This window comes from Paenibacillus doosanensis (genome assembly GCF_025060755.1).
GTDB lineage: Bacteria > Bacillota > Bacilli > Paenibacillales > NBRC-103111 > Paenibacillus_S > Paenibacillus_S doosanensis.
In genome coordinates this window covers 1-107,764 of sequence record NZ_JANYUY010000023.1, presented here as the reverse complement: position 1 = coordinate 107,764, position 107,764 = coordinate 1, and the positions used below count along the sequence as shown (strand labels likewise).

The following is a 107,764-nucleotide window of genomic DNA, read 5'->3' as shown; positions in this document are numbered from 1 at the left end:
GGTTCAGGACACCAAAGTGAACCGACCTTCCTCGCCAGCCATAGTAGCAGTGTTAACGTTTTTTGTTAGTACCAACCCCATTTTCATCATCAATGGTGCCGCGTCAGCGGCATGGATGGCTTTTGGGGGATTTGTTCATGATCGGCGAATGCTGTAAATGCGGATATGCCTGGATGCTGGACGCATCGTTTTAATACATGGTAGTATTCTTAATGGGAGATGAACTTTTTACCATGGAAGGGGACAGTTCAGTGAAGATTGTGTTGGCTCCGGATTCTTATAAAGGCAGTTTAACCGCCGGGGAAGCTTGCGACGCGATGGAGCGCGGCATCCGCCGCGCAGTCCCCGAAGCGCATATCGTCAAGGTGCCCATGGCCGACGGAGGAGAGGGCACGGTGCGCAGCCTGGTCGACGCTACCGGGGGAACGACGCATAAGGTGAGCGTCCGCGGCCCGCTCGGAGCGCAGGTGGAGGCGATGTACGGAGTGCTTGGAGACGGGGCAACCGCCGTTATCGAGGTGGCTGAAGCATCCGGCTTGTATTTGATTCGCCCGGAAGAGAGAAACCCGCTTGCGGCAACGACGTATGGTATGGGGGAGTTAATTAAGGACGCGCTGGACCGGGGATGCCGATCTTTCATTATCGGACTGGGCGGCAGCGCTACCAATGACGGCGGGGCCGGCATGGCCCAAGCATTGGGGGCGCGGTTTCTCGACGAGTCCGGCCGGCCGGTCGGCCAAGGAGGAGAGGCGCTGGGCAGGCTCGCTTCCATCGACGGGTCGGGCATGGACCCCCGGCTGCGGGAGAGCCGCTTCATCGTCGCTTGCGACGTCGACAATCCGCTTTGCGGCCCTCAGGGAGCAAGCGCCGTGTTCGGCCCGCAGAAGGGCGCTACGCCGGAGATGGCGGATCGGCTCGACGAGGCGCTTCGCACTTATGCCGCGGTCGTGCAGCGGGATATCGGCGCCGATATTCTGGAGCTGCCCGGAGCGGGAGCGGCGGGAGGATTAGGCGGGGGAGCCGTCGCATTCCTGAACGCCGAGCTGAAGCCGGGCGTCGAGATCGTTATTGAAGCGGCGCAGCTGGCGAAGCATCTGGAAGGCGCCGATCTTGTGCTGTCCGGCGAAGGCCAGTGCGACTTCCAGACGGAGCGGGGAAAGACCCCCTACGGAGTCGCGAAGCAGGCCAAACGTCTCGGCGTGCCCTGTGTGCTGATTGCCGGGTCGATCGGCCAAGGAATCGAATGCCTCTACGATAGCGGAGTCGTCAGCGTTTTCCCGCTGACGGACAAGCCGATGCCGCTGGAGCAGGCGATGCGGGAAGCGCACAGGCTGGCTGAGGACGCGGCCGAGCGGGTCGTTCGGTTATTCGCATTATTGAAAAAAAGGAGTTAAGGAATTCATGCTTCGAATGTTGACATCTTCGTTAAAAACAGGAACATTGGTAAGTGCAGCAGCTGCATTCGGCTTGCTGTTTCCCGCAGCGGCGGGAGCGGTATCCGTAGCCCCGCAGCACATTGAGCTGTTCGCGGAGAAAAGCGCGGTTACCGTTAACGGGCAGCAGGTACGGCTGGAGCAGCCGGCGGTTATCGCGGGCGACAGCTTTTACATACCGCTTAGATGGCTGGCGGATACGAGGGGGCTGGAGCTGAATTGGGATGGAGATGCGAATACTATCCGTCTTCTGACGCCGAAGGCGTTCATCGAATTCGATTTGGGCAGCCGCTCGATCACGGTCAATGGCGAACCGGACGACTACTCGTCGGTCGCCGATATCCGCAATGACCGTCTTCTGGTCAAGCTGTCGTGGATTGCGGAGTATGCGGATTTGCAGTATAAGCTCGCCGCCGACGGACAAAGCGCACAGATCAGCTTCATCGGAACGCCTTCTTCCGCATATAAGGAGTCGGATTTGACCAAGGACGACGCACAGCCGAATTCGCGGCCGATCGCGCTGTTCGCTTTCGGCAAATCGTCCTACAAGCTGGGAGAGAAGGTGGATTACGTCGACCTAAGCTACGATCCGGACGCGGAAGGGCTTCCCGATTACGAATGGAACGGGAAGCAGGACGCCTACTATAAGCCGGGTATTTATCCGGTGACTTTGCGGGTGAAGGACGGAAAGGGCAATGAAAGCGAGCCGTTCACCCGATCGGTTACGATCGAGGATGAGCCGTATCTCTCCGAGGCGCAGTTCCCTTATTATTACGACGCTCCGGGCGCCGTGTTCAAGGCGAATGACGATGTATTGAACGCGGTATACGGACCGGAGGAGAGCAAGCTGCCGGTTCTCGTCCGTCAGCCGGAGGACAAGCCGCTCGTATTGGGAAGCGGCAGCCGGTTCGCAGCGGGGCTCGGTTATTTATATCAGGAGAAGGTAAACGGTGAGGCCAGGTTGTATCCGCAATATACGAACGGCGGCCGAACCGAGTCCCAGTTGGCCGTCGTCATGCGCAATAATAATGAGAAGGCGGTAAAGGTGACAACGACGCGGCAAGCCGAATCGGGTCCGTCGGTGTACGGCGCCGTCCGCTTGGGCAAGACGGCCGAGGACTTCTTGAGCTCGGCGCCCCGCGAAGATGAGTTGGTGATCGAGCCGGGCGCTGCCGTCTATTACAAGATAAGCCCGAATATGGCCCCCGGCCAGACGTTCCAGGGGCTCTACGATATCCGGACGGACGGCGAAATATCGGTATCCTACGCGATGATCGCTCCGGGCGATACGACGTATAATCTGAGCGGCTATCCGCTCGTCGCGTCGAACGGCGCCAAGAACGGAACGTTCCCGGTATCGGAAGTAGGCTGGACCATCGACGCGCATTCCCTGAAATGGCCCGCCGCCGTCGGCATGGGCGACCCGTCGCTGGAGCCGCCGCTGCAAGGGTATGATGCGATGAACAAGCAGCCGCTTGAAAATCGGAACCATGCCGGAGTGCGCTATCGAATTCAGTTGGAGCATACGGGCAAGATGGCTATCGCGCTCCATCCGAGAAGCGGGTTTTTCCAAGGAGCCGTGAGAGTGAACGGCAATATCATTACAATTCCGGCCGCCGGATTGACCGAGAACGAAGCGGTGCTGCTGCACAGGACGGGCGGCGGGGAAAACAGCGTCGATATCGAAATTATGGCTGTGGACGGAACGCAGCTCCCGGTCGACTTGGTGCTTTATCCGCTGCAAGCGAACTGATGAATTTATCATATATTTTTATAAATAAAGGAGTTTCTAATCAACGATGGTTTTCGCAAAACGAATGGGTGCGCTGCTGACGGCGTTGTCGTTGTCATTATCGGTACTGCCCGCCGCTTGGGCGGCTCCGGCAGATACCGCGCCGCAGTCTGCGCCGCAGGCCGCACAAGAGACGAAAGTACCCGAAACGATATCTGCGCTGCTCTATTACGACGGGCAGGAAGCTTATGTCAACGGGCAAAAGACGAGTCTGGAAGCGCCGCTTCTGGAAGTGAAGGAACAAGCTTATCTCCCTGCCGTTGCGCTGGCGGCTTTATTCGGCTCGCAGGTAAAATGGGTCGATTCGACCGGAGCCGTGCAGATCACGACGCCTAGCGCGTTCGCCGAATTCGGCTTGTCCGCGAAGCGGCTCCGCATCAACGGGCAGGCTGCCGACTTTGATCAAGCGGCCAGGCTGGTGAACGACCGTTTATATCTTTCGCTGGATTGGCTGAAATCTTATATCGGCTTCAAATATACGGTGAACAAAGAGCTTCGGAGGGTGGAGCTCGTCTATGTCAAAATGCCGGATAACGGGGGCTTTCACAACGATACGATGCCCAACGCGAAGCCCGTCGCGCGTTTCTCCGTAAATAAGGAAAAGTACAGGCTCGGCGAGCCGATTACGTATACCGATTTGAGTTACGATCCGGACGGCGACGCCATTACCGGAGTGCAGTGGACCGGCAAAGCGGAGGCGATCTTCGAGCCCGGCTTGTTTAAAGTTTCGCTGCAGGTGACCGACAGCAAGGGGACGGTTAGCGACACCTTCTCGCGCAACGTCGAGATCGTGGACGAGCCGTACCTGGACCCGTTCGAATACAAGGTGTACCATGAACCGGTCGGCACGTTCGTGAAGGATGAGGAAGCGACGCTGCGCAAATATTTGCGCGACATCCCCTCTTTGCCCAATACGGTGAAGATGTCTTCCGACCGGCAGCTGATCGTCAGCGACAGCCCGGAGACATTCGAGCATAAAGGGTTTCTGTACCAGGAGCGGGTGAACGGCAAAGCGAGGCTGTATGCGGATCATGTGAACGGGATGAACGAAAAAGTCCAATTTGCCATCGTCGTGCGCAATCCGAATCCGGATAAACCGGTAACGATAAAAACAACGAGAGCCGGCGAGGTATATCCTTCCATCTATGCCAATTTGATCGGCAACGAGGCGTCGCTCGAATTTTTGCAGGATGACGGCAGCGATCCGCAGACGATGGTCGTCGGCCCTTATCAGACGGTATTTTATAAAAAAATGCCGGATTTTTTCCCGGGGCAAGGAATGAATGTCATCTATGACGTCGAAACCGACGGAGAAGTGTATTTCTCCTTCGTGGCGATGGATGCAGGGGCGGGCATCGACTCGATCGGCACGTATTCGCAGCTGGAATATACGGGCAATGTTAGGGGAACGTTCAGCTCCTCCGACGTTATGTGGGATGTGGACGCCAAGTCGTTTACCAAGCCGTCCAGCTTGACGATCGGCGACGGAACGACGGACCCGTTTGTCACCGGTATCGATTTCTTCCGCAAGCAGGACTCCCTTAACCTTGGCAACTACGGGGTCGTCTATAACATTCATATTGCGCAGCCGCGAAAAATGGCCGTGCTGCTCCTTCCGCGCGGCGGCGTGTTCAGGGGCCCGTTCGAAGTGAACGGCCGGATCGTGCAAGCTCCGCCGTCCGGTATCATGATGGATTATCAGGGATATACGATACTGGCCAAAACCGACGGAACGGAACCGGCGCTAGACATCGAGTTTACGCCTGCCGCAGGGTCGGCTTTTCCGGTGGATGTGATATTCTACCCGCTGGACGATAAATAAATCCGTTTGTCGCCGGGCGGTCTTAGGTTATAATAAAGGCAGTTATCGGACTTAAGGTGGGAAAAAGGAGAAGCGATCGGATGATTATTGTACGCAATTTATCGAAATCATTTCCGCCGGATCATCAAATCCTGTCAAGGATCAGCTTTCAGGCAGACGAGGGCGAGCTTATCGCTTTGGTCGGCGCCAGCGGGAGCGGGAAGACGACGTTTTTTCGCTGCCTTGCCTTGAAGGAGAAGTGGGACGAAGGCCAATATATATACGACGGCAAAGACATCTCCGGAGTCCGCGGCCTGGAGCAGTGGAAGCTCCGCAAAGATTGGGCTTACCTGGAAGAGAAGCCCAATCTGAATCCGCGCAAATCGGCGCTCAAGAACGTGCTTAGCGGTTTGTTCCTCCACAAGGCATGGTGGCGGATTTTATCCGGGACGACGTCCAATGACGATCATATGACGGCGATGGACTATTTGGACAAGGTAGGGCTTCTCGATAAAGCGCACGAGCCTGTAGAAAAGCTGAGCGGCGGGGAGAAGCAGCGCGTCGCCATTGCCAAGGCGCTGATCCGCGGAGCCAAGGTCATCTATGCCGACGAGCCGGTGTCCGGACTCGATCCGGAGGCGGCGAGCAAGGTGCTTGACGATTTGAAGGACATCTGCCGCAAAGACAAGGTGATCGTTTTTTGCAGTCTCCATCAGGTCGAGCTGGCCGAGAAATACGGATCGCGGATCTGGGGGCTGTCCGGGGGCAAGCTGGTCGTGGACATCGCGGGCAGAAGATTGACGCATAGGGAAAAGGAACTTATTTTTTAAGCTAAAGATAAAGGAAAGGCAGATCCTCCGCATGGGGAATCTGCCTTTCCTTTATTTACACATTGCTTTCTGCGCTTGCCCGGGAAGCGGCGATATGCCGGGCGATCAGACCGCCGTGCAGACGGCCGGTTTCGATGAATACTTCGTTGGCGTTGTTTCCCGATGCCGCAACGCCGGCTATGTATAATCCGGGAACGGTCGTCTCCATCGTCTCCGGGTCGTATAACGGCGCCCGGCGTTCGTCATCGAGCTGCGCTCCGGCTTCGGTCAGCATGGTGCGGTCAGGCCGAAAGCCCGTCAGAGCGAGCACGAAATCGTTGTCGAGCTGCTGTTCCTCACCGTCCCGGACAATCGTAATCGTGCGCTCCTCGATGCGGATCACCTGCGAGCGGAACAGCATGCGAATCCGCCCTTTGCTGACCATGCTCTCGAAGATCGGAAGCACCCACGGTTTAATGTTCGGCGAGTAAGCGTCGCCGCGATAGACGACCGTAACATCCGCTCCGACGCGCAGAAGATCCATAGCGGCGTCGATCGCCGAGTTATTGCCTCCGATGACGGCTACCTTCGTACAGCTGTACGGATGAGCTTCCCTGTAATAATGGGTCACCTTGGCCGATTGTTCTCCGGGGATGCCAAGCATGTTCGGATGATCGAAGTAGCCTGTGGCTACGATAACATACCGGGCGCGGGCCGTCGACTCTTGTCCGAACCGGTCGGTCAGGGCGAGCTCGAAGCCGCCGTCCGGCTGCTTGCGGACAGACGTAACCGTATGGTAAGACTGCACGCGGATATTGCTGCGCAGTGCTGCATTCCGGTAATAATTCAACGCCTCAAGCCGAGAAGGCTTTTCATTGGGAGTCGTAAAAGGGATACCGCCGATTTCCAACAGCTCCGGCGTGCTGAAAAATTGCATGTAGGTCGGATACAAACTGATGGAATGGGCGATACAGCTCTTTTCGATAATTAACGGGTCCAGACCAAGCTTTTGCAGCTCGAGCGCTGCCGATAATCCGCAAGGGCCTGCCCCGACGATAATGATTTCCTCCACTGGGAACACCTCGCTTGTCGATTACTATGTCGCGGAGCCGATATGCTCCTTATGATTTTATAGTAACCGATTAAGAGGAAGGATGCTACCGGTCCGCGTCTTTTTTCCTGCATACGTAGACGAATGCGGGAGGAACATTCCTCATGACGAAGCGGATCGATTCGATCTCGAAATCGCGGCTGAGCTGTTTTTTCATCTGCAGCGAGTACTGGAAGGCAATGAAATAGCCTCCGGGCCTCAGACAGCGGCGCACCTGCTCGATAAGCGAATCGCGGAAAGTTTGTGGGAAATTGGCAAAAGGCAGTCCGCTGACGATACAGTCCAGATGCTCCAGTCCTTCTTGGCGGACGGCGAAGCCGAGGCTCTGCGCATCGGCGTAAGTGCTCGAATCGGGATATTGTTCGGCCAACTGCTTGCGCAAATAAGAGTCCTTCTCGAACAGCAGCGCGGCCGTGCCGGGCTTCATCTTCTGATGAATCGCCTTAGTTATGACTCCGGTGCCGCAGCCTAGTTCGGCGATGCTGTCAATATGCTGCCAAGGCACCGGTTCAATCATCTTGCCGGTCAAATACCGGGAGCTAGGGGTTACGCTGCCGATAGTTCTAGGAGTACGAATAAATTTATAGAAGAATTTTACTTTTTCCAAAGCCGCTGACGGCAGGTTGGCATTCATTCCTATCTCCTCCTTCATCGGATAGTTCTATCATATCCTAAACCTGGTAGACAAACATGAATCGTACATGAAAATATCCTTAAAGATGGCCGGGGTCCCTTCTCGGCCGGTCGAAGCGGAACAGATGCATGTCGGGATGGGAGCCGTTCGTAATTAAGGAGCTGATGATCTGGGCGGCAATGGTGCAGTACACCGTACCGTTGCCTCCATAGCCGAGCGCAAAGTAACAATGGGGAAATTCCTCCTGCGGGCCGATCAACGGGAGACCGTCGTGGGTCGAACAGAAGGCGGCCGACCAGAAGTATTCGGCTCTTAACCCCTCCAGCGCAGGGAACAGCTTGACCGCTTCGGCCAGCAAGGCGTCCCGCTTGCCCGGCAGCCGCGAATCCCGTTGCTCCGCGCTGCGGGCAGCATCGTCCAACCCTCCGACAACGATGCGGTTATCCATCGTCGTCCGAATATACAAAAAAGGTCTTGCGGTCTCCCAGATCAGACACTGCTCATGCCAGCCGGGGAAAGCTCGAAGTCTCTGGGTGGCGATAGCGTAGGTGCTCTCCGCGACGGCGTTATGATTTTTTTTAAGCTTCTGCGCCTCGTACCCGGTAGCGATAACGGCGTGTCTGGCGGTGATGGTGCGGCCGTTTTTGGTTCTGAAGATCACGCGGTCCCGTTCGGCCACATGGCTGGCGACTTCGGTATGCTCATATACGCGAAGCCCTTGCCGGTGCAGGGAGCGGATCAAATATACGACGAAACGATACGGGTTAAAGTCCGCATCCCCTTCGCTGAAAATAGCGCCGGGCTTGGCGAAGGAGAAATGACGGGCGATCGTTTCCGGTTCCCAATACTGAACAGGGTAACCGTAGGCCTTTAGCAGCTCGTATTCTTTTTTTAGCGCGTCGACGTCTTTGTCCTCCGTTGCTACGTACAAGCTGCTTCGTTTACGGAATTCCGGGTTTGCGTCCAGCTCCGAGCTGATCCGGCCAAGCTCGCCGACAGCCTGGCGGCAGAGCCGGTAAAATCTCGCTCCGTCCTTCTCTCCGAAAGTATGGATGCATGAAGTTAACGATTTATCGTTGGCGTATTGAAGCATGCCGGTATTAGCCGAGGAGCTGCCGCTGCAGACCGTCCGCTTGTCGACAAGCACGGCGCGGACATCGCTTTTGTTCAAATAATAGCTGCAGAGAGCTCCGGCGACTCCGCCGCCGATGATCAGCACATCGCAGGCGATATCCTCTTCCAGCGCAGGGTAGCGGGGAGAAGGGGAAAGCGTGTCCGGCCATAGAAGCTTGCCAGTAGAAAAATCCATAAATGGACTCCTTTATCATTGGATTTTTATAGGCTTTCACGATAGACGCATTTTATGCACCGCGCCATCTATGCGATTTGCGCTGCTTGGCCTGCCGCGGAAGCCGTCCCGGACCGCAATTCGGTTGACAATCTCTTCCTGGCGCGTATAGGATAAAATTAAATGTTTCTACGATGCGAAAGGAAGAGGAGAGAGATGTTAAAAGGGATTCCTTCGGCGCTTGCGCCCGAACTGCTGAAAATATTAATGGAAATGGGCCACGGTGACGAGCTTGTGCTCGCCGACGGCAATTTTCCCGCCGCCAGTCATGCACAGCGGCTGATCCGCTGCGACGGGCTCGCAATTCCGCAGCTGCTGGACGCGATCTTGGCTTTATTCCCGCTGGACAGCTATGCGGAGCGGTCGGTCGCGCTGATGGCCGTCGTGCCGGGGGACCCTGTCGTTCCCGTCATATGGGACGAGTACAGGGCGATTATTGCCAAGCATGAACCGCAGGCCGCCGAGCTTGAACAAGTAGAGAGATTTGCTTTCTACGAGCGCGCCAAGAAAGCGTATGCGATTGTGGCGACAGGAGAGACGGCGCAGTATGCGAACCTGATTTTGAAAAAAGGCGTTGTTCTCGGAGCCTAATCTAGCATATGTCCGCTGTCGATTTCATAGAATGGAATAAAGCTATGATTCTATGAAAACCGATGAGGAAAAGCGGGAGGAGCGTCGACAATGAAAGCGGGCGGGTGGAAACTTGTTTTCGGCTGGCCGGGCAAATCGCAGCTGCCGCTGCTGCTGGCCTCGTTTGTATTGGGAAATCTGATTGCCGTGATGTTTTCCGCGGTGCAGCCGTCTTCGGCGTACTTGCCTTTCAAACATTACGCTTATCAGGAGGCGAAGGCTTCCAACGGAGTCAAGCTGTACTCGCTGCGGACGGCTCCCGATAATATCGCGTTGAAACCGATCGCTTCCAATGTGGCGCTCACGGAGGACTACGGAATTAACGGCGGTTTTTTCTGGAACGGAGATTTGCTCAGCATTGCCGTCGTGAACGATCAGCCGCTTAAGGGGCAGCAGGACGATTACGGCTCAGGCTGGTACAATATCGACGTTCCGAAAGGGACGCTCGTCTGGGATGAAATTACCCGGCGGTTTTCCGTTCAAGTCGCTATCGACGCGCATCAGCTGCAGGTAACGGATAAGAGCCGTTATTGGGCTCAAGGCGGAGTCAGCATGTCGCTGCGGGACGAAGGCCATTGGGCGGAGAGGGCGCTTGCCGAGGATATGCCGGCCTTTGACGAGGCGCGTCTGCGCTCGGGTGCGGTCTACGACGACAAGCAGAATTTATATTTGGTCGTAACGGACAAGCCGTGTACCGTCGAACAATTTCGGGCAGCCGTATTGGAGAAGGTGAGCCGGGGCCATTTGGTGGACGGGATTTTCCTCGACGGGGACGGCTCCAGTCAGATGAACAGCGCGCAGAAGGTTCTGAAGGGCGATTCCCGGGAAGTGTACCAGATGCTCGCATTGAAGCGAAAGTAACCGGAACTATGAGAATCAATCGGCGCAATAAGAAAAAGCCGAAGGCTCCTTGTCTTAAGGGAGTCCTTCGGCTTTATTGTTTATGCGGCAGCCGTACGGTTTACGACAAGAGCGCTTTGACTTGCGCCGCAACCCGCTCGGCCGTGAAGCCGTATTCTTGGATGACGCGCGCGGCAGGAGCGGAAGCGCCGAAACGGTCGATGCCGATGACGGCGCCTTTCGGGCCGACGAATTGATGCCAGCCTTGGGCCGAGCCCATTTCCAGCGAAACTCTCGCTTCCACGTCGGGCAGCAGCACCGAATCGCGGTAAGACTGCGGCTGCCGCAGGAACAGCTCCCAGCTCGGCATGCTGATGACGCGAACCGCGATGCCTTGTTCCGCCAGCTGCGATTGCGCGGCCAGAGCGAGCTGAACCTCGGAGCCGGTGGCGATGATTTGCGCCTGCGGTTTGCCCCCGTCCGCATCGGACAGCACATAGGCGCCGCGGCTTAAGCCTTCCCGGCCCATATCGGCGGTGCCGGCCAGAACAGGCAGCGCCTGGCGGGTCAAAATCAGCGCGCAAGGGCCGGACGTATTCTCCAGAGCATGGCGCCACGCATGGCTGGTTTCGTTCGGGTCGGCCGGACGGAGAACGGTAATTCCCGGGATGGAGCGAAGGGCCGCCAGCTGTTCGATCGGTTCATGCGTCGGTCCGTCCTCGCCTACGGCGATGCTGTCGTGCGTAAACACATAGATGGCCGGCAGCTTCATGATCGAAGCAAGACGGATCGCCGGACGCAAGTAATCGGAGAACACGAAGAACGTTGCGACGAAGCCGCGCACCCCTTGATGCAGCAGCATGCCGTTCAGCGCCGCTCCCATGGCGAATTCGCGCACGCCGAAGAAGATGTTGCGCCCGCTGTAATCGTCGCGCGTCATTCTTCCCGAGATTTTGATGTTAGTCTTCGTGGAGGTCTCCAGGTCGGCCGAGCCCCCGAGCAAAAACGGAACGCCGGCCGCAAGTCCGTTCAATGCATTTTCGGAAGCCGAGCGGGTAGCCAGCGGCTTATCTTCCACCGCGTAAAGCGGAAGCTGCGCATCCCAGCCTTCGGGCAGCTGGCCTAAGGCAGCCTGCTCGAACTGGCGTGCCAGCTCGGGATGAGCTTCGCGGTACTGCTCGAACAGCGCGTTCCAGGCCGCTTCGTGAGCTTCGCCCTGCGCCTTGAAGCCGGCGAAATGCTCCTTCACGTCTTCTGGGATATAGAAGGCGGGTTCGCTCGGCCAACCGTAAAATTCCTTAGTCAGCTTGGTCTCGTCCTTGCCGAGCGGGGCTCCGTGCGATCCGTGCTCGCCGGCTTTGCCGCTCTTGTTCGGGCTTCCGTAGCCGATGACGGTTTTGACCTCGATCAGCGACGGACGCGGATCGGCCTGCGCAGCGGCGATCGCCCGGCTGATCGCTTCAAGATCGTTGCCGTCCTCGATCAGCTGCACGTGCCAGCGGTAGCCTTCGAACCTCTGCTGCACATTTTCCGAGAACGAAATGCTCAAATCGCCGTCGAGCGAAATATCGTTGGAGTCGTAAAGCAGAATCAGTCGTCCGAGCTGGAGATGGCCCGCCAAGGAAGCGGCTTCCCCGCTGATGCCTTCCATCATGTCGCCGTCGCCGCAAATCGCATAAGTGAAGTGGTCGACGACGTTAAAGCCTTCGCGGTTGTAAGTCGCTGCCATATGCGCTTCGGCCATCGCCATGCCGACCGCCATGCCCACGCCTTGACCGAGAGGACCGGTCGTCGCGTCGACGCCCGCAGTATGCCCGTACTCCGGATGTCCGGGAGTGAGGCTTCCCCACTGGCGGAAGTTTTGCAGCTCCTCAAGCGGCAGATCGTATCCGAACAAATGCAGCAGACTGTACAGCAGCATCGAGCCGTGTCCGGCCGACAGCACGAAGCGGTCGCGGTTGATCCACTTGGGATTGCTCGGGTTATGTTTCATATAACGGGTCCACAGCTCGTAAGCCATAGGCGCGGAGCCCATAGGCATGCCGGGATGGCCCGAATTCGCTTTGTCGATTGCGTCGATCGCCAGCGTGCGAATCGTATTGACCGCTTTTTGCTGAATGGTCGTATTGAGTAGCGTCATGAAAAAAATTCCTCCTTAAAATCAAGTATAAGCAGCGAACGCATACAGCTGTTTTTGCTTGCTTATGATTATAAAGGGAGTAGGGGTATTTATGAAATCGATATTACATATAACAGCTATAGATGAGGGTAATGGCATTGACGGGCGCGGCTTCGTCGCCATCCTTCCGGGCGAGGAGGATTCGACCTTGCAAAAACAGGAAAAAGGAAATGATTTGAAACTTTTCCTACCTTTCTTGCGTATTACTTAGTGTAGCTAATTTATCGAGACGGGAGGACGGCCATGCTGCAGCTGTATTGGGGATTTCTGATCACCGGAGTACTGTTCGCCTTGGTCACGGTTATTTTCGGCGATTTGCTCGGCAATGTGCTGGACGGATTGTTCGATTTCATGTCGGGAGAGCATCTGCACGCCCTTCAGCCGACCGTGCTGTTCAGCGGACTTACCGTATGCGGAGGAGCGGGAATTTTATTGACGAAGTATACGGCCTGGGGGACGGCGGGTATTCTCGGTGCCTCTGTCGTATGCGCTGTACTGATTTCCGCACTGGTTTATTTTCTTTACGTGAAGCCGATGGAGAACAGCGAAAATTCCGTCGCGTTCTCGATTCACGACATGGTCGGCAAGCTGGGAGAAGTATCCGTGACGATTCCGGCGGTCGGCTACGGCGAGGTGATGCTCCGCGCAGGAGCGGGCATTACGAATCAGATCGCAGCCAGTTTTGAAGGCGAGGAAATCCAAACGGGCGTAAAAGTCGTTACCGTTGAGGTCAAGGACAATACGCTGCTTGTCGCCCGTTTTGATAAATCCGAATAAAGGAGAGATGCAAATGCCAGATGCTTTATTTGTCCCTGCCGTCGTCGTCGGCGTCATCATCGTACTGGGGCTCGCGTTTTGGGCGCGCTACAAGACCGTAAGCCCGGACGAGGCGATGATTGTGACCGGTTCGTTTCTCGGAGCCAAAAATGTGATGACCGACGATTCCGGACGCAAAATTAAAATTGTCCGCGGAGGCGGAGCATTTATTTTGCCGGTATTTCAGCAGTCGCAATTTTTGTCCTTACTTTCGCATAAGCTGGATGTTTCGACGCCGGAGGTTTACACCGAGCAGGGCGTTCCCGTCATGGCCGACGGGGTGGCCATTATCAAGATCGGCGGTTCCGTCGAGGATGTGGCTACGGCGGCCGAGCAGTTTATGGGCAAGCCTACGGAGGCGCTGAAGGGAGAGGCGCAGGAAGTGCTGGAAGGCCATTTGCGCGCGATTCTCGGCTCGATGACCGTCGAGGAAGTGTATCGCAACCGCGATAAATTCGCGCAGGAGGTGCAGGGCGTCGCAGCCAAAGATTTGAAGAAAATGGGGCTGCAGATCGTATCGTTCACCATCAAGGATTTGCGCGACAAGCACGGCTACCTGGATGCGCTGGGTAAGCCGCGGATCGCCGCCGTAAAGCGGGATGCGGAAATCGCCGAGGCCGAGGCGTTAAGAGACGCGCGGATTCAGAAGGCGCGCGCCGAGGAAGACGGACAGAAGGCGGAGCTCGTGCGCGATACAAACATCGCCGAAGCGTCCAAGGAAAAGGAACTGAAGATCGCGTCGTTTAAGCGCGATCAGGATACGGCCCGCGCCGAAGCGGACCAGGCGTATCACATTCACGAAGCGCGCGCAAAACAAAGCGTGGTCGAGGAGCAGATGAAGGTCGAGCTTGTCCGCAAGGAGCGCGAGATCGATCTGGAGACGAAGGAAATTCTTCGCCGCGAGAAGCAGTACGACGCGGAAGTGAAGAAGAAAGCGGATGCGGACCGTTACGCCGTCATTCAGGCGGCCGAGGCGGACAAGGCGAAGCGCCTGCTGGAAGCCGAGGCGCTGCAGTACCGCATCGAGGCGGAGGCGAAGGCGAACGCCGAGCAGAAGCGCCTCGATGGCTTGGCTGTGGCGGATGCGGAGCGGGCCAAAGGTACGGCCGAAGCGGAGGTTATCCGCCTGCGCGGTTTGGCCGAGGCGGAAGCGAAGCAGAAGCTCGCCGAGGCGTTCGAGAAGTTCGGCGAGGCCGCGGTGCTCGACATCATCGTGAAGATGCTGCCGGAGCTTGCCGGCAAGGTGGCGGAGCCGATCAAAGGCATCGACAAGCTGACGGTTGTCGATACCGGCAACGGCGAGGGAGCGGCCCGCGTCAGCAATTACGTCACGTCGCTGATGGCGACGGCGCCCGAAATGCTGAAAAGCGTGAGCGGCATCGACCTGGAGAAGCTCGTCAAAGGCTTGACGCAGCGGGGAGGCGCATCCGCGCAAGCGCTGCCGAAATCGAACGAACCGGCAGCGGCGCCCGCAGCGCCCGAAACGCCAAAAGAATAATCGATCCTTAACCCGGGAGAGTCCTGCGCAGCGCAGGCCTTCCGGGTTTGTTTTTTTGAAATAATGCTGGAACAATTAAATTAAACAAGCTATATTAAAACTGGTTATGGCAGTCAAGCAAGTCATCGGACAGGGATGACGTTAGAGAAGGAGGAAAATACATGACAGTCAATTTTTGCAGCTCCTGCGGCCAGCCTATGGAGACGCGAATGATCGACGGTGTCGAACGGCGCGCCTGTACAAGCTGCGATGCGGTGCATTGGGGCAATTACAGCGTCGGCGTCGGCGCGCTCGTCATCCGCGACGACAAGGTGCTTCTGGTGCGCAGAGCCCAGGAGCCGGGGAAAGGAAATTGGACCAATCCCGGCGGTTACATCGAGCAGATGGAGCCGATCGAAGAAACCGTCGTCCGCGAGGTGCTGGAGGAAACGGGAGTGCACACGAGGGTCAAGGGCATCGTGGCGCTGCGCGATCTGCCCCGTGCGGTTCATAACGTGTACATCGCCTTCGAGATGGAATATGTCGACGGTGAGCCTGCAGCGGACGGTGTGGAAGTGGACGCAGCGGGCTTTTTTACTCTGGAGGAAATGAAGTCCATGAAGGTGGCTAGTTTTACCCAGTGGCTCGTCGATGTCGCCGTGAACGGCAAGAACGAAGGGCTGCTGCCGGACAGGGAGCCTGTCGTTCCTTTGAACGGATACGGGATATTCCGCGTATGATGATATAGCGGGAATGCGGCGATATTTTCCTTTTTTGGAGAAAAAATTTTTCTCGGAAAAGGAATTTGTCGATCTATTCAGAATATAAATAGTATTTAGAATACTACTTGCTGCAGTCTAATCCCGAAAGGAGTCATGCAATGGTTACGTTACCCAAAACGAATGAACTGGGCTTTTTTGAAATCCGACTGGAGTCCATTGGCGGGCTTGGAGCCAATCTGGCCGGTAAAATGCTCGCGGAGGCGGGCGTTGTGGGCGTAGGCCTTAACGGCGTCAGTTTTTCCTCTTACGGCTCGGAGAAGAAAGGCTCTGCCGTCAAAGCGCATATTCGCTTTTGCGATATTCATACGAATATACGCGACACCTCTCCAGTGGAAAGGCCTCATGTGGTTGGCGTATTTCATGAATCATTGTCGAAGACTGTAAACGTTGTCAGCGGTATTTACGAAGATAGTCTGGTGCTGGTCAACTCGACCAAAACGCCGGAGGAACTGAAGGAGAAACTGCGAATGATGGGCGGCACGATCGCCGTCATCGATGCGATAGGCATTTCGCTGGAGGAGAAGAACCGGGTCAATATGGCCATGCTGGGCGCTTTATTCCGGCTGTGTCTGTTCCTGAATCCGGATACGATGAAGAACGTCATCCGCAAATCGCTGGAGAAAAAATATCCTCAAGCGGTGCAGCCTGCGCTCAATACGTTTGATCGGGGCTATAACGAGGTGAAATTCCAAACGTTCGCTTTGCCCGAAGGACAGCAAATGCCGGCTTACATCCGTCAGGACACACCGGTGCTCGGGTTCGAGACGCAGCCGATGGGCGGCGTGATTACAAACCCAGGCAACAGTATTCTGAAAGATCTCAGCATATCCCGCGCCGGCATGATGCCGAATTTTGAAGATGATAAATGCATTCACTGCGCCGCCTGTGACACGGTCTGTCCGGACTTCTGCTTTGTGTGGGACGAACAGGCCGACAAAAAAGGACGCCCGCAAATGTTTCTGCAAGGCATCGATTACCAATACTGCAAAGGCTGTTTGAAGTGTGTACAGGCTTGCCCAACGGAAGCATTGACGTCGCTGCGCGAAGCCGACGGCTATGCGGAACAGCATCGCATTCCTCATCGGTTTGATCTGGCCGCGAAATAATCGCGTTAAGCCCAAATAATCAAAGCTAATCCGAAAGGTGGAATTCCAGTTGGCCATTGAGATGAATAAAGAAGTTTCTCAAGGTACGGTAGAGCAGCGCATCGTCTATGAATCGGGCAATGAAATGGCGGCTTACGCGGCTCATCAGATTAACTATCATATTATGGGCTATTTTCCGATCTCACCTTCCACGGAGGTCGCCCAGTTTCTGGATCTGATGAAAGCCAACGGCCAGCATGACATCAAGCTGATTCCCGCGGACGGCGAGCACGGCTCCGCAGGCGTATGTTACGGCGCATCGACAGCCGGCGGCCGCGTATTCAACGCGACGAGCGCCAACGGCTACTTGTATATGCTTGAGCAAATGCCGGTGCAATCCGGTACCCGTTTTCCTATGGTCATGAATCTGGTGTGCCGTTCCGTATCCGGTCCGCTGGACATTCACGGCGATCATTCCGATTTGTACTACGCGCTGAATACGGGCTGGCCGATTCTTATGTGCCGCGATCCGCAGGCGGTGTACGATATGAACATCATGGCGCTGAAGTTGGCGGAAGACCCTGAAGTGCGCCTGCCGGTGCTCGTAGCCTCTGACGGTTATTTCACTTCCCACCAAAAACGCCGCGTCCAAACGTTCGCAAAGCGCGAGGATGTTCATGCTTTCATCGGGGAAAAGCCGCCGACCGGATTCGCCGATACGCTCGACCGCGAACATCCGATTACGGTCGGTCCTTATATGAACGAGCCGGATTATATCAATAACTGCTATCAGCAATCGTTAGCGATGTATAACGCGGAGCGCGTGTACGACCGCATCCGCCAGGAATATTTGGAGCTGACCGGCCGCGATTATCCGATTCTCGACTTGTATCGGATGGAGGATGCCGAGGTAGCGGTCTTCCTGATGAACTCCGCCTCCGAGATTATTAAGGATGTCGTCGACCAATTGCGCGCCAAAGGCATTAAAGCGGGCTCCATCGCTCCGAACATGATCCGTCCGTTCCCGCAAAAGGCGATTGCCGAAGCGCTGCGGAACGTCAAAGCCGTGACGGTGGGCGACCGTGCCGATTCCTACGGCGGCCACGGCGGCAATATGGTGAACGAAATCAAGGCGGCGCTGTTCACGCACGGCAACCGCGATACGATGGTCATCAGCCGGATATACGGGTTGGGCGGCAAAGATTTCTATGCCGAAGACGGCCATAACTTGTTCCAATTCGCTATCGATGCGGCGGAGAAAGGCAGTGTCGAGGTTCCGTTCGACTATTACGGCCACACCCCGGGAGATCCCGCCAAAGCGCCGAAACGCGTGCTGAATCCGATGAAATATGAGGATTTGAAAACCGGCCTTATTACGGTGAAGCCCGATGAAGCTACCGGCAAGCTGAGCGTGCGCATTCCGCCGCTGCGGTCGCTGACGAAGAAACCGAAGCGAATCGCCCCGGGGCACGGCGCCTGTCCCGGCTGCGGGATCTTCTCCGGTCTCGAGCTCTTCTTCAAAGGGATCGAGGGAGATATCGTCGCCTTGTTCCATACCGGCTGCGCAATGGTCGTAACGACGGGCTATCCGTACTCGGCGCATAAAGCGACGTATATTCATAACCTGTTCCAGAACGGGGCTGCTACGCTCTCCGGTGTCGTCGAGATGTTCTGGGAGCGCAAGCGCAGAGGGGAGCTCGACGGGCTCGGCTTGAAGGATGATTTTACGTTCGTGATGATTACCGGGGACGGCGGCATGGATATCGGCATGGGTCCGGCTATCGGCGCTGCCCTGCGCAATCATAAGATGATCATTCTCGAATACGATAACGAAGGCTATATGAACACCGGAGCTCAACTGTCGTACTCGACGCCGATGGGGCACAGAACGTCCACGTCCAACGTAGGTTCTAAGCAAGGCGGCAAAGTGTTCCATCACAAAGATACGGCGCAAATTATGGCGGCCACGCATATTCCTTATGTGTTCACCGGCTCGGAAGCTTTCCCTCAGGACCTGGTACGCAAAGCGGCCAAGGCGCAATGGTATGCGCAAAACGAAGGCATGGTGTACGGCAAAATCCTGATCGCCTGCCCGCTCAACTGGCTGTCCGAGGATCAGGAAGGCTCCAATATCGTCGGCGCTGCGGTCGATTCCTGCTTCTTCCCGCTCTACGAAGTGGAGCATGGCGTAACGAACATTACGTACAATCCGGAAGAGAAGAACAAGAAGATTCCGCTCTCCGATTGGCTGAAAACGATGGGCAAGACGAAGCATATGACCAAACCGGAGTATGAAGAATCGTATAAAATGTTCGAAGGAGAAGTAGAACGCCGCTGGAACATGCTGAAGGCGAAGCATGAAAACCCGTATTTATAAATCGATTAATAAAACGATAGCTGCTGAAAGAGGCACCGTCTCCGGATGGAGAGGGTGCCTTTTGCCAAAAACAGCGATCCTTCATATTAGGAAAGGATGAGCCGGTTGCCCTTCGTACTTAAGCACAGCCAAACGTCGCAATTATTTACCTGCACTTTGGTCAATCATTACAAGCTAGCTTATTACGGGACTAAGTATTGGGATTATGAAGAGGATGCCGCGGCCGAGGCTCCAGAATTTCTGCGCGCTCAAGGCGCAGCCGACCCGGAGCTGTGGGAATTGCTGGAGCTGACCGACAACCAGCTGAAGCTATGCAACGTCAAGCTGAAAAATGACCCGAGGCTTACCCTTGTATGGGATGCGGAGTCTCAGAGGATGAGTGTACATATTTCTCCGTCATAATCGTGAGCAGCTGAATGCCGACTTCGTTATGCCCGCCCTCGGGTATGATGATGTCGGCATATTTTTTGGACGGCTCGATAAAGGCTTCGTGCATCGGCTTCACGGTCGTTAAATACTGATCGTATACCGATTGGATCGTGCGGCCGCGCTCCTGAATATCCCTCAGCACCCGGCGTAAAATACGGACGTCGGGATCGGTGTCGACGAATACTTTAATGTCAAGAATGTCCCGCAGATGCTCGTCCGACAGCACGTGCAGCCCCTCGATGATGACGATGGGAGTGGGCAGCAGCCGCACGGTCTTTGCGGAGCGGGCGTGGTTGGCAAAGTCGTAAGTGGGAGCATCGACGGTCTGCTGAAGTTTGAGCTGCTTTAAGTGCTCCAGCAGCAGCTCGTTATCGAAAGCAAGCGGATGGTCGTAGTTAATCGACTCCCGTTCGGAGAAATCCAAATGGCTGTGATCGCGGTAATAGTTGTCTTGAGAGATGAAGGTGACTTGAGGGCTGCCCAGCTTCTCGATGACGGAACGGGCTACGGTGGTTTTGCCTGATCCGGTGCCTCCTGCAATACCGATGATAAGCATAATAATGATAGAACCTCCTGCGGACGTTGGTTTCGAACAAGAATTTTAACTCAAGTATTGTAGCACAAATAAGCTTCAGATACGAGAGCCTCATAATTGCCCGAATTCATGGAACAATAAACGAGTCGCTGGCGTTTCATTCTAACAATCATGAATCGAGGTGCACTATGAGCGTACAAACCGTGGAAAAGCCAAGGGCTTCATACCCGGAGCTGAAAGACAAAATAGCCGTCGTAACCGGAGCCGGCTCCGGCATCGGCCGCGCCGCGGCGCTGGCCCTGGCTGCGCAAGGGGTGAAGGTCGGCCTGCTCGATCTGAAGGACGGCCGCACGGAGCAGGTCAAACAGGAGATTATCTCCATGCAAGGAGAAGCGGTGACGGAAGATGTGGACGTATCCGATCCGAAACGGGTGCAGGCGGCGATCGAAGCGGTAGGCAAACAATGGGGCAAGATCGATATCGTTTTTGCCAACGCAGGCATTAACGGCGTATTGGCCCCGATCGAAGATATGAATCCCGACGAATGGGATCACACGCTGTCCACGAATTTGAAGGGCACCTTCCTTATCGTCAAATATGCCATCCCGTATATGAAGGGACAGGGAGGGAGCATTATCATCACCAGTTCGATCAACGGAAATAGGGTGTTTTCCAATTTCGGCATGTCCGCGTACAGCACGTCCAAAGCCGGTCAGGTCGCATTCGCGAAAATGGCGGCGCTGGAGCTGGCACGCTATCATATCCGCGTCAATGCGATTTGCCCCGGCTCCATTCAAACGCATATTAGCGAGAGCACGCATCCTACGCCCGAGCTAAACAAAATCAAAATTCCGGTCAAATACCCGGAAGGCAATCAGCCGCTTGAGCATGCGCCGGGACAGCCCGAACAGGTCGGCGATCTGATCGCATTTCTGGCGTCCGATGCATCCAGTCATATTACAGGCACGGAAATGTTCATCGACGGAGCGGAATCGCTCATATAAGAATATTGCCGTACGGAGGAATCTGGTCCCGAGCCCGGGATTGCAGATTCCTTTTTTTCGCCTGCAATGCGCGATAGCCATCCCGTCCCAAGTATGGTATGCTGTGTTAAAGCTTTACATCCGCCCGCTGTCCGCAGACTTTTGCAGAAGAAGGAGGAGTTTTTTATGAACGAAGATTTTATCCGTATCAAGTCGCTTGAAGGCGATCTCAAGCTGTCTCATAAGAAAAGAGACTTCGGCATCACCGTCTCCACTGAGGAAGTGGTTTATCAGAAGCCTCATGCCAATTATCATTTGCGATTGGAAGATATTGTGAGTATCATTCCGTTCGACACATCCGATATGAAAACCATTACATTCAATAACCGCAAACATACAGGCAGCGAACGGATGAATATGTCGGCCGGCATGCCGCATTATTTGATCGATGTGCGCAAGGCGGTCGTCCATAACCGCAGCGGTATTTTTCAGCTGGGCTCCGTCCAGTTCATTTTGCCGATCCATCGCGATCTGCTGCTGGCAATTTCCAAATACGGCGGCCTCAGCGCAGTCATCTAAGAGTCTGTCCGATGACCCGCGTAGAAGGTACCTATTCTAAATGCGCAAAAGTAACTCCGCCGGACAGACTCCTAGCATTCGTTACGGCCGGAACTTGAACCGTGAACTCGGCTTCGGGAATCCAGCGCTGCTTGTGGAAGTCTCTTCCTCTGATGATCACCTTGCTTGCGTACACTTCCACATATAGTCCTTCGCTGGCTTCCGGGCCAAGCGGCTTCCCCGTTCCTCGCTCGTCCTCCGTCCATGGCTGCTCCACAGATGAAGAGTTAACCATGACGAATCCGTCTCGCACCAGCGTTCGCTGAAGCTTCAGCTCCAAGTGGGTATGTCCCGAGAACAAAATAATTTGAGGATAGGCCGCTAACAGCTTCTTCAGCTCTTCGTGCTGGATGACGGACCGGCTGTTGACGCAGCAGCCCGACGTGCCCGATACCGAATTCGGAAGCGGCTGATGAAGGAAGACGAAGACCGGCTTGCCGCTTAGGCTGAGCCGCTGGAGCTCGGTTCGCAGCCAAGCCAGCTGCTCGTCCGACAAATAAGCGTCCTCCAGATAATCCGCGTCCGATTGGCGATACCGCTCCGATCCCAGCACAATAAAATCGTATCCCCGAATGTTTTTCGTATAATACACCTTCTTCTCCCCCGTAAACTTCAGAAAGCGGCTGATGGACGCCTGCTCCGTCTCACCGTTAGGAAACCCTTCCTTGTTCCATCGGCTCGAAGGGCCGTGCCACGACTGATAAAATTCATGATTCCCGATAGAGGATAAAATCTGCGGCGGATGAGGGACTTGTCTCAGCAGATCGCTCAGCTTGTCGTAATCCCGCTGCCTGCCGTCGGTCAGGTCGCCGTTCAACACCAGCGCATCCGCCGCCGGATTCAATGTGTGCAGATCGGCCAGCGCCCGCGCCAGCTTGGTATGAGAAGCGCGGTTCCATGCCTGGACATGAAGATCGCTTAGGACGGGAAAGGTCAGCAGAGGCTTTGTACCCTCTTCAGGCTTCGCCGCCGCTTGCGGCGCGTTAACCATCAGTATGCCGAGTCCGAGCGCCAAAATGAGTATCCGTTGTTTCATCGTAACCTCCCTTGATGTTAGCTGTCACGGCCGCCGCTTCGGCAGCCTTCTAATCGATGCGCATGATGCAGAGAAAGAGGGAGAATAGGCTTACGGAGAGGGAGACAATTAAGACTTTTATCACGGACATAAAGACTTTCGAACTAACGTTCCCCTTGCCGCAAGCGCTTTTTTTTAGGATTGAAGGTGAATACCATTTTCAGATAAATGCCTTTATTCTTATATTGGTCTGTTTCAACGGATATTAACAAAATTCGACACGGGGACGAGAAAAGGGGATTGACAGCATGAGAAAGTTACGATGGGCGGCCATGTCAATGGCATTATGGGTCGGTTTGGCAGGATCGGCGATGGCGGCGCCCGCAGAGAAGCTTGCATTGACCGATATTAAAGGGCATTGGGCGGAGCCGGCGATAACGAAGCTGGTGGACCAAGGCATTCTTGACGGGTTTCCCGACGGAACGTTCCGTCCCGATGAGCCGGTAACCGCAGATCAATTCGTCAAAATGCTGCTATTGTCCTACACGCAGGTATACCCGAACGGAGAGCGGAAGTGGACGGATGAGTTCGTCAATTCGCTGAGCGCGTTGAACAAAAGTATTTTGCAGCAGGATTACCGTTCGTTCGATTTCAAGCCGAGCACGGCGGGCTACTGGGCAAAGCCTTACATCGATCTGTCCAGCGACTTGCAATTCATTAACAAAAGCACATTTCCCGATTTCAAAGCGAAGCTGAAGCGGGAGCAAGTGGCGGAAATCATTTATTACACGATCAAAGAAACGGAATATCTCGAAAATGAGCAGTACAGCTTGGCGACGGCCGGACCGATCGGAGATTTTCAGAGCGCAAAGCCCCGCGAGCAGAAGTTTATCGCCGAGGCGTTCACGAAAGGGATTATGGAAGGCTACCCGAACGGGTACTTCGGCGTAGGGCGCGATGTGACGCGGGCGGAATCGCTGGCCATCCTCGACCGCATCATTCATAAGGACAAGCGGGTGTCGGTGAATAAGGCAAACAGCGGCTTGGAGAAAATCGTTCCGACCAAGGACGGCAGCTATAAAAAGCTGATTTTTCCCGACCGGAAGATGCTGGGGGCTTATGACGTGCTGCAGGAAGCCGGCAAGCTGCGCGGCACGAACTACGATTTGGAGGAGACGACGCTGAAGCTGTATAAGGACGCCGACGCCAAAGCGAAAGACTTAAGCAAATCGTCGATACAACCTCAGCATACGGAGGAAGCCTCCTTGTGGCTGGAGCCGGAATATAAGACATACGGCGTGACGGTGCGCGTGCAGGACGGAATGCTCGCCCGCAATAAGGAAGCGATTCAAGCGTTTACCAATTATTTGTTCACGTACGATGCGATAGCTTTCGACGATCTATTCAATCAAGTGTACAACCAAGTGTCGCGAAAGCAGCCGGTCGAAACGCAAACCGTTCAGGTCGGCGATTATGCCGTTGAGGTGCATGTGGAAAACGACGGCGAGACGATCGTTTTCTCCATTATCGAGAAGAACGGATAAATGCGGAGCAAATGAAGCGTTCTATATAGAGTACCGGCAGAGTGCCGGGAATCGGCGAATAAAAAACCTGACGGTGAAAAAATCCGTCAGGTTTTTCGCTATATGCGGCTTATTCGTTGGAAAGCTTCAACGTGTCGATAAGCTTGAAGAACAAGCTGAGCAGAATGGCCATTACCGTGGCGAGCGCCATGCCTTTGAGCGAGAAGCTGCCGATCGTGATGCTCGCGCCGCTGATGCCGATGACAAGTACGACGGTGGTGAGAATCAGATTGGTCGCTTTCGAATAGTCGACCTTCGTTTCGACAAGCATCCGGATGCCCGAGGCGGCGATGACGCCGAAGAGCAGCAGCGATACGCCGCCCATGACCGGACCGGGAATCGTCGTGATCAAGGCGGCGAGCTTGCCGAAGAACGACAGGATGACCGCGAAGACCGCCGCGCCGCCGATAACCCAGGCCGAGTATACGCGGGTCAGAGCCATGACGCCGATATTTTCACCGTACGTCGTGTTTGGAGTGGAGCCTGCGAATCCGGAAATCACAGTCGAGATGCCGTTGCCGAGCAGCGAGCGGTGCAGCCCCGGGTCCTCCGACAAATTTTTGCCGACGATGTTGCTGGTTACGATGAGATGCCCGATATGCTCGGCAATGACGACCAGGGCGGCAGGGGCGATGACCGCAATCGCCGACAAGCTGAACTCCGGCTTGTAGTAGGTCGGCAGCGAAAAGACCGGCGCCTGCGCGACCGCTTCGAAATTGACGGCGCCGAGAGCATAGGCGAGAATATAACCGCAGACGATGCCGACGAGAATCGGAATAATCTTCAGGAAGCCGCGGAACATGACGTTGCCGATGATCGTAACGAGCAATGTGATCGTCGAGATCAGTATCGTATTCGTATCGAAATGCCAGCTTGCATCGGCATCCGCCGGCTTAATATATCCGGCCATTCCGGCTGCCACCGGTACGAGCTCAAGACCGATGACGGCGACGATAGCGCCCATGGCGGCCGGCGGGAATACGACGTCAAGCCAGCGGGTGCCGATAGATTTGATCAGGAAGGAAACCAGGATGAAGATGATGCCGGTAACGATGAAGCCGCCGAGCGCCGCCCCGTAGGTTTGGCCGGCCAATACGACGAAGACCGGGGATATGAAGGCGAAGCTGGACCCCAGAAACGCGGGGATTTTGCCGCGGCAAAGCAGCAAATAAAGCAGGGTGCCGATCCCGTTCATTAACAGGATGGTGGCCGGATCGATCTTGAACAGGACCGGAACCAGCACATTGGAACCGAACATCGCGAACAGATGCTGCAGGCTAAGCGGGATGCCTTGCAGCAGCGGCGGACGTTCATCGACTTGAATTTCGCGTTGCAAAAATGAACACTCTCCTTGCGTGCAAATGTGATGCCTTCTCAAACACCTTCCCTATATTATCAAAAGCGCGTGTCGTTTGGAATCGCTTTTTGAAATATTTCGCCGCTCTAAATATAAAGAATAATAACGCTTTATTGGAAAACATTCTCGGGCTTTACGAAATAAGACCGGATGATTATAATTAATTTTATTGTTTAATAGTTTGGCGATAAAATAAGTTGGGGGCAGCTTTCCGGCTGCCCTTTGCTTTGAAGGAGTAGGGATATGGCCTATCAAATGGACGCATCATTAACGGAAGGACCGATCGGAAAGAAGCTCGTATTGTTCGCGCTGCCGCTCTTGATGGGCAATGTGCTGCAGTCTCTTAACGGGACGATCAACGCGATCTGGGTCGGAAGTTACTTGGGGGAAAGCGCATTCGCCGCCACCTCCAACGCGAATAACATTATGTTCTTTCTGCTCAGCCTCGTCTTCGGGATCGGCATGGCGTCGACCATCCTGATCGGACAAAGCGTAGGGGCCAAGGACGAGGTGCAGGCGAAGCGGGTGGTAGGAACGAGCGCGCTGTTTTTCCTCGCATTGTCGCTCGTTATTACTGCTATCGGCTTATTTTTCTCGCCGGCGATTCTCAGAGGGATGAATACGCCTCACGACGCAATGGAGTTCGCCACGGCTTACTTGCGCATTATTTTTATCGGCTTGCCGTTTATGTACGGCTATAACTTCATTATGATGATTATGCGAGGGGCGGGCGACGCGCGAACGCCGTTTTATTTTCTGCTTATTTCCACCTTTCTGGACATCGTGCTGAATCCGCTGTTCATCTTCGGATTAGGCCCCGTGCCGGCTCTCGGCATATCCGGATCGGCCGTTGCGACGGTCATCGCGCAGTTCGTCAGCCTCGCCTGTCTTATCTGGTTTTTGTACCGGAAAAAGCACTATTTGCGCATTACCCGCGAAGATGTTCCTTACTTGCGCTTTGACAAGCAGATTATCGCCTCGCTGGTGAAAAAGGGCATACCGATGGGCCTGCAGATGCTTATCGTTTCTACGAGCGCGATTGCGGTCATTAACCTTGTCAACAGCTACGGCTCGGTAGCTACCGCCGCGTTCGGCGCAGCGATGCAGCTGTCCAGCTACGTTCAGATGCCGGCGATGGCGATCGGCGGGGCGGTCTCGACATTGGCCGCGCAAAACGTAGGCGCCGGAAAATGGGACCGGGTTCATAAGACGACGATTATGGGAATCGTCATTAATTTCTGTATGACCGGCGTCCTTGTCGCGCTGATCTACCTGTTTAACAAACAAGCGTTGGGACTGTTCCTGAAGGACCCGTCCGCTGTTGCCATCGGCATGAGGATCAACTTTATCACGCTGTGGGCGTTTATCCTGTTCGGCATTACCTTCGTCGTATCCGGCGTCGTCCGCGCGACCGGGGCGGTGATGATTCCGCTGCTGACGACGTTTCTTGCTCTATGGTGTATTCGTATCCCGCTCTCTTATTATCTCAGCTCGCATTACGGTCTCGACGCGGTATGGTGGAGCTTCCCGGTCGGCTTCACGGTAGCTATCGTGCTGTCGATTTGCTACTATGTATGGGGCAATTGGAAGCAGGCCAAGATGCTTGGCTCGAATCAGGCGCAAGCGGCGCGTTAGAGGTTAAAGGTTAAAGGATAGGAGCCCTTGCATAGTTTGCAAGGGCTCTTATTCGACCACATCTGAATTTCAAGTTCTTTATAGCGCTAAAGCGCGCAGGAGCTTCATTCTGATCGGCGAAAAAAAACTTCCGCTGAATGCGGCCGGCGAAACTCATTTCCCGATACTGGCGTACGTTTGTTCGCGTTTCGCCCGGCGGTATGGTATAATATAGCAGCCATAATGCCATACATACTTCGCAGGATCGGGAAAGGAAATGACAGAGGCTATGACGGGAAGAACCCATTTGCTGGTCAGTACGGGCCTCACGCTGTCATTGCTGCAGCTGGCGGGGCAGGGAGTGTCGCTCCCCGCTGCCGGCGTAGCGGTCGTCAGCTCCTTGCTGCCGGACATCGACGAGCCGAACAGTTTGCTGCTGCAAAAAACAATGCCCAAGCCGCTGCTGCTGAAGCTGAAGCTGCTGTTTGCGGCGGCTGGCGCAGGTTTTATTCTTTATTCTTATCTTCAATCGTTTTATACGCCGTACAGTTATGCCGCGGGGGCTCTGCTGATCATGATGTGCCTTGTGAACCAGCGTCTGTTCCGTCAGCTGCTGATGATGCTGCTCGGAGGCGTTCTGCTCTACCTCGGCGCTTCCGCCGGGCCGTGGCTCGGAACGGCCGGCGCGCTGCTGATGGTGTGCGCGGTGCTGCCGCATCGGGGATTGACCCATTCGGTCTACGGCGTTTTGATATGGGGCGGGTTATTGTATTACGCTTCGCTCAAGCTCGGAGTCTCGCTGTGGATGGCGGGGAGCGTCTCGTACGCGCTGCATTTGCTATGCGACGCATTGACCAAGCAGGGCATTCATCCGCTGCCGCCATGGAAGTGGAAGCTGGCGGTTCCGCTGATGAGCACGGGGAAGTTCAGCGGTTTTCTGGTGGAGAGCGTGTGCATTACGGTCACCTTCGTCTTGCTGTGGCAAACGTTCGTCGTTCCGATGGGGACGGCTACGGTTGGCTTATGGGAGCAGGTCAAAAACGTATGGGCCCAATTTTAACGAAGCTCGGGCGGAGAGCGGCGGACCGTTGACGCTGAAGTCCGACGTTAGCTAGTTACTTCCGCGATAGTTGATGAGGCGGATGTGAGTCATTTTCAAAGCGGGGCAATCCCGCTATAATAATCGTGAACGCGTGTACGTTCCGCAGCGCGTGATAAAACGGAGACATTGAGCAAATAATGGAATGTACCCATAATCTAGGAGGATCGCAATGAACTCTTTTCAATTTCAAAATCCGACCCGCATTTTATTCGGCAAAGGGATGCTGGAGCAGCTCGGTTCCAGCATATCCGCGTACGGCACCAACGTGTTGCTGGTGTACGGAGGCGGCAGCATCAAGGCGACGGGATTGTACGACCGCATCCTGAAGCAGCTTCAGCAAATCGGCTCGGCCGTAAGCGAGCTGCCCGGAGTCGAACCGAATCCGCGCGTAAGCACCGTGCGCAAGGGCATTGCCATCTGCCGCGAGCAGAAGATCGACTTCATTCTGGCAGTAGGGGGAGGCAGCGTCATCGACGCGGCCAAGGCGATAGCCGTCGGCGTCCCTTACGAGGGAGACGTGTGGGACTTTTTCATGCGCAAAGCGGCGATTCAAGGCGCTTTGCCGCTCGGCTCCGTGCTGACGCTATCGGCCACAGGCTCCGAAATGAACGGAAGCTCCGTGATTACGAACTGGGAAGAAAATTTGAAGAAAGCGATCGGCAGCATTCATGCTTATCCGAAATTCAGCATTTTGGACCCGGAGCTGACGTATACCGTGCCCGCGAACCAGACCGTAAACGGCATCGTGGACACGATGTCGCATGTGTTCGAGCAGTATTTCAGCCAAACGGCGGATACGCCGCTGCAGGAGCGTCTGTGCGAATCGATTTTGCAGACGGTCGTCGAAAACGGCGAGAAAGCCATTCATACGCCGGACGATTATTCGGCCCGCGCCAATCTGATGCTCAGCGCGACCTACGCCCTGAACGGGGGCATGATCAGCGTCGGCATGCAAAATGACTGGGCTACGCATATGATCGAGCATGAAGTCAGCGCCATTTATGACATCGCCCACGGTGAAGGCTTGGCCATTCTGTTTCCGAACTGGATGAGATATGTTTATCGCGAGCGGATCGACCGGTTCGTCCAATTCGCCGTCCGGGTGTGGCATATCGACCCGACCGGCAAATCGGAGGAAGAGATCGCGCTGGCGGGCATTCAGGCGACGCGCGATTATTTCACCAAGATCGGGGCTCCGAGCCGCTTGAGCGATCGCAATATCGATGCGAAGGAAATCGGGCGCATGGCTGCGGAAACGGTGCGGTTCGGCCCGGTAGGCTCGTTCAAGAAGCTTCACGAGGACGATGTCCGCAGCATTCTGGAGCTGAGCTTGTAATACGGCAGGACACCCCCGAATGGGGCTGAAGAGGAGAAACGACCGATGTCTATAAAAACGGCGGGTCCCACCCGCTTTCACCACGCGATATTTGTACTGGTGACGCTTTTTTACTGGGCGTCTTTGTACACCTATGTGCCCATCTTGTCGCCATATTTGGAGCATTTGGGAGCCAGCTACAGCTTCGCCGGGCTCGTGCTCGGCAGCTACGGCCTGGTCCAAATTGTGCTGCGGCTGCCGCTCGGCATCGCCTCGGACCGGATGAAGGTGCGCAAGCCTTACATCATGCTCGGCATGCTGACGACCACGATCAGCTGCGTGCTGTTCACGCTCGGCGGGCATTTGGGCTGGACGCTCGCCGGGCGGATCATTTCCGGAATCGGCGCGTCGACATGGGCGGCCTATACGGTGCTCTACGCAAGCTATTTCCGCCAGGAGCAGGCGACCCGCGCCATGAGCTTGATCAGCCTGCTGACGGCATCCGGCCAATTGATCGGCATGAGCATCAGCGGCTATTTGGTGAAGCAATGGGGCTGGGGAGCGACCTTCTGGGCAGGCGGCGTGATCGGTCTGACCGGCTTGCTCCTCAGCTTGTGGATTCACGAGCCGAAGGAAGGCGTGTCGCGGGAGCCGATCCGGATGAAGGATTTGCTGCAGGTCATGAAGGAGCCGCTGCTGCTGAAGGTGTCGCTGCTCTCCATTCTTGCCCACAGCGTGCTCTTCATTACGATGTTCGGCTTCACTCCTTCGCATGCGCTGACGCTTGGGGCGAGTCAGCTCGATCTGACTTATCTCGTATTTGCTTTCATGATTCCGCATGCGATCAGCAATTATTTGTCGGGGAGGGTGCTGGCGCCGCGGTTCGGCGCCTGGACGATCGTGCTGATCGGCTTCGTATGCAGCGCGGCCTGTACGGCGGCGATATCGATGGTAAGCAGCTTCTCCATGCTGGTCGTAACCCAAATGTTCAACGGCTTGTTCCAAGGGCTCCACTTCCCGCTGCTGCTTACGCTCGTTATCCAGAAGATCAGACAGGATAAGCGGGCGACGGCGATGGGATTCTATCAAGCGGTCTATGCGGTCGGGATGTTTGCGGGACCGTTTCTCGCCGGTTGGATCAACGAGTGGGGCGGACTGAAGAGCGGTTTTTATTTTGCGGGAATACTGGGCTTTATCGCTGCAGGATTGACCGTGATCTGGGGAAGCAAGGAACGGAAGGCGGAAGCGAGGGCCTCGAAGCTGCAGAGCGGCACGACGGCATCAATGTAAGGAGCTCTGCCATCCGTCAGTGATTCGCGGGCATCCGGCCTTGAGGCGGGGTGTCTTTTTTTATTGTTTAGGAAATGAAGCGCAGCCATATCCTGTGGATATCCGGGGGCTCCCCCGAAAGTAATGTCTAACCATAGAACGATCCTAGCTGAATGGTTAGACGCCGATCCAACTGAAGCTGGATGCGGACGGAATAAGCTTCAGAGCATCACGTCACTTTTGGGGGATTTGTTCCCATGTAGGACAGAAGAGGGACTGGATGTGGGAGCCCAAAAGCGTAAGAAAGCATAATCCTATGTTAAGTTTACCCATTTCGAACCGGATGGGGCCGGTTTATGATGGAGCTAAAGCCGTTTGAAAGCCTTTTCAAACCAGTTCCGTTTGCAGCCGGCAAACCGGCTGGCGCCCAGGCTCATCCGGCGGTCGAAGGGAGATATGCAGATGGCCATTGAAGCGAAACGGTCTTTGAGAGACGCACAGCTGAATATGCTGCAAGTAGCGAGAAACGATTACTTGCCGGGCGAAGCCATTTCACTTCATGCACATGAGTATCATCAATTGGTCGTTCTCCGGAAAGGCGGGGGCGAGATGCTCTGCGGCGAACGCCGCTGCCCGCTGCGGGGCAAACATTTTTACTTAATTCCGCCGCAGGCGAAACACGCATTTTATTTTCAAGAGCAGTCGGTCGCTATCGATTATAAATTCCGGCTTTACGATGAAGAACTGGCGCAGGCGATTCGAACGCATCCGTCCAACGGTCCTTGCGGCGGCGATGATATGGCCGATTTGCTAATGTGGTTCCAACTGTCTTTGGAATACGCCCAAAAGCCCGAGAGGCTGGCCTTGTACAGAATCGATTCCGGTTTCAAAGGCACGCTGCTGTCGCTGCTTCAGAAGAGCTTGCGCGGGGCCGGTCAAGAGGGCGGCCGCTTGAGAAGGACAGCCGGGCTGTATGCGGATTTTCCGATCGCCGTTTACATGAACGAGCATTTGGCCGACAAGCTGTCTCTGGTCGATATCGCCAATCATTTTGGTTTTCACCCGCATTATATTATTAAAGTTTGCAATGATCGCATAGGCAAGAGCCCGATGCAATATTTGCAGGAAATTCGTCTGGAAAAGGCCATGGAATATTTGGAGGAGACGAACTGGACGGTAACGGAGATCAGCGAGAGGCTGGGCTGGACAACTTCTTATTTCTCACGCTTGTTCCACAGGAAGACAGGGACGCCGCCGTCCCAATACCGCAAAAAGACGCTGCATCCCGCGAAAACGGACATTTGGCCGGGAAGCGAGTCTGCCGCCGGTCAATAATGCGCACAGGAGTTGGCTTACGAAGCCGTTTGCTATATGATAGTAAGAAGAAATAGGCGACGTCGGCCGCGGCGATGACCGATCAGACGGAATTTCCGGCGCCGGCGCCGCAGACTTAAGCTCAACGATGAGAGAGGATGTTGGAACGATGAAGCATTTTGCCGTATTTTTACCGATGCTGGATGAGGAAAAAAGCCAAACGTACCGCTCGGCGCATCTGGATTACTTGGCCGAGAAACGGGCCGAAGGACACATTTTCGCCAACGGGCGTTTTGTTGACGGAGCGGGCGGACTGGTCATTTATCGGGTTGAAAGCTTCGAAGCAGTCGAAGCGCTCGTGTTGAACGACCCTTATATCATTCATAAAGCGAGAAATTACGAGATTCACGAATGGGATGTTGTACTGGCGGATCAATAAGCCGGGAGATTTTCCGGAAGAGCGATATACATACAAGGGCCGATTTTTTCGCTAATGGGGAAAATCGGCTTCTTTCTTTGCAAAGGGGGTGCGGCTGTGCAATCGTATTATATAAGCTGCGATCGTTTCGGCGATCCGCTGGACGTGCTTCGGCTTGGACGCAAGGAAACGCGGCTTCCAGGGCCGGGGCAAGTCCTCGTTCGAATGATGGAGCGGCCTGTCAATCCGTCGGATTTGATCCCGGTTCGCGGCGCTTACGCACATCGGGTATCGCTCCCGTTCGTGCCGGGATACGAGGGCGTCGGTATCGTAGATGCCGTCGGAGAAGGCGTTCCTTCTTCGCTGATAGGCCGGCGCGCGCTGCCGTTAAGGGGAGAAGGCACTTGGCAGGAGTATGTGACGACAGAAGCGCGTTGGTCGGTGCTGGTGCCGGATGGCATCGATGACGATAACGCCGCCCAGCTCTATATCAATCCGTTGACCGCATGGCTGATCTGCACGGACGTGCTGGCGCTGCAGCCGGATCAAACGCTGCTCGTCAATGCAGCAGGCTCGGCAATCGGCCGCGTGTTCGCCCAACTGGCGGGCGTTATGGGCTTCAGGGTCATTGCGATAACCCGGGACGGAAAATACGCGCAGGAGCTTCTGGAGCTGGGAGCATCGAATGCGGTGAACTCCTCGCAGCCTTCTTGGCATGAAGCGGTCATGGATTTAACGGGAGGAAGAGGGGCTCATGCAGGGATAGACTCGATAGGCGGACCCGATTCGGCGCAGCTCGCGGCTTGCGTGCGCCCTGGAGGCACGGTGCTTAGCATCGGTCTGTTGTCGGGCATATCGCCCGAATGGCATCGGATCGCCCGGGATACGGGGACGGTGCCAAAGCTGTTCTGGCTGCGCTCCTGGCTGGAGCGGGCATCGGTCGGCGACTGGCAGGAAGCTTTCGCGCGCATCATGGCTCTCGTACAGGAGGGCAGGCTGCAGTTCGCTCCGGTGAAGCGCCGAATAGAGTTAAAACAGACGATAGAGGCAGTACGGTTAAGTAATGCCTCCGGCATGGGCGGGAAAATGATGCTGACCAGCCGAGCGGCGGGAAGCAGAATTGAGCAGGGATGCTCGGGAAGTATGCTGCGCCGGGGGTCAACGAAATAGGCTTTAGGGGTAACGTCCTAAGTGTTCGAATCTATGTATAACAGCTTAGGGAAGGTCGTTACTGGCTGGAGATGACAGTACGGGCGGCTGAAGCTCTCTTGCCGCGGCTTCGCTGATAGCACCTCCTGCGGTGCTGGGCCAGTAACAGGACATCCAGCTGTTGGCTTAGCTCGACGACATTTTTGTCGCATAAATTTCCTTGACGCATCGCAGTCTGAATCATCCGGTCCCGCAGTTTCTCGATCATTTCATTCAAATCCATCGTTAAGCTCCATTCCTTTGTGACGCGATAAGCGTAGTTAGATTCACAAACTTATACAATCTTCCATAATAATGAAGAAAAATAGGATTGTTTGCAATAATCATTCCTCCAAACTGCAGCATTTTATCAATATGATTATTATTTGACGGCATTTTCAAAAAAGTGGAAGTCGATTGGGTGGCCTTGCTGTGGAAAATATGCCGAAACTGCGGTCGAATATTGTTTTTTTAACTTTTATGCAAAAACAGATAAGCGAATATTTAAAATGTAAAAATATGTAAAATGTTCTATGAGTCTGCAATTGAACGATTCTGAACGACGGATTAACGTGAAGACGCCGGAGAATCAGACTTGAATAAGGCGGCGTTAAAAAGCGAAAACGGCCGCCTCAAAGCGTCCGTTTTCTAATTTGGGCGATGCCGCATTTCCCGGGCAAGCGCAGAAGTCGATAAATGTGTGTTTTATTCGACATGTTCGCCCGAATGCCGCCTTTGTCGCGCGCTGTTGCTGTCGAGAAGCGCTGCGGGTTTAGGAGTCGTCTCATCAGGAGCCGACATCGGTTACCAAGGTCTGGATTTTTTGTAATCTTATGTACTCGTTTTTTTGCAAACCGGGACGAAAGTAGCTGTATAAGTACGAAGCCTCGTCAAAAGTAAGACCGGGATGGCAGACGATTTCCTCAATCGTAAAAGGATTGTCGAGGATAAGCTGCCATTCTCCGTCGCGTTCCGCGCGGGGGATCGTCTGCATCAGCTGCTGTTTGATGACGACCATCTCTCGTAATTCCGTCCAAATCGTAAGCCAGGACGGGCTGAATTGGCCCGGTTCCGGGAATAACCGCCGAGCGCATTCGATCCAGCGGAATAGCGCTTCGATCTCATCGTCTTGCATTCGCTTCAACTGCAGCTTGAAGCCTTCGAGCAGTTTGTTGAAGGCTGAATAGCCTCCTTCCAGTATCGTTTCCCTCCATTGGCTAAGTTCGTCCGCCGTTACGCCGTTCTCTAATAATTCCCATTTTTCGTTACGGATCATCGAAAACGTCTCCTTTTTCTTTGATCGGGTAGATTGTCCTTAATTTAGCATATTCTTGTTGGAAATTAAAGGCTTATTGTAATGCGCGGTTTTGACTTTCCTTGCCAATTTGTGTAGCATTATAGAGAGCGAACAAGCATCAAGACTCCAAGAAATTATGCATCGAAAATATGAAAGGAGTGTATCGAATATGTATGAAGTCGTTATTATTGGAGCGGGGCCGGCAGGTGCGAGCGCCGCATTGTTTACCGCCAAGGCCGGGAAGAAGACGCTGCTGATCGACAGCGACCAAAGCATGACCAAACGCGCATGGTTGGAAAATCATTACGGCATAATGGAAATTACCGGGCCGGAGCTGGTTGAGATCGGCCAGAAGCAAGCGGTCAAATTCGGCGCCGAGCTCGTTCAAGGCAAGGTTCAGAACGTGGCCAAGACGGACGAAGGCTTCAGCATCGAGACGGAAGGTGCGCAGTACGCCGGTAAGCATGTGATTGTGGCTACCGGGGTTTTAACGGATCTTGCCCAGCATATCGGTTTGCAGACCCGCGAAGGCACCGAGCCAAGAATCAAGACCGTCATCGATACGACTCCGGAAGGCAAGACTTCGATGGAAGGCATTTGGGCTGCGGGAACGGCCGCAGGCGTCAGCGTGCATACGATTATTACGGCGGGTGACGGAGCGAAGGTCGCTATCAATGTCATCAGCGAAATCAACGGCGCGCGTTATGTCGATCATGATGTGATGAAGAAGGAATCTTAATATCGGTTAAGGCTTATGCCCCAACATAATTGAAGAGAAGGACAGTCCTCCAAGCGGTATAGGAGCGGCTGTCTTTTTTGTTGTTTAGGAAATGATGCGCAGCCATATCCTGTGGAAATCCGTGGTCTCCCCCGAAAGGAAAGTCTACCCATAGAACGAACCCAGAGGAAGGGTTAGACGCCGATCCAGCTTAGGCTGGATGCGGACGGAATTAGCTTCAGAGCATCACGTCACTTTTGGGGGATTTATTCCGTAACCGGAGACTTTGTTCCGACAAAGCTATGACGAATTTCGACGTTATCTTTCGTTGTCTGCCCGTATAAAGTACTTTACAATGGATACAAATCGCAGGTTTGGAGGGAGAGCGAGATGTGGAGAATGAACCGCGGGAGGACAGGCAGCCACCGGCTGTTTATACGCTTGTTGGCGCCGAACTTGTTATTCCTGCTTCTTCCGCTGCTTGTCGGCGCAGTCATTTACTACAAAACATTGCATGAAATGGAGCGGGAAGTGACGGCCGGCAACTTGCATTTGCTGGAGCAGAGCCGGGATATACTGGACCGCAGGTTCGCCGAGTTATCCTCCATATCCATGCAGCTGGTCGGCGATACCCGAATCATGCAATTCCAGCACGTCACCGAGCCTTACCGGGGCGCCAACATTAACCGTATTCTCGACACCCGCAAAAGTCTGCAGAGCTATGCGCTCACCAACAATTTTATATTCAATTACTTCATCGTTTATAAAAACAGCGAGCTCGTATTTATGGAAAACTCCACTTACGGGCTATTCGATTTTTATCAGAATTTCTATTATAAGGACATCGATCCGGAGAGCTGGAAAAGCCTTATTATCGGCAGCTATCACCAGAGAGAGGTGCTTCCCGCCCACCAGGTGACCAATAACGGTATTTCGTATTCATTGCTGACCTATCTTCATTCGCTCGGTTATCCGGGCTACCCGCAAGGAGCGATTGTCATTACGGTGGACAACCGGGAAATACGGAAGCTGCTCGGCGGGCTGGATCTCTCAGGCGGCGGATGGGCATATATTCTTGACGAGAAAGGCCAAATGATTAGCTCGACATCGGATGACGCTCCTATTCCGTGGATCGGCCGGGACAAGCTTCAAGGCAAACAGGGAAGCATGCTCGAAAACTTCGGCAAAGGGCAGATGATGGTCACCTATACGACCTCCGCCTATAACGGCTGGACTTATTTGGTTGCGCAGCCCGATTATGTCGTGCTGAAGAAAGTGCTGTATATCAAAAAAATTATTGTAGCCATGGCGCTGCTCTTTCTGGGCGCGGGGGTGCTCATCGCATATTTGATCGCTTATCGGAATAGCCGGCCGCTCAGGACGATTATGGAGACGATTGTCGAGCGGATGGACGGCGAGTCTTATGCGGGACCGGATGCCTACCGGTTTATCCGCGAATCCGTAGCCAGATTGATCGACAACAATCGCGAGCTTCAGGACAAGATGAAAAAGCACGCCCCCTTCCTGCAGGCGGCGCTTGTCGAGCGGCTGCTCAAGGGGGATTATTTGCCGGCCAAGGATACGACCGTTCTGCTCCAGCATGTGGGCATCGAGACGGAAGGGAGCCGGTACCGGGTCGCGATTTTGCAGCTGTGCGGTTATGACAACGGCTTCGACCGCAATGCGCTTGAGGAGCTTGACGTCAAGCGGGTCAAGATCAAGGACATTTTGCGCAGGGAGATGCGGCGAGCCGTCTATTGGCATGATATGGCGGAGGATCGGATGGCGCTGCTGTTTGCTTTTGATTCGGAAGAAGCGGCCGACTGGAATTATTGGAACGAAATGCTCCTGCGCATCAGCGAGATGATCTATTCGCAGGTGAACATCGCTACCCGGATAGCGGCAGGCGGCACGTACGGGGAGCTTCTGGACGTTTCGCGCTCTTGCGAGGAGGCGAGGCAGGCGCTCGAATATTTGGCGTGGAGAAATCAAACCGGCGTCATAGGATACCATGAGCTGCCCAAGGAAAGCAGCGGCTATTATTATCCGTCCGATCTGGAGATTCGGCTGACCAATCTGGCCAAGGCGGGCGAGCTGGATGCCGTCGACATGCTGCTCGGCGAGCTGTACCAGATCAATTTCAAACAGCGGCATCTGCCCGTTCCGATGCTGCAGCTGTTCATGAACGAAATGCTCGGCACCGTAGTGAAACTGCTACCCCAGGTAGGATTGAGCGAGCAAAAGGCGATGGACAACGTCAAGCCTCTGACCGGGGAATCCGCTTCTTACGAGGGCTTGGAGAAAAGCTACGGGGCGATGGCGGCCGTCTACCGGCAGGTGTGCGATACGGTGAACGAGCATAAAAAAAGCCAGAACGTGAAGCTGCTGGAAAATATTATGGCGCAGCTTCATCAATCGTTCGCGCACCCGGACATGAGCCTGGACCTGATTGCGGACCGGATAGGAATTACGAGAGGCTATTTATCGCAATTTTTCAAGGAACAGACCGGCACGAATTTCTCCGATTATTTGGAGGACTTGCGGATGACGCTGGCTAAGGAGCTGCTGGCGAAGACGGATTTGCCCGTATACGAGATCGCCGTCCGCTCGGGCTACAGCTCGTCCAATACGTTTTGCCGCGCCTTTAAGCGGATCAACGGAGTCAATACATCCGATTATCGCCATTCCAAAGCCAATTGAAAGCGCATTCTTAATGGATGCACACGCCAATAATAATGCACACGGAGCGATCTGAACAACTGCACATCGAGTTGAAATCAATCCCATATACTTTCGGCCGGGCAGGTAGTACCGTTAATGAGGAAGACCGCCGCTATACTGTCCTATGACGAAAAGAATGAGGGAGGTGGGCAATTGGAGGCGCTTAAACAAACATCAGGGATTCAAGCGGAGGTAAGCGTTGCGGCAAAAAGCGGGGCACCGTTCAAAAAGATACGCAAAGTTTGGAGATTGTACGTCCTTATCGCCTTGCCGCTCATTTACATTATTATTTTCAAGTACATACCGATGTACGGCGCACAAATTGCTTTCAAAAACTTTATCGTAACCAAAGGAATATGGGGCAGCGAATGGGTGGGGCTCAAGCATTTTATCCGCTTTTTCAACTCGTACGAGTTTTGGCGGCTGATGAACAATACCATCGTCTTGAGCGTGTACAGTCTGGTAGCGGGCTTCCCGTTTCCGATCATCCTTGCACTCAGCTTGAATTATGTCAAAAACAAATTGTTCAAAAAATCGGTACAAATGGTCACCTATGCGCCGCATTTCATCTCCGTAGTGGTTATGGTCGGGCTCATATTGGAAATGCTGGACCCGCGCAACGGGATCGTCAACGCTTTGCTGAAGCTGGTCGGTCTGCAAACCGTCAACTTCATGGGAGTACCGGAATATTTCAAGTCGATTTACGTCTGGTCGGGCATATGGCAGAGCGTCGGCTTCGGCTGCATCATTTATTTGGCGGCGCTGGCCAGCATCGATCCGTCCCTGCACGAAGCGGCGGTGGTCGACGGGGCTTCGAAGCTACGGCGGATGTGGCATATCGACATTCCGGGCATTATGCCGATCGCGATCATTATGCTGATCATGAATACGGGCCATATGCTGGACGTCGGCTTCGAGAAGGTACTGCTGATGCAAAATCCGCTGAACTTGAGAACCTCCGAGGTCATCGACACTTACGTGTACAAAGTCGGGCTGACGTCGCAGGCGATCAACTATTCGTATTCGTCGGCGATCGGCTTGTTCAAATCGGTCATCAACCTGATACTGCTCGTCGTCGTGAACAAAATCGCGCAAAAAACGAAACAGGCCAGCCTATGGTAAGCGCCGGGCGGAAAGGAGACTGCGGTGGAAGCATCGTCAATCCGGGAAACTAGAGGAGATCAGCTGTTTACGGTGATCAATTACTGCATTTTATCGTTATTTCTGATTACGATTCTGTATCCGCTTATCTATGTTGCAAGCGCTTCGATCAGCAGCTCGGAGGCGGTCATTTCGGGCCGCGTATGGTTGTGGCCGGTAAGCCCGACGCTGGACGGGTACAGCGCGGTATTTAAGCATAAGCTCATTTGGAGCGGCTTTGCGAACTCGCTCTTTTATACGGCGGCGGGGACGCTCATTAACGTCGTCATGACGATCCTCGCGGCGTATCCGTTATCGCGCAAAGATTTTTACGGCAAAAACATCTTCATGTTTCTGTTCGTCTTCACGATGATGTTCTCGGGAGGCTTGATCCCGACGTATTTGCTCGTCAAAGATTTGGGGATGCTCAATACGGTCTGGTCGATGCTGCTGCCGGGCGCGCTGGGCGTATGGAACATGATTATTACGCGGACGTATTTCCAGACGACCATTCCCGAAGAACTGCTGGAAGCGTCTCAACTGGACGGCTGTACCGACTTTCAATTTATTTGGAAAATCGTGCTGCCGCTCTCCGGGCCGATTATCGCGGTCATTACGCTGTTCTATGCGGTAGGCCATTGGAACTCGTATTTCAACGCGCTCATTTACTTGAAAAATCAAAATTTGTATCCGCTGCAGCTGGTGCTGAGGGATATTTTGGTGCAAAACGAAGTGGACCTGAACATGCTGGTCGATGTGACGGAGCAGGCGAAGCGAGAGGGGCTTCGGGAGCTGCTGAAATATTCGCTTATCGTCGTAGCCACGGTACCGCTCTTGATCGTGTACCCGTTCGTTCAGAAATATTTTGTCAAAGGGATTATGATCGGCTCGCTGAAAGGGTAGGGGATCAACAGCTAAACGAGGAGGGGTTTGCTTGAGGAAAACAGCGCTTATCGCTTTGTCGTTCATGCTAAGCACGGGGGTGTTATTGAGCGCCTGTTCGGATAAAGGGGACGCGGGGGCAGATCAGGGCGGCGGGGGCGGCACGGCCAAAGCGGCGGTAAGCGAACCGGGCCAGCTGCCGATTACGGCGGAGAAGACGACGATCAAAGTGCTTATGAAAGGGAGCGCTTCGGTAGAGGATTTCGCCACCAACGAATTTACCAAATGGCTCGAAGAGAAGACGAATATTCATATCGAGTGGGAGGTTGCGCCGGAGAAATCGGCTACGGAGAAGCTGAATCTCGTGCTGTCCAGCGGAGATTATCCGGACGTCATAATGGGCTTCGGCGTATCGCCGACGCAGATGATGATCTACGGCAGCCAAGGCGTATTTCTTCCTTTGAACGACTTGATCGAGAAGTACGGCGTGGAAATGAAAAAGATGTTTCAGGCCAATCCGTTCTATAAGGATTTGATCACGGCGCCGGACGGCAACGTTTATGCGCTTCCGCAGGTCAACGAGTGCTACCACTGCATGTATCAGCAAAGAATGTGGATTCAGAAGCCTTGGCTCGATAAGCTGGGCTTGCAGATGCCCACGACGACCGATGAATTTTACGAGGTGTTGAAAGCGTTTAAAACCAAGGACCCGAACGGCAACGGCAAAGCCGATGAAATTCCGCTCTCCGGATCGATTCAAGCGTCCAGCAGCAACCTGTTTTCGACGCAAATGCTCGATTCGTTCCTGATGAACGCGTTCATTTACGACCATGGAGAGAAGAAGCTGTATTTGGACAACGGCAAAGTAGCCGTACCGTACAATAAGCCGGAGTGGAAGGAAGGACTCAAATATTTGCACAAGCTGTATGCGGAAGGGCTGATCGACCCGCAAGCGCTCACGCAGGATAACAACCAGCTGAAGAAGCTCGGAGAAAACCCGGACACCGTTATTCTCGGCGCGTCCTCGGGCCATAATATGGGCTCGCTGACGACGCTCGGCGCGAGCAGCGGGCGGTGGTTGACTTATGTGGCCGTGCCTCCTTTGAAAGGGCCGAACGGCTTCCAAAACGCGGCTTATCATCCGTACGTCGTAAGCAACGGGCAATATGTCATCACCAAAAACGCGAAAAATCCGGAAGCCGCCTTCCGTCTGGCCGACTTCCTGTTCAACTCGCCGGATACGGTGATCCGCTGGTATGCGGGCCGCGAAGGCGTGGAATGGCGTTATGCGGAGAAAAGCGAAATCGGCATCAACGGCAAACCGGCCATCTGGAAGCAGCTGACGCCGTGGGGCGGCGTACAAAACGTCAACTGGGGACAGACCGGTCCGAGCTACCGTTCGAACGACTTCCGCTTAGGAGAGGTGGCGAATCCCGAGCAGCCGCTGGAAGTCATTTTGTACAACGAAACGAAGACGAAGATGGAGCCTTATCAAATGAACATCGATAAGGTGATGCCTCCGGTGTTCTTCACCGCCGATCAGGCTTCGGAGGTGGCCGATCTGGAGAAGACGATACTCGATCATGTGAAAGAGATGATGGCCCGCTTCATAACGGGCGACTCGGATATCGATAAAAATTGGGACGCTTATCTCAAAAATCTGGAGAATATGAACATTAAACGGTATTTGGAAATTTATCAAACGGCCTACGACGCCAACTTTAAGAAAAAATAAATGCAAAATAGCCCCGCTGTGCGGGGCTAAGCTATCCATGAAGCTGTGAGGGCTCCGTAACACGAAGGGATATGCGGGATACGAACCCAATCCGGCGCTAAGGCGTTGGGTTGGGTTTCCTTTTGTCCGCGGGATTACCGTCATGGTCGCGCGAAGCGGCGGCGTATCAACCTTGCATCCCGTTTTCTTTGCCCACGGCGCTCCATTTTCTTTTGTTCATAGTCTTGAGCACGCCGAATAGCATAAGCGCGCAGGAGACGATCACGACGCTCACCGCGACGACTGCCGCCGGTACGGTCAGCAGATCGGTCAAGACTCCGCCTACGAGCGGTCCGATAATCATTCCGACGGCGTGGAACATATTAAATAAGGCGTAGGCCGTCCCGTATTCGCCGCTGTCCCCGCCCTGATCGACGATGCCGCCCAACGTAGGAAGCGTCGGCGATAGGGTGAAGCCGACCAAAGCGCCGACGAGAATCATGCCCGCAAGCTCCAGCACGATCGAGTCGGACGCTACGAGCAGCGGCATGGCGACCGCTAGGCCGGTCAAGCCGCTGAGCATAATGACGTACGGATTGAAGCGCGTGGCGAGAGCCCCTGAGAACGGAGCGATCAGACCGTAGGCCAGCGTCATGGCGCCGAACATAAGCCCTATGCCTAGAGGCGTAACCGTAAGCCGCTCCGTGATATAACCGGGAAGAATCGGTTCGAGCAGCGTGAGCGTAATTTCGGCAAGCAGGACGACGCAGGCGATCAGCAGAACGGAACGGTTGCGCAGCAGGGGAATCATGCCGCCGCCGGCTTTCGCTTCGGTTTTGGCGGACATCGATTCCTTCAGGAACAGGACAGAGATGACGATCACTGCGGCGATGAGAGCGGCGGCGCAAAAGAACGGCGCCCGGAAGCCGCCCGCCTCGAACAGCCAGCCGCCGATTGGAGCCCCGAGCATGGAACCGGTGGAGATCCCGGTCAAGGCGATCCCCATCGCGGCCCCCCGCGATTTGCCGGGGAAGAGGTCGGCGAGCATGGCGAGCACGGCGGTCCAGGCTGCCGCAGCGGCGGCTCCCTGCACGAAGCGGGCCGCAATCAGCATCGCCATATTGCCGGCGAAGGCGAATAGGCAAGTCGCTATGCCGAGCCCCGCGAGGCCGAGAATAATCGGCAGTTTACGTCCGATGCGGTCCGACAGCCATCCGAACCACGGGGTAGCCAGAAGCAGGGCGGCCGCATAACTGCTGAACAAGATTCCCATCATCGTGGAAGACGGATGAAAGAGCCCGTTGAAATAAGGAATAATCGGAATTAACAAACTGTACAACAGCATTTCGATAAACAAGATGGATATGGCCAAGCTTAGGCCGATCCATTGGGTTTTGCTCATTTTTTTAATCATGGACATGATGTTCTCCTCGTTTTCCGTTTCTTTTGTCTGTCACTAATAAAACTAATAATGTTTTTTTAGTTTCCAAGGGCAAAAGAAAAGAATAAAAGGCAGCACCGTTTATCCTGATCTATTGATCCCTTGGCACCAGTCCGAACAGCAGCACTTCCACGATGGAGGCGAGCGCTTCCGTGACGGTGATATTATTTTTCATAAAAAATCGCTGATCCAAAGTTGCATTCGTTGCATCCACAATCAGCTTCATCACAAGCGACAAGTTTTGCTTGATGATCAGCCCTTCCTGCATTCCCTGCTCGATGAGATCGCGCAGCATGTTCCAGTCGTCCTTCAAGGCCGAGTCGATCTTCACCCATTGCTCGGGGTAATACCGCTTCATTTGCTCGAGAATCCGCAAGTCGTACAGCTCATAATGATTAGGCAGTACCGTCATGACTCCTTTGATCTTATCCATTAAGGATAGGCCGGGGTCGCTGACGATCTTCTCCGTCTTCTCATCCGCTTCCTCCAGCGTCTGCGCGATAATGGCTTCCAGCAGTTCCGCTTTGGAAGAAAAATGCTCGTATAAGGTGCGTTTGCTGATTCCAAGACGGCGGGCTAAATCGTCCATAGTGAATTTGATGCCCTTGTCATGAATTTCTTCTATAAAAGCTCTCATGATTCGATCTTTCATTATCAATCCCCCAAAAGATGATCGAGATGTTTTGGAATAGTCGAAAAAACTGCGGAAACTAATAAAACAAAAATAGTTTTTATAGTTATTACGATTTTATTATACCTCCTCTTTTGTTTGGAATCAAGTGCCGATTATCCTTTTAACAGGAACGCAAGTTCCTATTGAATCGCTTTTCAATCCATAATAAGATAGCCGCAGGAGTGTAATGTAAATTTATGGATTCGGCTCGAAGCAGCGCATTCTGTAGCGATTTATCGAATGTTCGGATGAGGTCGGGAACCCGATTCCAGAGCATGGCAAGATGTAATCCTTTCGTAACGATTTCCGGTTCGCGATTGGTTATAGTAGTATTATCAGCTGAGAAAATTGGCATCATTAGTGAGCGAAAGGACAGAATGAACATGAGCCGAATGATTGGATTGGACCGAAAAGCAGGAACGGGCAGGTGCAGGGCGAAAAGATTGGACGTCTTCCGGGGCTGGCCGAAAGGGGAACGCGCATATGCCTAAACCGGTAAACGGGACCGGCCGCTACATGGCGGGCCTCGACGGATTGCGCGCCCTCGCCGTGCTGGTCGTTATTGTGTATCATCTCAATGTGAAATGGGCGCCGGGCGGATTGCTGGGCGTTGGCGTATTTTTTGTCTTATCGGGTTATTTGATCACGGACCTGTTGGCATCCCAATGGAGAATGACGGGCCGAATCGATATGAAAGATTTCTGGCTGAGAAGGGCCCGGCGGCTGCTTCCGGCGCTGCTCGTCATGCTCGCTTCCGTCTGCGCGTGGCTTGCATGGACGGCTCCCGCACGACTTGCTTCGCTGCAGGACGAGATCGCGGCCGGCGTGCTGTACGTCAGCAACTGGTGGCTGATTTTTCATAAGGTGTCTTACTTCGAAAGCTTCGGTCCGGCGTCGCCTTTCGGTCATCTATGGTCATTGGCCGTAGAGGAGCAGTTTTATTTATTCTGGCCGCTGCTGCTCGCCGCTCTATTCCGGATTATGCCCTACCGGGGCAAGCTGGTCGGATTGACCGTGCTGGGAGCCGCCGCTTCGGCTGTCGCGATGCTGCTGATTTATGAGCCGGGGACCGATCCGAGCCGCGTCTATTACGGTACGGATACGAGGGCTTTCGGACTCTTGATCGGAGCGGCGCTTGCGATGGTCTGGCCGAGCAAAAATTTCAAACCGGGCCTGCAAGGCGCGACCCGGACGATGCTGGACTTGGTTGGCGCGGCGGCGCTTGCGGCAATCGGCGTCATGGTCTGGAAGACGAACGAATACGACAGCTTCTTGTATCCGGGCGGGCTGGTGCTGTTATCGCTGGCCGCCGCCGTGCTGGTGGCGGTGCTCGCGCATCCTGCCAGCTATCTCGGCAAGCTGCTGGGGTCGGGGCCGTTCCGCTGGCTGGGGGTACGCTCCTATGGGATTTATCTTTGGCACTATCCCGTCATTATATTAACGCAGGCGTCGGTTCAGGGCACCGACGTCAGCATCGTTCGCGCCGCGCTGCAGCTTGCCGCGTCGATAGCGCTCGCCGCCTTGTCGTGGAGGCTGATCGAGGAGCCGATCCGCCGCGGCGCGCTCAGCCGCCTCTGGAAGCGTCCGGGCGGGCGGCAGGGAGGCCGCCGGACGCCGGGGTTGCGCTGGACGCCTCTGGCCTGCGCGCTCCTGCTGCTGGCCTTCCTGTGCGCCGGGCTGGCGGACCGCGTCTCCGATGCGACGGCAAGCTCGGCGATGGCGGGAGGGGGCGCAGCCAAGCTGGTGCCGCTCTCACCGCCGCCGGCCGGGAGCGCGGACGGCGAAGGCAGCGGCGCGCAGTCTGCCGCTCATGCGGTAGGCGCGCCGGAGGGGGCCACAGCCGCGGCCTCGCAGGCGAAACCGCCCGGCGATAGTCAAGCCGGCGGCGCGCTGCAGCCGCCGCCGAACGGGCAAGCGGGCTCGCCGCGCTCAGGCGAAACGGCCGAAGGCGGCGCAGCGAGCGGGGCCGGCGGCTCGGACGCGGGCGCCGATCCGGGCCGTTCGACCGAGACGACGGCCGCCGTCTATACGAACGGCGCCGATCCGTCGTGGCCTGCCGGGGAGCAGGCCGGTCAAGCGGTGACTCCGGCGCCGAACGGCGATTCGGCTGCCGGAGAGAAGAACGGCTCGGACCGAGGCGGCCACCCGCCGCAGCAGAACGCGCCGGACGATTCGGCCGGACGCGGGCGGGAGGCTGCCGGCGCGGAGGGGAAGAAGCCTGTGCCGCAACCGGGAAAAGGCATTACAGCTATAGGGGACTCGGTTATGCTCGATATCGAGCCGTATCTGGAGAAGCTGCTGCCGGGCATTGTCATCGACGGTAAAATCGGACGGCAAATGCACGAGGCCCCCGACGTCGTCGAGCAGCTCAAAGCGGACGGCAAGCTGGGAGACCGCGTCGTCATCGAGCTTGGCACGAACGGCGTGTTCAGCAAGAAGCAGCTGCAATCTTTGCTCGATTCTCTCGGCGACGATACGCAGCAGATCATTCTGGTCAACACCCGCGTACCGCGCAAATGGGAGAGCGAGGTTAACGATATATTGGCGGAAACGGCGAAGGACAATCCGAAGGTGACGTTAATCGACTGGTACGCCGCCAGCGAAGGAAAGGAATCGTATTTCGAGCCGGACGGCGTGCATCTCGGGGCGGAAGGCTCGGAGTATTACGCCTCGCTTGTTGCCAAAGCGCTTGCTCCTCGTGCTTAAGCACTTATACATCGATCATATTTGCTGTGCCAACGGCTCGCCTGTCTTGAGGAAGGCGGGCCGTTTCCGCAAGCTGCCAAAAGGCCCGTCCTGTCCTCTTGTAAGAGAACTGGACGGGCCTTTCGGCTATAACCCCGCACTATTACCACACGCTGGGCATAATTTTAATGGCCGAATCCAATTTCGGCAGGAACGCATAGCTCGGATTAAAAGTGAAAATCCGTTTGATCTGGTATGTAAGCATGACTACGGCCGTGACCGCTTCATTAAGCGAAAGCTGAAGATCCGGACAATCGGTCAGAAGCCGCTTGGACTCCTGTTCAAATTCCGGGCTGCCGGAAATGATGGCCAGCGTTCCTTTATGCACCGCCTGATCGACCGTTTCCAGAAAAAATTGCGCTTGCTGGAAGCCGTATTGGTTTCTTAGCCATTGATGCGTATCGAAGATTACGTAATTGGTCGTTACCAAAGCGCGGTCCAGATCGTCCAGATCAAGAAATAATGTCCTCGCCTTGGAATAATATGGGTCATGCGGATTCATGAAGGCCATGAACGCAGTCCGGTCCAGAAACACGGCCTGCCCGTAATTCGTCTGATCAAGATGGTTCGTATTCATATTTGGCCTCTCCAAACAATTTGATGTTGCGCTCCGACAGAGCGTCCAAATAAAGCAGCGGATTGCGTTCAAGCTGCTCGCGGGATATAGGAACGATCAGCTCGCCGCTCTTGCGGGCCCAGTATTGCTCGACAATTTGGCGTACGGCTTCGTTCACCGTGACGCCTTGGGCTTCCGCCATCGTCCGGCACTGCTCCAATAGAGCCGGGTCCAGCTCAATCGCCTCCGACTCCTCAATTTCCTCCTCCGGCCCCGAGATCAGCTGATTCGCCGCCGATTTCCACTGCTCCAGTCTGCGATGCAGCACACCTCTCGCATTGTTCATAGTAAGCACCTCCGATATTAAAGGTTCGCGGCCGCCCAATATCCGGCGCCAAGCCTAACGTAGAGGCTTCCTTACAACATTCGGGCGGAGCTGACAATTTGACGGGGCAGAAGGAGAATTTTGCCGTTTTTTAGCGATAATCCTCGGTTATTCCATACAAATGTTGACAGCCGCCGCTTATGCCCACGAAAAAACGCTCCTGCAGCCGAAGAATATAACACCTCATACGAGGGGAAGAAGCGGCATAAGCGAAACCTAGGCAAAGCCGGATACATATAAAAACGAAGGTTTAAAAGCAAATCGGCTGTTAGAAACGGAGGATATTATAGATGTTTAACGCGTGGGAGCTTCAATTCGGTATCGATCTGGGGACGTCCAATACGATCATATACCAGCATGGCAAAGGCATTGTGCTGCAGGAGCCGTCCGTCATTGCAGTGCGTCAGGATACGGGAGAGATTCAGGCGTTCGGCGCGGAGGCGCAGGCGATGATAGGACGTGCGCCGGGAAGTCTTGAAATTATTTATCCGCTGCAGGAAGGAGTCATCTCCAATTACAACTGGTCTACGGCGATGCTGCAGCATTTTATGCGCAAAATCCATGGACGGGCCCCGTGGTTTCGCCGTTCCAAAGTATTCATTTCGATTCCTTGCGGCATTACGAGCGTTCAGAAGCGGGCGGTGGAAGAAACCGTGCTGCACAAAGGCTCGAATAAAGCGATCACGATCGAAGAGCCTCTGGCCGCTGCGCTCGGCGCGGGGCTTCCGGTCGACGAGCCTATGGGAAATATGATTCTCAATATCGGTGGAGGGACGTCTCAGGTGGCGATTTTATCGCTCGGGGGGATCGTCGCCAGTCGGACAACCCGCCGCGGAGGGCTGTCGATCGACAAAGATATTATTGAATATGTCAAGAAAGAATATAATCTTGAAATAGGGGAGAGAACGGCCGAGGACATCAAAATCCGCCTCGGCACGGTGATCAAGCCGGAGCCCGGAATACGGATGGATGTCCGCGGCCGGGATATGGTGGAAGGACTGCCGAAGACGGTAACCGTAACTTCGGAGGAAATTTATAAGCTTCTGGACGGCTTTATCGTGACAATGGTGGAGACGATCCGGTCGACGCTGGAAGATTGCCCTCCCGAGCTCGCAGGAGACGTGATGGAGCAAGGGATCATATTGTGCGGCGGCGGCTCGCTCCTGAAAGGGCTGGATACCAGGCTGCAGGAGGAGACGCAAATTCCGATTCATCTGGCCGATCAGCCCCAAGAATGCACGGCGCTCGGCGCGGGCAAAATGCTGGAGTACGACGTGAAGACGGGCAAGCGCAGCGCTTCCTCCCCAGCCTGGACGGCGCCCAAATCCGATGCTTACAGCGCTCAAGAAGAGTCGGTATAATCCGCGCTTTGGGACGCGCGATGCAGCGCGGGCTTGAACGGCCTATAAACCGCGGGTGCGGCCATACGACATACAACAAGCTTTCCGTGCGCGGAAGGCTTGTTTGCCGTTGCAATCTTTGTTTAGCTATATAGTTGCACGATACAACTATAATATTGTATGATGCAGCTATATTCGCCCTACGCGTTGCCCGGCTCCGGCACAAAAGCGGGAAGGAGGTGGCCTTTTGCATGAAAAATCTATATCTTGAACAAATTGAACATGAAGTTGTCGTGCTGCTGCGGCGGGCCGATTTTAAAAAAACGCTCGACGGTTCGCCGGTCAAGGCTCTAGGTTGGCGGAAAAAATAAAAAGAGGCCGGCCCGCAGCCTAGCTCTCTTTTCGCTTGTCGATCGCCTCGGCCATCGTCTTGTCGGTCAGATGCGCATAAATTTGCGTCGTCTCCGGCGAGGCGTGCCCGAGCTGCTCTTGCGTTTTATACAAGTCGTTGCTGAGATAATAGTCTGTCGCAAACGAGTGACGCAGCTTATGTACGGACAAGAACGGCTTGCCGAATCGTTTGGCGTACTTGATCACCATCTCTTGGATGGCCCGTTTGGTCATTCGTTCGCCTTCTTTTTTGCCGTTGGCTATGGCAAGGAAGAGGGCTTTTTCTTTGCGCGGCGCCTTGTATTGCGTTTGCCGCAGCTCCAAGTATCTCGTCAGATCGTCAATCGCTTCATTACGGAAATAGACCGGGGTCTTAAACGAGTCGTCGTTTTTCCCTTTGCGGTATACATGGGCAAGCTTTTTCTTCAAATCCAGATCGTCCACATTCAGATTGACGACTTCGGAAACGCGCAGCCCGGAGTTCAGCACGAGCGAGACGATGCAGGCGTCGCGCACTTTATTCAGCTCATAAAAATACAGCGCCTGCTTGTTATTGGCGACATCTTCTCCGTACCCGCGATGGACGTATTCCATGAATTCGTAAATTTCATGTTCCTGCAGCAGCTTCCCCTCCAGCTTGGCCGCCGTATCCTTCGGCTTTTGCGTCCGCTTGATCTCGACCTTAGCCATGACGTTGCGCTTCAGCAGCGGATAAAATTGTTCGTCCTCCGCGATCTGGCTTAAATAGTGGAACAGCGAGCGAAGCGAAGAGAGCTTGCGGGAAATCGTCGTTTTGCTGTTGGCGTTTTCGGTACGCGTAGCCAGAAACATCCGGAAATTGTCGATGCTCTCCATATGCAGCTTCTCCAGCGACTCCAGGGGAACGTCCTTGATCGCCGATCCTTCGGCCAAGCCCTCGGCCAACAGCCAGGATAAGAACGTCTCGTAATCCCGGACATACTCCAGCAGCGAAGAAGGGGACAGGTCGGGGAGCTTGTAGTTAATAAATTTTTCGACGTACCAAGGCATGGACGGAATGCGTTTGTCCAGCTCTTGGCGGTCTTTGACCTTCAGTATATTCATTAGACGCACCTCAATGTTTACATAAAAATGGAAACGACAGTTCTACCTTTAAGTATAGTACAGCCGCCCGATTAAGGGTAGCCCATGACGATTTTGCAAGGATGCATGAGAAGGAAAGCATTGATCCATACTATCCTTTGAAACGACAAAGGGGGTTCGTCATGTTCAAATTCAGGAAACAATCGATGGTTTGCGCATTATCCGTTGTGCTGCTGGCGGGAGCGGCGGCAGGCTGCGCCAAAAATCAGGCTGCCCAGCCTTCGCCGAATCAAGGCGGCACGGCGCGCCAGCAAACGGTAAATCAGTCGCCGACTACAATTCAAGACAGCCGGATCATGGTAGCCAATCAGGCGGCGGAAAAAATCGCCCAGCTTCCCGGCATCAAAAGCGCCAATGTGCTGGTCACTCAGCACAACGCTTATGTAGCGGCGATCTTAAAGGATACGACCGTGCGCCAGGTATCGCAGGATGTGGAAAATCAAATCGCCCAGCAGGTCAAATCGTCCGATCCTAACATACACAATGTGTATGTTTCGACCAATCCGGATTTTGTTCAGCGCGTCAACACCTATGTCGCCGACGTCGGTGCAGGGCGGCCGGTTTCCGGGTTTGTGAACGAGTTTGCCGAGATGGTAAAACGGGTATTTCCGACCGCACACTGATTGGCGTTGGCCTTTAAGAAAAGCCGTGCCAGGAAGGATGTCCTTACGGATGCTTTCCTTTGGTACGGCTTTTTGCCGTTCGGAGGGAGCGGGCGCCTTAGGGCGGAAGGAGCAACGAAAGGTCTGTATATTAATGGGATTTCATGCTATGATGGGCATTAGATTGACCGGAAGAAAGGCGGTTTGCCGCGCTAAAAGCGAGCGTCTTGCGGCAGTTCTGCAAGCGATTGCAAAAATGAACGCGTACCGCAATTTTATTCTAATTATAAATCATCATGCAGGAGGACTTCCGATGCAGCTGAGTCAAATTCAATCCATGGCGCAAACGATTGCCGGCAATGTGAACAAAGTTATAGTAGGGAAAGAGGACGTCATTGACAAGCTTCTTATTGCCATGATCGCGTCGGGGCATGTTTTGTTGGAGGATGTGCCCGGCACCGGTAAGACGCTGTTGGCCAAGGCGATGGCCAAATCGATCAACGGCAGCTTTAAGCGCATTCAGTTTACCCCCGATTTGCTTCCTTCCGATTTAAGCGGAATCAATTACTATAATCAGAAGCATTCCGAGTTCGAGTTTCGGCCGGGTCCGCTGTTTACGAACATTTTGCTGGCGGACGAAATCAACCGGGCGACTCCGCGAACGCAGTCGAGCCTTCTGGAATGTATGGAAGAGCGGCAGGTCAGCATCGACGGGGAGACGAAAGAGCTGGGGCGGCCGTTTCTCGTCATTGCGACGCAAAACCCGGTGGAAAACCAGGGCACGTTCCCGCTGCCGGAAGCGCAGCTGGACCGCTTTTTATTTAAAGTGAAAATGGGATACCCGACGACCGAACAGGGATTGGATATTTTGAAGCGGTTCAAGAGCTCGAATCCGCTCGAGGATATCGCAAGCGTCGCCGAAGCGGCGGACATCGCCGCGGCGCAGCGAAGCTATTCGCAAGTGGCGGTAAGCGACGAGCTGATGTTGTATTTGCTGCGCATCGTCGAGAAAACGAGAACGCACGGCGATGTGGCGACCGGCGTGAGCCCTCGCGGCAGCCAGGCGCTGCTGAAGGCTGCGCAGGTGCACGCCCTGCTCAGAGGCAGAGATTTCGTCATTCCGGACGATGTGAAACGGATGGCGGGACCGGTGCTCGCGCATCGGATCATCGTCAGGGGCGCGTTCCGCTCGCAGCAAGACGCCGCCGAAGCGATCGTGGCTTCGATTCTGCAAGAGGTGGCCGTGCCGACCGAATCGGATTTGGTGAATCAGGAATGAGCATCGGCTGGGTCCTATTTATCAGCTTTCTGATCGTACTGCTGCAGATGCTGTTATTCCGCTGGTTCGGCGACCGGGGACTCAAGTACCACCGTTATTTTAATAAGAGAGCTTGTTATGAAGGCGAAGAGGCGGAGATGATCGAACGGATTGCCAATCGCAATCTGCTCCCGGTGCCGTGGCTTCGGCTGGAGTCGCTGATTCATGCGGGGTTGAAATTTTACAGTCAGGCCAATCTCGATATTAACGACGGCTCCATGTTTCAAAATCATAAGAGCCTGTTCAGCCTGATGCCTTATACGCAAATTACGAGACGTCACCGGATTCGCTGTCTGAAGCGGGGCTGCTACAGGCTGAGCACCGCTTCGCTCACTTGGGGCGATCTGCTCGGCCTGCACCGCAGCACGCTGAAGCTGACGCTGGATGCGGAGCTGCTCGTCTACCCGAAGCCGGCCGAGCTGGATGAGCTGCAGCTGCCGTCCCACAGCTGGCAGGGGGATATAACCGTGCGCCGCTGGATCGTTGAGGACCTGTTCATGATTTCCGGCGTTCGCGAATACCGGTACGGCGATCCGCTGAACGGCGTCAACTGGAAGGCGACGGCGCGAAGCGGCAAGCTGCAGGTGCATCAGCGCGATTATACGGCCGATCACCGGCTTATGATTTATTTGAACGTCGAGGATCATGAGAAAATGTGGAGCCAGGTGAACGACGAGCCGCTCTTCGAGTACGGCCTGTCCTGCGCGGCGGCTATCGCCGAATATGCGATTCGCCAAGGCATGGAAGCCGGCTTTGCGACGAACGCTTATTCCGTCGACGCCCCGAAGGAGCCGGTGCGGGTCGAGCCGGGCAGCGGTACGGAGCAGCTGACGCTGCTGCTGGAGACGATGGCCAAGGTCGTCGTCGCCCGCAGCATCCCGTTCGATACGCTGCTGGAGGAAGAAGCGGCCGACGCTTACGTAAGGCATCGGGACATCCTTATTATTTCGGCTTATGTGAGCGAGAAGATGGAGGGGCCGATCGACGAGCTGAGGCGCAACGGAAACGCCGTGGAGCTGTTTCTATTGAAGAAGCCGGCGGAGGCAGAAGAGGAAGGCGCAGCCGCAGAAGAAGCGGCTAACGCTGCCAGGAAAGCGGGTGAACCGGCATGAACATAAATTCGAAGGGACGCGAGCTCGGAACGGTAACGCTCAAAGGCTGCATCGAGCTGCTGCTGGCGCTGCCTCCGGTGCTGATCGCCGCCGTCTTCCTTGCTCCGGAGGCTGTCCGCTGGGCGTGGCTGTGCACGCTGCCGTTGGGTTATGCAGCAGGCTGCGCGCTGCGTCTGGCGCTGCCGATTACCCGTTCGTATCAGCTTATCTTCGTTTCGCTGCTGCTCGCGGCGGCTCATTGCTGGCTGTTTTTCGGGGATGCCTATGTATCTTATGCGCTGCTTCCGCTCGGCTTCATTGCCGTCTACAGAGGAATCCGGCTCGTAACGGAGCCGTGGCGTTATTTCTTTCCCGTCAGCTTCTATGTGATCGGAATGATCGTTTATTTTGCCGCAGCGATCGTCGTTCCGTTCCAGCCGGCGCTTGCGCCTTACGGCACGTTGTTGACCTGCGCCGGACTGGTTGCGCTGGCGGTGACGCTGCTCGTCTCCAACGAATCCAATATGAAGCAGGAGACGCTGTCGGGAGGCAAGGAGCCGGTCATTGCCAAGGAGATGCTGTGGAAAAACCGGCTGCTAATCGTGCTGCTGATGGCCGTTATTATGGTCGTCCTGCTGCTGCGCAGCCTGTACCATGCGTTTTTATGGCTCAAACAGCAGCTGCTGCTTCTGCTGGCGCAGCTGCTGAGCCGAGATGGCGAGCAGGCTCCCGCGCAGCAGGAAACGGCGCCGAAGCCTCCGCCGGCCGATTTGGGCGGAGCGGGCGAGCCGGCGGCATGGATGGTATGGCTGGAGAAGCTGATGTATTACGCGGTCGGAGCGATTGTTGCTATAGCGCTGCTGGCCCTCGTTTATTTGATCGTCCGCCGGATTCCGGCCGTGATCCGCCGATTGTACGCATGGCTTGCGGCGAGGCTGCAGTCGCGCGAAGAGGGGATGAGCCGGATCGGCTACGAGGATGATGTGGAGAGTCTGGTTGATTGGGATCAGTGGAACGGCAAGCTGCTCTCCCGATGGAAGCGCCTGTTTTCCGGAACGGACAAAGCGAAGTGGGAGGAGCTTCAGGATAACGCCGAGCGGGTCCGCTACTTGTACCGCAGCTGGCTCGGACATTCGATTCGCAGAGGCTACCGGTTTCAGAAGCATCTGACGCCGCAGGAAACGGGGCGCGAGGTGGAGGAGTGGAGCGGTAAGCCGGGAAGCGCTTCGTCTTCGCTGCTGGCCTTGTACGAGCGGGTTCGGTACGGCGGCAAGCAAGCCGGAGACGAGGAAGTGCTCGCGGCCAAAACGTTTGCGGACAAGAAATGACGGCGCTCGCTTTTCATTGCCGGGACAACGTGGTAAAATGCTTGGAAAAGAGTGTCAAGATAGATGGAAGGATGAGTCCGCTGATTACGATATTGCAAGCCGCTATGACATACAGCAAGGAAGAAGGGTATGTCGGTAAAGTCGAGTTTCAAGTACAAGATCATAAACTGCCTTATGAAATGACGTTATACAGCAAGAGCGGGAGGGATTGGAGCTACGGGCTGCATTTTCTGAACGAATCGGGCAGCGAGGAACAAATTCTCGAAGTGGAGGACTTGCTGGAAGAGAACGACGAATGGTTCGATTTTCTCGTCGACGCGGCCAAAAGCAAGCTGCAGTCTTAAGTTCAAACCTATAACATATTTCCAGAAGACCCAGCGATTTTTGCGCTGATTACGGGTCTTCGGCGACGAAAAGCCGACCTTGCAGGGTCGGCTTCTTGGCGTTGTTTACGCGCACTCAAAATGTTTCCCTTGACAAAAATATTTAGCCGAGTACAATCGAATCATAGGAACATTTATTTCATGGCATCATATACATGAACATGAGAACGGGTCTTCGCCAACTTAAATGTTGCACTAGGACAAAAATGTTAGCCCGGCGCATGCCGATACGATAGAAGAGGTGACATCTTATGAGTGAAAAAGCGCATATTAAACATGTAGCCGAAGAAGGCTGGAAATTATCGCGCAACCAGCCTACGCTTCCGGAAGTATACCGCTCGCTGAAAATACCGAAGAGCGGGTCGTGGATCAAGAAGTTTATGGCTTTTGTAGGACCCGGCTATCTGGTTGCCGTAGGGTATATGGACCCGGGCAACTGGGCGACGGACATCGCCGGCGGTTCCTTGTTCGGATATTCGCTGTTATCCGTTATTCTGATTTCCAATCTGATGGCCGTTCTGCTCCAGGCGCTGGCCGGCAAGCTCGGCATCGTCACCGGCAGAGACTTGGCCCAGGCATGCCGGGATCATTACAGCAAGCCCGTCGCCTTCACCTTATGGATATTATGCGAGCTGGCCATTGCCGCCTGCGATTTGGCGGAGGTCATCGGTTCGGCCATCGCCTTGAAGCTGCTGTTCGGCATACCGCTCGTCTACGGGGTGCTGATTACCGCAGTTGACGTTCTCGTCGTGCTGCTGCTGCAGAATAAAGGCTTCCGGTTTATCGAAACGCTCGTCATCGTGCTGATCGTGACGATCGGCGGCTGCTTCCTGACCGAGATTATTCTTTCCAAACCGGAAATCGGCGGCATTATGAAAGGTTTCGTTCCAACGACCGAAATTGTTACCAATCCGATGATGCTCTATATTGCCATCGGGATTCTCGGAGCGACCGTCATGCCGCATAACTTGTACCTCCATTCGTCGGTCGTGCAGACGAGACAGATCGAGCAGACGAGGGAAGGCAAGCGCCAGGCGATCAAATATGCGACTTGGGATTCGTCGATCGCTTTGTTCTTTGCTCTGTTCATCAACGCGGCGATTCTTATTTTGTCGGCGGCTACGTTCCACCGGGCCGGAATGACGGAGGTTGCGGAGATCGAGGATGCGTATCAGTTGCTCACCCCGATACTCGGAACGGCTCTCGGCAGCATTCTGTTCGGCGTCGCGCTGCTCGCCTCCGGTCAGAACTCGACGTTAACCGGCACGCTGGCCGGCCAGATCGTCATGGAAGGCTTCCTGAACATCCGGCTTCCCGGCTGGCTGCGCCGCCTCATTACCCGGATGATCGCGATTATTCCGGCCGTGATCGTAACGATCGTCGCCGGAGAGAGCGGAACGGCGAAGCTGCTCATATTGAGCCAGGTCATCTTGTCGCTGCAGCTGTCGTTTGCGGTCGTCCCGTTGGTCAAATTCACCAGCGATAAGAAGAAGATGGGGGAATTCGCCAATAAAGGCTGGCTGAAGGTGCTGGCTTGGGTCGTGACCGTCATCATCGTCATACTCAACGTCTACTTGCTGTATCAAACGATTTTCCAATAATATCATTCTTGTGCACTTATCCTTAAAGGCCGGACTTGTCTTCTTGCAGAGACAGGTTCGGCCTTCGTTCGTTTAAGGGAATAAGGAGCGCCGCTTTATAGGCTTTGACTATCAAATTCATAGAATATATATATTTTTCCAGCCGTACCGCCGGCGCCTATAATAGTAATAACAGCCTGAACAGTGATTGGAAGATCAAATGGACGCCGCAGCGGACACCTTTTCACCCATTTTAACTCCAACGATACGGAAAGGATGAGATAAAGGATGAGCGACAAAATCAAAGTTCAATTTGACGAGGCAGCGCAAAGCTATGACCGCGAGCGGAGGAAGCTGATTCCCTGCTATGACGATTTTTACGGAACGGCCGTGCGCTGGCTGACGCTGGAGAAGGAGAATCCGCGCATCCTCGATCTGGGTGCCGGCACCGGATTGCTGGCGGCCTTGGCGAAGGAGCGCTACCCGGAGGCGCGGTTCACATTGGCCGATCTGAGCGGCACGATGCTGGAGACGGCGAAGAAGCGATTTGCGGGAGACGACAGCGCCGAATTCATCGAAGCCGATTATACCCGCCATTCGTTCCGAGGCCGTTATGATGCGGTCATCTCTTCGCTGTCGATTCATCATTTATCCCATCCGGAGAAGCAGGCGCTGTTTTATAACATTTACGATTGGCTGGAGGACAGCGGAATTTTCATTAACGCCGATCAGGTGCTGGGTCTTACACCTTATATCGATTCGATGTACAAGCGGCAGTGGGAGAGCTGGATTCGGGGGAACGGCTTGCCGGAGGAAGCGGTAGACCGGGCGATAGAGCGAAGAAAGCTGGATCAGAACGCGACTGTGGGCGATCAAATCCGCTGGATTCGCGAAGCGGGCTTCGTCGATGTGGATTGCGTCTATCAATATCATGATTTCGGCGTCTTTTTCGCCAGAAAAGTACGATAAATAGAACTAGCGGCCGTCAGGAGCATTCCTGGCGGCTTTGTTCTTGTTTAGGAGACACAGTGCGGTTGCGAGCGGTGGCATTCGACAAAAAAGTCAAAATCGTCGGCAATGTAATCAAAATACCGTTAAATATTTTGCCAAGCCATTGATTATAATAAACTCAACATTATTGAAGTTGAGGTGATTGCAACATGAATTCGAATTCGTCTGCCGCAACCGCGGAGAAACGGATACCTAAAAAGCGCAATGGCGGATTGCAGCGCAAAGAAACGTTGGCCGGCTTCCTGTTCGTCAGTCCGATGCTGATCGGCGTCACGATTCTCGTACTGCTTCCTATTATTGCAACCTTTATACTGAGCTTCTCGGATTGGAATTTCATTATGGGCTTTAACGGGTTTAAATGGGCCGGCCTGGATAACTTCCGGAAGCTGGCCACGGACGCTACGTTCCTGAAATCATTTATTAATAATGCGATTTTCCTGCTCACCGTACCGATTTATTTGATTGTTTCTCTGGTGCTCGCCATCCTGATCGATAAGAGCGTGTACTGGAAAGGCTATTTCAAGGTCGCTTACTTCATGCCTTATATTTCCAGCGTGGTGGCCGTCGCCGTCGTATGGCAAGTGCTGTTCCATCCGTCCGTCGGACCGGTTAACATGTTCCTGGAATCGATCGGTATCTCGAACCCGCCGAAATGGCTGGCCGATCCGAACTACGCGCTGATCTCGATGATGATGATTTCCGTCTGGATGTCCATCGGATTTAACATGATCGTCTACATCGCCGGCCTGCAATCGATTCCAAAAGATCTGTACGAAGCGGCCGATATCGACGGGGCGTCGAGCTGGGTGAAATTTAAGAACATTACGCTTCCTTTGCTGTCTCCGACGACATTCTTCCTGCTCATCACAGGGATCATCTCGACCTTTAAAGTATTCGACCTGATCGCCGTATTGACGCAAGGCGGACCTATCCAGTCGACGACGATGATCGTATGGTATTTGTACGACACCGCGTTTACGAACTTGAAACTCGGCTACGCATCGTCCATGGCGACTGTACTGTTCCTGTGCGTGCTGGTCATTACGTTCCTGCAATGGATCGGTCAGAAGAAATGGGTTAATTATTAAGCGGCGGGAGTGCCGCTGAACAAAAAAGAGGTGGGAATGTTATGAGGGAGCCTTTAAGCCTCAGAAAAACGATTGTAACGATTATTATGTTTGCTGTCAGTCTATTGTTTCTATTGCCTTTTTTCTGGATGCTATCCGCATCGTTCAAGGTCGAATCCGACGTCTTTAACTTTCCGATCGAATGGATTCCTAAGCATTGGAACGCGCTCGCCAACTATAAGGAAGTCTGGTTCGGGAAATATCCGTTCTACCTGTATTACTGGAACTCGATTAAAATTACCGTTGTTACGACGCTGGTTTCGGTTACCGTATCCGCTTTGGCTGCATACGGCTTCTCCAAAGTACAGTTTGCGGCGAGCAAATGGCTGTTCTTGATCGTGCTGACGACCTACATGGTTCCTTCGCAAGCCGTATTGGTGCCGCAATTTATTTTGTACCGTTACATCGGTTTGTTCGATAATCATATCGGACTTATCATCATCGGCAGCTTCAGCGTTCTCGGCACGTTCATGCTTCGCCAATTTTTCATGGGGCTGCATAACGACTTTATCGAGTCGGCCAAAATCGACGGCGCGGGCCATTGGAAAATATTCTGGTTCATCGCGATGCCGCTCGTGCGTCCCGCGGTTGCCACTTATGCGATCCTGCGTTTTATTTGGACCTGGAACGACTATCAAAACGGCCTTATTTTCCTTCGTACCGATAAATTGTTTACAATTCAGCTGGCGATGCAAAAGTTCACTTCGATTAGCGGCGAATTTTACTCGCTTATTATGGCCGGCGCCGTATCGGCGATTCTGCCGCTCCTGATTATTTTTATCATCGGTCAAAAAAATGTTATCGAAGGTATAGCTATGGGCGGGGTTAAAGGATAATAAAGAAGCGAGAAGTCAAAAAAATTGTAAAAAAGTCAATATTCGAGCATGGTTGTTTCGGCGGCAATTGGTACAATCACATGGAAAGCTAAAACAAACATAGCAGTGTCCATTTGAAGGAGGGTACTTAGAGATGAACAAAAAAGTAGGAGCCGGTGTATTAACCAGCGTTATGGCGCTTGGCGTATTGGCAGGCTGCGGAGGCGGCGGAACGGGCGCCGGAGAACAGAAGGACGCGCAAGGCGGCGCCGCTTCCGGCGGTACGACAGAGCTTCGGTTATATACTTACGGCACGGAGCAAGCCTATAACTGGTCGCAAACCGTAGCTGCATACGAAAAACAAAATCCCGGCATTAAAGTTAACGTGATCGGATTAAGCGACAAAGGCGACACGCAAGAAGCTTTGAAAAAGCTCGACTTGGCCGCAGCCTCCGGCGAAGCGATGGACGTTCTCATGTTCAGTGACGCGGCCAGCTACTCGCAGCGCGTAGCGCTCGGCATGGTCGCTCCGATGGACGATTACATTGCCAAAGACGGCTTCAAGGTGACCGACGATTATAAGGTCGATACGAAAATTAACGGCAAGTATTACGCGCTTCCGGGCAAATTCAATCCTTGGTACGTTCTGCTGAACAAAAACATGCTGGATGAAGCGGGACTCAAAGTGCCTACCGATTGGACTTGGGACGATTTCATGGATTACGCCAAGAAGATGACGAAGGGCGAAGGCGCGAACAAAGTGTACGGCACGTACTTCCACGGCCCGCAAAACGGCGGCTGGGTCGAATACGCGAAGCTGGCTTTGGAAAACCAAGCGGATAATCCGGATTTCATCAAAGCGGACGGATCTTCCAACCTGGACAACCCGCTGTTCAAGAAATCGCTTGAAATTCGTCTGAAAATGGAGAAGCAAGACCAATCCGCTACTCCGTACACGGACATGCTTTCCCAAAAGCTGAACTACCGTACGCAATTCTTTAACCAAAAAGCGGCTATGATCGCTATCGGCAGCTGGATGAACAGCGAGCTGGGCGGCACGGATCAAGTTCCGTTGAACTTCAATATCGCCGTAGCTCCGTTCCCTAAAAACAACGCCGGCGATCAAGGCGGATATTCTCCGGTTGCTACGGACTATGTCTCCGTTGCGGCAAGCTCCAAGCATAAAGACGAAGCTTATAAATTCATCCGCTGGTATACGACGGAAGGCCAATTGGTACAGGGCAAAAACGTACCGGCATGGAGCAAAGTGAAGCAGGAAGACATGAGCAAAATCATCGACACCATTTTGAGCGGAACGAAAAATCCGGAGAAAGTCGACAAAGCTTCTTTGATCAGCGTACTGGGCGCTTCCAAATCGGGAACGATCGTACCGCCGGCCACATACCAAGCCGAGATCAACAAAATGGTTAACGAAGAGTTCGAAAAAATGGTACTGGGCAAACAAGACCTAGACACTACGGTGAAAGCCGCTCAAGACCGCATTAACAGCATCATCGCATCCAATAAAAAATAATGGATGTGGTATAATACGAAGAAGGGGTAGAATCTCATCTGCCTCTTCTTTTGTTCGTTTCTTCTTACATTTAATGGAATAGGGGGGCTATCGTGCATACAAGAAAGCTGCGGCAATGGTTATCCTCCCGTTCTTTCCGTTTCAGGCTGATGCTCGCTTCGGTCATATGCATATTGATTCCGACATCGATTACGCTGACTACATACAATTACTTCACCCAGGATGCCGTTAAAGATCAGGCGATTTCGAATTCGCAGGAATCGATGCAGCTGGTGAATAACTATGTGACCAATTCGCTCAAATATATGCTGAACATCGCCAACCTCATCCAGATGGATTCCGGCATGTCGGCCATCATGAAGAAAAGGGCCATGGGCGAAGGATATACGGGACCGAATGCCGAGTACGAGGAGTTCAGCGACCGGGATAAGATCGTCAAGCAGATCGAAAATATGATCAATAGCGGAGAGCAGGGATCTCTGCTCGATTTCCATACTTATGTCACGGTGCTGCTGTCCAACGGAGATTATTATTCGACTTACTCGGTGAACGAGTACAATCCTATCGATATGACTCGCGAGCCGTGGTTTTCGCAAACGAAAAATTTATACGGCTTCAATTCGCTTTGGGTCGGTCCGAGCCCGACGGTGTTCGAGTCGGAGAAGAAGAAAAATCCGTACCAGCTCTCGGTCATCCGAACGCTGCGCGAACAGAACTCATCTTTTATTTTCGGTTATGTGGTCGTGACGGTCATGGAAAATCAAATTAATCACAATTTCGAGAGGCTGGTCGGCAACCAGGACTTTATGATCGTCGATTCCGATAATGTCATTGTGTCCAACAACGATTCGGACAAGATCGGCGGGCCGCTGAATCTGCCGGATTTGCCTGCGGCCACGGATCAAATTACGACCGAATTGGTCAAGGTGGACCACGAAGACTACCTGGTCACTCAGCAATCGCTGTTTACGGGGTGGAAGCTCGTGTCGTTAACGCCGTATAAGAAGGCGGTATCCAAGATCAATTCGATTTTCAGCAAAGTGTTTACGTTCCAGTTCGTTTGCTTTATTTTATTTTTGCTGCTGCTCCTGTATTTGCTGCGGACGTTCACCAAGCCGCTGGTCGGACTCGGGAAAGTGGCGATGACGGTACAGAAGGGCAATTTGCAGGTGCGTTCGAAAATCCGCGGCGAGGATGAGATCGGGCGGCTCGGCTTCTGGTTCGATCAGATGCTGGACCGGATTCAGGAGATGATTCAGGAAATTTCGGTGACGCAAGCGCGTAAGCGCAAGGCGGAGCTGGACATGCTGCAGGCGCAGATCAATCCGCATTTTTTGTTCAATGTGCTGAACTCGATCCGGATGAAAGTGATGTTTCGCGGAGACAAGGAAAGCGCCGAAATGATCGGTTCGCTGTCCAAGCTGCTGCGAATGACGATCAATCAGGAGAAGAGCATTATCACCCTGCACGAAGAAATCGAAATCGTTATGGATTACACGCAGTTGATGAATATGAGACAAAAAGAGAAAATTGTGATCGAAACGGACGTCTCGGCGGATTCGCTTCTGGAGAAGGTACCGCGGTTTTTCCTGCAGCCGCTGATCGAGAATGCGCTCATTCACGGCTTGAATCAGGCGGCGGGAATTATCCGCGTCGAAGCCCGTAGAGAAGGGCATATGCTGATCGTCGCCGTCGAAGATAACGGCTCGGGGATGGATTCAGGCACGCTGAACAAGCTCCGCGACAAGCTGGCGGCCAGGCGCGCTCCGGACCCTGTGGATGGCGAGTCTCACCGGGGATTTTCCGGCATAGGCCTGCTCAATGTGAACGAACGGATGCTGATGACTCACGGCGAAGGCTTTCATATGCAGGTCGACAGCGAGCCGGGTGCGGGCACCCGCATCACGATGTTTATCCCGAGCCTGGAGGTAACGTAACCATGTATAAAGTAATGTTAGTGGACGATGATTATCCGGTTTTGGAATTTTTGTCCGAAACGATCCATTGGGAGGACTTCGGACTTACGCTCCAGGGCTGCTGCGAGAACGGCGCGATCGCGCTCGAACAGGCGCAGCGGGACATGCCGGACATCCTGATTACGGATATCGGCATGCCGAAGATGGACGGCTTAGAGCTGATCGGCAAGCTTAAGGAGATTAAGCCGAATCTGCGGGTGGCGATCCTCTCCTGCCATAATGAATTTCATTACGCCCAGCAGGCGGTGAAGCTGAACGTGCAGGATTACGTGCTGAAGGATACGCTCGATCCGGCCGATCTGGAGAAACTGCTTCAGCAGTTCAAGATCAGCTTGGATCAGGAGGAGCGCGTTCAGACGCATCAGCATCAGCTGCAGCATATGGTCGACCGCAACCAAGAGATGCTCAAGGAAAAATTTATCCGCCGCACGCTGCAGCAGCCGATTCTCGATCCGCAGGGCTGGATTGCCGAGGCCCAGTCGTTCCGGCTCGATCTTGCGGGCGTGTCCTGCCTGCCGATTCTCGGCTATGTGAACGAATATCGGGAAGCTCAGCAGCGGTTTATGTCCGACGATATATTGCGCTTTGCGATCGATAATATTATCAGCGAAGTCAGCGGACGGGAGGAGACGCCTGCCGTTCATTTCGCCTACGGCACGAAGGAATCGATCTTCCTGTACCCGTTTCATTCGACGCTCAAGGTCAACCCGTTTGACGTGGCGGCAGAGCGGATAAAAGGCATCCAGAATGCGTTGAACAAGTATATTAAAATTTCGATGTCGTTCATTATCGGCAACATATGCCACCATCCCGAGGAGATTAAAAGCAATTTAAAGGAGCTGTTGTCGAGCAGGGTGCAGCGGTTTTATATGGACGAAGGCTCGATCGAGAAAAAGCGAACGTTTATCCAGGGGGATATGGATTTATTTTCCTGGTACGATCAGGCAAGCACGGAGTTAAGAGAAATGATGCTGGCCAAAAATACGGAGAAAATCGTGCCGACCGTCGAGCATTGGATGGATTTCTTGAAGGAGCACGCCTTCGAGCCGGAGAAAGTCAAAGACTGGGTGCTCAAGCTGCTGCTCGATTTGAAGCTGAAGCTGCAGTCGCTGCAGTATTTCCGCTCGACGTATGCGGTCGATATTTTGCATAAAGAAATTTTGGAGATCGATTCGCTGTTCGAGCTGAAAAAATGGATGATCGATCATTTTCAATCGGTCATATCTTTGGCCAACGAGCTGGGCGATCAAAGCAAGCGGTCCGAGGTGGTGCAGGCGATCCACTATGTGTCGCTGCATCTGGATAAACGAATCAGTCTGGAGGAAGTCGCCGATCATCTGTTTTTGAACAGCAGCTACTTCAGCCGGTTGTTCAAGAAGGAAACGGGGGAGACCTTCATCGAATACGTCACGCGGATGAAGATGAACCGGGCCAAGGAGCTGCTCGATCAGACGAGCCATCCCGTCGGCAAAATTTGCGAAATGCTCGGCTACGACAATCAGAGCTATTTTATTAAAATATTCAAATCGTCCGTAGGCGTCACGCCGATGGAATACAGAGGTCAAAAATCGTCTTGAGAAAGTAAAAATAGTCCTATAGTTTCCGGCGAAAAAGCGGTAGTATGGATATAATCATTCCAACTACTACGGAGGAAACCGATGAACATCGACCAATTGAAACCGTTCTTGCAGGATGCGGCAGAGAAGGAATCGTTATTGTTTCAAGCCGGGGAGCAGGCTTCCTGGTGGAAGCGGGTCCGGCACGCGGAAGGCTATGGGCCCATGATCGACGAAGTGCGCAAGGAAGGGGAAGCTTTGCTCTCGCAGGAGGCTCCGGTCTTATCTTATCGTTTATTCAGCATATTCAAGGAACGCGGCACGAGGCTGGAATACGAACGCGTCTACTTCGAAAAGCGCAAGCGGCTGAATACGTTCGCGATCATGGCTTTGCTTGAGCCGGAACGCGAAGATTATATGGCGGCGCTTCAGGAGACGATATGGTCGATTCTGGACGAATATACCTGGTGCCTGCCGGCCCATGTGGGGGCGGCGTCGGAATCGGTGTCGGAGGCGGAATATTCGCTGAACGACCCGTCCGGATGGCTGAAGGGCAACGCTCAGGTCATCGATTTGTTTTCGGCGGAAACCGGCTTTGCGCTGAGCGAGATTGTAACGCTGATGAAGGACAGGCTGCCGCTGCTATTGCGCAACCGAATGAAGCATGAAGTGTACCGCCGCATTTTTTGGCCGTATATGCAGGGCGAGCCGTTTCATTGGGAGACGGCTACGCATAACTGGGCGTCGGTATGCGCAGGCTCCATCGGCGCCGCTGCGCTGCATTTGATCGGCGACGGGGACGAGCTGGCCGCCGTGCTCGAACGCGTCCTTCGGACGATGGACTGCTATTTGCAGGGCTTCGAGGCGGACGGGGCGACGACGGAAGGATACGGCTATTGGTATTACGGCTTTGGCTTCTTCGTATTTTTCGCCGATTTGCTGAAGAAGCGGACGGGTGGCTCAGTCAACCTATTCGCGAGCGAGAAAGTGCACCAGATCGCGCTGTTTCAGCAAAAATGCTTTATGAGCGGAACGAAGGTCGTCAATTTCTCCGACTCGATGCCCGATATTCACATTCATATGGGGCTTACGCATTATTTAAACCGGATTTATCCGGATGTCGCCATTCCGGAATTGCCGCTGCGCACGACCTATACGGAAGATCATTGCTACCGCTGGGCGACGGCGCTGCGCAATATCGTCTGGTTCCGCGAGGAAAAGGCTGCGGCCGGGGAGCCTTGGGACACGGCGACGTATTATTTGGAAGACGCCGAATGGCTTATTTCGCGGCATGTGAACGAGCGGGGCACGTTCTGCTTCGCCGCCAAGGGCGGGCATAACGCGGAGCCGCATAACCATAACGATCTCGGCCATTTCATTCTGCATGCCGACGGGGAGACGTTCCTGGCCGATCTCGGATGCGGCATGTACACGCAGCAATATTTCGGCGCGGAGCGGTATTCGTACTTGTGCAACGCTTCCGAGGGCCATTCCGTGCCGATCATTGACGGCAAGCCGCAGCGGGAAGGGGCCGGTTACCGTGCGAAGGTGCTCGGCGTATCGGTCGCTCCGGATACGGAACGGATGGAGCTGGAGCTGGCGGGCGCCTACGGCGATGAGCGGCTGCGTCAGCTGAAGCGAAGCTTCCTCTGGCATAAGCAAGAGCAGCCGGTGCTGACGATGGAAGACAGCTACGTATTCGGCGAAGAACCGGAGCAGATCGTCGAGAGGTTCATTACGATGACCGAACCGGATGTGTCCGGCGAGGACTTGACGATTCCCGGCGCGGGTCAGCGCCTTATTATCGATTACGATGCCAAGGAGCTTCAGCCGCATATCGTGAAGCTGTCCTTTGCCGATCATTACGGGATCGACAGGGACGTCTACGCCATCGATTTCAAGCTGCTGCATCCGAAGCGGGAATGCGCGGTTCAATTCCGTTTTCGTTTTGAGTCTTAATGTATGGGGGGAATCAAGCAATGAGTATCGAGTCTACGAAGGAATGGGCGGATAAGGCCTGGGAGCAGACGGTCAGGAAGGTAGGGAGAACGAGCGAGCGCATCGGAGCGGGATTTCCCCATGCCAGCGTGAACGGCGCCTACGTGCTGGAGCCCGCTTATTGGTGGACGGCCGGTTTCTGGCCCGGCCTGCTCTGGCTGCTGTACCGGGACACCAAGGACGAGCATTTCCAAGCGCTTGCCGAGCGCTGCGAGGAGCAGCTGGATCAGGTCATTATGGATTACTACAAGCTGGATCACGATATCGGCTTTATGTGGACGCTGACCAGCGTGGCCCGCTATAAGCTGCTGCAATCCGAGGATTCCAAGCGCCGCGCGCTGCTTGCGGCTACGCTGCTCGCAGGCCGCTTCAACGTGAAGGGCAATTTCATCCGCGCGTGGAACCCGTGGCGGGAAGGCGAGAACAATGCCGGCTGGGCGATCATCGACTGCATGATGAACCTGCCTCTCTTGTATTGGGCTTCCGAGACGCTGGCCGACCCTCGGTTTAAGCATTTGGCGATGGAGCATGCGGATACGGTGCTTGCCAACTTCATTCGTCCGGACGGCTCCGTCTACCATATCGTACGCTTCGATCCGGAGACGGGAGAGCGGGCGGAAGCGCTGGGCGGGCAGGGCTACGCCCCCGAGTCCGGCTGGTCCCGCGGCACGGCATGGGCGATTTACGGGATGGCGCTGAGCTACCGGTACACCGGGGAAGCCCGCTATTTGGACGCGGCCAAGAGGGCGGCGCATTACTTCATTTCGCAGCTGCCCGAGGATCATGTGCCGCATTGGGATTTCCGCCTTCCCGAGGGTGTGGCGAAGTACCGCGATTCCTCAGCGGGAGCGTGCGCGGCATGCGGGCTGCTGCTGATCGCGGACCAAGTCGATCCGCTGGAAGCGGCGTCGTACCGCAGAGCGGGCGAAGCGATTCTGCACTCGCTGTACGCCAATTACGGCGCATGGGATGACGAGCGGGAGGAAGGCTTGATTATGCATGGAACAAGCCATTATCCGGAGCAAAAAAATATGGATGTGCCGCTCATCTACGGCGATTATTTCTTCGTCGAAGGCTTGAGCAGGCTGAGAGGGAATACGGAGCTGTTCTGGTAAAAAAAAGCGTTCGGCTGTATCAACCGTGCGAAACCGAATAAAGAGTTGAAGGAACGGCTGTTTCCCGTTGTGAGGGAGCAGCCGTTTTTGTTCTTTTTAGACAGCGGTCGGAACCCCGTATCCTGCTTCCTCTCGATGCTAACGTACCGGTTTTCGGCAAGGATTTGGCCGCCGGCTGGGCGAGACGCCGCAGGACGGGCGGCGGGGAAGCCGTCATATAGGCTCGTCAAGCTGCGGTTCGCGCAGCTCTTGGCTCAGAAAGCGGTACAAGCGGCCGCCGGCCAGTCCTAGCGGATAGTTGGCCGCCTTGCAGGCGAGGCCGCAGGATATATCGGCCATGCGGCCGTTCAGCGGGAGCATCGCGGTTCCGTCCGGCGGCGGATTCAGCGCGGAATGGGGAATGAGCGCGATGCCGAGGCCGCTTTGGACATAATATTTCAGGGCGGCCATACTGCCGATTTCCATCGTGTCCGGCGGCGCGCTTCCTGCTTCTTGCAGCGCAATGTCCAGCTTGCGGCGATAAGGGCAGCCGGCCGATGTAATCAGCAGCCGGTGCTCGCGCAGCTCCGCGGGCGTTACGGACGGCTTGCTTGCCAGAGGATGGCGTTCCGGCACGAGCAGGACGAACCGCTCGATGTATAGCGGCTCGTAATACAGCTCGGAGCCGAGCTCCGGGGCGGAGCAAAGCGCCAGGTCCAGCTCTCCCCGGGCGACCCGTTCGCATAGCTGCGGCGAACTCGCTATTTCGACGGATACGCGGATGTTCGGCCAGCCGGAGACAAATCGCTGCAGCACAGCGGGCAAACGGTAGCTGGCGCAAGGCTCGACGACCCCGAGGCGCAGGTGTCCGGCTTCGCCGAGCTGCAGATCGGCGATACTCGATTGCAGCTGCTCCATTTGCTTGACAATGCTTTTGCTTTGCTCGTAGAACAGCCTTCCCGCTTCAGTCAGAGCGAGTTTTTTGCCGCGCTCGATGAGCTGCGCGCCTACATCGGATTCCAGCTTTTGCATCTGCATGGTGACGGTAGATTGCGCATAATTCATTTCCTCGGCCGCCCGGTGAAAGCTGCCTAATTCCGCGATCCGCTGAAAGGTTCGCAGCGTCTTGATATCCATCGGCCGATCCTCCTTAGAAATGGGTGAAAAAGCTCGCTGCGGCGCCCATTTGATTTTCCGGTTGAAATCCGGAGACAAAGGCGAACGCTACGCCTCACCTCTCCAGATTCAAATGGCCCCTCCGTTTGTTTTTCGCTGCACACATATTCAAAAAAAATGAACGAACTGTTTATATAATTCAATTATACAAAATGTCTAACCCGAGATAAACTGACATTGTAGCATTATGCAATAACAAATCGTTTGGAGGAGAGGATCAAGATGGATTGGAGCCGGAAAATTGCGCTTGTCACCGGAGGAGGGACCGGCATCGGGAGGGCGACGTGCCTGGCGTTAGCCGAACGGGGGGCGGCCGTTGCCGTCAATTATTCGCGTTCCCGCGAGGAGGCGGAGGAAACGGCGGACATCATCAACCGCGGAGGAGGCCGAGCCATAGCGATACAAGCCGATGTCTCGTGCGATGCCAAGGTGCGCTCGATGGTGGAGCACATTGTGCGGACATGGGGGACGGTCGATCTGCTCGTGAATAACGCGAGCGTTACGCGCCATATCCCTTTGGACGATCTGGAGGCGGCGGCGGAGGAAGTATGGGACGAGCTGTTCGACGTCAATGTGAAAGGAATGTTTTACTGCGCGCGAGCGGTCGCTCCGTGGATGAAGCAGAGCAAGCAAGGGGCGATCGTCAATGTCGGCAGCATCGCCGGCCTGAGCGGCTCAGGCTCGTCGCTGCCTTACGCGGTGTCCAAAGCCGCGGTGCATGGGCTGACCAAATCGTTGGCGCGCGCGCTTGCGCCGGAGATTACGGTAAGCTGCGTGGCTCCGGGCGCCGTCGCCACCCGCTGGTGGGAGGGGCGGGAGCAGCAGATGCGCCGGCTCGGCGGCAAGCTGCTGCTTCGGCGCATCGCGGAGCCGGGCGATATCGCACTCGCCGTATGTTCGGCGCTGGAGCAGCCGGCGATGACCGGCCAGATCATCACGGTGGACAGCGGGCAAACGCTGTAACGGCGGTGCCGACAGCGGCGCGGACTGCTGGCGATCTCTTGCCTCAACTCGGCGCATGGTTCTGCGCCGTCCGGCAGCCCGCGGGCCGTTTGCCGGCGCGGGACAAGGCGGCCAAAGCGCCCGCTGCACCGGCCGATTCGGACGGCTCGGCTCAGGAAGCGCCCGGTTCCGGCAGCATCTCGATGAAAGCGCGCAGCGCGCTGCTGACGAAGGAGTCCTTGCGGATGACGAATTCGGTCTTCATCCGCCGCAGCGGCTCGGGGAACGGATGCGCCCGCAAGGAGCCCTCCGCTTCCTGCTTGGCAATGACGGCCTGCGGCAGCAGGGAAATGCCGAGTCCCGCGGATACGCCGCCGATGATTGCCTCCAGCGTGCCGAATTCCATAATGACCGATTGCGTCAAATCGTTGGCGCGCAGCCATTGCTCGAGAAGCTCGCGGTATGTGCACCCGGCGCCGAGCGTAACGATCGGCTTCGTCATCGCCTCTTCGAGGCTCAAGACGGAAGCGGCCGATGCGATGACGAGCTCCTCCTCGAAGGCGGGCATCGCCAGCAGCTCGGGATGGGTGCACTCGCATCCGATGAAGGCGCCGTCGAGCTCGAAGCGCAGCACCTTCTCGATCAGCTGCGCCGTAGGCGCTGTCGAGAGCGACAGCAGCACGTTCGGGTAATGCCCGTAATAGGCGGTTAACAGCTTCGGCAGCCTTACGGCTGCCGCGGTTTGCGTGGAACCGATCATCAGAGGGCCGGCGGGCTCGGTCTTGGATGACAGCGCCTTGCCCGCTTCGTCCAGCAGGCCGACAATCTTGTCGGCATAATTCAGCAGCAGCTTGCCGCTGGCTGAGAGCGTCATCCCGCGGTTGTGGCGCTGGAACAGCTCGGTGCCGAGCTCGGATTCCAAATGCCGCACCCGGGCGGTCACATTCGATTGAACATAGCCTAATTGCTGGGCGGCTCTGGAGACGGACCCTTCGCGGGCCACGATTTGAAATATGCGCAGGTCGGCGCTTTCCATTCGTATTCGCACCTCTTTCCATGGTCATCGGCTTTTTTTGGTATCACAAATCGTGATACTCAATATCTATAACAATCATTATACATAATATCCATCCTCCGTTACAATAAACTCATTCTTTTCAACGGAGGGATTCGGCATGAACAAGTACAAATATGTGGGATTGGTCGTTCTTACCACATTCATTATGGGTATCGCGTTTCCGGTCGGCAAGATCGGGATGGACTATGCGCCGCCGTTTTTTCTAATGGGGCTTCGCTACGTGCTCGCCGGAGGGCTGCTCGCCCTGATCGCCGCCCGCAAGCCGCAGCCCCGCGGCATGAAGCAATGGGGCAGAGCCGCCGTCATCGGCCTCTTTCAGTCGGCCGGAGTGATGGGCTGCGTCTACTACAGCATGCGCTGGGTGACGTCAAGCGAGTCGGCGATCATTACATTCATGAACCCGCTGCTGGTTATCGTGCTCGGCACGCTCTTCACCGGCGCGTCGTACCGCAGAAGACAGTGGCTCGGCGTGCTGGCGGGCTTTATCGGCGTCGTTCTGACCTTCGGACTTCATTTCGAATTCCGTCCCGGGCTGCTGATCTGTTTCGCCGGAGCCGTATGTTTCGCCGCGGCCACGCTGCTGATCAAACGCTGGGGCGCCGCTTTCGATATGACGGTGCTTGCCGCCTATCAAATGGCGGCCGGAGGCATCGCGCTCCTTCTGCTTAGCACTATGACGGAGCGCCCGCATTTCGAGATGACCGTGACATCGGTCGCGGTGCTGGTGTGGCTCGTCGTAATCTGCTCCATCGTGCAGTTTACGGTTTGGTTTTACCTGCTGCAAAGCGGCGATCCCGCCAAAACGAGCTCGTTTCTGTTCCTCGCGCCGTTATTCGGAGTGCTCACCAGTTGGCTGCTGCTCGGAGAAAACATCCGCTGGTACGTCGGCCTGGGCGGGGCATGGATCGCCTTCGGGATTTTTCTGGTCAATTGGGAAGTTCGCTCAACAAGCCGCATTTTGCCGCAGCGTCCGGCAAAGTGACGGCTTTTTTTGCCGGTGGAGAAAAATAACAAAGAATCGATTCCAAAAATATTAGAATAATACCATAAATTCAAAACGGTTTTGATTAAGATGAGAGCGTAAACTTGATGAAAGCGGTTAATCGAATAAACGAATGGAAAGGAATGATTCTAATGTCACAACAGCATATGAACTTTGTGTTTTTTTTCCCGGACGAAATGCGGGCGGAAAGTATTGGCTGCTACGGTCACCCGTTAGTCAAGACCCCGCATCTGGATAATCTAGCCGCAGAGGGAGTGCGGTTCGATCAATGCCATGTGCAAAATACCGTCTGCTCGCCGTCCCGCTGCAGCCTGATGACCGGACTGTACCCGCATGTGTCCGGGCACCGGACGCTATGGCATTTGCTGCGGCCGCATGAGCCGAGCCTGTTCCGTTATTTGAAGCAAGCCGGTTATCAGATAAAATGGTTCGGCAAAAATCATACGTACTGCAACGAATATTTGGAGGAAATATTGGGAGACGAAGCGTATCAGACCAGGGAAGAACTGGAGAGATCGATGCGCGGCGAGTTCCGCTCCGAGAATCCGTTTGATCCGGACGATGAACGGTTTTACAGCTTTTTGCTGAAGCCGCATTCCGAGGGAGGGGAGGAGCCTACGGAGACCGAGCTGAGCGTGGAGAAGGCGATCCGCTTCCTGCAATCGGACGAAGCGCGCGAGAAGCCGTTCGTCCTGTTCCTGCCGACGCTGCTGCCGCATGCCCCGTACGTCGTGCCGGAGCCTTACTACAGCATGTACGATCCGGAAGCGCTGGCCCCGCTGAAGCCGTCCGGGCTGCCGGACAAACCGTCGTATCATGAGCTGATCCGTTCTTACCGCAGGCTGGACCGGATTACCGACGATACGCTGCGCAAGATTCAAGCGATTTATTTGGGAATGATCAGCTATGTGGACGATCAATTCGGGCGGTTAATGGAGGCGCTTTCTTCTCACGGATGGGAAGATAATACGACCGTGATCGTGTCGTCGGATCACGGCGACTATGCCGGGGATTACGGATTGGTGGAGAAATGGCCTAACGCGATGGAGGATTGTCTGACCCGCGTGCCCCTTATCGTGCGAGCTCCGGGCAACCGCAAGGGGCATGTCGTCCGCGAACAGGTGGAGCTGTTCGACATTATGCCGACGATGCTGGAGCTGGCCGGCACGCGGGCGGAGCACGACCATTTCGCCGTCTCCCTCGTCCCGCAGCTGTTCGGAGCGGCCGGCGATCCGGAGCGGGCGGTGTTTGCCGACGGAGGCTATAACAAGCGGGAGCCGCACTGCTTTGAAGGCGATCCGGTTCGGGACGCCTGGTTCGCGAACAATCCGGACAGCTTTTATTGGCCCAAGGCCAGGCAGCAGCAGGAGCATCCGGATAGCGTATGCCGCGCTACGATGCTAAGAACGATGCAGTATAAGCTGGTGAAGCGGACCGATGACGCAAGCGAGCTGTACGACTTGCAAAGCGATCCCGGCGAGCTGCACAACGTATATGACGATGCTTCCTACGCCGATATCCGGCGGCAGCTGGAGCAGAGGATGCTCGAATGGTATATCGAAACATCGGACATCGTTCCCCGTGACAGCAACATGGGCATGTTTATTTTGAAATAGACCGATTTCATGGCAAAGGGGACATCATCATGGCCAGCCGATTGAACTATAAGCAGGTGTTCAGTTACGCATCCGGCAATTTCGGGCTTAATTTGTTTTTCAGCTCCATCTCCACCTATCTGCTCTATTTCTATACCGACAATATGGGCATTACCGCGGCAGCGGCGGGCACTCTGATGTTCGTGGCGCAGCTGGTCAATCTGGTGACCAATCCGCTGATGGGTGTGCTGGTCGACCGGACGAACACGCGCTGGGGGAAATTCCGTCCGTATTTTTTGTTCGGCTGCGTGCCTTTGGCCGTTATCGGGCTGCTTGTGTTCTCCGTTCCGAGTACGGACGCATCCGGTAAAATCGTGTACGCCTACATTACGTACATTCTGTTCAACGTCATCTATTCGATTATTAACATTCCGTACAGCTCGACGCTTGCGGCGATGTCGGACGATTACTACGCCCGCTCCCGCATTTCCTCGATCAAGGTGTTCCTCGGCCAATTCGGCGGACTGATCGTCAGCAGCGCCACCTTGCCGATGATTCACTCGTTCTCCACGGAAGCCGGCGGTTTCCACGCGGTATATACGATGTACGGGGCCGTTCTTGTGATCACGATGCTGATTACTTTTTTCGGCACCCGCGGGGTCGGGCACCGGCCTCCTGTGAAGCCGCAAGCAGGGGGAGAAAGTGCGCCGCAGCTGACGCTGTCGAATCAGCTGAAGACGGTGCTGCTGAACAAATATTTGCTGTGGCTGCTGTTGTTTATTTTGGTGAACACGCTGTCCTTGTCTACGAAAAACGCCGCGTCGCTGTATTTTTTTAAATATAACGTCGGCAATGCGGATCTGTTCTCGGTGTACTCGCTTGTCGGCTTCACGATCCAAATTATCGGCATTCTGCTCAATCCGCTGCTGGTAGCCAAGTGGGGCAAGCGCAATGTCGGCATCATCAGCCAGACGATCGTGATCGTCGGCCTTGCAGGCTTCTACATGCTGCATTCAAGCATGGAGTCGATCTTCTTCTTCGGAGGCGTCAGCTATCTCGGCTTCGGCCTGACGATTCCGCTGCTCTGGGCGATGGTGCCCGACACGATCGAATACGGCACGTGGCGCACCGGAGTCCGTTCCGAAGGCACGATCTATTCGGCCTTTATCTTCGTGCAGCTGCTGTCGCAGGCGGTCGGCTCGAAAATATCGGGCGCGATACTGACGGCCATCGGGTATGTGCCCAATGCGGCGCAAACCGCCGGAGCGCTTCATGGCATTCTGGTGATGGTCACCGTGATCCCGATCGCCGGCTCGATCATCGGTATCGCCGTACTCGCCTTCTACAAGCTGGACGACAAAACGTTCAAGCGGTACGTCAGCGAAATCGAGGCGAGAACAACGACGCTGTCTTAGCCCCAAGAGGCTTTTACGCTCACGGTCTGATATATTCAGCCGCGGGGGCGGAGAGCCTCTTTTGTCTGCCGCATCACGATTCGGGAGAAAGCCGGGAGCGGTATTGCTTCGGCGTCGCATGGGCGTACTTTTTGAACACCTTGGTGAAATAGCTTTGATCGTTGAAGTTAAGGCGCGAGCAAATTTCCGCCAAGGTCAGGGAGCTGAGCCGCAGCAGCTTTTTGGCTTCCTCGACTTTTTCCTTCTGTATATATTCGCTGACGGACAGGCCGAGTTCTTTTTTGAACAGCTGGGATAAATAGTTGGGATGCAGACCGGCCATACCGGCGAGACCGGCAAGCGTAATGTCTTCGTACAGATGATTGAAAATATAGTTGATGCAGGTCAGCACCGTTTTGGAGTAGGAGGCTTCCCGCACCTGCTTGACCCGGCCGGCAAATTCCGCGAACATCTCGTTGCGTTTTTTGATCACCTCGGTGACCGTCGTCAGCTCCTCGATTTGCTGTATATAAATATCGCTCATCGTCCGCGCCACCTCGCTGTTCAACCCGCCGTCGATCGCCGCCCGCGTAGCTAGGGTGACCGAGCAGATCGAGAAGTTTTTGGCGTTGCGCACCAGGCTTTTCTTCGCCAGTACGGCGGGCTGCTGGGGATGGGCGGCGATTTGCTTGCGCAGCTGTTCTGTCTGTCCCTCGCGGATCAACTGCATTAGCGTCCGCTCGTACTGGAGGTCGGGGTGGAGCAGCAGCTTGTCCCGTTGATGGATTAAGGCGAGATCGACATTGTCGCTTACTTTCGCGCCGCCGTCCTCACTCCAGGATACGTCCGCAATATGTTCGGGCCGCAGCTCGATTTTATACAATACATAATAAAATAATTGGCAGGCGTGCTGCAGCTGTTCTTTGCGCATCAAGGGGACCGTCTGAAAATGGCGCATCCATTCGCCGCGGTTTTTAAAGCTCTGATTGTAATCGTTCAATAACCCGGAAATTATATCGTCCGTCGCTTCCCGGAATGTAACGGGACCGAGTACGAACAGGCCGCCGTCCGGCTCATGCGGCAGGGTCGCATAATATTCGATGCCGTTCAGCGTGAGCATCGCCGGCTTATCCGTCGGCTTGGCCGGGCCGAGAAGCGTTTCGCCGTCATCCCCGCCTCCGGGAAATTGCAGTGTCTGCTGCTCGGGATAATGAAACGACACACCTTCCGCAGGGTGAAGATAATGGACGGGCAGGCCGACAGCGGCGTAAAACAGCCTGCATATCGTTTGCAATTCGGTGATATTAAACATGGGGTTCATGGCGGTGGGACGGCCTCCTTCGTGCTAATGGCGGATGGATCGATACGCAATTCGTTCGATTCCATTATACCAAATCGGCGGAGCGCAGCCGCAATCTTTTGCAGCGTTCATACCGGGTTCGCTCCGGGTGATCGGGGAGGCAGGGACGGGAGGCGGGAGTCGTCCGAAGGCCCTGGATGTCGGACGCTCCGCGCTCGCTGAGTACTCCGTTTTTTTATCATAAGTCATGATCATGACTCAATCGTTTGTAGCGGGAATTGGCTTGAGCGATGATTTCCATTGCCTTGTCGAAATACAGCTCGACTTCTTCTTTGGTATCGGCGTGATCCATTCTATCCAGAAAATATAAATATATTTTATATTGATCTGGCGGCAAATTAGTTTTCATTTCCGGCAATTCCGGTTCACCTCCTTTTTTTTCCATTGTATACGGCCCAATGAACGATGGTGCATGAACGTCAAATCCGTAAAGATCAACGGCTTCACAATAGGGCTTTATTTATTGCGCTTGGGCGGCAGAGGGAGGGGGCGCCAATCCGAACGTTCGAACGCGGAAGCGTCGAAGGTAAACAAGCCGGTGACGACACTCACGGCCATAATCATAATCGCAGACAGAAGGAGCGGGTCATCGCTAAGAATGAATGCTTGAAGGCCGATAATTAATGCATCGATAAATAGAACGGCAATGCCTACGTTGATCGAGAAGAACTCCGATAAGAACAAGCCGAGAAGATCGGAGCCTTCCGTGCTTATTTTGTGCCGAAGCATGAGGCCCGAACCGGCGCCGACCAGCACGCCTCCGGCAATCGAACAAAATAAAGGGTCCATATGACTGCCGATGCCCGCTTGCTCCAAATATCGGAGCATGTCGAGAGCAAGGGAAGAGACAAGCAGCCCGAGGACACTGTTGTAAAAGTAGGAGCGGCGGCGGAACCAGGCGTAAATATAAACGGGAATGCTGCAGACCAGGTTGGTCCAGCCTACGTGATAATCCAGCAAATAATTAAAAAGCAAGGCGATGCCGATAAATCCGCCGTCCAGAAGCTTATGAGGGATAAGGAAAAAATTAATGCCGACGGACAGCAGGAAGGAGCCGAGCAGTATGGCGAATAATTTGGCGATCACGATCGTCCCCTCCTTGAATGTTTTGTCAAAACCACCGAAGTCCGAATGCGATTAAAATAACGCCGCCCGCGGTTTCCGCATATTCGCCGAAAATACCTCTGAAATGCTGCCCGAGAAATAATCCGGCGGCCGTAAGCAAAGCTCCGCTGAGACCGATTAAAGTGACCGTCAGCCAAATATCGAGATTGAGCATCCCGAGCCCGAGCCCCGCCGATAAAGCGTCGATGCTGGCTCCCAGCGCAAATACAAGGATTCGCCATCCGTGCAGAGGAATAAGAGGGGCACAGCGTGTATTTCGGTTCGAGACGGAATGATATACGATCATGAGTCCCAGCCCGATTAAGAGCAGCGCTCCGATTCTTATGACGAAGCTGCCGACAAACATCTTGACATACATGCCGATCCCGATGCCGATCAGCGGCATCAACAGGTGGAAGACGCCGACCGCTGCGCTGATCTCGGATATTTTTTTCCAGTGCAGTCTCATCATGCCGAAGCCGAGTCCCAACGAGAAGGCATCCATTCCCATTGCGAGTGCAAGAATGAGAAGCGATAGAAAGCTGCTTTGTTCCATGTAATCCATCCATCTCCTTTTCCGCCGCAGGCGAAGATTGTATAACCGAAAAAAAACAGACTCCTACCAACGTGAACACGCTGGTAGGAGTCATCAGCCTAAGAGGCGGTTACGGCGAACTCCATCGCCTATAGTTTGTTCCATTATATGCTTGTCTTTAAAAAACATTCGAGCCGGGCAAGTTAAAATTTCAGTTGACGAAAGAATGCCGCGTAAGGTAAAATAACATCAATGAATAGGCGATGGAGTTCGCCATTAACCGCCTTCGGGCTAATGACTCCTACCAACGTGTTTTTGTCGTTGGTAGGAGTCTATTTTTTTGTCCGAAAACGCCTATCCGCGGAACCCGTGTCTAATACTTTTCCTTACCGAAATGTTTCATATGCCTTTATTTCCGGAACCGTTCATACAGCGTGAATCGAATCTACGGCAGGCAACCATGAAAAGACACGTTCTATATATTTTCAATGACTATCCGGAGGTGACTGCAATGAAAGGAATCATCAAAGAATTGCGGGCAAGGGAAATTTTGGATTCAAGAGGAAATCCGACCGTAGAAGTGGACGTCATAACGGAAGAAGGAGCGATCGGCCGTGCCGCCGTACCTTCCGGCGCGTCGACGGGGGAACGGGAGGCCGTGGAGCTTCGCGACGGGGACCCGAAACGATTCGCAGGCAAGGGAGTGAGGCAGGCCGTTGCCCATGTCGAGCGCGACATTGCCGCGGCGTTAAAGGGGCGGTCGGTATTGAACCAGGCGGAGCTTGACCGCATCATGCTGGAGCTTGACGGCACCGCGAACAAAAGCAGACTGGGCGCGAATGCGATCCTGGGCGTTTCTATGGCGGCGGCGCGCGCGGCCGCTGCGGTGCAGGGCGTATCGCTATTCCGTTATCTTGGCGGAGCGCAAGGAGGCAAGCTGCCGCGGCCCTGCATGAACATTATCAATGGCGGCGCCCATGCCGACTCGAATATCGCGATCCAGGAATTTATGATCGTTCCGGTAGGCGCTCCCACTGTAGCGGAAGGAATCCGCTTCGGCGCGGAAGTGTACCATACCTTGAAATCGATTTTGAAAAGCAAGGGACTGGTGACTTCCGTAGGCGACGAAGGAGGCTTCGCCCCCCGTTTGGCTTCCAGCGAAGAGGCGATTCAATGCATCGTGCAGGCGATCGAGCAGTCCGGATATAAGGCGGGCGAACATATTGCCATTGCGCTGGACCCGGCCGCAAGCGAGTTTTACAAAGAAGGAGCCTATCATTTTGAAGGCAAAGTCATGGATTCCGCTCAAATGATTCAGTATTACGAATCGCTGGTTGACAAATACCCGATTATATCGATCGAGGACGGCTTGTCGGAGCATGATTGGGCGGGCTGGAAGCTTCTGACCGAAAGACTGGGAGGGCGCATTCAACTGGTAGGAGACGATATCTTCGTCACCAATCCGCAAATCTTTGCCGAAGGCATCGCGCAAAAGATCGGGAACGCCATATTAATCAAGCTGAATCAAATCGGCACGGTCAGCGAAACGCTGAAAACGATCCAAATGGCCAAAGAAGCCGGTTACGGCATCATGATTTCGCATCGCTCCGGGGAAACCGAGGATACGTTTATTTCTGATTTGGCTGTCGCGACCAACGCGGGTCAGATGAAAACGGGCGCTTTGTCCCGAAGCGAACGGCTGAGCAAATACAACCAGCTGATCCGTATCGAAGAAGAGCTGTACGGCCATAGATAAACCTTACGGCAAGCTGTCTATCCAAGCCATACATGGAAAAAGCCGTTTGAACGAATAAATATAAAATAAGACGCGGAGAGGAAGAGACTGTATGTCAAACCGTCATTTTTCTAAAGAAGATATTTTGCGCATTGCTCAAGAACAACACGTTCGTTTCATTCGCTTGCAGTTCACCGATTTGCTGGGGACGATTAAAAATGTGGAAATTCCCGTGAGCCAGCTGGAAAAAGCGCTGGACAACAAGATCATGTTCGACGGTTCCTCCATAGAAGGCTATGTGCGGATTGAAGAGTCGGATATGTACTTATATCCGGATCTGAATACATGGGTTATTTTTCCGTGGGTGACGGACGGCAAGGTGGGCAGACTCATTTGCGATGTTTACATGCCCGACGGCACGCCGTTTGCCGGAGATCCGCGGGGGATACTGAAGCGCTGCTTGACGGAAGCGCACGATATGGGATTCGATTCGATGAATGTCGGCCCGGAGCCGGAGTTTTTCTTATTTAAAACGGATTCGCACGGGAACCCGACGCTCGAACTGAACGATCAGGGAGGATACTTTGACCTGGCTCCTACGGATTTAGGAGAAAACTGCCGCAGAGACATCGTCTTAACGTTGGAGGAAATGGGATTTGAAATCGAGGCGTCTCACCACGAGGTGGCCCCGGGTCAGCATGAAATCGATTTTAAATATGCCGATGCGGTGACCGCGGCGGATCAGATTCAAACGTTCAAGCTCGTCGTCAAGACGATCGCCAGACAGCACGGCCTGCATGCCACCTTCATGCCCAAGCCGCTGTTCGGCGTTAACGGATCGGGAATGCACTGCCATCAATCGCTGTTCAACGGCCAGCATAACGCCTTTTACGACGAGAGCGACGGCCTGGGCTTAAGCGCGACGGCCCGTCATTACATGGCCGGAATTTTGCGGCATGCCCGCGCTTTCGCAGCGATTACGAATCCGACCGTCAATTCGTACAAACGACTCGTTCCCGGATATGAAGCGCCTTGCTATGTCGCTTGGTCGGCGAGCAACCGCAGCCCGATGATCCGCATTCCCGCATCCAGAGGCTTAGGGACACGGGTCGAAGTGCGCAATCCGGACCCTGCCGCCAATCCGTACCTGGCTATGGCCGTTATGCTGAAAGCGGGACTGGACGGCATTAAACATAAGATGAAGCTGCCTCAAGCGACGGACCGCAACATTTATGTGATGTCGGAGGAGGAGCGCGAGCAGGAAGGGATTCCGAGCCTCCCCGCTTCCCTGGAGGAAGCGCTGAACGAGCTGAGACGCAGCGAAGTCGTCTGCGATGCTCTTGGCGAGCATGCACTGAGCCACTTCCTTGAATTGAAAGAGATCGAATGGGATATTTTCCGTACGCATGTTCACGCCTGGGAGCGCGATCAATATCTTACACTGTATTAATTGACATGCAGAAGACAATTCCTGTCCGTTAAGGCGGGAGTTGTCTTCATAATGGAAGCCACTGGATAAAAGAGGGAATCGAAAAGATGAATATCATTGCAGTAGGTTTATTCGGAGCCGCAGGCGCTCTGCTGCGTTATCTCATGGGATTGTGGATTCACGGCTGGTGGCCGTCTCCTTTTCCGTTCGGGACGCTGATCATCAATTTGCTCGGATGCTTGATGTTGGGCTGGTTTTCCACCTGGGCAGCGTCGTTGGCGAGCTTGCCTTCATGGCTCCGTTTAGGATTTGGAACGGGGTTTGTCGGTGCGTTTACGACTTTTTCCACGTTTAGTGTGGAGACCGTCAACCTGATCCATGCCGAGTTGTGGGGAAGCGCTCTGCTCTATGTCATGTCGAGCTTCATCGGTGGCCTGGTTTTTGCTTGGGCCGGTTATGAAATCTTCCAGATCCAGCTGCGCCGGAAATCCAAAGGAGTGCAGCCGTCATGACAATCAACTTGCTTCTTGTCGCTATCGGAGGTTTTTTGGGGGCGTGCGCCCGGTACGGGTTCAGCACGTGGTTCAATAAGCGTTATCCGGCTATACTGCCGCGGGCTACGCTGTTGATCAATTTATCCGGATCGTTTTTGCTAGGACTGCTGGCCGGAGCCGCATGGGGAGACGCCGTCTATTTGCTGATCGGAACGGGGTTTATGGGGGCTTACACTACATTCTCCACCTTCAACGTCGAAAACATCCAGTTAGTTAGAAATAAGGAATGGAAAGCGCTGCTGATCTATGTTGCGGCCAGCTATGTGCTCGGACTGCTTCTTGCGTATGCGGGAATTTCGGTCGGAATGACAATGAAAGGGTGAGTGAGCATGGCAAATTCGGCATTGCTTCGGATCGTTATCGGAGAGTTCGAAGAGGGGGACAGCGAATGGGAGTTTCTGTACAAGGAAATTGTGCAGACCTTGTGGAATCACGGGATTTCCGGCGCTACCGTCATACGAACGGATGAAGGAATCGGGGAAGACAACGAATATAGGGCCGTCGTTCTCGAAGACATCGCATTCAATAATTTGCCTATCGTCATCGAGGCTGTCGACGACAAGGAACGGATCGAAGCCATGCTGCCCGAATTGAAAAAGAAGATACCGCACGGAGAAATCGTTACGATGCAAGCGATTCGTATTCTGGAGGAGGATGTACCGATGGACGATCAGGCGCATCTCATGCTGAAAGTATACTTGAAGGAACAAACTCACGGGCTCAAAACGGCAAATTATGAAGATATCTTAGGGCTGTTTCGCGAACATGAGCTCATCTGGTCCATCGTAATGCGGGGGATTGAAGGGTTCGGCAAAGATCATGTCATTCACAAGCAATCCCTCTTTTCCTTCTCCTCGAATGTGCCGGTCGTCATTGAATCGGTCGGCAAAGCGGAGGTGATCCGCGGCTTGCTGCCCAAGCTGAAGGAACAAGTACAGGATGGCTTGGTCATCGCGATCCCCGTTCAAGTAGATGCGGATCGCTAAATTCTGAATCGTTTTTTTTAGAAAGACGGCGGAAGGCGGAGACATGCTCGAGATCGATCTTGTCCGGCGGAGCATCGAGCTCTTGGTATCGGATGAGGAAATGGAGCGCCGCCGCGCCAGCTGGAACGGATTCGAGCCGAAGGTTAAGGACGGTTATTTGGCCCGGTATTCGAAGCTCGTCACTTCCGCAAGCACCGGCGGCGTTTTGAAGATTTGATCAATCCACCATGCCGCCGCGCAGCGCGGCGACCACCACTTGCGTACGGTCCTCGCAGCCGAACTTCTGCAAAATCCGATGCACGTGGGATTTGACGGTGCCTTCCGCAATGACGAGCTTTTGGGCAATTTGATCGTTGCGCAGCCCGTAAGCCATTTCTTGCAAGATTTGCTGTTCGCGGTCGGTTAGCGGCTCCAGCATCGGCGGCTTGGTGTCGGCTCCGGTCATCGCCGGGCCGGAGGCCGCCACCCGGAGCAGCGCGTTAGCGGCCAGTCCCGTCTTGTAGATGGCCTCTCCGCGAAAGGCGGAGCGTATGGCCGCGAGCATCTCTTCCACGTCCGCATCTTTCAGTAAATAACCGACTGCCCCAGCGCGAATACCTTGATAAATGTACTCCTGATCGTCGAAAGTCGTCAGAATGACGGTTTTCGTCTCCGGCCAGCGGCTCATAATTTGTTGGATCGCTTCAATCCCCGACATCCGCGGCATTTGAATATCCATTAGGACGACGTCCGGTCTGAGCTCGGCCGTTCGTTCCACCGCTTCCCGTCCATCCGAAGCTTCCCCTACGAGCTGCATGTCGGCCTGCAAGCCGATGACATAACCGAAGCCTTGGCGAATCATCGTCTGGTCGTCGGCGAGCAGTACTTTAATTTTGCTTGGCAGCCGATCTTCAAGCGTCATGATTCATCCCTCCTTGTTCTATTCTTGTTCTTGCTCATCCCGGTCCCGTTCGGCGGCGTACGGAATCGTTGCAACAATCTTCAAACCGCTCGGTTCGGCCGCAGCGATCTGAAGACTCCCGCCCTGCTCCGTCAGCCGCGTTTTCATCGTTCGCAAGCCGTATCCTTCTCTGATTTCGCAGTCGGCCTCCGCGATGCCGTTATCCCGGATCGTCATGACGAGGCAGCCGGATTCTTTCACCAGGCTGACGTCCAGCTTCGTAGCGCGGGAATGGCGAATGACGTTGGTGATCGCTTCCTGAAGTACCCTGAACAAGGTCTCGTATCCTTCCGCCGGCATATCCTCGTCGGTCAGATCGGTATGGAGCGCATACCGGATCGAAGCGGTAGCCTCCATGCGGGCGAGCAGCGATTTCAGCGCCGTAATCCCGGGGACGGAGCGGTTATCCGCAAGAGCGTGAACGGACGTGCGGATATCTTGCAGACCTTGCCGGGCTACGCTCAGCATACCATCGAGCGATTCCCCGGCCCGCTGCGGATCGTCTTTGACCATATAGCGCAAAGCCTGCAGCTGAACGATTAACGACGTCAGGCTATGACCGACGGCATCGTGAATGTCTCGGGCGATCCGCGTCCGCTCCTCCAGCACCGCGTACTGCATCGCCGTAGCGGACGCCTGCTGCAATTGGTCGTACGCATCCTGAAGCTCCGCCAGATGGCGTTTGTTCATTTCATTCATCTGGTTGCGCTGCATGCGGCTTCGTATGAAGAAATAAAGCACGGCCGCAAAGAAAATGAAGGAAATAATGCTGAATAAGTCATCGCGCCCGAAGCGGGCGTAGATGGCGGCGGTAACGAGCACAACCATCACGGCGGGAGCCTGGGTTCGGGATAAGGACAGGCGCACGGCCGCGGCGAACAGCAGAATGGCTACGAAATAAATCAGCTTGATTTCCTGAAACCAGATCAGTCCGACTGCCGTCTCCAGCAGCACGATGCCTAGAGCGGCGGTCGTCAGCGATTTGGTCCGGCGCGTCTTGGGAATAAACAGGATGACGGTGAAGCTCGCCCATACGACGAGATTCAATGCCGTTTGAAGCGGCTCGCCTTGAAATAAGCGATTGGCGTTCATTAGAAAAAACAATACGGCGGAGCCGGCCGCCGGCTTGCCGTAGGCAGCGTAATTCATCGTGACTCCTCCCTTGTATGCTAAGCCGAGTACGCCACTTCATTGTGCCTCGCAAAACGATAAATTTCAATCCGCCGCAGCGTTTTTATCGCAAAATCTATCTGCAGATAGAGAAGCGCCGTTGTCAAGATCTATCTGCAGTTAGTCGATCAAAGCAGGTGCAGAAGGTAACATAGAAGACATGAATCGACATTTCAAGGGGGCGTAACATCATGTCATTGCAAGCTTTGATTATAGCAGCGGTATGTATTTTTATTGTGTATAGAATCGTTCAGCGGGTTCGCCGTACGATAGGCTGGCAGCAGCTCAATCCGGGGAAAATGCGGACGGTTACGGTTATATTAAGCGTCATCGGTCTTATTTTCCTCGCGCAGGGCGCTCTTCATCTCGTCAGCATCGTTTCGGACGGGATCGGATTGATGATAGGGGTTGTCCTCGCGTACTACGGAGCGGAGATGACCCGGTTCGAGCGGCGCGGCGCCGACTTGTTTTACCGGACTAACATTTGGATTGGGAGCGTCGTTACTGCGCTCTTCCTGGGACGTCTCGCTTACCGTGTTTACGGGATGTACGCGATGAGTCAATCCGGCGGTCTGCAGCAGGGAGGAGGCATGATGGACAGCCTGCGGCAAATGAGCGGCGGCTGGACGTCGGGTTTCATGCTTATTATGTTCGCTTATTATATCGCCTACAACCTGATTTTGCTGCGCAAGCAAAAATATGCGGCATCGCGGGCGTAACCGGAAGCAGTAGAGCCTCAAAGGAAATATCATCCTTCGTTTATATTCAGTTTATATTTATATCGTAGTCTGGGGATAATCCATTATTGATTGAGGTGACTTCCCATCGAAAGGAAAAACAATAAAGCTCTGGTCCTAACCGGTTTACTATTGGGACTCATATTCGCAGAGCTGGACGAAACTATCGTATCCACCGCTATGCCGACGATTATCCGCGAGCTTCACGGATTATCCTTATATGGCTGGGTTGCCGGCATTTACATGCTCGCCGTAACCATGTTCATGCCGATTTTGGGCAAGCTGGCCGATTTGTACGGACGCAAACGCGTTTATCTGGCCTGCATGGCGCTGTTTATCGGGGGCTCGATCGTCAGCGGGCTGGCCCCGTCGATGACCTTCCTGCTGCTCGGCCGCGGAATCCAAGGCATCGGCGCCGGAGGACTGATGCCGCTTGCGCTGGTTATCATCGGCGAGACGTATCCGCTGGAGCAGCGGGCCAAAATTCAGAGTCTCTTCGGGCCGCTGATGATTTTGCCTCAGCTGCTAGGTCCTACGGTCGGAGGCTACCTTGTCAGCCATGTCAGCTGGCATTGGGTATTCCTGATCAATATTCCCGTCGGTCTGCTCGCCGCTGCGGTACTGGCTATGGGACTCACAGAAACGCGAGGCGAAGGGAAGAAATCGATCGATTGGGCCGGAGCGACCGCGCTCATTGCGGCGTTAATGTCGCTGCTGCTCGCTCCGGTCTTGGTCGACAACCAAGGATATTCCTGGTCGTCCCCGATCGTTCTTGGCCTGCTTGCGTTCTCGGCCCTTATGATCGTTCTGCTCGTCCGGATCGAAGCGAAAGCAAAGGAGCCGATCATTCCGCTGCATCTGTTTGCGAACCGGAATGTCGTCGTATTGTCCGCGCTGGTCTTTATTCTTATGCTCGGCATGATGGGGAGCATCGCTTCGTTCCCGTTTTTCGCGCAAAATGTGATGGGGCTGACGCCGACCGCTTCCGGCTATATGACGCTCGCTTTTATGGCCGGGGCGATTCCGTCGAGCATCGTCAACGGCTTCCTGATTACGAAGGTCGCTTACCGAAACTTATTTATCGGCTCTTTCGTGCTGCCGATCATCGGATTTTTCTTGCTGACGCAAATTCATGTGAGCACGACCGTCTTGTTTATCGTCGTCAGCTTCTTTATTCTTGGCGTCGGTCTCGGCGCATTATTCGGCGGCGACAATCTGATCGTGCAGGAATCGGTGGACAAAAAAGACAGCGGCATAGCGCTTTCCACCGTACAGCTGTTCCAGTCGCTCGGAGCTACGATCGGATTAAGCGTATTCGGCAGCCTGCTGTCCCGGCATATTAAAACCGGCGTCGAGCAGCTGAGCGATCAGCTGCCGCCCGGTACGGCCGATCATATCGAAACGGGCGGGATTCCCGCCGGGCTTTCCGCCGATGTGGTGGAACAGATCAAGACGGCTTTCACCCATGCGTTCCAAAATATGTTCTCGATTTCGCTCGTCTTCGTAATCGCCGCCTTCTTCATCTGCTGGTTTTTGAAGAAGGAAGTGCTGTCGAAGCGGGAGGAGGGGACGGAAGAAGCGGCCGCATAATCGATGAGGCTGCGAAAATAAGGTGAGGTTTGACCGCAGACGATGCGGCCGACCTCGCCTTATTTTTTTTGCACGCGGAGGCAAGCTGGCCCTCGTCGCGGCGCCGTTGAACCGGGGGGAAGCCCCTAGTCGCCCGATGACGCGCGGCCAAACCGTTCGCCGCAGTACAACCGGGAGCGAATGAACGGGCTGTCGGGTGAATAGATTGGTAGTAGCGCATTTTACATAATCGGCTTGCCGGAAGCCGGGCGGAGTTTGCGCGGATACGGCGGCAGTGCATTCGCTTTGCAGAAACCTGTTTTTCCATTTTGCCAAAACGAGGTGGTTTTAGGATGAGCAACGGCAAGAACAAGCTTACGACGGGCTGGGGAGCGCCGGTAGGAGACAATCAGAACTCGATGACCGCCGGAGCCCGCGGTCCGACGCTGATTCAGGACGTACATCTGCTGGAGAAGCTGGCGCATTTCAACCGGGAGCGGGTGCCTGAGCGCGTCGTGCACGCCAAGGGCGCCGGGGCCCACGGGTATTTCGAGGTGACCCGCGATGTGACGCAGTATACGAAGGCGAACTTTTTGTCGGAGGTAGGCAAACAAACGCCTCTGTTCGTGCGCTTCTCGACGGTGGCGGGGGAGAGCGGCTCGGCGGATACGGTCCGCGATCCGCGCGGATTCGCCGTAAAGTTCTATACGGAGGAAGGCAACTACGACCTGGTAGGCAATAATACGCCGGTCTTCTTCATCCGCGACGCCATCAAATTCCCGGACTTCATTCATACGCAGAAGCGCCATCCGCAAACGCATTTGAAAAATCCGACGGCCGTATGGGATTTCTGGTCGCTGTCTCCGGAATCTCTGCATCAGGTGACGATTCTGATGTCCGACCGCGGTATTCCGGCCACGTACCGGCATATGCACGGCTTCGGCAGCCATACGTTCAAATGGGTCAACGCCGAGGGCGAAGGCGTGTGGGTGAAATATCATTTTAAAACCGAGCAGGGCATCCGCAATTTGGCTCCCGACGTTGCCGCGCAGCTGGCTGCGGACAATCCGGATTACCATACGGAGGAGCTGTTCAACGCGATCGAGGCGGGAGACTATCCTTCGTGGAAGCTCTGTGTGCAGATCATGCCGCTGGAGGATGCCGACACATACCGGTTCGATCCGTTCGATGTGACCAAAGTGTGGTCGCAGAAAGACTATCCGTTAATCGAAGTCGGGAGAATGGTGCTAAACCGCAATCCGGACAATTATTTCGCCGAGGTCGAGCAGGCGACCTTCTCGCCGGGCACTCTCGTTCCGGGCATCGACGTGTCGCCGGATAAGATGCTGCAGGGCCGGCTGTTCGCTTATCACGACGCGCACCGGTATCGGGTGGGGGCGAACCACCAGAGCCTGCCGATCAACCGGCCGCTGAGCGGCGTAAACAACTATCAGCGGGACGGACAAATGCGCCATGACGGCAACGGAGGAAGCTCCGTCTATTACGAACCGAACAGCTTCGGCGGACCGGCCGAAACGCCGGAGAACAAGCCGGCGGCCTTTGAAGTGACGGGCGAGGCCGACAGCGCAGCCTACGACCATCACGATCACTATACGCAGCCGGGCGATTTATACCGACTGTTAAGCGGCGAAGAACGAACCCGTCTCGTCGATACGATCGTAGCGGCGATGAAGCCGGTGGAGGGCGATGAGATCAAGCTGCGGCAAATCGCTCACTTCTGCAAGGCCGATCCGGAGTACGGGCGGCGCGTAGCGGAAGGGCTGGGCTTGAAGACGCCCGACACCGACTCCTAAAAGAGAGGGCATGTATGAACGGGCGGCTCAGCCGCCTGTTTGCATGTTTCGCGGAAATCGGGCATCCATCGGCATCGTTTTGACGGCAAACTCATAGGATGAATATTGAAAGCGTTAGCAGAATGAGGCTTGACCCATTCCCAGAACGGCGAGGTGACTGTTATGAGAACCCGTTTATTATCCGAGCAGCTGATTCGAACCCGGTTTCCGCATATTCTCTACTGCCGAGTTCATACGAACGGCCGGCATAAGGCTACGATCTATGCATGGAATGAGGATTTGCAGCTGACGGAAACCGAGATGCGGAAGCTGAAGCAGTTCGCATCGGATTATTTGAATCCGTCTCTATGCTTTCAAGTGAAGGCCTATCATATGGTCCAAGAAGACAACGTGCCGCAGGCGAAGGAACTGCCCGATCCGTTCAGAACGGCCGCCTTGAAGGGAAATCTCGATCAAGAGGCGATTATTGATACGATGAATACGTTCGCCGATGGGCATATCCGATTCAATGATTACGATCCGGAGCAGGCCGTCGTTCATTTCGATTACTACGGCTTAAGCCGTGTGCAGCCGGACGACCAGACGCGTATGACCGAGTATTTAAACGAGCTGCTCCCGATCGGCTCGCTATGCGAAATCGCATTTCATTTGACGTCAGAGTGAATCCGTCAAGCGCGGAACCGGCTGCCGCGGCTGCATCCGGTTTATTCGCGCGCATCGGGGGAGGCGGGCAAGCTGCAGTGACAAACGGGACAAGTAGTAGGGCATCAGACGAATATAGTATAATAGGAACTTGACGGACGTTAGAAATAGGATGAGGAGGCGGAAGCCGATGTCAGAGGAAGTCGAACAAGCGTTGGATGCGGCTCTGCGCCGCTGGAAGGCGATGGCGGGCTCGGAAATGGACGAAGCGGAGGAGGCGGCCGACGGATTCGAGCATGCCTTCTACGCGTTTATCGATAAGCTGCGCTTATGGTATGTACAGTTGGAACCGAAGCCCGCTTCGCTCGATGATGCGCTGCGGCTGCCGTTTGTAGAGCATATCATTTCCAAGCTGCCCGATCCGTTATATTTGAATTTGGAAACGGAGCTGGAGCTCATTGTCGAGCGGAAGCTGCGGATCGACGACGAGAAATACGACTAAGGCGGCGGAGCGCCGCCGTCGGACGATTCGCCGCCGGTCGGACGGATGGGCCTTTCGGTCCCGTTAATCCCGAACCGAACCGGGCGGGCAGCCGGGTTCGCGCTGCGGCGGAGGCGCAAGAATTCCCGGCCGATGAACCGCACCGGCGGCTCGCTGCCGGCTGGCTCTACTTGACCTTGATCCAGAACGAAGATCCGATATGATGCGGCGAATGCGGCAGCAGGGCGCGCAGTTTGTCGTAATCGGTCTGGGACAGGAAGTAATGCGCCAGCCAAACTTCGAATTTCGTGCTGTGCGTTAACAGAGCCTGCGCTACGTATTGTTCGTTCCAGAATAAATTCAGCTGTTTCACCCAATCTTCGGGATATTCGTACGGAATAAACAGGTCATGGAGATGAACGATGACGCCGCTTCGCAGGCGAGGAAGCACCCGCAGCAACAGATGGTTGACGTCAGAACCGATTTTGCTGACATGGGAATTGTCGATGAACAAAATATCGTTTTTCTCCAGGCTTTCGAATAAGGCGGTATCGACATCTTGAACCTTCGAAGGGATGAGCCGATGCAGGCCTTCGAAGCCTTTTTGCAGTACATCGGAAGGGTAAGGCTCGATGGCGGTCAGCGTGCCGCGGCCGTTTTTGCGGATCGCGCTCGCGGCCATCAGCGTGGAGAAACCGGCGCCGACTTCAATGACGCGGGCAGGCTGCGCCTGCCGGATCATCGCGTAGTATACGCTCGCGTCGATCCCGCAAAAGGCGGAATTGTTATAGTAATATTGATGCTCCGAGGCCGGAGGATCGTAAGGAATATCCGCCAGCTCGGATAAGAACGGCGCCATGCTCTCCAGCCGGGAGAACTGTTCCCCGGCGTTCAGATCGATTCCGCAAGCGTCGTATTTGGCGAAATCGCGCGGCGTCAGCTCGTTTTTGGGCGGCACCGGACTGTAAAAATGCACCGGCATCATATGAACGCCGAGCTGTTCCGCTTTATCGAAAATGGCCATCTTTCTCTCATGGGTCAAAAAGCCGTATCGGGCAATGCCGGTCACCAACCACATCAGCAAGGACAGGCTCTCCCGATCGCTTAATGTCCGGTGGGCCGACGCCGCGACGGCATCGAACTGCCGGTCCAGCAGACTTAAGATTTGCGGCCAGTCGATTTCCCGTTCCTGCTCTAGGTTCTTTTCTGTGGTCATAATTATTCTTCACCTCATTACGATATATGCGGCAGAGAGTAAAAAGGGAATGGCCATGCCGTATGCCGGCACAGCCGTCAGGCGGTTGTACGCATTACGCATAAGCGGCCCCTTCACCCCGGAGATCCGCACGGAACGATATCGTATTAGGCATTTGCGCCTTTTCCGTGATATGCTGATAGAAGCTGCCATCCGGCATAAATCACCGGCATTTTGCAGGTTATAAGGAGAGGACATAGAACCATGCTGTACATTGATAATCGCAATATAACGGACCCGGCGTTAAACTTGGCGCTGGAAGAATATATTCTTCGTCAGCTGCCCGGGGAGAACGATTATTTGCTGTTTTACATTAACGAGCCTTCCATTATTATCGGCAAAAATCAAAATACGGCCGAGGAAGTTAACCGCGATTACGTCGAGGCGAACGGGATTCATGTCGTCCGGCGGCTGTCCGGAGGGGGAGCGGTGTATCATGACCAGGGTAATCTGAACTTCAGCTTCATCACTCGCGATGACGGCAAGTCGTTCAACAATTATCGCAAATTTACCGAGCCCGTCGTGCGTGCGCTGCATCAGCTCGGCGTGCAAGCCGAATTAAGCGGCCGTAACGATATCCAGGTGGGAGAGCGTAAAATATCGGGGAATGCGCAGTTTTCCACAAGAGGCCGGATGTTTACCCATGGGACGCTGCTGTTTGACTCCCAGATCGACCATGTCGTGTCGGCGCTTAACGTCAATCCGCTGAAAATTCAATCCAAAGGTGTGAAGTCGGTGCGCAGCCGCGTGGCGAACATTACCGAATTTCTGGACAAGCCGATGACGGTTGCGGAGTTCAAAGCGCATCTGCTTCACTCCATATTCGCCGGAGCCGTTCCGACGGAGTACAAGCTGACGGAAGCGGATTGGGCGGCCGTTCATCGGCTGGCGGACGAACGCTATCGCAGCTGGGACTGGAACTACGGGCAATCGCCCGCTTTCAACGTGCACATGATGAAGCGGCTGCCAGCCGGCACGTTCGATGTGCGGCTCGATGTGGAAGAGGGGCTTATCCGCAGCGCGGCCGTGTACGGCGATTTCTTCGGAGTCGGCGACGTGCAGGAGTTTGCCGCGCGGCTGGCAGGCGTAAGATACGATGCCAAGGCGCTGTCCGAGCTGCTGGAAGTCATCGATCTGCCTTATTACTTCGGGCCGGTAACGAAGGAAGAGTGGCTCGAACTGCTGCTGTAGCCGGAGAGCGGCCGGAGTAAACGAATGTCAACGAAAACGGTTCGGGCAATTTGCCGCGCGGTATCGCACGCCGGGCGGAATTAGAACCAATTCGCGGCGGTTTATGATCGTTGCGAGAAAACATACGGCAGGATAAGACGCGGGCGGCGGTCCGGGACTTTACGTTCCGGGCGGCTGCCCGCGTTTGTTTTGCCGCTTTCGGCAGTTTACAAACGAGCAAACGGTTGGTACAATGTGAGAAAATTGTCATTCAGGTATCATCCAAATATAGCTATAAGCCGCCTTAGACCCGCAATGTCCTTGCGGCATGTCGGCAATAATCAGGGGGGCATAAGATGAAGCGGCGGCGATATGTATGGGCGATAGCGATCTTCCTTTGCCTCGTGTGGTATTTGCCCGAAGCTGCAGGAGGAGGATATTTCTTCAGCGAATCCGCAGCGATTCGGAAAACTTTTTCGCTTCCGGAAGCGCCGGTTGTGTACGAGAAAACGATGGGCGACAAAAAAATCGTCATCGCCAATTCGGAAGGCGGTCTGCGCGCCATGCTCCTGGAGACGAAGTGGAAGGTGCTGCACCGGGTGACCCATATGACCGCTCTTCTTCCCAGAGATCCCTCGGATACGCTGCTTAGGACGTGGTCGGCTTCTCTCACTTCCGACAATCAATACGACACGCTCATCGTGGCGCAGAGCAAACATCCCGACGCCAAGCAAATTATTGTGTCGAACGACGCATTGGATCAAGAGATTCCCGCCTCGTTGGAGCAGGTGCGCAAGGCTTCGTCCATCTTCATTGAAATGGATGTGGAAAATGGCTTCGCGGTATATAACGGACTGCTGGAACCGCAAAGCGTCGGGGCATTTGTTTTTCGTCAGGTTGACGACAGCCGGAGGGTGCTTTCCGTAGGGTATTAGTGCGAATGATTCCTGCCGGTTCATCGAGGACAAGGAAGGCATGTTCAATATCGGAAAATAGGGACAGGGGTTGAGAGAAGCGGTATGGCGGCTGACAAAGTAAGAGCGATGATAACCGGCGCTACCGGTATGGTAGGAGAAGGGGTGCTGCATGAATGCCTGGAGCATCCCGATGTAGAGCAGGTGCTTGCGATAACCCGCAAGCCGTGCGGCGTCTCTCATCCGAAACTAAAGGAAATCATCCTATCTGATTTTATGAAGCTTTCGGCCGAGCAGGTGGAATGGCGTCAATATAACGCCTGCTTCTTTTGCTTGGGCGTATCGTCCGTCGGGATGAAGGAAGAGGAGTACCGGCGGATCACGTACGATGTAACGATGCATGCGGCCCGCCTTATGTCCGGACACAATCCGGAGATGGTCTTCTGCTACGTAACCGGGATGGGCACCGATAGCACGGAGCAGGGGCGCAGCATGTGGGCCAGAGTCAAGGGCAGAACGGAGAACGAGCTGCTGCGCCTTCCGTTCCGGGCGGCTTATATGTTCCGTCCGGGATATATCCATCCTACGGAAGGCTTGAGCTATACCCATTCATGGTATCGAGCGTTATCCTGGATGTACCCGGGACTTCGCCGGTTGTTTCCCGGCCATGTCAACACGCTGAAGGAAGTGGGATTGGCGATGATTCACGCTGCGCAAACGGGCTATCCCGCCCGCATATTGGAGCCCAGCGATATTCGGAAGCTGGCGAACGGCGAGGGTTGAGAAGACGAATCTCATTTGGTTTGAAAAGAAATTGCCGCTCTTGTAAACTAGGATTGACTCTGCTGGAAGGGAAATGAACCGCCGGATGAAGCTGACCCTGTTTATCGCGCTGCTGCTCATGTATCCGCTCGTTCTCCATTGGATGCATATATCGGATTACAGAGTGGTGCCGCTCGTCGTGCCGTATGCCATGGGAATGATCGCGATTACGACCCTGGTGTCCGGTATTGTAGAATTTATCGTTAAGAAAATAAAAGGCCGAAAGCTTGAGTAATCAAGCTTTTTTTGTTTAGGAAATGATGCGCAGCCATATCCTGTGGATATCCGGGGTCTCCCCCGAAAGTAAAGTCTACCCCATAGAACGATCCCAGAGGAAGGGTTAGACGCCGATCCAGCTTAGGCTGGGTGCGGACGGAATAAGCTTCAGAGCATCACGTCACTTTTGGGGGATTTGTTCTGCAGTATATAATTTATAATTTCGGGGTTCCCTGCAAAGTACCTGAATCAGCTTCGAAGTCAAGGCCCCACTGTCAGCGGCATGGATGGCTTTGTGGGGGTATTATACGCTTTATGTTGATCCGTTTGGACGGGAATGACAGCGAATCGGAGCTTTGCGTATTGAGCGGAGACGGTTTTTCTTTTATAATAAATGAGAATGATTATCAAATTCATAAATGGCCTCGCGGACGCCAGAGCCGCCGCACCTTACAGCAAGGAAGGAATGACATCGCTTGTGAAACCTTTTTCGGAAAACGATGAGTTTCTCAAAGGAACTTTGTTCGAAATAGACGAAGTCGGCAAAAGCCCCCAAACCCCGTCCTGGTTTGACGCTTCGAGTCCATTGAAGCACCACGCGGTAATTTATATCGTTCAGGGAGAAGGACAAATCCGGGTGAATGGCCGTAAAGAGGCAATATCCAAGGATTCGCTATATGTTTATGCACCGGGCTCGACGCTTGAGCTGAAGCTCGCTTCGCAGGCGGAAATGTACTGGGCGGCTTACGATATATACCGGAGCGCGGAGAGCGGGGATCAAGTCCGATCGTTCGAGCGCGAGAGGACTTTCCCGGTTCAGGGACATGTGAAAGCGAGCGGTAGCCGCTTTAAACGTCTCTTATTTTTGCTTGTATCCGAAGGCGGAAGGGCCAAGGGAGAAAGTCGGTTTCTGGCCCAGCACTACTTGCAGGAGCTGCTGGACGGAATACTTCACACGGCTGCCCCTGCCGCCGTAAACGATTTGGAAGATCGGCTGAGGCTGACGGCAAGCTATATGCAGCGGCATTACCGGGAAGATATCCGCATCGATACGCTGGCCGAGATGGCGCAGCTGCATCCGTCTTATTATTCGCAGGTGTTTAAACAAGAGATGGGAAAAACGCCGATTGCATATTTGACTCAGCTGAGAATGAACAAGGCGAAGGAAATGCTGCTGCTGACCGATAAGCCGGTTCGCGAAGTCGCGGGCAGCGTCGGCTACGCGGACGAATTTTATTTCAGCCGCCGGTTTAAGGAAACGAGCGGGAGCGCGCCGAGCTTGTACATAAAGAAGGATCACGCCAGCATCGTATCGCTGTCTGCGCCTTATACGGACCATTTGGTCACATTGGGGCTGACTCCCTGCGCGGCGCAGGTGCACCGGCATATCCCTGTCGAGACCCGAGCCCTGAATCTGCCCAAGCACGCATCCGAGCCGTGGGAAGCCAGCCGGGAAGCGTTTCTCCTCGTGAAACCGGATTTAATTATTACGAAAGACAACGTATTGCCCAAAGCAAGGGAGCATATTAACGATATAGCCCCGATCATCGGCATCGATTGGACAAGCAAGGATGTGTTCACGCATATGCGGGATATTGCCGGGCTCGTCAATAGGCACGAGGCGGCGCGGCGATGGCTGGAGCATCATGAGCTCAGGACGGAGGGGCTTAGACGAAAGGCGCGCATGTCACTCGGCGACGCCGTCGTCACTATCTGCGTAGGGCGCGAACATAAGCTGAGAATTTACGGTTCGAGAAATATCGGGCATGTCTTTTACCGATCGCTTCAGCTGAAGCCTCCGGAGAGGACCGCACAATCGATGAAGCCTTATCTCCCCGGAACGGGTTATAACTGGACGGCGATTATACCGGACGAGCTGCTTCAGTACGAGAGCGATTATTTGTTTCTTGTAATTGAAACGGAAAGCGACAGAAAGCGGATGCTGCATTGGCTGCGTTCCAACCCGTCATGGATCAAGCATCCGGCCGTGCGCAGCAAGCGGGTATATTTTCTTGACTGGGATAAATGGATGGTGTATGCGCCTTACGGCATCGACCGGCAGCTTGACGAGATCGAACAATTTATAGGCTATCGCTCCATGCAGGCCGAATATTTCTAGAAAATATCCATCGAACGATCTTGAATTATGTCATGTACTCCTGATGAAACGAAGCTATAATAGGATTGAAAATGATTCTCAATATTAATAGATAGGCAAAAGGGGGCGTCACGCTACAGAAGCTTATGAAATGGAAGAAATCGTATACGACCTGCCTTTGGTTTATCGTGTCCGCTGCCGCATTGCTAGCGTCCATGTTTATAGCCGTCTCCTACGGAGCCAAAGAGATGACTCTCGGCACGGTATGGTCGGCCGTATTTCATTACAATCCGGATCTGACGACGGATCAGATTATCCATGAATTAAGACTGCCCCGCGTGCTGGGAGCCGTTGTGACAGGGATGGCGTTCGCTGTGGCCGGCGCGCTTATGCAAGGGGTCACGCGCAATCCGCTGGCGGACACCGGCATACTCGGAGTGAACGCGGGGGCGGCCTTCGTCGTGGCGCTCAGCTTCGCTTTTTTGCCGGGGCTCTCTTATATGAATCTCATTCTGCTTTCCTTCGCCGGAGCGGCGCTCAGCACGATCTTCATCGTCATGCTCGGATCGGCGACGCAGGGCGGGCTGACCTCGCTCAGGCTGACGATTGCCGGAGCCGTCGTCGCTGCGATCTTGCATTCCCTCAGCACAGGGATCGCGATTTATTACGAGCTTAGTCAGGATCTGGCATTTTGGTATGCGGGCGGCGTGGCCGGCGTCAAATGGGAACATCTGAAGCTGCTCGCTCCGATCGTACTCCTGACCTTGCTGTGGGCGGTTTCGATGGGGCGTTCCATCACCTTCTTATCGCTCGGGGAAGAGTCGGCGGCGAGCCTGGGAGCCAACGTAAGCCGTATCCGGCTGCTGGGCATGACGGCGGCCGTCATGCTCGCGGGAGCTTCCGTATCGGTAGCCGGCTCCATCGGCTTCGTCGGGCTGGTAGTTCCGCATATCGTGCGCCGGTTAATCGGCGTGGATTACCGGTTTGTTATTCCTTTATCGGCCATTCTAGGGGGCGTGCTGCTCGTTTGGGCGGATTTTGCCTCGCGCATGGTTCAGCCGCCGAGAGAGTTCGCCATCGGAGCGATGGTCGCTCTGGTCGGCGTGCCTTTCTTCCTGTACTTGGCGCGTAAGGAAGGGAGGGAGCTGTAGCATGAACATAGAGGGGTTGGCCAGGCGGCGCACCCGAAGAGCCGTTATCGCGAGCCTCGCGCTGGCGATAATCGTACTGGTTGTCATTATCGTCAGTCTCAACACCGGCTCGATCCGCTTGTCGCCGCTAACGGTGGCGAAGACGCTGCTCGGCTACGGCAGCGGGCAGGATACGATGATTTTATTCGAGTACAGGCTGCCCCGCATTGTGGTGACGATACTGGCGGGCATCGGGCTCGGCGTCTCCGGAGCCATTCTGCAAGGGATATCCAGAAACGCCCTAGCCGACCCTGGCATTCTAGGGATTCATGCGGGAGCCGCATTCGGACTGATTGTGTTCATTTCCTTTTTTCGGACGATGGAAGGACCGGCGGCTCTGTGGATTCCTCTGTTTACGTTTACCGGCGGCGTTCTGATCGCTGCCGTCATTTTCGCGCTCGCTTACGACCGCTTCCGGGGGCTGCTGCCGATTCGCCTCATTCTGGTCGGCATTGCCGTCGAGGCGGGAGTCAGCGCGGTCACGCTGTTCTTGTCGCTGCGGCTCGATCAGGATACGTACGCTTTCGCTGCGCGCTGGCTGGCCGGCAGCGTATGGGGGAGAGACTGGGTTCATGCGGCGGCTTTGGCCCCGTGGATTATTCTTTTGGTCCCTCTGGCTTATATGAATTCCCGATCGCTCGACTTGTTTGCGATGGGGGACGAGGTGGCCACCGGCGTCGGCAGCCCTGTGACGAAAAGCCGCATCGCCATGCTGGCGCTGGCCGTGGCGTTATCGTGCGCTAGCGTCGCGATGGCCGGAGGGATCGGCTTCATCGGCCTGATTGCTCCGCATATTGCAAAGCGGCTTGCCGGACCGCAGCACCGTCATTTTTTGCCTGTCGCCGCCATGATCGGCCTCGTTATTATGGTGACGGCCGATACGATCGGACGGTCGATCTTTCAGCCGAACGCCATTCCTGCGGGAGTGGTCGTCGCAGCTATCGGAGGCCCGTATTTTATTTACTTGCTGTTCAGATCGAAAACATAATTCATTCGGAGGATGGAAACAACATGAAAAAAGCAGGATTAACGATCTTAAGTCTGGTCATCGCCGGGATGCTGACCGCATGCGGCGGACAAGGCGCGGCCAAACAGGACGCTGCCAATACGCAAGGCTCGAGCGCGCCGGCTGCGGAGAAGACGGCTCAGTCCGGCGCCAACGCCAAAATCGCCTCGATGTCGATTCATATTACGAACAACTTGCTGGCGCTCGGAATCACTCCGATCGGCTCCGTTATCGGCGGCGATGTCAAAGACTTCCTGCCGCATGTGAAGGATCGTCTGCAAGGGGTTGCCAAGTACGGCGTCGTGACGGACCCCGATATGGAAGCTGTACTGGCTTCCAAGCCGGACGTCATTTATTTGGACGAAGTATACAGCGGCAAGGATATCAGCAAATTTCAGAAAATCGCCCCCACCGAGACGATCGATATGGATCAGGGCACTTGGCGCGATCATTTGAAACGGATAGCGACGAAGGTAGGACGCGAGAAGGAAGCCGATGCGTTTATTCAGGATTATGAGACGAAGGCGAAGAAAGTGGAGGGGATCATTAAGAAGGAACTGGGCGAAAACGCCAAAGTCATGGCGATCCGCACGACGGCCAAGGAGCTGCGCGTTATGGGGATGAAGCGTCCGCTAGGCCCGATTATGTTCGAGGACTTGAAGCTGAAGCCGGCCGACGGCGTGGAGAAAATCGTCAACGATCCGTACCAGGTGATTTCTCAGGAGGTACTGCCTGATTTCAACGCCGACGCGATCTTCGTCATCGTAAGCACCGGGGACGAGGCCAAGAAAAACTTCGATATGCTGAAGACGAATCCGGTCTGGCAAAATTTAAAGGCAGTGAAAAACAATCATGTCTACGTGCTCGACGGGCAAAAATGGCTCGATTATTCGTCGCTTGGCCACAGCATGGCTTTGGACGACGCGGAAAAGCTGTTTACCAAATAAAGAAGGGATATCTCCCGCCATCGAATAGATTCAACCGCAATCCGCAGCAGGCGGCCGAAACGGGCCGTCAAGCCGCGGATTTTGCCATTTACGGGCCTGCCGGAGAAGACGTTCACGCCCTTGCAGTCCAGCCGGTTAATGCAGTGTACTTTTATCGGAATATTGCTATAATGGCACTATGCATCTTCCGCTGCTAGTTATTATAAGGATGGAGGAAATCGATAATGACTGATTCACGATCCGTTCAAGCTTTGTTTCAACCGTTTCAAGGAGGCACACTGTCTCTGGCCAATCGCATCGTTATGGCCCCGATGACCCGCGGCTTTTCGCCGAACGGAGTTCCCGGACCGGATGTAGCCGCATATTACCGGCGCCGTGCGGAGAACGAAGTCGGCCTGATCGTGACGGAGGGGACGCTGATCAATCACCCGGCTGCCGGGGGGAGTCCCAACCTCCCGAATTTTCACGGTGAAGAAGCGCTTGCCGGCTGGGCGCGCGTAGTCGAAGAAGTTCATGCGGCTGGAGGCAAAATTATGCCTCAGCTGTGGCATGTGGGAACGCAGCGCAAAGTCGGCGATCTGCCCAATCCCGAAGCGATGCCGATCGGTCCGTCCGGGCTCGACGCCTCGGGCGCCAAGGTGGCGGAGCCGATGACCGAGCAGGAGATTGCGGCCGTCGTCGAAGCGTTCGCTCAAGGAGCCGCCGACGCCAAACGGCTCGGGTTCGACGGTATTGAGCTGCACGGCGCACACGGTTATTTGATCGATCAGTTTTTCTGGGAGCGGACGAACCGGCGCACGGATCGTTACGGAGGGGATCTGATCGGCCGCGCGCGGTTTGCCGTGGAAATTATAGAAGCTTGCCGCCGCGCGGTAGGGCCGGATTTCCCGATTATGCTGCGTTTTTCCCAATGGAAAACGGCCGAATATACGACCAGGCTGGCGGAGAGCCCGCAGGAGCTTGAACGGTTTTTGACGGTGCTGACGGACGCGGGGGTCGACCTGTTCCACTGCTCGACCCGCCGCTTCTGGGAGCCTGAATTTGCGGGCTCGGAGCTGAATCTGGCCGGCTGGACGAAGAAGCTGACCGGCAAGCCTACGGTAACCGTCGGTTCCGTAGGACTGGACGGGGATTTTATGAGCTACTTCCGGGAAGGCTCAGGCGCCGCCAATGAGCAGATCGAAGGCTTGCTCGACAGACTGGAGCGTCAGGAGTTCGACTTGGTCGCCGTAGGCCGCGCGCTTCTGGCCGATCCGGCGTGGGCCGTCAAAGTGAAGGAAGGCCGCACCGGCGAGCTTACCCCGTTCACGCCCGAAGCGACCCAAGCGCTTCTGTAGAGGATAAATATGAACAAATTTCTGCTGGCGCGAAGACAGCCCGTACGATAAAACAATCGGCGGAGGGTTAGCTCTGTAGGGCGCGCGGCAGGGCGGCGAGTTGAAAGACTGGACGGTTATGGTGGACGGCCGCGCTATCGGCGATCCGGCATAAGGTTATTCCTTATAGCATGCGGCCAGCGCGTAGAACGATCGCTTCGGCTCCCAGGGCATATCGGGATAGACGGTTCCATGCCGCCCGGGAATCGTTCGGACGACGCTGTAGCTGGCCGTGTCCAGATCGTATTCCGGCCGCTCGGCGTACGGGTACGTCTGGCTGACGAACGTATACCAGAAGGCGCCGCTGACTCCTTCTTCCCGGAAAATGCGAAGCAGTTCCTCCATGTAGGCGGTCTGCACCTGTTCGTCCCGTACATAACGGCCTTTGAGCTTCTTGGGCGACGCATCGTGATCGACGATGGCCCAGCCGTAGCCGCCCTTGTCCTCCGCTCCCCGATAAGTGCAGCAGCCGAACTCCAAGGCGACGACCGGTTTGCCATAGGCCAAATAAGCTTTCAGCTTATCCCGGTAAGAATCTCGGTTCATGGCGTCCCGGTAATAATCGATGCCGACGATATCGAACAGCGACCAATCCGCGTTCTCCCAGGAGCCGGAAGCATAAGTGACCGGCCCGTGAAAATGCCGCCGGATCTCCGCGGTCGCCCGGGTAAGGAAACGGTTGAGCCGCTTGTGAAAGGAGCCTTTGACAAGCGTGCTTTTGAGCAGCAGCCAAGGCTTCATCATCGTCTGAATGCGGTCGAAGCTGGTGCGCCCTTGAATGAGCCCGCTCATGAATAAGGAAAGCTCGCATCCGGCTACAAAGATCACCTCGGCCTCGGGTGAGCGCAGGCGCAGTTTCTCCGCAGCTTCGGCGCATTCGGCGAAATAGCGGAGCGTCTCCGGTTCGGTTGCGTCGATCCATGCGGGCGAGAACCATACCGACAGCCCCTGCTCCAGCGCGCAATCCGCGGCGAAGGTCAGCCGCTCGATATCCTGACCGGAAATGCGGATCGCATTGCAGTTCAGCTCGCTTCGGATCAATTCGATTTCCCGGCGCACGATATCGTGATCGAACGTGTCGCGGGACGACGTATGCCGGCTGCGCGTATGCGTGCCGACATCGTAGTGGATACCTTTCCACCGTAAAGAGGAATTCGTCATCGTGGAAATCACCTCGAATCAGCGTAGTTTTCATTATCTGGTATTTACGGATTCTAGTCAATGTAACCGTATAACGGAGAACGAGCGGCAGAAAAAAGGCCTCCCGGCGCTATAATGAAGCGTCTGGAGGCCGTCGTATATTTCGGCAATCAATTATTGGGTATCGGCTTCGATCTTCTTGTTGATCCCTTCCTGCGCCGTTCGCAGCGCCGTATTCAGATCCGTTTCGCCTAACAAGAGAGGGGTAATCTGACCGCGAATCCCGTCTTCGACATAGGTGTCGAATCTGGTTTTTGGAGCCGCAGGAGCGAAGGCGTTGTAAAAGACGGCGTTTTTAATGTTCTTATCCTTCAACGGCGTTTCGGAGCCGAACTGCTGCTTGATCGCTTCGTCTTTCAAAATGGTGATGCCTCCGGTTTTGGACAGCTGGGATTGGTAGTCGTCCGAAATAAACAATTTGATGACTTCCATCGCTTCATCCTTATGCTCGCTGGTTGAAGTGACGAACATATAGCTGGGATAAGCTTGGCTGCCTATCTTCGGCTTATCCGCGAACGTCGGCAGCGCCGCTACGTCCCAATTCATATCCTTAGCCCACGAATAATCGCCGTACATGAAGCTGAACATGGCCACATTGCGCGTTTTTGAAAACTCGTCAAGGTAAGGGATCTTATACCACTGCTTCTGCAAGTCGTTCAATACCTGGTTGTAGCCTTCCACCTGCATCGGCTTCACCAGCGTTTCTTGAATCAGTTTTTTCCAGTCGTCGGTTTCGAGCGCAGCCGTTTTGGCCGCCGGATCGATGTTGGCCAAAGACAATGGGTTGAGCCGCAGAAAATGGTTGATCGACGTCGTATAGCCGACATATTGGGTTCCGCCCTCGGAACGGGTCAGCTTGCGGGCCATATCGGCCAAATCATCCCACGTCATGCCGTCCTTCGGATAGGCAACCCCGAATTTATCGAAAATGTCTTTATTGTACATAAGCACAAGCGCGCTGTTGCTGATCGGCATCCCGTACAGCCCGCCCATAACCTGAATGGCCTCCAGCGTGGTCGGCTCGAAACGGTTCAAGTCGACGTTATGCTTTTTGACCAGATCGGTAAGATCCTGGTTCAAGCCGATATCGAGAAGCGAGCCTTTCAGACCGATTTGGCCGATCGAATCGATGAAAATATCGATTTTGGTCGTTCCGCTGCTGATCATTTCCGCTAGAGATACGTTTTTATCTTTGGGCACGAATTTGGCGGTGACGTTAGGCAGCTTTTCCTTCATGTAGTTGCCGTACATCGTTTGGAACTGCTCCTCGGTAATATTGCCGTTGTGGTAAAAATACAGCTCCACCGGTTTATCCACAACCGCCGCGGCCGAGCCGGAGCCTGTGGCGGTGCCGGACGACGCGGGCGTATCCGCTGCAGGAGCGGAGCCGGAGCAGCCGGCGAGGACGCTGCCTAACAACAATAAGGTTCCGGCCAAAGCATATGTATGTTTTTTCATTTTATTTGCCCCCCATGGCGAAAATTTGTCAAACGCAATGATTTGGTCGCAATTATAAATTATTATAAAACGCTTACCAAGGAATTTGGTGACGCTGCGCCGATTTTAAAACAAGGACATTCCGCATGCTTGGCGAAAACAGATTCGACCATTAGCTACTGGTCAGAGGTGAACATAATTATGAAATCGATTTCATGGTTTATTATAATAATCCCAGCATCAGGAAGTCAATAAGCAAATGCAAAGATCGTTAAGCGAAAATAAAAATCTATTAAAAATGCCGATCATGGCGGCTCATGGCGGAAAAACGCCAATCCTTTATGGAGCAAGGGAATAGAAGGCTTTCGGGATATGTGAAAAAACGACATTCAGAAATCGTTTTCAAATATAATCATAGAGTCGGGCGGTTCCATTGATGAGCGCTTGATCCGGCACAGGAAACGCGATTCTATGAAAACAATGCTTGAAATCGATTTCTCAATGCAGTATATTTTTTACAATAGCTTGCAAGAAGGCTAACTTAGGATAAGGTAGATGACTATGGATATTAAAATTGTCGATGTAGCCTCAAGAGCGGGCGTTTCTCCGGCTACCGTCTCCCGCGTGCTGAACAATACGGCCAACGTTAACGCCAAGACGAAAGAGAAGGTGATGGAGGTCATTCGGGAGCTGGGTTATTTGCCCAATGCGGCCGCCAAAAACCTTCGCTCGCAGAAAACGATGACCATCGGCGTCATTGTTCCGGAAATTAACAACTCTTACTATGCGGAAATTATTAAAGGCATCGAAAACAAGGCGTACGCCCAAAAATATAAAGTGATCATTTGCGATACGGGAAACAACAAGGAAAAGGAACTGGACTTTCTTAATCTGCTGATTAACCGGACGGTGGACAGCATGATTCTCGTCACTCCGCAGCTGTCCGAGGAGGAATTGGCGCGGATCGTCGACATGAATTATTCGATCGGCATCGTCGGGCGGTATGTCGGGAACGGCAAGGTGCCGTGCGTGTTTACGGATAACGTGAAATTTTCCAAGGAGGTCGTGCGCCATCTGGTCGAGCGTGGGCATAAAGAGATCGTGTTCTTAAGCGGTTACGCCGATGCGATTGACAGCTTCGAAAGGTTGGAGGGGTATATGAAGGCGCTCCGGGAGCATCACCTTCCGTTCTTGCCTGAGCTGATTGAGAACGGCGATTTCAACGAGCGGGGCGGCTATGAAGCGATGAAGCGACTGTTGGATAAGAAGGTCAGCTTTTCGGCCGTCTACGCGGCTAACGATGAAATGGCGCTCGGCGTATACAAGGCATGCCGCGAATTCAATATTGCGATTCCGGGACAAATTGCCGTCGTAGGCGTGGACAATGACAGAATCAGCCGGTACATTACCCCGAAGCTGAGCACGGTTAGCCAGCCGAAAATTCGCATGGGCAGAGCGATCGTCGACAAAATTCTTCATCAGTTGGAGCATGACTCGCTCAAGGAAGAAGACCGGGTTCTGGTGCTCGAATCCGAGCTGATTGTCCGCGAGTCGTCGGATATTCGGTTATAACGGAGTATTGTGCCGGGAAAGTGAAACCTTTTGGCGGGATATTGCGTCTTAGTAAGTATTGGAAAAAGCCGGGGGGCGGCTTGCCGCTCTGCGCAATCGCCTGAATTTTGTCAATGATGGCAGGATCTCAGGCGTTCCAATATGATAAAATGGATGAATATGCGATTCATAGGTTCGAATGGGGTGGAACAATGCGGCAAAAACAAGCAAAGGATCACAACAAAGGGAAGACGCCTCCGCTCAATAAGTCGGCGATGCTGGTGTCGGTATTCATGGCGACCGCGCTCGCCGGCTGCGGACAGACGCCGGCCAATCCTCCCGCAGCCGTGAACAATGCGGCGCAGCAGGTTGCCGCGGCTAACGGCGGCTCGGAGACGACGCAGCAGCCGGCGGACAATCAGCAGGCGCCTCCGTACGGCGGCACGCAGAAAGATTATTGCGCGGATGATAATAACGACAACCGCTGTGACGATTCGGGAGAAGCGTACGATAAGCAGTACGCTTACGACCATGACGGCGCGACCTATTACGGACGCAGCTCCTCGATTTCTTCGGGGCTGATCACGGGAGCGCTCGCCGGGGCCGCCATCGGGGCGATCGGCGCGGCTGCGGCCGGAGCCGGGAAAGCCCAGGCACCGGCCCCGTCCCAGCCTGCGGCGGGAACCGGCGGCAAGACCGCGCCGACGCCGGCGCCGTCCGGCAATGCGAACACGCCGACGACATCGTCGCGTACCGGATCGTTCGGCACGGCGAACGGCGGTTCCGGCAGCAGTGCCGGTACGGCGGAGAAAAGCGCCGGAGGGAACGCCGGTTCTAACGGGACGACGGGAAGCGGCTCTACTGGCTCAGCGAGCGCCACAGGAACAGCGAAGACGGGAACGAGCTCCAGCGGCGCCGCATCCTCCGGCTCGCATCCGGCGACAGGAAGCGCGTCCGGCTCCGGCTCATCGTCCGGAAGCTCGTCTTCTTCCGTATCCTCAGGCAGCAAGAGCGGCTCCAGCTCCTCAAGCGGTATTTCGAGCGGCACTTCCGGGTCCAAGGGCGGCATAGGCAGCTCTTCCTCCAGCAGCTCGCATTCCAGCGGGGGCTCCAGCAGCTGACGGAGACAGGCTTTCCTGCGCGTAGAATTCTTGTGCGGGCACGCTTCGCGCGCTGACCGCGGCTGCTCAGGTGGAAGCGGTAAGCTAACGGACGTCATGGCGCTTAATTCGCGTCAATTCGCCGTTTTGCAAATGCTAACGGACGTCATGGCGCTTATTCGCCTCAATCGGCTCGCTCCGGCGGCATATGGATCATCATAGCTGCATCCGTGTCCGTTAGAAATGATAAAGGCCGATATGGTCGTCAATAACGGCTGACATGTCCGTTACAGTTTGCATTGCGCCCAGCGCTCTCTTAGCAACAACCCGTACACGCTTCTTCATGAAGCTTGAACGGGTTGTTTTTCATTTTATCCATATGTTGTTTATCCTGCCAACTTTTTTATGATATGCTTTAGAAGTGTGGTGATTTCGTCGTGTCCTGCGGTCGATAGAAGTTTCCACGCGCTGTTGTAGCCGGATTTTTTTCATTTTGAACCGCTAAAGCGGAGAAAAGAAAATCCGTCTACAAAGGCGATCGCTTACGCTGCTCCAACTTTCTATCGACTCTTCGGCCGCTTATCGGACAGACTCTTAGAAGCCTGGTGAAAAAAGAGCGGAGGGGCCATTTGAATCTGGAAAAGCGTAAGCGTTAAAACAATCCAAAGAATCCGTTTGCAACAGTTATCATGAACGAGACAGACTCCCCGTCAGTGCAACGTCTTAGGTTAATTTTGGGAATAATGGTGTAGTAGAAGCTAAACCAAAACCAAAATCAGAGCTAAATTGCAAAGGAGAGTCTGTACTATGAAGGATACCATAAAATACGTAGGCTTAGACGTATCGA

General features: G+C 54.6%; 94 protein-coding genes, 1 pseudogene and 2 riboswitches. Of the genes and pseudogenes, 70 read left to right on the top strand and 25 right to left on the bottom strand.

Going from position 1 to position 107,764, the window contains the following annotated elements; translation table 11 throughout:
- Positions 1–251: 251 nt before the first annotated feature.
- From N0M98_RS17770 to N0M98_RS17755, 4 genes are all read left to right on the top strand, one after another.
- Positions 252–1,394, top strand: a complete 1,143-nt coding sequence (locus tag N0M98_RS17770; protein ID WP_259618706.1) for a glycerate kinase — start codon at positions 252–254, stop codon at positions 1,392–1,394.
- Positions 1,395–1,401: 7 nt separating this feature from the next.
- Positions 1,402–3,186, top strand: coding sequence for a stalk domain-containing protein (locus N0M98_RS17765; protein WP_259618705.1), 1,785 nt, complete (start codon positions 1,402–1,404; stop codon positions 3,184–3,186).
- 46 nt (positions 3,187–3,232) lie between these two features.
- Positions 3,233–5,047, top strand: coding sequence for a stalk domain-containing protein (locus tag N0M98_RS17760; protein WP_259618704.1), 1,815 nt, complete (start codon positions 3,233–3,235; stop codon positions 5,045–5,047).
- Positions 5,048–5,127: 80 nt separating this feature from the next.
- Positions 5,128–5,856, top strand: coding sequence for a phosphonate ABC transporter ATP-binding protein (locus N0M98_RS17755; protein ID WP_249863750.1), 729 nt, complete (start codon positions 5,128–5,130; stop codon positions 5,854–5,856).
- A gap of 55 nt (positions 5,857–5,911) precedes the next feature.
- On the opposite strand, the gene N0M98_RS17750 is transcribed toward N0M98_RS17755, so the two are convergent.
- The 3 genes from N0M98_RS17750 to N0M98_RS17740 all read right to left on the bottom strand — a co-directional run bounded on the left by N0M98_RS17750 (position 5,912) and on the right by N0M98_RS17740 (position 8,889).
- A complete protein-coding gene (locus N0M98_RS17750) occupies positions 5,912–6,907 on the bottom strand; it encodes a YpdA family putative bacillithiol disulfide reductase (RefSeq protein ID WP_259618703.1) in 996 nt (331 codons plus the stop codon).
- A gap of 85 nt (positions 6,908–6,992) precedes the next feature.
- The gene (locus tag N0M98_RS17745; RefSeq protein WP_259618702.1) at positions 6,993–7,580 is read right to left on the bottom strand and encodes a class I SAM-dependent methyltransferase; all 588 of its coding nucleotides are present in this window, start codon (positions 7,578–7,580) and stop codon (positions 6,993–6,995) included.
- A 79-nt stretch (positions 7,581–7,659) separates the two neighbouring features.
- A complete protein-coding gene (locus N0M98_RS17740) occupies positions 7,660–8,889 on the bottom strand; it encodes an NAD(P)/FAD-dependent oxidoreductase (RefSeq protein ID WP_249863747.1) in 1,230 nt (409 codons plus the stop codon).
- 195 nt (positions 8,890–9,084) lie between these two features.
- On the opposite strand from N0M98_RS17740, the gene fucU reads away from it, so the two are divergent.
- Together fucU and N0M98_RS17730 are read left to right on the top strand one after the other, a co-directional pair.
- Positions 9,085–9,519: an L-fucose mutarotase gene (gene fucU / locus N0M98_RS17735; RefSeq protein ID WP_259618701.1), complete on the top strand. Its 435-nt coding sequence runs from the start codon at positions 9,085–9,087 to the stop codon at positions 9,517–9,519.
- A gap of 90 nt (positions 9,520–9,609) precedes the next feature.
- Positions 9,610–10,419 (top strand): hypothetical protein, encoded by an 810-nt coding sequence (locus N0M98_RS17730; protein ID WP_259618700.1) that lies wholly within the window; start codon positions 9,610–9,612, stop codon positions 10,417–10,419.
- A gap of 100 nt (positions 10,420–10,519) precedes the next feature.
- On the opposite strand, the gene tkt is transcribed toward N0M98_RS17730, so the two are convergent.
- Positions 10,520–12,538, bottom strand: a complete 2,019-nt coding sequence (gene tkt / locus N0M98_RS17725; protein ID WP_259618699.1) for a transketolase — start codon at positions 12,536–12,538, stop codon at positions 10,520–10,522.
- 91 nt (positions 12,539–12,629) lie between these two features.
- Between tkt and N0M98_RS17720 the strand changes: the two genes are divergently transcribed.
- From N0M98_RS17720 to N0M98_RS17690, 7 genes are all read left to right on the top strand, one after another.
- On the top strand, positions 12,630–12,788 hold the full coding sequence (locus N0M98_RS17720) for a hypothetical protein (RefSeq protein WP_259618698.1): 159 nt from the start codon (positions 12,630–12,632) through the stop codon (positions 12,786–12,788).
- A gap of 32 nt (positions 12,789–12,820) precedes the next feature.
- The gene (locus N0M98_RS17715; RefSeq protein WP_249863742.1) at positions 12,821–13,354 is read left to right on the top strand and encodes an NfeD family membrane protein; all 534 of its coding nucleotides are present in this window, start codon (positions 12,821–12,823) and stop codon (positions 13,352–13,354) included.
- Between the two features lie 13 nt (positions 13,355–13,367).
- Entirely contained in the window at positions 13,368–14,891 is a 1,524-nt protein-coding gene (floT, locus tag N0M98_RS17710) for a flotillin lipid rafts scaffold protein FloT (RefSeq protein ID WP_375295498.1), read from the top strand.
- Between the two features lie 161 nt (positions 14,892–15,052).
- Positions 15,053–15,610 carry an NUDIX hydrolase gene (locus N0M98_RS17705; RefSeq protein WP_249863740.1) on the top strand — a complete coding sequence of 186 codons (558 nt, stop codon included), beginning with the start codon at positions 15,053–15,055 and terminating at the stop codon, positions 15,608–15,610.
- 140 nt (positions 15,611–15,750) lie between these two features.
- On the top strand, positions 15,751–16,758 hold the full coding sequence (locus N0M98_RS17700) for a 2-oxoacid:acceptor oxidoreductase family protein (protein ID WP_259618697.1): 1,008 nt from the start codon (positions 15,751–15,753) through the stop codon (positions 16,756–16,758).
- 49 nt (positions 16,759–16,807) lie between these two features.
- Positions 16,808–19,114, top strand: coding sequence for a thiamine pyrophosphate-dependent enzyme (locus N0M98_RS17695; protein WP_249863738.1), 2,307 nt, complete (start codon positions 16,808–16,810; stop codon positions 19,112–19,114).
- Between the two features lie 105 nt (positions 19,115–19,219).
- Positions 19,220–19,516, top strand: a complete 297-nt coding sequence (locus N0M98_RS17690) for a hypothetical protein (protein ID WP_249863737.1) — start codon at positions 19,220–19,222, stop codon at positions 19,514–19,516.
- On the opposite strand, the gene udk is transcribed toward N0M98_RS17690, so the two are convergent.
- The gene (gene udk, locus N0M98_RS17685) at positions 19,458–20,099 is read right to left on the bottom strand and encodes a uridine kinase (protein ID WP_259618696.1); all 642 of its coding nucleotides are present in this window, start codon (positions 20,097–20,099) and stop codon (positions 19,458–19,460) included. The genes N0M98_RS17690 and udk overlap by 59 nt on opposite strands.
- Before the next feature lie 167 nt (positions 20,100–20,266).
- Between udk and N0M98_RS17680 the strand changes: the two genes are divergently transcribed.
- Together N0M98_RS17680 and N0M98_RS17675 are read left to right on the top strand one after the other, a co-directional pair.
- Entirely contained in the window at positions 20,267–21,082 is an 816-nt protein-coding gene (locus N0M98_RS17680) for an SDR family oxidoreductase (protein ID WP_259618695.1), read from the top strand.
- A gap of 165 nt (positions 21,083–21,247) precedes the next feature.
- Positions 21,248–21,640, top strand: coding sequence for a hypothetical protein (locus N0M98_RS17675; protein WP_249863734.1), 393 nt, complete (start codon positions 21,248–21,250; stop codon positions 21,638–21,640).
- A gap of 31 nt (positions 21,641–21,671) precedes the next feature.
- On the opposite strand, the gene N0M98_RS17670 is transcribed toward N0M98_RS17675, so the two are convergent.
- On the bottom strand, positions 21,672–22,715 hold the full coding sequence (locus N0M98_RS17670; protein ID WP_259618694.1) for a metallophosphoesterase family protein: 1,044 nt from the start codon (positions 22,713–22,715) through the stop codon (positions 21,672–21,674).
- 287 nt (positions 22,716–23,002) lie between these two features.
- Here N0M98_RS17670 and N0M98_RS17665 point away from each other — a divergent pair, with 287 nt between their 5' ends.
- Positions 23,003–24,238: an S-layer homology domain-containing protein gene (locus N0M98_RS17665; RefSeq protein WP_259618693.1), complete on the top strand. Its 1,236-nt coding sequence runs from the start codon at positions 23,003–23,005 to the stop codon at positions 24,236–24,238.
- A 109-nt stretch (positions 24,239–24,347) separates the two neighbouring features.
- Here the strand turns inward: N0M98_RS17665 and uraA are convergent, their stop codons facing one another.
- A complete protein-coding gene (uraA, locus tag N0M98_RS17660) occupies positions 24,348–25,613 on the bottom strand; it encodes a uracil permease (RefSeq protein WP_259618692.1) in 1,266 nt (421 codons plus the stop codon).
- A 264-nt stretch (positions 25,614–25,877) separates the two neighbouring features.
- Between uraA and N0M98_RS17655 the strand changes: the two genes are divergently transcribed.
- The 7 genes from N0M98_RS17655 to N0M98_RS17625 all read left to right on the top strand — a co-directional run bounded on the left by N0M98_RS17655 (position 25,878) and on the right by N0M98_RS17625 (position 33,836).
- Complete coding sequence (locus N0M98_RS17655; RefSeq protein ID WP_259618691.1) at positions 25,878–27,269, top strand: MATE family efflux transporter; 1,392 nt, start codon at positions 25,878–25,880, stop codon at positions 27,267–27,269.
- Positions 27,270–27,525: 256 nt separating this feature from the next.
- Complete coding sequence (locus tag N0M98_RS17650) at positions 27,526–28,308, top strand: metal-dependent hydrolase (RefSeq protein ID WP_259618690.1); 783 nt, start codon at positions 27,526–27,528, stop codon at positions 28,306–28,308.
- Positions 28,309–28,519: 211 nt separating this feature from the next.
- Entirely contained in the window at positions 28,520–29,686 is a 1,167-nt protein-coding gene (locus N0M98_RS17645) for an iron-containing alcohol dehydrogenase (RefSeq protein WP_259618689.1), read from the top strand.
- A 51-nt stretch (positions 29,687–29,737) separates the two neighbouring features.
- A complete protein-coding gene (locus N0M98_RS17640; RefSeq protein WP_259618709.1) occupies positions 29,738–30,955 on the top strand; it encodes an MFS transporter in 1,218 nt (405 codons plus the stop codon).
- Between the two features lie 354 nt (positions 30,956–31,309).
- Positions 31,310–32,269 (top strand): helix-turn-helix domain-containing protein, encoded by a 960-nt coding sequence (locus tag N0M98_RS17635; RefSeq protein WP_259618688.1) that lies wholly within the window; start codon positions 31,310–31,312, stop codon positions 32,267–32,269.
- A gap of 148 nt (positions 32,270–32,417) precedes the next feature.
- The gene (locus N0M98_RS17630; protein ID WP_259618687.1) at positions 32,418–32,687 is read left to right on the top strand and encodes a YciI family protein; all 270 of its coding nucleotides are present in this window, start codon (positions 32,418–32,420) and stop codon (positions 32,685–32,687) included.
- Positions 32,688–32,783: 96 nt separating this feature from the next.
- The gene (locus tag N0M98_RS17625) at positions 32,784–33,836 is read left to right on the top strand and encodes a zinc-dependent alcohol dehydrogenase family protein (RefSeq protein WP_259618686.1); all 1,053 of its coding nucleotides are present in this window, start codon (positions 32,784–32,786) and stop codon (positions 33,834–33,836) included.
- Positions 33,837–33,894: 58 nt separating this feature from the next.
- On the opposite strand, the gene N0M98_RS17620 is transcribed toward N0M98_RS17625, so the two are convergent.
- Complete coding sequence (locus tag N0M98_RS17620) at positions 33,895–34,098, bottom strand: aspartyl-phosphate phosphatase Spo0E family protein (protein WP_249863724.1); 204 nt, start codon at positions 34,096–34,098, stop codon at positions 33,895–33,897.
- Positions 34,099–34,641: 543 nt separating this feature from the next.
- A complete protein-coding gene (locus N0M98_RS17615; RefSeq protein ID WP_259618685.1) occupies positions 34,642–35,130 on the bottom strand; it encodes a hypothetical protein in 489 nt (162 codons plus the stop codon).
- Positions 35,131–35,320: 190 nt separating this feature from the next.
- Here N0M98_RS17615 and N0M98_RS17610 point away from each other — a divergent pair, with 190 nt between their 5' ends.
- The 5 genes from N0M98_RS17610 to N0M98_RS17590 all read left to right on the top strand — a co-directional run bounded on the left by N0M98_RS17610 (position 35,321) and on the right by N0M98_RS17590 (position 42,347).
- Entirely contained in the window at positions 35,321–35,890 is a 570-nt protein-coding gene (locus N0M98_RS17610) for an FAD-dependent oxidoreductase (RefSeq protein WP_259618684.1), read from the top strand.
- 369 nt (positions 35,891–36,259) lie between these two features.
- Entirely contained in the window at positions 36,260–38,569 is a 2,310-nt protein-coding gene (locus N0M98_RS17605) for a helix-turn-helix domain-containing protein (protein WP_259618683.1), read from the top strand.
- A gap of 174 nt (positions 38,570–38,743) precedes the next feature.
- Entirely contained in the window at positions 38,744–39,712 is a 969-nt protein-coding gene (locus N0M98_RS17600; RefSeq protein ID WP_310943917.1) for an ABC transporter permease, read from the top strand.
- Between the two features lie 24 nt (positions 39,713–39,736).
- Positions 39,737–40,633, top strand: a complete 897-nt coding sequence (locus tag N0M98_RS17595) for a carbohydrate ABC transporter permease (protein WP_259618682.1) — start codon at positions 39,737–39,739, stop codon at positions 40,631–40,633.
- A gap of 31 nt (positions 40,634–40,664) precedes the next feature.
- The gene (locus N0M98_RS17590) at positions 40,665–42,347 is read left to right on the top strand and encodes an ABC transporter substrate-binding protein (protein WP_249863719.1); all 1,683 of its coding nucleotides are present in this window, start codon (positions 40,665–40,667) and stop codon (positions 42,345–42,347) included.
- A 166-nt stretch (positions 42,348–42,513) separates the two neighbouring features.
- Here N0M98_RS17590 and N0M98_RS17585 read toward each other — a convergent pair whose 3' ends face one another.
- The gene (locus N0M98_RS17585; RefSeq protein WP_249863718.1) at positions 42,514–43,746 is read right to left on the bottom strand and encodes an MFS transporter; all 1,233 of its coding nucleotides are present in this window, start codon (positions 43,744–43,746) and stop codon (positions 42,514–42,516) included.
- A 112-nt stretch (positions 43,747–43,858) separates the two neighbouring features.
- Entirely contained in the window at positions 43,859–44,419 is a 561-nt protein-coding gene (locus N0M98_RS17580; RefSeq protein WP_249863717.1) for a TetR/AcrR family transcriptional regulator, read from the bottom strand.
- Between the two features lie 504 nt (positions 44,420–44,923).
- Between N0M98_RS17580 and N0M98_RS17575 the strand changes: the two genes are divergently transcribed.
- Complete coding sequence (locus N0M98_RS17575) at positions 44,924–47,146, top strand: acyltransferase family protein (RefSeq protein WP_259618681.1); 2,223 nt, start codon at positions 44,924–44,926, stop codon at positions 47,144–47,146.
- A gap of 142 nt (positions 47,147–47,288) precedes the next feature.
- Here N0M98_RS17575 and N0M98_RS17570 read toward each other — a convergent pair whose 3' ends face one another.
- Complete coding sequence (locus N0M98_RS17570; RefSeq protein ID WP_249863715.1) at positions 47,289–47,762, bottom strand: type II toxin-antitoxin system VapC family toxin; 474 nt, start codon at positions 47,760–47,762, stop codon at positions 47,289–47,291.
- A complete protein-coding gene (locus N0M98_RS17565) occupies positions 47,743–48,087 on the bottom strand; it encodes a hypothetical protein (protein ID WP_249863714.1) in 345 nt (114 codons plus the stop codon). The genes N0M98_RS17570 and N0M98_RS17565 overlap by 20 nt, the downstream gene beginning before the upstream one ends.
- 329 nt (positions 48,088–48,416) lie before the next feature.
- Here N0M98_RS17565 and N0M98_RS17560 point away from each other — a divergent pair, with 329 nt between their 5' ends.
- Positions 48,417–49,487, top strand: coding sequence for a rod shape-determining protein (locus N0M98_RS17560; protein WP_259618680.1), 1,071 nt, complete (start codon positions 48,417–48,419; stop codon positions 49,485–49,487).
- A 369-nt stretch (positions 49,488–49,856) separates the two neighbouring features.
- On the opposite strand, the gene xerS is transcribed toward N0M98_RS17560, so the two are convergent.
- Positions 49,857–50,939 carry a tyrosine recombinase XerS gene (gene xerS / locus N0M98_RS17555; RefSeq protein WP_249863712.1) on the bottom strand — a complete coding sequence of 361 codons (1,083 nt, stop codon included), beginning with the start codon at positions 50,937–50,939 and terminating at the stop codon, positions 49,857–49,859.
- Between the two features lie 161 nt (positions 50,940–51,100).
- Between xerS and N0M98_RS17550 the strand changes: the two genes are divergently transcribed.
- The 14 genes from N0M98_RS17550 to N0M98_RS17485 all read left to right on the top strand — a co-directional run bounded on the left by N0M98_RS17550 (position 51,101) and on the right by N0M98_RS17485 (position 68,412).
- Positions 51,101–51,601: a YhcN/YlaJ family sporulation lipoprotein gene (locus N0M98_RS17550; RefSeq protein ID WP_249863711.1), complete on the top strand. Its 501-nt coding sequence runs from the start codon at positions 51,101–51,103 to the stop codon at positions 51,599–51,601.
- A gap of 292 nt (positions 51,602–51,893) precedes the next feature.
- Entirely contained in the window at positions 51,894–52,859 is a 966-nt protein-coding gene (locus N0M98_RS17545) for an AAA family ATPase (RefSeq protein WP_259618679.1), read from the top strand.
- Positions 52,856–54,010: a DUF58 domain-containing protein gene (locus tag N0M98_RS17540; protein WP_259618678.1), complete on the top strand. Its 1,155-nt coding sequence runs from the start codon at positions 52,856–52,858 to the stop codon at positions 54,008–54,010. The genes N0M98_RS17545 and N0M98_RS17540 overlap by 4 nt, the downstream gene beginning before the upstream one ends.
- Complete coding sequence (locus N0M98_RS17535; protein WP_259618677.1) at positions 54,007–55,317, top strand: DUF4129 domain-containing protein; 1,311 nt, start codon at positions 54,007–54,009, stop codon at positions 55,315–55,317. The genes N0M98_RS17540 and N0M98_RS17535 overlap by 4 nt, the downstream gene beginning before the upstream one ends.
- Before the next feature lie 71 nt (positions 55,318–55,388).
- Positions 55,389–55,661 carry a hypothetical protein gene (locus N0M98_RS17530; protein WP_259618676.1) on the top strand — a complete coding sequence of 91 codons (273 nt, stop codon included), beginning with the start codon at positions 55,389–55,391 and terminating at the stop codon, positions 55,659–55,661.
- A gap of 290 nt (positions 55,662–55,951) precedes the next feature.
- Positions 55,952–57,301, top strand: a complete 1,350-nt coding sequence (locus tag N0M98_RS17525) for an Nramp family divalent metal transporter (protein WP_249863706.1) — start codon at positions 55,952–55,954, stop codon at positions 57,299–57,301.
- Between the two features lie 267 nt (positions 57,302–57,568).
- Positions 57,569–58,249, top strand: a complete 681-nt coding sequence (locus N0M98_RS17520; protein ID WP_259618675.1) for a class I SAM-dependent methyltransferase — start codon at positions 57,569–57,571, stop codon at positions 58,247–58,249.
- 191 nt (positions 58,250–58,440) lie between these two features.
- A complete protein-coding gene (locus N0M98_RS17515; protein ID WP_249863704.1) occupies positions 58,441–59,379 on the top strand; it encodes a carbohydrate ABC transporter permease in 939 nt (312 codons plus the stop codon).
- Between the two features lie 41 nt (positions 59,380–59,420).
- The gene (locus N0M98_RS17510; RefSeq protein WP_259618674.1) at positions 59,421–60,254 is read left to right on the top strand and encodes a carbohydrate ABC transporter permease; all 834 of its coding nucleotides are present in this window, start codon (positions 59,421–59,423) and stop codon (positions 60,252–60,254) included.
- A gap of 133 nt (positions 60,255–60,387) precedes the next feature.
- Entirely contained in the window at positions 60,388–61,767 is a 1,380-nt protein-coding gene (locus N0M98_RS17505) for an ABC transporter substrate-binding protein (protein ID WP_259618673.1), read from the top strand.
- Between the two features lie 92 nt (positions 61,768–61,859).
- Entirely contained in the window at positions 61,860–63,704 is a 1,845-nt protein-coding gene (locus N0M98_RS17500; protein WP_310943911.1) for a sensor histidine kinase, read from the top strand.
- A gap of 2 nt (positions 63,705–63,706) precedes the next feature.
- Positions 63,707–65,320, top strand: a complete 1,614-nt coding sequence (locus N0M98_RS17495) for a response regulator transcription factor (protein WP_249863701.1) — start codon at positions 63,707–63,709, stop codon at positions 65,318–65,320.
- Positions 65,321–65,401: 81 nt separating this feature from the next.
- Positions 65,402–67,258 carry a heparinase II/III family protein gene (locus tag N0M98_RS17490; RefSeq protein ID WP_259618672.1) on the top strand — a complete coding sequence of 619 codons (1,857 nt, stop codon included), beginning with the start codon at positions 65,402–65,404 and terminating at the stop codon, positions 67,256–67,258.
- A 20-nt stretch (positions 67,259–67,278) separates the two neighbouring features.
- Positions 67,279–68,412 (top strand): glycoside hydrolase family 88 protein, encoded by a 1,134-nt coding sequence (locus N0M98_RS17485; protein WP_249863699.1) that lies wholly within the window; start codon positions 67,279–67,281, stop codon positions 68,410–68,412.
- Between the two features lie 213 nt (positions 68,413–68,625).
- Here the strand turns inward: N0M98_RS17485 and N0M98_RS17480 are convergent, their stop codons facing one another.
- Positions 68,626–69,528: a LysR family transcriptional regulator gene (locus tag N0M98_RS17480; protein WP_259618671.1), complete on the bottom strand. Its 903-nt coding sequence runs from the start codon at positions 69,526–69,528 to the stop codon at positions 68,626–68,628.
- 261 nt (positions 69,529–69,789) lie between these two features.
- On the opposite strand from N0M98_RS17480, the gene N0M98_RS17475 reads away from it, so the two are divergent.
- The gene (locus tag N0M98_RS17475; RefSeq protein ID WP_259618670.1) at positions 69,790–70,530 is read left to right on the top strand and encodes an SDR family NAD(P)-dependent oxidoreductase; all 741 of its coding nucleotides are present in this window, start codon (positions 69,790–69,792) and stop codon (positions 70,528–70,530) included.
- Positions 70,531–70,681: 151 nt separating this feature from the next.
- Here N0M98_RS17475 and N0M98_RS17470 read toward each other — a convergent pair whose 3' ends face one another.
- Positions 70,682–71,545: a LysR family transcriptional regulator gene (locus N0M98_RS17470; protein ID WP_259618669.1), complete on the bottom strand. Its 864-nt coding sequence runs from the start codon at positions 71,543–71,545 to the stop codon at positions 70,682–70,684.
- A gap of 139 nt (positions 71,546–71,684) precedes the next feature.
- Between N0M98_RS17470 and N0M98_RS17465 the strand changes: the two genes are divergently transcribed.
- The 3 genes from N0M98_RS17465 to N0M98_RS17455 all read left to right on the top strand — a co-directional run bounded on the left by N0M98_RS17465 (position 71,685) and on the right by N0M98_RS17455 (position 75,600).
- Positions 71,685–72,569 carry a DMT family transporter gene (locus tag N0M98_RS17465; RefSeq protein ID WP_249863695.1) on the top strand — a complete coding sequence of 295 codons (885 nt, stop codon included), beginning with the start codon at positions 71,685–71,687 and terminating at the stop codon, positions 72,567–72,569.
- Between the two features lie 152 nt (positions 72,570–72,721).
- Positions 72,722–74,206 carry a sulfatase family protein gene (locus N0M98_RS17460; RefSeq protein ID WP_259618668.1) on the top strand — a complete coding sequence of 495 codons (1,485 nt, stop codon included), beginning with the start codon at positions 72,722–72,724 and terminating at the stop codon, positions 74,204–74,206.
- A 29-nt stretch (positions 74,207–74,235) separates the two neighbouring features.
- Positions 74,236–75,600 (top strand): glycoside-pentoside-hexuronide (GPH):cation symporter, encoded by a 1,365-nt coding sequence (locus N0M98_RS17455; protein WP_259618667.1) that lies wholly within the window; start codon positions 74,236–74,238, stop codon positions 75,598–75,600.
- 73 nt (positions 75,601–75,673) lie between these two features.
- Here N0M98_RS17455 and N0M98_RS17450 read toward each other — a convergent pair whose 3' ends face one another.
- The 4 genes from N0M98_RS17450 to N0M98_RS17435 form a co-directional block, all read right to left on the bottom strand.
- A complete protein-coding gene (locus N0M98_RS17450; protein WP_259618666.1) occupies positions 75,674–76,900 on the bottom strand; it encodes a helix-turn-helix domain-containing protein in 1,227 nt (408 codons plus the stop codon).
- Between the two features lie 217 nt (positions 76,901–77,117).
- A complete protein-coding gene (locus N0M98_RS17445; protein ID WP_249863691.1) occupies positions 77,118–77,297 on the bottom strand; it encodes a hypothetical protein in 180 nt (59 codons plus the stop codon).
- A gap of 98 nt (positions 77,298–77,395) precedes the next feature.
- On the bottom strand, positions 77,396–78,025 hold the full coding sequence (locus N0M98_RS17440) for a YitT family protein (protein WP_249863690.1): 630 nt from the start codon (positions 78,023–78,025) through the stop codon (positions 77,396–77,398).
- A 25-nt stretch (positions 78,026–78,050) separates the two neighbouring features.
- A complete protein-coding gene (locus N0M98_RS17435) occupies positions 78,051–78,599 on the bottom strand; it encodes a manganese efflux pump MntP (RefSeq protein WP_259618665.1) in 549 nt (182 codons plus the stop codon).
- A 77-nt stretch (positions 78,600–78,676) separates the two neighbouring features.
- Positions 78,677–78,737, bottom strand: a riboswitch (Fluoride riboswitch).
- A 91-nt stretch (positions 78,738–78,828) separates the two neighbouring features.
- Positions 78,829–78,889: riboswitch (Fluoride riboswitch) on the top strand.
- 200 nt (positions 78,890–79,089) lie between these two features.
- Between N0M98_RS17435 and eno the strand changes: the two genes are divergently transcribed.
- From eno to N0M98_RS17405, 6 genes and pseudogenes are all read left to right on the top strand, one after another.
- Positions 79,090–80,334: a phosphopyruvate hydratase gene (gene eno / locus N0M98_RS17430; protein ID WP_259618664.1), complete on the top strand. Its 1,245-nt coding sequence runs from the start codon at positions 79,090–79,092 to the stop codon at positions 80,332–80,334.
- Between the two features lie 91 nt (positions 80,335–80,425).
- Positions 80,426–81,763 (top strand): type I glutamate--ammonia ligase, encoded by a 1,338-nt coding sequence (gene glnA / locus N0M98_RS17425; RefSeq protein WP_259618663.1) that lies wholly within the window; start codon positions 80,426–80,428, stop codon positions 81,761–81,763.
- Between the two features lie 86 nt (positions 81,764–81,849).
- Positions 81,850–82,254, top strand: coding sequence for a fluoride efflux transporter CrcB (crcB, locus tag N0M98_RS17420; protein ID WP_249863686.1), 405 nt, complete (start codon positions 81,850–81,852; stop codon positions 82,252–82,254).
- Positions 82,251–82,619, top strand: coding sequence for a fluoride efflux transporter CrcB (gene crcB, locus N0M98_RS17415; RefSeq protein WP_249863685.1), 369 nt, complete (start codon positions 82,251–82,253; stop codon positions 82,617–82,619). The genes crcB (N0M98_RS17420) and crcB (N0M98_RS17415) overlap by 4 nt, the downstream gene beginning before the upstream one ends.
- 6 nt (positions 82,620–82,625) lie before the next feature.
- Positions 82,626–83,282 (top strand): DUF190 domain-containing protein, encoded by a 657-nt coding sequence (locus N0M98_RS17410; protein WP_249863684.1) that lies wholly within the window; start codon positions 82,626–82,628, stop codon positions 83,280–83,282.
- Between the two features lie 31 nt (positions 83,283–83,313).
- Positions 83,314–83,499, top strand: a pseudogene (locus tag N0M98_RS17405) (dihydroxy-acid dehydratase); the annotation flags it as partial.
- On the opposite strand, the gene N0M98_RS17400 reads toward N0M98_RS17405, so the two are convergent.
- Positions 83,500–84,183, bottom strand: a complete 684-nt coding sequence (locus N0M98_RS17400) for a response regulator transcription factor (protein WP_259618662.1) — start codon at positions 84,181–84,183, stop codon at positions 83,500–83,502.
- A gap of 18 nt (positions 84,184–84,201) precedes the next feature.
- The gene (locus N0M98_RS17395) at positions 84,202–85,371 is read right to left on the bottom strand and encodes a sensor histidine kinase (protein WP_259618661.1); all 1,170 of its coding nucleotides are present in this window, start codon (positions 85,369–85,371) and stop codon (positions 84,202–84,204) included.
- A gap of 212 nt (positions 85,372–85,583) precedes the next feature.
- Between N0M98_RS17395 and N0M98_RS17390 the strand changes: the two genes are divergently transcribed.
- From N0M98_RS17390 to N0M98_RS17370, 5 genes are all read left to right on the top strand, one after another.
- Positions 85,584–86,111 (top strand): CcdC protein domain-containing protein, encoded by a 528-nt coding sequence (locus tag N0M98_RS17390; RefSeq protein ID WP_259618660.1) that lies wholly within the window; start codon positions 85,584–85,586, stop codon positions 86,109–86,111.
- 150 nt (positions 86,112–86,261) lie between these two features.
- Complete coding sequence (locus N0M98_RS17385) at positions 86,262–87,719, top strand: MDR family MFS transporter (protein ID WP_259618659.1); 1,458 nt, start codon at positions 86,262–86,264, stop codon at positions 87,717–87,719.
- Between the two features lie 332 nt (positions 87,720–88,051).
- Positions 88,052–89,512 carry a catalase KatA gene (gene katA / locus N0M98_RS17380; RefSeq protein WP_259618658.1) on the top strand — a complete coding sequence of 487 codons (1,461 nt, stop codon included), beginning with the start codon at positions 88,052–88,054 and terminating at the stop codon, positions 89,510–89,512.
- Positions 89,513–89,674: 162 nt separating this feature from the next.
- Positions 89,675–90,175 (top strand): hypothetical protein, encoded by a 501-nt coding sequence (locus N0M98_RS17375; protein ID WP_259618657.1) that lies wholly within the window; start codon positions 89,675–89,677, stop codon positions 90,173–90,175.
- Positions 90,176–90,344: 169 nt separating this feature from the next.
- On the top strand, positions 90,345–90,656 hold the full coding sequence (locus N0M98_RS17370) for a hypothetical protein (protein WP_259618656.1): 312 nt from the start codon (positions 90,345–90,347) through the stop codon (positions 90,654–90,656).
- A gap of 166 nt (positions 90,657–90,822) precedes the next feature.
- On the opposite strand, the gene N0M98_RS17365 is transcribed toward N0M98_RS17370, so the two are convergent.
- On the bottom strand, positions 90,823–91,851 hold the full coding sequence (locus N0M98_RS17365) for a class I SAM-dependent methyltransferase (RefSeq protein WP_259618655.1): 1,029 nt from the start codon (positions 91,849–91,851) through the stop codon (positions 90,823–90,825).
- 243 nt (positions 91,852–92,094) lie between these two features.
- On the opposite strand from N0M98_RS17365, the gene lplA reads away from it, so the two are divergent.
- From lplA to N0M98_RS17320, 9 genes are all read left to right on the top strand, one after another.
- Positions 92,095–93,081 (top strand): lipoate--protein ligase, encoded by a 987-nt coding sequence (gene lplA / locus N0M98_RS17360; RefSeq protein ID WP_259618654.1) that lies wholly within the window; start codon positions 92,095–92,097, stop codon positions 93,079–93,081.
- Between the two features lie 335 nt (positions 93,082–93,416).
- Positions 93,417–93,995, top strand: coding sequence for a hypothetical protein (locus N0M98_RS17355; protein ID WP_259618653.1), 579 nt, complete (start codon positions 93,417–93,419; stop codon positions 93,993–93,995).
- Between the two features lie 84 nt (positions 93,996–94,079).
- Entirely contained in the window at positions 94,080–94,757 is a 678-nt protein-coding gene (locus N0M98_RS17350) for a Rossmann-fold NAD(P)-binding domain-containing protein (protein ID WP_259618652.1), read from the top strand.
- An 85-nt stretch (positions 94,758–94,842) separates the two neighbouring features.
- Positions 94,843–95,031, top strand: coding sequence for a hypothetical protein (locus tag N0M98_RS17345; RefSeq protein ID WP_259618651.1), 189 nt, complete (start codon positions 94,843–94,845; stop codon positions 95,029–95,031).
- Positions 95,032–95,490: 459 nt separating this feature from the next.
- Positions 95,491–97,131, top strand: coding sequence for a helix-turn-helix domain-containing protein (locus N0M98_RS17340; protein WP_259618650.1), 1,641 nt, complete (start codon positions 95,491–95,493; stop codon positions 97,129–97,131).
- A 125-nt stretch (positions 97,132–97,256) separates the two neighbouring features.
- Positions 97,257–98,261 carry a FecCD family ABC transporter permease gene (locus N0M98_RS17335; protein WP_259618649.1) on the top strand — a complete coding sequence of 335 codons (1,005 nt, stop codon included), beginning with the start codon at positions 97,257–97,259 and terminating at the stop codon, positions 98,259–98,261.
- 1 nt (position 98,262) lies between these two features.
- Positions 98,263–99,288 (top strand): FecCD family ABC transporter permease, encoded by a 1,026-nt coding sequence (locus N0M98_RS17330; protein ID WP_259618648.1) that lies wholly within the window; start codon positions 98,263–98,265, stop codon positions 99,286–99,288.
- Between the two features lie 23 nt (positions 99,289–99,311).
- Positions 99,312–100,253: an ABC transporter substrate-binding protein gene (locus tag N0M98_RS17325; RefSeq protein ID WP_259618647.1), complete on the top strand. Its 942-nt coding sequence runs from the start codon at positions 99,312–99,314 to the stop codon at positions 100,251–100,253.
- A gap of 224 nt (positions 100,254–100,477) precedes the next feature.
- Positions 100,478–101,590, top strand: a complete 1,113-nt coding sequence (locus tag N0M98_RS17320) for an NADH:flavin oxidoreductase (protein WP_259618646.1) — start codon at positions 100,478–100,480, stop codon at positions 101,588–101,590.
- A gap of 156 nt (positions 101,591–101,746) precedes the next feature.
- Here N0M98_RS17320 and N0M98_RS17315 read toward each other — a convergent pair whose 3' ends face one another.
- Positions 101,747–102,790 (bottom strand): glycoside hydrolase family 113 protein, encoded by a 1,044-nt coding sequence (locus N0M98_RS17315; protein ID WP_259618645.1) that lies wholly within the window; start codon positions 102,788–102,790, stop codon positions 101,747–101,749.
- 153 nt (positions 102,791–102,943) lie between these two features.
- A complete protein-coding gene (locus N0M98_RS17310) occupies positions 102,944–104,287 on the bottom strand; it encodes an ABC transporter substrate-binding protein (protein ID WP_259618644.1) in 1,344 nt (447 codons plus the stop codon).
- Between the two features lie 534 nt (positions 104,288–104,821).
- On the opposite strand from N0M98_RS17310, the gene N0M98_RS17305 reads away from it, so the two are divergent.
- Together N0M98_RS17305 and N0M98_RS17300 are read left to right on the top strand one after the other, a co-directional pair.
- Entirely contained in the window at positions 104,822–105,838 is a 1,017-nt protein-coding gene (locus N0M98_RS17305) for a LacI family DNA-binding transcriptional regulator (protein WP_310943901.1), read from the top strand.
- Positions 105,839–106,029: 191 nt separating this feature from the next.
- Positions 106,030–106,938, top strand: coding sequence for a hypothetical protein (locus tag N0M98_RS17300; protein ID WP_259618643.1), 909 nt, complete (start codon positions 106,030–106,032; stop codon positions 106,936–106,938).
- Positions 106,939–107,764: the final 826 nt, after the last annotated feature.

Coding starts and splice junctions, on each gene's coding strand:
- N0M98_RS17720 (WP_259618698.1), top strand. CDS start 12,630: ATGAAATCGATATTACATATAACAGCTATAGATGAGGGTAATGGCATT.
- lplA (WP_259618654.1), top strand. CDS start 92,095: ATGCTGTACATTGATAATCGCAATATAACGGACCCGGCGTTAAACTTG.
- eno (WP_259618664.1), top strand. CDS start 79,090: ATGAAAGGAATCATCAAAGAATTGCGGGCAAGGGAAATTTTGGATTCA.
- N0M98_RS17350 (WP_259618652.1), top strand. CDS start 94,080: ATGGCGGCTGACAAAGTAAGAGCGATGATAACCGGCGCTACCGGTATG.
- N0M98_RS17730 (WP_259618700.1), top strand. CDS start 9,610: ATGAAAGCGGGCGGGTGGAAACTTGTTTTCGGCTGGCCGGGCAAATCG.
- N0M98_RS17565 (WP_249863714.1), bottom strand. CDS start 48,087: ATGAACAATGCGAGAGGTGTGCTGCATCGCAGACTGGAGCAGTGGAAA.
- N0M98_RS17315 (WP_259618645.1), bottom strand. CDS start 102,790: ATGACGAATTCCTCTTTACGGTGGAAAGGTATCCACTACGATGTCGGC.
- N0M98_RS17480 (WP_259618671.1), bottom strand. CDS start 69,528: ATGGATATCAAGACGCTGCGAACCTTTCAGCGGATCGCGGAATTAGGC.
- N0M98_RS17485 (WP_249863699.1), top strand. CDS start 67,279: ATGAGTATCGAGTCTACGAAGGAATGGGCGGATAAGGCCTGGGAGCAG.
- N0M98_RS17395 (WP_259618661.1), bottom strand. CDS start 85,371: ATGAATTACGCTGCCTACGGCAAGCCGGCGGCCGGCTCCGCCGTATTG.
- N0M98_RS17475 (WP_259618670.1), top strand. CDS start 69,790: ATGGATTGGAGCCGGAAAATTGCGCTTGTCACCGGAGGAGGGACCGGC.
- N0M98_RS17650 (WP_259618690.1), top strand. CDS start 27,526: ATGACAGAGGCTATGACGGGAAGAACCCATTTGCTGGTCAGTACGGGC.
- N0M98_RS17530 (WP_259618676.1), top strand. CDS start 55,389: ATGAGTCCGCTGATTACGATATTGCAAGCCGCTATGACATACAGCAAG.
- N0M98_RS17570 (WP_249863715.1), bottom strand. CDS start 47,762: ATGAATACGAACCATCTTGATCAGACGAATTACGGGCAGGCCGTGTTT.
- N0M98_RS17605 (WP_259618683.1), top strand. CDS start 36,260: ATGTGGAGAATGAACCGCGGGAGGACAGGCAGCCACCGGCTGTTTATA.
- floT (WP_375295498.1), top strand. CDS start 13,368: ATGCCAGATGCTTTATTTGTCCCTGCCGTCGTCGTCGGCGTCATCATC.
- N0M98_RS17670 (WP_259618694.1), bottom strand. CDS start 22,715: ATGAAACAACGGATACTCATTTTGGCGCTCGGACTCGGCATACTGATG.
- N0M98_RS17450 (WP_259618666.1), bottom strand. CDS start 76,900: ATGAACCCCATGTTTAATATCACCGAATTGCAAACGATATGCAGGCTG.
- N0M98_RS17585 (WP_249863718.1), bottom strand. CDS start 43,746: ATGTCCATGATTAAAAAAATGAGCAAAACCCAATGGATCGGCCTAAGC.
- N0M98_RS17520 (WP_259618675.1), top strand. CDS start 57,569: ATGAGCGACAAAATCAAAGTTCAATTTGACGAGGCAGCGCAAAGCTAT.
- N0M98_RS17410 (WP_249863684.1), top strand. CDS start 82,626: ATGGCAAATTCGGCATTGCTTCGGATCGTTATCGGAGAGTTCGAAGAG.
- xerS (WP_249863712.1), bottom strand. CDS start 50,939: ATGAATATACTGAAGGTCAAAGACCGCCAAGAGCTGGACAAACGCATT.
- N0M98_RS17655 (WP_259618691.1), top strand. CDS start 25,878: ATGGCCTATCAAATGGACGCATCATTAACGGAAGGACCGATCGGAAAG.
- N0M98_RS17525 (WP_249863706.1), top strand. CDS start 55,952: ATGAGTGAAAAAGCGCATATTAAACATGTAGCCGAAGAAGGCTGGAAA.
- N0M98_RS17365 (WP_259618655.1), bottom strand. CDS start 91,851: ATGACCACAGAAAAGAACCTAGAGCAGGAACGGGAAATCGACTGGCCG.
- N0M98_RS17545 (WP_259618679.1), top strand. CDS start 51,894: ATGCAGCTGAGTCAAATTCAATCCATGGCGCAAACGATTGCCGGCAAT.
- N0M98_RS17620 (WP_249863724.1), bottom strand. CDS start 34,098: ATGGATTTGAATGAAATGATCGAGAAACTGCGGGACCGGATGATTCAG.
- N0M98_RS17700 (WP_259618697.1), top strand. CDS start 15,751: ATGGTTACGTTACCCAAAACGAATGAACTGGGCTTTTTTGAAATCCGA.
- udk (WP_259618696.1), bottom strand. CDS start 20,099: ATGCTTATCATCGGTATTGCAGGAGGCACCGGATCAGGCAAAACCACC.
- N0M98_RS17345 (WP_259618651.1), top strand. CDS start 94,843: ATGAAGCTGACCCTGTTTATCGCGCTGCTGCTCATGTATCCGCTCGTT.
- N0M98_RS17460 (WP_259618668.1), top strand. CDS start 72,722: ATGTCACAACAGCATATGAACTTTGTGTTTTTTTTCCCGGACGAAATG.
- N0M98_RS17400 (WP_259618662.1), bottom strand. CDS start 84,183: ATGACGCTTGAAGATCGGCTGCCAAGCAAAATTAAAGTACTGCTCGCC.
- N0M98_RS17740 (WP_249863747.1), bottom strand. CDS start 8,889: ATGGATTTTTCTACTGGCAAGCTTCTATGGCCGGACACGCTTTCCCCT.
- N0M98_RS17495 (WP_249863701.1), top strand. CDS start 63,707: ATGTATAAAGTAATGTTAGTGGACGATGATTATCCGGTTTTGGAATTT.
- crcB (WP_249863685.1), top strand. CDS start 82,251: ATGACAATCAACTTGCTTCTTGTCGCTATCGGAGGTTTTTTGGGGGCG.
- glnA (WP_259618663.1), top strand. CDS start 80,426: ATGTCAAACCGTCATTTTTCTAAAGAAGATATTTTGCGCATTGCTCAA.
- N0M98_RS17765 (WP_259618705.1), top strand. CDS start 1,402: ATGCTTCGAATGTTGACATCTTCGTTAAAAACAGGAACATTGGTAAGT.
- katA (WP_259618658.1), top strand. CDS start 88,052: ATGAGCAACGGCAAGAACAAGCTTACGACGGGCTGGGGAGCGCCGGTA.
- N0M98_RS17370 (WP_259618656.1), top strand. CDS start 90,345: ATGTCAGAGGAAGTCGAACAAGCGTTGGATGCGGCTCTGCGCCGCTGG.
- N0M98_RS17355 (WP_259618653.1), top strand. CDS start 93,417: ATGAAGCGGCGGCGATATGTATGGGCGATAGCGATCTTCCTTTGCCTC.
- N0M98_RS17320 (WP_259618646.1), top strand. CDS start 100,478: ATGACTGATTCACGATCCGTTCAAGCTTTGTTTCAACCGTTTCAAGGA.
- N0M98_RS17665 (WP_259618693.1), top strand. CDS start 23,003: ATGAGAAAGTTACGATGGGCGGCCATGTCAATGGCATTATGGGTCGGT.
- N0M98_RS17560 (WP_259618680.1), top strand. CDS start 48,417: ATGTTTAACGCGTGGGAGCTTCAATTCGGTATCGATCTGGGGACGTCC.
- N0M98_RS17325 (WP_259618647.1), top strand. CDS start 99,312: ATGAAAAAAGCAGGATTAACGATCTTAAGTCTGGTCATCGCCGGGATG.
- N0M98_RS17755 (WP_249863750.1), top strand. CDS start 5,128: ATGATTATTGTACGCAATTTATCGAAATCATTTCCGCCGGATCATCAA.
- N0M98_RS17490 (WP_259618672.1), top strand. CDS start 65,402: ATGAACATCGACCAATTGAAACCGTTCTTGCAGGATGCGGCAGAGAAG.
- N0M98_RS17610 (WP_259618684.1), top strand. CDS start 35,321: ATGTATGAAGTCGTTATTATTGGAGCGGGGCCGGCAGGTGCGAGCGCC.
- N0M98_RS17540 (WP_259618678.1), top strand. CDS start 52,856: ATGAGCATCGGCTGGGTCCTATTTATCAGCTTTCTGATCGTACTGCTG.
- N0M98_RS17675 (WP_249863734.1), top strand. CDS start 21,248: ATGAACGAAGATTTTATCCGTATCAAGTCGCTTGAAGGCGATCTCAAG.
- N0M98_RS17645 (WP_259618689.1), top strand. CDS start 28,520: ATGAACTCTTTTCAATTTCAAAATCCGACCCGCATTTTATTCGGCAAA.
- N0M98_RS17535 (WP_259618677.1), top strand. CDS start 54,007: ATGAACATAAATTCGAAGGGACGCGAGCTCGGAACGGTAACGCTCAAA.
- crcB (WP_249863686.1), top strand. CDS start 81,850: ATGAATATCATTGCAGTAGGTTTATTCGGAGCCGCAGGCGCTCTGCTG.
- N0M98_RS17510 (WP_259618674.1), top strand. CDS start 59,421: ATGAGGGAGCCTTTAAGCCTCAGAAAAACGATTGTAACGATTATTATG.
- N0M98_RS17455 (WP_259618667.1), top strand. CDS start 74,236: ATGGCCAGCCGATTGAACTATAAGCAGGTGTTCAGTTACGCATCCGGC.
- N0M98_RS17580 (WP_249863717.1), bottom strand. CDS start 44,419: ATGAAAGATCGAATCATGAGAGCTTTTATAGAAGAAATTCATGACAAG.
- N0M98_RS17515 (WP_249863704.1), top strand. CDS start 58,441: ATGAATTCGAATTCGTCTGCCGCAACCGCGGAGAAACGGATACCTAAA.
- N0M98_RS17305 (WP_310943901.1), top strand. CDS start 104,822: ATGACTATGGATATTAAAATTGTCGATGTAGCCTCAAGAGCGGGCGTT.
- N0M98_RS17375 (WP_259618657.1), top strand. CDS start 89,675: ATGAGAACCCGTTTATTATCCGAGCAGCTGATTCGAACCCGGTTTCCG.
- N0M98_RS17470 (WP_259618669.1), bottom strand. CDS start 71,545: ATGGAAAGCGCCGACCTGCGCATATTTCAAATCGTGGCCCGCGAAGGG.
- N0M98_RS17310 (WP_259618644.1), bottom strand. CDS start 104,287: ATGAAAAAACATACATATGCTTTGGCCGGAACCTTATTGTTGTTAGGC.
- N0M98_RS17550 (WP_249863711.1), top strand. CDS start 51,101: ATGTTCAAATTCAGGAAACAATCGATGGTTTGCGCATTATCCGTTGTG.
- N0M98_RS17335 (WP_259618649.1), top strand. CDS start 97,257: ATGAAATGGAAGAAATCGTATACGACCTGCCTTTGGTTTATCGTGTCC.
- N0M98_RS17465 (WP_249863695.1), top strand. CDS start 71,685: ATGAACAAGTACAAATATGTGGGATTGGTCGTTCTTACCACATTCATT.
- N0M98_RS17705 (WP_249863740.1), top strand. CDS start 15,053: ATGACAGTCAATTTTTGCAGCTCCTGCGGCCAGCCTATGGAGACGCGA.
- N0M98_RS17330 (WP_259618648.1), top strand. CDS start 98,263: ATGAACATAGAGGGGTTGGCCAGGCGGCGCACCCGAAGAGCCGTTATC.
- N0M98_RS17760 (WP_259618704.1), top strand. CDS start 3,233: ATGGTTTTCGCAAAACGAATGGGTGCGCTGCTGACGGCGTTGTCGTTG.
- N0M98_RS17680 (WP_259618695.1), top strand. CDS start 20,267: ATGAGCGTACAAACCGTGGAAAAGCCAAGGGCTTCATACCCGGAGCTG.
- N0M98_RS17505 (WP_259618673.1), top strand. CDS start 60,388: ATGAACAAAAAAGTAGGAGCCGGTGTATTAACCAGCGTTATGGCGCTT.
- N0M98_RS17715 (WP_249863742.1), top strand. CDS start 12,821: ATGCTGCAGCTGTATTGGGGATTTCTGATCACCGGAGTACTGTTCGCC.
- fucU (WP_259618701.1), top strand. CDS start 9,085: ATGTTAAAAGGGATTCCTTCGGCGCTTGCGCCCGAACTGCTGAAAATA.
- N0M98_RS17435 (WP_259618665.1), bottom strand. CDS start 78,599: ATGGAACAAAGCAGCTTTCTATCGCTTCTCATTCTTGCACTCGCAATG.
- N0M98_RS17615 (WP_259618685.1), bottom strand. CDS start 35,130: ATGATCCGTAACGAAAAATGGGAATTATTAGAGAACGGCGTAACGGCG.
- tkt (WP_259618699.1), bottom strand. CDS start 12,538: ATGACGCTACTCAATACGACCATTCAGCAAAAAGCGGTCAATACGATT.
- N0M98_RS17390 (WP_259618660.1), top strand. CDS start 85,584: ATGTCATTGCAAGCTTTGATTATAGCAGCGGTATGTATTTTTATTGTG.
- N0M98_RS17575 (WP_259618681.1), top strand. CDS start 44,924: ATGCCTAAACCGGTAAACGGGACCGGCCGCTACATGGCGGGCCTCGAC.
- N0M98_RS17300 (WP_259618643.1), top strand. CDS start 106,030: ATGCGGCAAAAACAAGCAAAGGATCACAACAAAGGGAAGACGCCTCCG.
- N0M98_RS17745 (WP_259618702.1), bottom strand. CDS start 7,580: ATGAATGCCAACCTGCCGTCAGCGGCTTTGGAAAAAGTAAAATTCTTC.
- N0M98_RS17630 (WP_259618687.1), top strand. CDS start 32,418: ATGAAGCATTTTGCCGTATTTTTACCGATGCTGGATGAGGAAAAAAGC.